Genomic DNA, 115,343 nt, shown 5'->3' with positions numbered 1-115,343 from the left:
ATCCGGACGCGGCCTACGTCGTCCCGGGCTACCCCGTGCAGGCCCTTGCCACCACCGCTCCCAACGACACCGACTTCCCAAGGCAGTGGAACCTGAACGAGTCAAAGGCGGGCATGAACGTGCCCGATGCATGGCGTACGTCCGCCGGCCAGGCGGTGACGGTCGCGGTCCTCGACACGGGTATGGCCAAACACTCCGGCCTGGACACCAATATCGTCGCCGGGTACGACTTCATCTCCAAGACGTCCAGTCGAAGGACGGCAGACGGCCGCGACAGGGCACGCGATCTGCCCGCCGCATACAAGGAGGTTGCGGCAGCGGGCTCGCCGACGCCGCGAAGACCTTGCGAGCGTCGCGGGAAACACCGCCCCCCTGTGGATGGTTCGCCCTCGGAGCCTACTGAGTCGTGACCTCAGCGCATGATCTGACGGCGCGTGCGAGGTCGAGGTGGAGAGCAGGGACAGCATCCAGCTCGACGGCGCGGCAGGCGTCGACGAGCTCACGGCCGTCAGCGTCGCCGACAACACGCTGACCTGCAAGGCATCCTCCGGCAACAGCGCGCAGCAGTCCAACGGCAACCGGCCCCGTTACTCGCTCGTTGCGGACCTCGTCAGTATCGACGGCGCACGAGCGGTCATCCGTATCGCAAAGCCTGATTCGCCCCGCCGCACAGACCGAACAAGACGGCGGACGCTGTAGTTGCGTCCCTTCCTTCAGGCGCTTAAGCACTGATTCGAGTCGCACTACGGACAAGTCGAGTTCCCACAGGAATGCTGGTTGAGAGGTCTCAACCAGCATTTCCGCGTTGTCCGGGGCGGGACGTGATGCATCACCGGAGTACCGCTGGGTTGCTGTCCGGGATTGTTGTCGAACTTTCGTCAGAGCCTCGTCGTACGTGCGGAAGGAACACGCCGCCAGAGGGAAGAATTTCTCGGATTCCGATTGAGTAACTCGAGCTCCACATCCGTACTATCAGGTGACGGTTGCCAATGATCCGGCCCATTGAGGTCGTCATTCGAGGCAACCGGAAAGTGGGGTCTGACGGCCCCTGAGATCCAGCATGGAAAGGAAGAATGAGTCATGGGATTTGATCTCTTCGGGATCGGGCAGCAGGGTGCCGGGCGTGGGAGGCAGGGCGCCGGGCGCTGCCAGCGTGGTGGTGGCCAGAACATGCAGGGTAGCGGCAATGGCGGCGGCCAGGGCCGCTTGGGCGGCCGCAGGCGCGCCTGCCGGTAACAGTTCTGCGAATACGAGAGATCCCAGCGGGCTCCGTTAGCTGGCCCCGCAGATGACAACGTCAGAGATCTCTCCATCCGCCGAACAGGGACTCGGAGATTGATACCGTCAGCCCCTCTCGCGGTCATCAACCCCGATCACCCGAATGAAACAGCCGCGGCCGCAGCATGAATTGCTGCGGCCGCGGTGTGCCGGGGGACGGCTCGGCGGCAAACGCAGTACTCCAACCCAACACTGGTTATATGCGCCAGATGGACAAATCAGCTGTGCTCACAGCCACAATCACACACGGACAGCGAGTCCGGCACGCGAGAACATCGCCTGTTGCCTGCTTCAAGGAATTCTGGCCATTGGCCCGGAAGAACAGACCCGCCACGGCGGCAGCCTTATTATTGCTCATGCTCTCCGCAGGTTTCCAAACAGCCTCCATCTGGCTTGCTTCCTACCTCACCGACAACGTGCTTGCCGGCGGCAGGGTCTCTGCATTCTGGCTGCCCGCCGCGATATGGCTCGCCTTGGCGATTCTCGGTGGACTGACCGGATTCGCGGGCGCTTACCTCGCCGACTGGGTGAGTGAGCACTTCCTGCTCCGTTTGCGTGACCGCACCTTCCAACACGTGCAGAAGCTACCTCCGGACTACCTCGGGAAGCGTGGCATCGGTGACCTGGTGGCACGGCTGACAGGCGACATCGAGGCGGTGGAGTCCCTGGTCACCTCCGCGCCGGTAGCAGCAGTCACGTGATCGCCAGCGAGCTGGTGGGCAATGTGGTGCGGCACGCGAAAGGCCCCGTCCGGCTGCGCCTGCTCCGGAGCCGGACGCTCATCTGCGAGGTCTCGGACGGCAGTCTCACCACGCCCCGCATCCGCCGTGCCCTGGACACCGACGAGGGCGGCCGCGGACTCCAACTGGTCGCCGCGCTCAGTCAGCGCTGGGGCACCCGGTACACCTCCGACGGCAAGTGCATCTGGACCGAGCAGCCATTGCCCGAGCCCCTGCGGTGAGGGTCAGACGTACTCCGCCGCGGCATCCAGCAGCCAGTCCGCCAGATATCCGGCGAAGGACGAACGGACCAGCACCCAGAACCCGGCCCGGACCTCGTCACGTGCAACCAGCACGACCTGTGCGCGGGCCAGTGTGGTCTGGGCGCAACGACCGGGTCCGAAGGAACGGGGGTGCAGGTCCAGCGGGCAGCCGTGGGCCAGCAGGTCGCGGGCACGGGGGCCCGTGACGAGCAGGGTGGTGCGCTGGGCGGAGACGTCCGTGATCGCTGCCGGTTCGTCGCCTGCCGCTGCCCTGATCCGGTTCTCCAGGCCGAACTCGCTGCCGGGCGGGCCGATGACGAGCCATTCGTCGGGGCCGAGCCACAGGGCAGAGCGGTCACCGGCGTGTACGACGGTGTTGGGTTCTAGGGGCAGTTGGAGGCCCAGTGCAAGCCCGACGGCGTCAGCGGCCGGCCCCTTGGGGTCGAGCCGGACGTCGACCTGGGCGAGGAAGGGCAGTTCGGCCAGGCGGAGATCGCCGCCCGAGCCTCGCGTGGCCGAGGCGAAGCGGCCTGCGGCGTGCGCCAGGGGGCTGTGGCGGGTAGCGGTGTCAGCCATCGCGGCGGGCTCCCTCGGGGTCGTAGAGGACGGGACTTGCGACGGTCACCGGGACCAGACGGTCGCCGACCGGGGCAAACAGCCGTTCGCCCATGCGGTTCCGGCCGCCCTTGATCAGGGCGAGTGCGAAGGTCCGGCCGAGCGCCGCGCTGTGGTAGCTGGATGTGACATGGCCGAGCATCGGCACCGGTGGCTCGGGGAGCACGCTGTCCGCGATCAGGTGGGTGCCCTCCGGGAGGAAGGAGTCCGGGTCCTCCGGGAGCAGGCCGACGAGGTGTTTGCGGTCGTCTCGTGTGGTGTCGGCGCGTGCGTGGGAGCGCTTGCCGACGAAATCGGGCTTCTTCTTGGACACCACCCAGCTCATGCCGAGGTCCTGCGGGGTGACGGTGCCGTCGGTGTCCTGGCCGATGATCGGGTAGCCCTTCTCGGCGCGCAGGACGTGCATGGTCTCGGTGCCGTACGGGGTGATGCCGAACCGGCTCCCTGCCGCGTACAGCGCCTCCCACAGTGCGCGGGCTTCCCACGGCGACACGTTGATCTCGTAGGCCAGTTCACCGGAGAAGCTGATCCGGCAGATGCGGGCCGGGATGTCCGCGACGGTCGACTCGCGCCACGCCATGAAGGGGAAGTCGTCGTTCGCGACGGCCAGTTCGGGGGCGAGGGCGCTCAGCAGGTCGCGGGAGCGGGGGCCGACGAGGGCGACGGTGGCCCACTGCTCGGTCACGGAGGTGCAGTGGACGCGCAGTTCGGGCCACTCGGTCTGCAGCCACTCCTCCATCCAGTCCAGGACGGCGGCGGCGTTGCCGGTCGTCGTGGTGACCAGGAATCGGTCCGGGGCGAGGCGGATGACCGTGCCGTCGTCGAAGATCATGCCGTCGAGGCGGCACATGACGCCGTAGCGGATCATGCCGACCTTCAGGGTGCTCATCATGTTGGTGTAGAGACGGTCGAGGAAGACGGCGGCGTCCGGACCCTGCACGTCGATCTTGCCGAGGGTGGAGGCGTCCATGAAGGCGACGCCCTCACGGGCGGCGCGGCACTCACGGAGGACGGCGGCCTTCATGTCCTCGCCGTCCTGCGGGTAGTACCAGGGCCGCTTCCACTGACCGACGTTCTCGAAGAGCGCGCCATGGCCGACATGCCAGTCGTGCAAGGCGGTCACGCGCACAGGGTCATGGAGCTCGCCGCGGTCGCGGCCCGCGAGGGTGGCGAAGGAGACGGGAGTGTAGGGAGGGCGGAACGTCGTCGTGCCGAGGGCAGAGATGTCCACGCCAAGGAGCTGGGCGACGGTGCCGCTGGCGAGGACACCAGAGGTCTTGCCCTGGTCGTTGGCGGTGCCGGCGGTGGTGTAGCGCTTGGTGTGCTCTACCGAGCGCATACCCGCGCCGGTCGCGCGGGCGAGGTCGTCGACGGTCACATCACGCTGGAGGTCGACGAAGCGGGGCGCTCCCGCCTTGCCGGGGACGACGAAGACCTGCATGGGCGGGGACTGCGGTTCGTCCGCCACGACCGGGAATCGGGGTGCGTCGGCCACATAGCCCTCGGCCTCGATCGCGCGGGCGCCCGCCGTCGCGCCCTGAGCGAGGACGGCGGCCAGATCGAAGACACCGGCGACGGACCCTGCGGCCTCGACCGCCTGACGGCAGGAGTCGGGGACGAACGTGCCGAGCGTGTCGTCGTGGCGCAGCTTTCCGCCCGCCTGGCTGAACAGATGCGCGACGGGGTTCCAGCCGCCGGAGACCAGCAGCAGGTCGGCACTGAACTCGCGGTGCCCCGCTGCCTCTCCGTACGGAGCGACGGTCACCCCAGACAGCCGCTGATCGCCCTCGGTACCGACCACGGCATGCCCGGCCAGCACCTCGATCCCGGCGTCCTGGGCGCGACGCGCCCACTCCCCCGGTTCGAGGCGGGTGTCGACGACCGCCGCGATGTCCACGCCCGCCGCCGCCAGGTCGAGCGCAGCCTCGTAGGCGCTGTCGTTGGTGGTGAAGACGACGGCGCGACGGCCGGGCAGGACGCCGTAGCGATGGGCGTACGTACGGGCCGACGCCGCCAGCATGACGCCGGGGCGGTCGTTGTCGGCGAAGGCCAGTGACCGCTCGTGCGCTCCGGTGGCCAGGACGACGCGGCGGGCGCGGATGCGCCAGACGCGCTCGCGGGAGACGTACTCGGGGGCCTCGCCGCCAAGGTGGTTGGTGCGGCGCTCGACAGCGAGGAGGTGGTTGTCGTCGTAGTAGCCGAAGACGGTCGTGCGGCGCAGGATGCGGGTTTCCGGTGCGGCATCGAGCAGCGCCTCGATCTCGCCTGCCCAGTCGAGGAGTTGACCCGTCCCGAGGAGGCTTCCGCCCAGCTCGGGCTGGTCGTCGGCGAGGATGACACGCGCGCCGCTGCGGGCGGCGGCGGACGCGGCCGCGAGTCCGGCCGGTCCCGCGCCGACGACGAGCAGGTCGCAGTGGGCGTGGACGGCGTCGTAGCGCGCGGGGTCGGGCTCGACGGCGAGCCGTCCTTGGCCGGGGAGGCTGCTCGCGACGAGCCCGTCGTACAGCTCCACGGCCGTCGCGGGCAGCATGGGCTCGGGGAACGGCTCCTCGATCTGGACGACGGCGTTGGGCTCCTCGACTCCGGCGGAGAAGATGCCGCGCGGGCGGCCGAGCTTGATGCTGGTGCCGGCCTGGATGATGCCGTTGGCGAGGAGGGCGGAGGCGAGGGTGTCGCCGCGGAGGCCCGAGTACGGGGTGCCGTCGAAGGTGAACGTGAGGCGGTCGGCGCGGGATACGCGGCCGGCGGTGGGCAGGCGGAACGGTTGGGTCGGGCCGTGCGGCGCGGGGGCGGTGGTTTCGTTCCGCACCCCGCCCTCCCCCAGAGCTTCGCCTGGGTGGGGGTGCCCCCGGCGCAGCCAGGGGGAGTACCCCCACCCCGTAACCGGGGCTCCGCCCCGGACCCCGCTCCTCAAACGCCGGAGGGGCTGGAATCCCGCCGGAGGGGCTGGGTGATCCGGGCGCGGCTCGCCCGACCGGTACACCGCCAGGATCTCGTTCGTCGCCGTGTCGCGCACGGCGTTGAACCAGCGACGGCATCCGGCCGCATGGCTCCAGCGCTCCGCGAACGGACCCCTGGGGTTGTCGCGGAAGAAGAGATAGCGCGCCCACTCCTGGTCGGTCAGGGCAGCGGGGTCCTCGGGATACGGAACGTGCGCCTGGCCGCCGTAGTGGAATTCGGCCTCGTCACGGGGCCCGCACCAGGGGCATGGGATGAGCAGCATCGATTCGGCTCCCTAGTGGGCCACCGCGGCCGCGCCGTGCTCGTCTACGAGCGCGCCGGTGGTGAATCGGTCGAGCGAGAAGGGGGCGTTGAGGTGGTGGGGGGTGTCGTGAGCGATCGTGTGGGCGTAGACCCAGCCGACACCCGGGGTTGCCTTGAACCCGCCTGTCCCCCAGCCGCAGTTGAGGTAGAGGTTGTCGACGGGGCTCAGCCCGACGATCGGGGAGGCATCGGGGCTGACGTCGACGATGCCGCCCCACGTACGCAGCACATGGGCACGGGCGAAGACCGGAAAGAGCTCCAGGGCGGCGGACATCTGGTGCTCGATGATGTGGAAGGCGCCGCGCTGTGTGTAGGCGTTGTACGCGTCGATGCCCGCACCCATGACCAGTTCGCCCTTGTGTGCCTGGCTGACGTACACGTGCACCGCGTTGGACATCACGACCGTGGGGTGCACCGGCTCAAGGAGTTCGGAGACCAGTGCCTGCAGCGGGTGGCTCTGCAGCGGCAGTTCGAAGCCTGCCATGGCGGCCAGCACCGAGGTGTGACCGGCCGAGCAGAGCGCCACCTTTCCGGCGGCGATGGGGCCCAGCGTGGTCTGCACGCCGGTGACCCGCCCGCCCTGGATGTCGATGCCGGTGACTTCGCAGTTCTGGATGATGTCGATCCCGGCGGCGTCGGCCGAGCGGGCCAGTCCCCAGGCGACGTGGTCGTGCTTGGCGATGCCGGCCCTCGGCTGGTAGGTGCCGCCCATCACCGGATATCGCACGTCGGGCGAGATGTTGACGATGGGGCAGACGTCCTTGACCGCTTGCGGGTCCAGCCATTCGGCATCGACGCCGTTGAGCCGGTTGGCCTCGACGCGGCGCACGCTGTCGCGGACGTCCTGCAGGCTGTGGGCCAGGTTCAGCACGCCGCGCTGGGAGAAGAGGATCGGGTAGTCGAGTTCGTCCGCCAGCCCTTCCCACAGTTTGAGGGCGTGCTCGTAGATTCCGGCGCTCTCGTCCCACAGATAGTTGGAGCGGATGATGGTGGTGTTGCGGGCCATGTTGCCGCCCGCGAGCCAGCCCTTCTCGAGTACGGCCACGTTGGTGATGCCGTGGTTCTTCGCCAGGTAGTGGGCGGTCGCGAGACCGTGTCCGCCGCCGCCCACGATCACCACGTCGTACGACCGCTTCGGCTCGGGCGTGCGCCACAGCCGGTCGGGGTGCTCGGGGAGGTCGGCGCCCGGGGTGCGGGGGCTCATCGGGCGTCTCCGATCAGGTGCGGGTACAGCGGGTGCTTGGCGGCCAGGGCCTGCGTGCGAGAGCGCAGCGCCGCGACGTCGGGAGCGGGCTGGAGGGCGAGCGCGATGATGTCGGCGACCTCTGCGAAGTCCTCTTCGGTGAAGCCGCGGGTGGCCAGGGCCGGGGTGCCGATCCGCAGCCCCGAAGTGACCATGGGCGGGCGGGGATCGAAGGGGACGGCGTTGCGGTTGACGGTGATGCCGATCTCGTGGAGCCGGTCCTCCGCCTGCTGTCCGTCCAGCTCCGATTCCCGGAGATCGACGAGGACCAGATGGACATCGGTGCCACCGGTCAGGACGCTGACCCCGGCAGCGGCCGCGTCGGGCTTCGTGAGCCGTTCGGCGAGGAGATGGGCACCGGCGAGCGTGCGGGCCTGCCGCTCGGCGAACTCCGGCGAAGCGGCGAGCTTGAACGACACCGCCTTCGCGGCGATGACATGCTCCAGCGGCCCGCCCTGCATACCGGGGAACACTGCCGAGTTGATCTTCTTGGCGAGGTCGGCCTCGTTGGTGAGAATGACGCCGCCGCGCGGGCCGCCCAGTGTCTTGTGGGTGGTCGTGGTGGTGACATGGGCGTGCGGTACCGGATTGGGGTGCAACCCGGCGGCCACGAGGCCCGCGAAGTGGGCCATGTCGACCATCAGATACGATCCCACCTCGTCGGCGATCCGCCTGAAGGCGGCGAAGTCCAGCTGCCGGGGATACGCCGACCAGCCCGCGATGATCATCTTGGGATTGTGTTCCTTGGCGAGCCGCTCCACCTCGTCCATGTCCACGAGGTTGTCGGCCTGGTCCACGTGGTAAGGCACGACATTGAGCATCTTGCCGCTGTAGTTGATGCGCATGCCGTGGGTGAGGTGCCCGCCGTGTGCGAGGTCGAGGCCGAGGACGGTGTCACCGGGCTTCAGCAGGCCGAAGAAGACTGCGGTGTTGGCCTGGGCGCCCGAGTGCGGCTGCACATTGGCGAAACCGGCGCCGAAGAGGGACTTGACGCGGTCGATGGCCAGCCGCTCGGTCACGTCGACGTGTTCGCACCCGCCGTAGTAGCGCCGGCCGGGGTAGCCCTCGGCGTACTTGTTCGTCAGGACCGAACCCTGGGCCTCCATGACCGCCGAGGGGGCGAAGTTCTCCGACGCGATCATCTCCAGGGTGGACTGCTGGCGCTCCAGCTCCGCGGAGACCGCGGCATGGACCTCCGGGTCCAGCTCGGCGAGCGGCGCGTTCAGGGTGTTCATGCGGCGTTCCTCTCGGCGGCTTCAACGACATTGGCGAGCAGCATCGCCCGCGTCATGGGTCCCACGCCGCCGGGCATGGGTGCGACCCATCCGGCGACCCTTGCGGCATCGGGGTGCACGTCGCCGATCAGCCCTTCGTCGGTGCGGGTGATCCCGACGTCGAGAACCACGGCACCGGGCCGGAGCATCTCGGGGGTGATCAGTCCGGGCGATCCGGCGGCCGCGATGACGATGTCCGCCTCGCGTACGTGCCAGGCCAGCCCCTTGGTCCCGGTGTGGCACAGGGTCACGGTGGCGTTCTCGGACCTGCGGGTGAGCAGCAGCCCGATCGGCCGCCCGACGGTGATGCCTCGCCCGATGACGCACACCCGCGCTCCCGCGAGGGGGACGTCGTGCCGGCGCAGCAGTTCCACGATGCCGCGCGGGGTGCAGGGCAGCGGGGCCTCGACGCCGAGCGCAAGGCGGCCGAGGCTGACGGGGTGCAGCCCGTCGGCGTCCTTGGCCGGGTCCATGCGCTCCAGTACAGCGTTGGCGTCGAGGCCGCGCGGCAGCGGCAGTTGGACGATGTAGCCGGTGCAGCCGGGGTCGGCGTTGAGCTCGTCGATGACGGCTTCGACCTGCTTCTGCGTTGCGTCGGCGGGCAGTTCGCGCCGGATGGAGGCCACCCCGATCTGCGCGCAGTCGCGGTGCTTGCCTGCCACGTAGGCATTGCTTCCGGGGTCGTCGCCGACCAGTACGGTACCGAGGCCGGGCGTGATTCCCCGCGCGGCCAGCTTGGCCACGCGCTCGGCGAGTTCGGTGCGGATCGCGGCAGCGGTGCGGCGTCCGTCGAGGACCTGTGCGCTCACGGTGCTCCTCTTCATACGGGGCTCAGCCGCGCAGGCGGGACATGGAGGGGTCGAACAGCGGCTCGTCGGCGACGACCGCTTCGATGCGCCGGTCGAAGTAGCCGATGTGCACCGTGCGGCCGGTCGTGGCGAGTTCGGCGGGCAGCCACGCGTAGGCGATGCCCTTGCCGATGGTGTAGCCGTACGCGGCGCTGGTGACGTAGCCGACGGGGCGATCGCCGTCGTACACCGGTTCCTTGCCCATGACGACGGCCTGCGGGTCGTCGATGGTCAGACAGGTCAGGCGGCGCCGCACATCGGTCTTGCGACGCTCCAGCGCCGCCTTGCCGATGAAGTCGTCCTTGTCGAGCTTGACGGCGAAGCCGACCCCCGCCTCGTAGGGGTCGTGCTCATAGGTCATGTCGGTGCCGAAGGAGCGGTAGCCCTTCTCCAGACGGAGGCTGTTGAAGGCGCCGCGGCCGGCGGCAATGCCGCCGAGGGGCTGGGCGGCCTGCCACAGCGTGTCCCACAGCTTCACGCCCATGTCGGCGGTGGTGTACAGCTCCCAGCCGCGTTCGCCGACGTACGACAGACGCATCGCGGTGACGGGGACGGAGCCGATGTGTGCCCGCTTGGCGCGGAAGTACTTCAGACCGTCGTTGGAGAAGTCCGAGTCGGCGAGCGGCTGGAGCACCTCGCGGGCCAGCGGGCCCCACAGGCCGATGCAGCAGGTCCCGGCGGTGATGTCGCGTACCTGGACCGACCCGTCGGCGGGCAGGTGCCGGCCGAACCAGTCGAGGTCCAGGTTGCCGTTGGCGCCGACCTGGAAGTGGTCGCGGCCCAGACGGGCGACGGTGATGTCGCTGCGGATGCCGCCGTCTTCGTCGAGGAGCAGGGTGTACGTCACCGACCCGACCGACTTGTCGACGTTGCCGGTGGACAGCCGCTGGAGGAAGGCGGCGGCGCCGCGACCGGTGACTTCCAGGCGCTTGAGTGCCGTCATGTCGTACATCGCGACGGTCTCGCGCGTGGTCTGGGCCTCTGCGCCGACGATGGGCGACCAGAAGCGCGCCGCCCAGTCGTTGGGGGTGGGGACCGACCGGCCTTCGACCAGCCCGGCGTTGGTCTCGTACCACTGGGGCCGCTCCCAGCCGGTGGCCTCCAGGAAGTAGGCGCCGAGTTCCTGCTGGCGGGCGTAGAAGGGGCTGGTGCGCAGGGGCCGTGGCGCGCCGGCCGGCTGAAGGGGGTGGAGGATGTCGTAGACCTCGACGAAGTTCTGGCAGTCGCGGGCCAGGACGTACTGGGGGGAGAGCTGGTGCGGCTCGAAGCGGTTGACGTCGCACTCGTGCAGATCGAAGGACGAGCAGTGACCGTCCACCAGCCATTCGGCCACCGCGCGGGCGACGCCGGCGGAGTGCGTGACCCACACGGCCTCGGCGACCCAGAAGCCCTTGACGTCCGGTGATTCGCCGAGCAGCGGCAGGCCGTCGGTGGTGAAGGAGAAGAGGCCGTTGATGCCCTCTTCGATCTTGGCGTCGCGGGTCGCGGGCAGCAGGGCCTGAGTCTCGGCCCAGGCGTCGGCGAAGTCGTCCTCGGTGAACTTCAGGACGGAGGGCATCTGCTCGGCCTCGTCCACCGAGGCGATGTCCTCCGGGTCGACGGGCATGGGCCGGTGGCCGTAGTAGCCGATGCCGATGCGGTCGAAGCGGTCGCGGTAGTACAGGTCCGCGTCCTGGTGGCGCAGGATCGGCCGGACGGCCTCTTCGGCCTGGCCCTCCAGCGCGGGGACGGGGCCGGTCCAGGCGAGCTGGTGGGCGAGCGGGGTCAGCGGCAGGTTCATGCCGACCATGCGGGCGATCTTCGGGCCCCAGATGCCGGCACAGCACACGACGATGTCGGCGGGGATCTCCCCCTGGTCGGTGACCACCGCACTGACCTTGCCCTCGTTCTGTACGACATCGAGGACTTCGTGGCGGGCGAGGAAGCGTACGCCGCGCTCCGTGGCCCGCCGGATCTGGGCCTCGACGGCGAGCACCGCCTTGGCCAGGCCGTCGGTGGGGACCAGGAGGCCGCCGAGGACGCGCTCGCGGTCCACCAGCGGGTGCAGTTCGATGCACTCCTCGGGGCTCAGCAGCCGGGACTCGATGCCCCAGGCGGTGACCCAGCCGTGGCGGCGGTGCAGCTCCGTGAGGCGTTCGGGGGTGGTGGCCACCTCGAGTCCGCCGACCTGCAGGAAGCAGGGCTGTCCGTCGACGTCGAGGCTGCAGAGCTTCTCGACGGTGTAGCGGGCGAGCTCGGTCATGGTCTTCGAGGAGTTCGTCTGGAAGACCAGCCCCGGAGCATGGGACGACGACCCGCCGGTGGCGGGGAGGGGCCCCTGGTCGACGACCGTGATGTCGCTCCAGCCCGCGAAGGACAGTTCGTCGGCAAGCGCCGCTCCCACGACGCCCGCTCCGATGATGACCACTCGGGGTCCCGCCATCGCCGCACCTCCGCCTTTAAAGCAGTCCAGTTGCTGTCAGCGCAACATGCTTCAGGTTGCGCAACTCACGATGCCGGTCGCCGAGGGTGGGTGTCAAGGGGCCTTCACGGCCGTAACCAGGGCAAAAAAGAGCCGTGCCCGGCGGGCTGTCACGGCAGCCCGCCGGGCACGACTGTGCGTCCCGGCCACTCTTGTGGATCAGCTCGTGCCGAGCCGGTGGATCAGCTCTTCTTGAGCCAGGCGTCGACCTTGGCGCGGTTGGCATCCACCCACTTCTTGGCCGCCGCCTCCGGCGTCATCTTGTCCTCGGCGATGTACTTCGCCACGAGATTCTGGTCCTCATTGGTCCAGGTGAAGTTCTTCACGAGGTCATAGGCGGGGCTGCCCGAGTCGGCGAACTTCTTGCTGACGATCTTGTCCAGCTCGTACTCGGGGTAGTCGCAGGCAACCTTCTCCGCGTCCGCGTCGCAGCCCGCCTTGTACGCCGGCAGATTCACCTTCACCAGGTCGACCTCGGACAGGAACCACTGCGGCGCGTAGAAGTACCCGATCACCCAGCTCTTCTTGGCTTCGGCCTGCCTGAACGCCTGGATGAGCGCCGCCTCGCTGCCGCCGTAGACGACCTTGTAGTTCAGTTTGAGATTCTTCACCAGCGCGGCGTCGTTGGTGACGAACGACGGATCGCCGTCAAGGAACTGGCCCTTGTCGCCCGACTCGGAGGTCTTGAAATTGGCGGCGTACTTGTTGAGGTTCTTCCAGTCGGTGATGTCCGGGTGCTCCTTGGCCAGCCACGGCGGCACGAACCAGCCGATGACGCCCTTGTTGCCCGTTGCTCCGGCCGCCACGGCGGTCTTCTGGTCGGTGATGTACTTCTTCTTCAAGTCGTCGTGGCCCCAGTTCTCCACGACGGCGTCCACCTCGCCGGTGCCGAAGCCCTGCCAGGCGACCTCTTCCTTGAGGTCCTTCTTGGTCACCTGGCATTTGAGGTCATTCTCGGCGACATAGGCGATGACCGCCGCGTTGGCCTCGTATCCGACCCAGGGATTGATCGCGAGGTTGAAGGTGCCGCATTTGCCGGAGGCGCCACCCGCCTTGTCCGATCCCGACTCGCCGACCTTGGCACCGCCGCAGGCGGTGACGGCGGCCAGGCCCAGCACTGCGAGCCCGGCCACCGCGGCCCGCCGTCTCGCGGGCCGCGACTGGGTAATGAAGTTCCCGATCATGTACTGCCTCCTGTGCTTCTTCCTGTGGCCGCTCAGTGGCCGGCCTGGCGGGGGCCCGGCGCGCTCGTTGTGCGCCGTGCCGCTGCCTGGGTTATCCGGTCGAACATGACCCCGAGCAGAACGATGGCAAGGCCCGCTGCGAGGCCCTTGCCGTACAACTGGCCCTGGGAAAAACCGGCTACGACGTCGTAGCCCAGGGCGCCCGCACCGACGAGACCTCCCACGACCACCATGGACAGGACGTAGATCAGTCCCTGGTTGGTCGCGAGCGTCAGGGCGCTGCGTGACATGGGGAGCTGCACCTTGGTGATGATCTGCCAGGTGCTGGAGCCGGCTGCCGTGGCGGCCTCCACCGTGACCTGTGGCACCGCTCGCACACCGTCCGCGATGATCTTGATCGTCACGGGGGCCGCGAAGACCACCGCGGCGATGATCGCCGTAAAACGAGTGGCACCGAAGAGCGCCAGGAACGGCACCAGATACACGAACGAGGGCATGGTCTGGCCCGCGTCGAGGCTGGGTCTGATCAGCCGGTCGACCAGCGGGCTACGGCCCATCCAGACGCCGGCCACGACGCCGAGCAGCATCACGATCAGAGTCGCCACCGCTGTGGAGGCCAGCGTCGTCATGCTGTCCGACCACACTCCTGTGGCGACGAGCAGGGCCACACAGACCGCCGCCGTGGCACCCGCGCGCCACCCGCCGAGCACTGCGCCGACGGCGACGAGGACCACGCCCACCAGCCACCAGGGAGACTCGGTGAGCAGCGTCTCGAAGGGGTTGAGCAGCGCCGTGGTGATCAGGTCCCTGGTTCCGTTGGTCAGTCCGCCGAAGGTGTCCTGCGTCCACAGCGTGACCGAGTCCGCCGTACGCGCGATCGCGCCGCCGACCCCGGCGTCGCCGGGGAACCGGGCCGCCCACACGTAGGTGTGGGACATCCACACGCACACCGCAGCAAACGCGCCGCCTGCCATGAGCAGGGGACGGCGCCACTTCGTGAAGCGCCCGGCGCCGCGCTTCCTCGCGGCCTCCACTCGGTCACCCGCCGCGGTCGTCACCCGGTCCAGCACGATGGCCATGACGACGATCGCGAGGCCCGCGTTGAAGGCGACGCCGACGTCGAGGGTCTGCAGAGCCTTGACGACCGTCTTACCCAGGCCGGGCGCGTCGATCAGGGCGGCGATGGTGACCATGGACAGGGCCGCCATGATCGTCTGGTTCACGCCCATCACGACGGTCCGCTTGGACATGGGCAGCAACACCTTGGTGAGCGTCTGCCGCCGGGTGGATCCCAACGACTCGGCGGCCTCGACCGTGGTGGCGGGCACCGAGCGGATGGCGTGCGCGGTGATGCGGATGGCGGGAGGCGCCGCATAGATGAGCGTGGCGATCGTCGCGGATGCCGGGCCGATGAGAAAGAACAGGGTGAGCGGGGCCAGGTAGACGAAGGTCGGCATCGTCTGCATGAAGTCCAGGAACGGCGTGATGGCACGGTTCACCCGGTCGGAGAGCCCGGCCCAGATGCCGAGCGGGATGCCGATGAGCAGAGAGACGAAGACCGCCGACAGAGTCAGGGCCAGCGTGTCCATGCTCTCCTGCCAGAGTCCCTGCAGCCCGAGGAAGACGAACCCGGCCACGGCCAGGGCCGCGACGCGGATGTTCCCGAACGCCCAGGAGACATAGCCGGCGAGGGCGACGACGCCCAGCCAGCCGACGACGGGGACCGGGCGCCCGGCCCCCGGCTGGGAGATCAGCGACTGGATGAAGGTGACGAGATTGTCGATGACCAGCCGGATCTCGTTGAAGAAGTAGAGGAAGAGCGGGTTGCTGTTGCGGCTCGCACCGATGCTGTCGTTGACCGAGTTGAACCAGCGGTGCAGGTCCGTCAGATCGGCCGCCGCCAGCGCGAGGGTCTGCTGCCCACGCAGGGCTGCGAACAGCACCAGCCAGGCGATCACGATCGCGGCCACCACGACGCGGCGGCTGACTCGGCGAGTGGCCCGGACCGGGGCGGCCGCGTCGGCGGCGACAGCCATCACGCGCCGCCTTCCTGTCCGGCGACGACCGCGAGGATCTCCTCGTCGCCGACGATACCCAGCAGCCGCCCGCCCTCGACGACCTTGACCGGCCTGTCGGCGGCTAGCACCGCCCGCGTCGCCTCGCGCACCACGACGTCCGGGCCCAACTCCGGGCCGTCGAGAGCGTCGCCGGGCTCGGGGGCACGCATGATCCAGCGCAGGGTCAGGACCTCGGCGCGGGACACGTCCTTGACGAACTCGCGGACGTAGTCGTCGGCGGGGGCGCCGACCAGTTCGTCACCCGTGCCGCACTGGACCATCTTGCCGTCGCGCATGATGAGGATGCGGTCGCCGAGCTTGAGCGCCTCGGACAGGTCGTGGGTGATGAACACCATGGTCTTGCCGACCTCGTGGTGCAGGCGGATGACCTCGTTCTGCATGTCGCGGCGGATCAGCGGGTCGAGTGCGGAGAACGGCTCGTCGAAGAAGAGGACATCCGGATCGCCGGCGAGCGCCCGGGCCAGACCGACACGCTGCTGCATGCCGCCGGAGAGCTGGTCGGGGTAGGAGTTCTCGTATCCGGACAGGCCGACAAGTTCGACGACCTCAAGCGCACGCTTGGTGCGCTCGGCCTTGCCCATGCCGCGTATCTCCAGGCCGTACGAGACGTTGTCGACGACCCGACGGTGCGGCAGCAGCCCGAAGTGCTGGAAGACCATGGAGAACTTGCGGCGCCGCAGCTCGCGCAGCCGTCTGGCGTCCGCGCCACGGATGTCCTCGCCCTCGAAGTTGACTTCGCCCGCGGTGGGTTCGATCAGCCGGGTCAGACATCGCACCAGCGTGGACTTGCCGGAGCCGGACAGGCCCATGACGACGAAGACCTCGCCGGGCGACACATCGAAGTTCACATCCCGTACGGCGGCGGTGCATCCGGTGCGGTCCATGAGCTCACGGCGTGTAAGCCCGCACAGCTCCTCGGAATCCGGCACCTGGTCGGCCTTGGGCCCGAACACCTTCCACAGCCCGCGTACGGAGACGACCGGAGCTCCGTCCTGGTCCTGGGACGCGCCGCGCCGCTGCGGCAGTTCAGTCTGCGTTGGGGTCACGATCGACCTCTCTTCGGCGTTCAGCCGCGGAACCAGTGCTGCGGCCGGGGTTGGATGTTCTGCCAGATGTGCTTGGGCTCGCGGTATTCGTCCAGGCCCGTCGGCCCCAGTTCCCGGCCCACGCCCGAGTGCCCGAAGCCACCCCATTCCGCCTGCGGTACATAGGGGTGGTAGTCGTTGATCCACACGGTGCCGTGGCGCAGCCGCCCGGCGACCCGCTGGGCCTTGCCGGCGTCCTGCGTCCATACGGCTCCGGCGAGTCCGTACTCGGTGTCGTTGGCGATGCGTACGGCGTCGTCCTCGTTGCTGAAGCGCTCGACGGTCAGCACGGGGCCGAAGGACTCCTCGTGCACCACACGCATGTCCTGGTGGCACTCGTCGAGCACGGTCGGCGGGTAGTAGTAGCCGTCGGCGAGCGCGGGGCCCTCGGGGCGAGTGCCGCCGCAGCGCAGTACGGCGCCCTCGGCGAGGCCCGCCGCGACATAGGCCTCGACCTTCTCCCGGTGCTGTGCGGAGACCAGCGGTCCCGTATCGGCCTCGGCATCGAAGGGGCCGCCCAGCCGGATTCGCCCGGCACGGCGCACGACCTCGTCGACGAAGGCGTCGTGAAGGGAGTCTTCGACGATCAGACGGGCACCGGCCGAGCAGACCTGCCCGGAATGCAGGAAGACGGCCGTGAGAGCGAAGTCCACCGCGGTCTCGAAATCGGCGTCGGCGAAGACGACATTGGGGTTCTTGCCGCCCAGTTCGAGGGCGACCTTCTTCACGGTCGCGGCGGCCGTGGCCATGATCCTTCGACCGGTGTCCAGGCCCCCGGTGAAGGAGATCATGTCGACGGCAGGGTCTTCGGACAGCGGTGCGCCGACCTCGGGACCGGCGCCGAGCACGAGGTTGGCGGCGCCGGCCGGCAGACCGGCCTCCTCAAGTGCCCGCATCAGCAGGATCGTTGTGGAGGGGGTGAGCTCGCTCGGCTTCACAACGATCGTGTTGCCGGCCAGAAGAGCCGGGGCGACCTTCCACGATGCCTGAAGCAGCGGGTAGTTCCAAGGGGTGATCAGCCCGCACACGCCGACCGGCTCGTAGGTGACACGGCTGACGGCGTCGTCGCGTCCGGTGTCGACCAGTCGGCCGGCGCTGGTGCCCGCGATCCCGCCGTAGTAGCGGAAGCAGGAGACCACATCGGCGATGTCGTACTCGCTCTCCACCAGCCGCTTGCCGGTGTCCAGCGATTCGGCGCGGGCGAACTCCTTGGCGTCGCGCTCGATCAGATCGGCGGTGCGCAGCAGCAGAGCGCCGCGCTCCCGCTCGGGGGTTCGCGGCCAGGGGCCTTCGTCGAAGGCCCGGCGGGCCGCTGCGATCGCGGCCTCGCTGTCGGCCCGCGTCCCTTCGGACACGACCGCCGCAAGCGTGCCATCTGCGGGGCAGAGGATCTCCCGGTGGCCGCCGGCCACCGGATCGCGCCATTCTCCGTCCACATACAGGTCTGCCACGAGCGGAGCCCTTCGACCGAAGTTCGTTGCGCATCATGCACTGCATTGCTTGTGGTGGAACACCCTGGCCGAACGGGTGACCCACGTCAAGAGGGCGAGACGGGCGGATTCCCACCCCGACGGCCGGTTGCCCCGCTCCTCTTGACCACGGCCCACGAGGGGCCGACCATGTTGCGTATCACTCACCGTGTTGTGCAATACGCACCGTCGGAGGCCGCGCATGTCCCCTCGACCGCAACCCGGCCGCGAATACGTCCTCACCCTCTCGTGCCCGGACCAGCCCGGACTGGTGCACGCCGTGAGCGGCTACCTGGTCAGGAACTCCGGCAACATCCTGGAGAGCCAGCAATTCGACGACCGGCTTCAGGACCGTTTCTTCATGAGGGTCCACTTCGATGTGTCCGACCCCGACACCGATGTGAAACATCTGCGTGACCGCTTCGGCCCCGTCGCCGAGGCCTACCGGATCTCGTGGACCCTGTGGGACGCCTCGACCCCGACCCGCACGCTCATCATGGTGTCGAAATTCGGCCACTGCCTGAACGACCTGCTCTTCCGCCGGCGCACCGGCGCGCTCAACATCGAAATCCCGGCCATCGTGTCCAATCACGAGGAGTTCAAGGAGCTGGCCGGGACCTATGGCATCCCCTTCCACCACATCCCGGTGACCAAGGACACCAAGGCCGACGCCGAGGCACGTCTTCTGGAGCTGGTGCGCGAGCTGGACATCGACCTGGTGGTGCTCGCCCGCTATATGCAGATCCTCTCCGACGATCTGTGCAAGCAGCTCGAGGGCCGGGCCATCAACATCCACCACTCCTTCCTCCCCAGTTTCAAGGGCGCACGCCCGTACGGGCAGGCGTACGACCGCGGCGTGAAGCTCGTCGGCGCCACGGCGCACTATGTGACGCCGGACCTGGACGAGGGGCAGATCATCGAGCAGGACGTGGTTCGCGTGGATCACTCACTCGACCCGGACGAACTGGTGACCGTAGGGCGGGACGTCGAGGCGCAGGTGCTGGCGCATGCGGTGAAGTGGCACAGCGAGAGCCGCGTCATGGTCCACGGGAACCGTACGGTCGTCTTCCGCTGAACTGGGGCTCCGCCGAACCCCCGGACGCCCTTCGGGGCCTGTCCTCAATCGCCGGACGGGCTTGAATGTTCGGGCCGACCATTCCAGCCTCGCCGGCGTTTGAGGCGCGGGGTCCGGGGCGGAGCCCCAGTTTCGGGAAGGGGCGGCGTGGGGGCTAACAACCGTCGAGGCGCTCCAGCATGCCGCGGCGCCAACGCTCGGTCTCGGCGATCTGGTTGAACGTGAACAGGTGCAGGCCCGCCACCGCCGCCGAGGGCGCGGTCAGCACGGGCGCACTGCGCCGCAGCAGCCGCTCCGGCGCGTAGCCGCCCGGCGCCGCGAAGCGCACGAACCAGGAGGCGTGCCGGGCCAGGAAGCGCGTCGACTCCCCCACACCGATCTTCGCCGCCATCGCCAGCAGCTTCGTACGCTCGACGGGCCCGGCCACGCCCACATGCACCGGGAGCGTGACATCGCGCCGCCGCACCCGTGTCACCCACTCCCCCAGCACGCGCGAGTCGAAGCACAGGTTGCTGACTATGTACGTCGCGTGGGCATGCTTGTCCCACATCGCCTGGATGGTGATGTCGTCGTCGATGAGCGGATGTCTCTCCGGGTAGCCGGTGATGCCGACCCGGGCGAAGGGGCTGCCCAGCTCGGCGAGGTGCCGTAGCAGTGGCAGCGCGCCCTCGTACGGGCCGGCGGGCGGATCGGCGTCCCCGGCAGGTACGAAGACGTCGTCCACGCCTGCCTCGCGCAGCCGGTGGACGACGTCGGCCAGGTGCGCGTCGTCCCGCAGCAGCCGCGCGGGCACATGCGGGACGACGCTGTAGCCGTGCGCCGAGAGGCGCGTGGCGAGGTCCAGCGTCGGCTCAAGGCCCTTGACCGGGGACGCGGTGACGGTGACCACCACATCGCGCGGGACATGGGCGAGGACCTTGTCCAGCGTCGCCTTCGCGGGAAGCACCTCGTAACGGACACTGTCCAGCAGCGCCCGGAAGCGTTCGCTGTGCAACACAGCCTACCCGGACTGCTTCTGGGCGTCGCGGTGCCGGTAGTACACGGCCTTCGAGGACGGCAGGGGGTCCTTGCCGAGGATGAGGTCGGCGGCCTTCTCGGCGATCATCATCACCGGCGCGTAGATGTTGCCGTTGGTGACATAGGGCATCACTGAGGCGTCCACGACGCGCAGTCCCTCAAGACCGTGCACGCGCATGCTGGCGGGATCGACGACGGCCATCTCATCGGTGCCCATCTTGCATGTACAGGAGGGATGCAGAGCGGTCTCGCCCTCCTTCGCGACCCAGGCGAGGATCTCCTCGTCGCTCGCCACGGACGGTCCGGGTGAGATCTCTCCGTCGTTGTACGGGGAGAGCGCGGGCTGATTGAGGAGCTTGCGGGTCACCCGGATCGCCTCGACCCACTCGCGGCGGTCCTGTTCGGTGGACAGATAGTTGAAGCGCAGGGCCGGGCGTTCACGCGGGTCCTTGCTCTTGACCTTGACGGAGCCGATGGCGTCGGAGTACATGGGTCCGACGTGCACTTGGTAGCCGTGCCCGCCCGACGGCGAGGAGCCGTCGTAGCGGACCGCGATGGGCAGGAAGTGGAACATCAGGTTGGGGTAGTCCACGTCCTCGTTGCTGCGGGCGAAGCCGCCGGCCTCGAAGTGGTTGGTGGCGGCCGGGCCCTTGCGGAAGAGCCACTGGAGGCCGATGAACGGGGCGCGCCACTTCGCCATGTACGGCTGCATGGAGACCGGCTGCTTGCAGGCGTGCTGGACGTACACCTCCAGGTGATCCTGCATGTTCTCACCGACGCCCGGCAGGTGGTGGACGACGTCGATGCCCAGGGGCTCGAGTTCCTCGGCGTTGCCGACGCCGGAGAGCTGCAGCAGCTGCGGGGAGTTGATCGCACCGCCGCAGAGGATGACCTCGCGGGCGCGGACCTGCTGGGGCTTGCCGCGGCCGCGCCGGTACTCGACGCCTACGGCGCGCTTGCCCTCGAAGAGCACGCGGGTGACCAGGGCTCGGGTCTTGACGTCAAGATTCGGCCGCCTCTTCACGGGCTTGAGGTACGCCTTCGATGCCGACAGACGGCGTCCGCGGTGGACGTTGCGGTCGAAGGGGGCGAAGCCTTCCTGCCGGTAGCCGTTGACGTCGTCGGTGCGGGGGTAGCCGGCTTCCTGGACCGCCTCGAGGAAGGCTGGGAAGAGCGGGCTGGAGGCCGGGCCGCGTTCGAGGACGAGGGGGCCGTCATGGCCGCGGAACTCGTCGTCGGGGTCGGCCGCCAGGCAGTTCTCCATGCGCTGGAAGTACGGCAGGCAGTGGGCGTAGTCCCAGGTCTCCATGCCCGGGTCGGCCGCCCACCGCTCATAGTCCATGGGATTGCCGCGCTGGAAGATCATGCCGTTGATGCTGCTGGAACCGCCGAGTACCTTGCCGCGGGCGTGGTAGACACGTCGGCCGCCCATATGGGGCTCGGGCTCGGATTCGTACTTCCAGTCGTAGAAGCGGCTGCCGATGGGGTAGGTCAGCGCCGCAGGCATGTGAATGAACACGTCCCACGGATAGTCGGACCGGCCGGCCTCCAGGACCAGCACGCGGTTGCCCGGATCAGCGGAGAGCCGGTTCGCCAGTGCGCTGCCGGCCGATCCGCCGCCGACGATGACGAAGTCGTACTGGAGGGTAGCCATGGCTGCCTCGTCTCGCTCGCGCCGTTCGATACGCCGGGCATGCTAGTACGAGTAGCGCTATACGCACCAGGTTGCGAGCCACGCAACTTGCCGAGACTCGCATCGCTCGGCGCCCCTGTTGTTTACTGCGCGTATAGTTTCGTTGTGAGCAACTACAGTCCAGATACCGAAACGACCGGTTCGCAGCCCGGCGGGGTCCAGTCCGTCGACCGCGCCATCAGCGTGCTGGAAATCCTTGCCCAACACGGTGAAGCGGGCGTCAGTGACGTGGCAGCCGAGATCGAGGTCCATAAATCCACCGCATTCCGCCTGCTCGGCGCACTGGAGGCGCGCGGCCTGGTGGAGCAGGCGGGTGAGCGCGGCAAGTACCGCCTCGGCTTCGGCATCGTGCGCCTGGCCGGCGCGGTCACGGGCCGCATCGACATCACGCAGCAGGGCCGCCCGGTCTGCGAGCGCCTCGCAGAGGAGATCGGCGAGACCGTCAACGTCGCTGTTATGCAGGAGCACTTCGCGATCAACCTCTTTCAGGTACGCGGACCTGCGGCGGTGGGGGCCCACAACTGGGTCGGCCAGCTGACCCCGCTGCACGCCACCTCCAGCGGCAAGATCCTGCTGGCTCACCTGCCCGCCAAGGAGCGTGCCGAGCTCCTGTCGCAGACAGGCCTGAAGAAGATCACCCCGCGCACCCTGACCGCGAAGACAAAGCTCGAGAAGAGCCTCGCCGAGGCCAGAGAACACGGCTACTCCTCGACCCTGGGGGAACTGGAGCTCGGACTGCACGCCATGGCCGCGCCGGTCCGCTCGCGGGACGGAGAGGTCATCGCGGCGCTCAGCGCCTCCGGACCCTCGTACCGGTTCACCGAGGACCGTATGCGCGAGGTCGCCCCGCTGCTGATCAAGGGGGCCGAGGAGATCAGTCACCGGATGGGCTACCTGGGCTGACCCGGGCGCGCTCCAGCCGGATCTGCAGGAAGGGCGTGGGTCATCGCGGGGGTTCCCGGCGGCCCAGGTCTTCTCCTGTCTTCTCCTGCTGACCTCCTGGTCGTCGTCGCCGGATCTCCGGGCGGCGCGTGCGTGCAGTCGTCGGTGCTACTCCGGCTGCCGGGTACCGAGGCGCTCGTGGATCCAGTCGTGGAACGCGCCGATGTGGTGCTCGCTGGGTACGAGTACCCCGCCCTTGGCGTACAGGCGGGAGCTCATCGCGGGCTGGCAGCGCTCGCAGGCGTCGAAGTCCTGCCGGTTGACCCGGTCGAAGAGCTCCACGGACCGGCTGAGGTCCCTGCCGCTGTCCACCACGTCCCTGAGGTAGAGCCAGTCGCACTCGACGATCGTGCGGTCGACGGCGACCGGGTACATCCGGTGGAAGATCACGTGGTCGGGGACGAGGTTGATGAACACCTGCGGCGGGACAGTGATCGCGTAGTAGCGGCGGTCCTGGTCCTCGGCAACCCCGGGGATGCGGTCCAGGCCTTCGGAGCCGTCCACGGTGAAGCCCTTGATGTCCGCGCCGAATTCGACGCCGTGGCCGACGTAGTACTGCGCGGCATAGCCGTCGGCGAACTCCGGCAGAACCTCGGTGAGTTCCGGGTGGATCGTGGCGCAGTGGTAGCACTCCATGAAGTTCTCGATGATGAGCTTCCAGTTCGCCTTCACGTCGTAGACGATCCGTCTGCCGACTTCGAGGCTTTCCATGTCGTAGCGCTCGATCGACTCCACATCGCCGAGCCGTGCGACGACCTCGCCGACGATCTGTTCCTCGAAGGAGGGCGGGGTCTCCGCCAGACAGACCCAGACATAGCCCAGCCATTCGCGAGTGGCCACATTCGCCAGGCCGTATTCGGTACGGCCGACGTCTGGCATCTTCGTGAGGTTGGGGGCCGCGACGAGCTTGCCCGTCAGGTCGTACGTCCACGCGTGGTACGGGCACTGGAAGGCGCGCTTCACCTCGCCGGACTCCTCCGTGCACAGCTTGGCGCCGCGGTGTCGGCAGACATTGAAGAAGGCGCGGACGGAGTTGTCCCGGGCCCGGGTGACGAGGATGCTCTCGCGGCCCACGTCGACGGTCTTGAAGGCGCCGGGACCGGTCAGGTCGCAGGAGCGCGCGACGCAGAACCACATCGCCTCGAAGATGTGCTCCTGCTCCTGGGCGAAGATCCCGGGATCGGTGTAGTAGGAGCCGGGGAGCGTGGCGATCAGGCTGTCCGGCAGGCTGGTCGAGGTCACAGTGCACTCCTCGCGGGGTGACGTCGTCGGTCGGTCGTCGCGCCGGGGACGAGGAAGTCCGAGCGCGCGTTGTGCGTTGGGTGGTGAAGGGCGTGCTGAGCAGTGGCGCGTGACGCCTTACGAGCGGCGTCAGAGCGTGGCGGTGGCAAGCTGTTTGCGCCAGCGGGTGAACAGGCGCGGCTGGTTCATCCCGAGGACCGCAACCGGATGTCCCGACCGCCGGTAGACCGCAAGGAAGCTGCGCTCGTCCGGGAGACCCTCCTCGACCGTCACACTGTCGGCCCCGGCGGAATGTCCGGCGAACTGGATCCGTACGCCGTACTGGTCCGACCAGAAGTACGGCGGCCTGGGCGCCGCCGGTGTTGCCGCACCCGCGGACAGCAGCGCGGCCACGGCCGCGTCGGGCCGCTCCCGTGCGCCGGTCCAGTGCTCGACGCGACGGTGAACGCCGGCGAAAGGGTCGTACCAGGAGGCGCAGTCTCCGACCGCGACCACACCGGCCACGCTTGTACGGCCGTCCGCGCCGCATTTGACGCCGTCGTCCAGTACGACGCCGGACCCCTCCAGCCACTCGACGCACGGCCGGGCGCCCACGCCGATGACGACCGTGTCCGCCGGGATGCTGCGGCCGTCCTCGAGCAGGACCGCGTCGACGCGAGCCGACCCACTGAGCCCTTTGACGCCGACGCCGCACAGCAGGCGTACGCCGTGGTCCGCGTGGAGGGTGGAGACGACGCCGCCCATGACCTCGCCGAGCGGTCCGGCGAGCGGTGTCGGCGCGGCCTCGACAACGGTCACGTCAAGTCCCAGGCCGTACGCGGTCGAGGCGACCTCGGCGCCGATGAACCCACCGCCGATCACCACCAGCCGCCCGCCCCGGGCGAGGTCGGCCCGCAGGGCCCGGGCGTCGTCCAGGGTCCGCAGCGTGTGCACCCCGTCCAGTCCGTCGCCGCCCGGCAGCATGCGCGCGGTCGCACCTGTGGCGATGACGACCCCGTCGGCCCGGACGGACCGGCCGTCCGCAAGCCGCACGGCGTGGTCACCGGGGTCGAATCCCGCGGCCCGCACGCCGAGCAGCCACTCCGCCTGCAGGTCCTCGCCGTCCGTCTCCAGCGCGAGATCCGCTTCACGGACCGTGCCGGCGAGGAACTCCTTGGACAACGGCGGCCTGTCGTACGGGCGGTGCTGCTCGTCACCGATCACGATCAGCCGCCCGTCGAAGCCCTGTTTGCGCAGTGAGCGTGCGGCCGACAGTCCGGCGAGCGAGGCGCCGACCACGGCCACGGTCCTCACGCGGGACCACCGGCGAGCCGCGCCGCGATGCAGGGCGGCAGATTCGGGGCCTCCGTGGACGGCTGGACGTAGATCATGCCGTCCTCGATCAGGACCTGATGGGTGCGGACGGGGAGCTTGGCCGGCGGTGAGTCGACGGCCCCCGTCCGGAGGTCGAACTTCGATGCATGCAGCGGGCATTCGACCTCGGAGCCCTCCAGCCAGCCGTCGGCGAGCGACGCATCCTGGTGGGTGCACGTGTCGTCGATGGCAAAGACCTCGCCGTCATCGGTGTGGAACAACGACACGGGCGGATCGAGGTCGAGCCGGTGGGCCTCGCCTCGCGGCAGATCCGCGAGACGGCACGCGGGAATCATCATGACACCTCGGGTGCTCGGGTGCATATAGCGAAACGGAGTGCGGTAAGCGCAACGCCAGTTTGAAGTCCCCCAAAGCCCGTGTCAAGGCATCCCCCGGACACTCCGACCCCTTGTTCCATGTTTCTTTTTACGCAACGCTGTGCGCAGTACACAACTTCCGATCCGGAGGGAACGACGTGCCGATCAGCGTCTTCGACCTGTTCAAGGTGGGTATCGGGCCCTCCAGCTCGCACACCGTGGGGCCGATGAAAGCCGCCCGCCTCTTCGTCACCGCACTGGACGAGGACGGCCTGCTGCCCCGTGCCGTCTCGGTGCGGGCCGAGCTCTTCGGATCCCTCGGCGCCACCGGCCACGGTCACGGCAGTGACAAGGCGGTACTCCTGGGCCTGGAGGGCGAGGATCCCGAAACCGTCGACACCGACACCGTGGACCACCGCGTGCACCGGATCCGCGAGACCGGTCGGCTGCGACTCCTGGGCCGCAAAGAGGTGGACTTCCGCGAGCCCGAGCACCTGGTGCTGCACCGCCGCCGCACCCTGCCCTTCCATCCCAACGGCATGCAGTTCCAGGCCCTGGACCACCACGGCAGCGAGCTGAGGACACGTACGTACTACTCGGTGGGCGGGGGCTTCGTCGTCGACGAGAGCGCGATGGGAGCCGACCGGATCAAGCCCGACGACACACCCGTACGCCTCCCCTTCCATTCGGCGTCCGAACTGCTTCTGCGCGCCTACGAGTCCGGCCTCCCCCTCAGCGGGGTGATGCTCGCCAACGAACTGTCCTGGCGGAGCGAGAGCGAGGTCCGAGAGGGCCTGCTGCAGATCTGGACCGTAATGCGGGAGTGCGTCGACCGCGGCTGCTCACGGACCGAGACCACCCTGCCCGGGAGGCTGAGGGTGCCACGTCGCGCTCCCCAGCTGCTGCGCACCCTCGCCGATGACGAACAGTCCACGGACCCGCTGAAGATCATGGACTGGGTCAATCTCTTCGCCCTGGCCGTGAACGAGGAGAACGCCTCGGGCGGCCGCATAGTGACAGCGCCCACCAATGGCGCCGCCGGGATCGTGCCGGCGGTGCTGCATTACTACACCCGCTTCGTTCCCGGGGCCGACGAAGACGGAGTCGTACGCTTTCTGCTGGCCGCCGGCGCGGTGGGCGCATTGTTCAAGGAGAACGCCTCGATCTCCGGGGCGGAGGTGGGCTGTCAGGGAGAGGTCGGGTCGGCCTGTTCGATGGCGGCCGCCGGTCTTGCCGAGGCACTCGGCGGAACACCGGAACAGGTCGAGAACGCGGCCGAGATCGGCATGGAGCACAACCTCGGACTGACCTGCGACCCGGTCGGGGGACTCGTCCAGATCCCCTGCATCGAGCGGAATGCGATCGCCTCGGTCAAGGCGATCAATGCGGCGCGGATGGCACTGCGCGGCGACGGCACTCATGTGGTCTCGCTCGACAAGGTCATCAAGACCATGCGCGAGACCGGCGCCGACATGAAGGTGAAGTACAAGGAGACCTCGCGCGGGGGCCTCGCGGTCAACGTCATCGAGTGCTGAACCCGAGGAGACGCTGACCCGAGGCCGCCGCGAGGCGGTCGGAACGCGGCGTCGAACGCGCATTCAGAACCCGCGGTCGATCCACTCCTTCAGATGTGGGGCCTCCGCGCCGATGGTGGTCGTTTCCCCGTGACCGGTGTGCACGACGGTTTCGCCCGGCAGTGCCAGCAGCTTGCCCTGGATCGACTCGATGATGGTGCCGAAATGGCTGTACGACCGGCCTGTCGCCCCGGGCCCACCCGCGAACAGCGTGTCACCGCTGAAAAGGGCGTCCAGAGCGGGCGCGTAGAGACAGATCGCTCCGGGGGCATGGCCGGGGGTGTGCAGCACCGTCAGATCGACGCCCGCCACTGTGAGGATCTGCCCGTCCACCAGTTCGGCGTCGGGCAGCCGCTCGGAGTGCGTCTGCTTCCACAACGGCAGGTCGTCCGGGTGCAGCAGAATCGGAGAGCCGGTCCGGTCGGCGAGCGCCGGCGCGGCGTCGATGTGGTCGTTGTGGGCGTGTGTGCAGATGATCGCGCGAAGCGTCCGGCCCCCGAGCGCGGCCACGATGGCGTCGGCGTCGTGTGCGGCATCGATGACGACCGCCTCCCGGTCGTCGCCGACGATCCACACGTTGTTGTCGACGTCCCAGGTACCACCGTCCAGCGAGAACGTGCCGGAAGTGACCAGTCGCCCGATGCCGGCGGCCATCACAGGATCACCACCGAGCGCAGCACGTCACCGTGATGCATCCGCTCGAAGGCCTTCTCGACATCGTCGAGTGCGATGGTCTCGGTCACGAACGCGTCCAGATCCAGTCGCCCCTGCAGATGGAGGTCGATCAGCATCGGGAAGTCGCGGCTCGGCAGGCAGTCGCCGTACCAGGACGACTTGAGCGCTCCGCCGCGGCCGAAGACGTCCAGCAGCGGGAGCTCCAGCTTCATCTGCGGGGTCGGCACCCCCACCAGGACGACAGTCCCGGCCAGGTCGCGGGCGTAGAAGGCCTGTTCATACGTCTCCGGGCGGCCGACGGCCTCGATGACGACATCCGCGCCGAAGCCCCCGGTCAGTTCGCGGACCGCCTCCACCGGATCGGTCTCCCGGGAGTTGACGGTGTGGGTGGCGCCGATCCTCTTTGCGGTGGCCAGCTTCCGATCGTCGATGTCCACCGCGATGATCTTCGCCGCGCCCGCGAGCCGGGACCCGGCGATCGCCGCGTCGCCCACGCCGCCACAGCCGATGACAGCGACGGAATCGCCACGCCCGACTTCGCCGGTGTTGATGGCGGCGCCGATGCCCGCCATCACGCCGCAGCCCAGAAGCCCGGCGACCGCGGCCGACGCCCGCTCGTCGACCTTCGTGCACTGTCCGGCCGCCACCAGCGTCTTCTCGGCGAAAGCGCCGATGCCCAGGGCCGGGGACAGCTCGGTGCCGTCGGCGAGGGTCATCTTCTGCTTGGCGTTGTGGGTGTTGAAGCAGTACCAGGGCCGTCCCCGCAGGCAGGCCCGGCACTGGCCGCACACCGCGCGCCAGTTCAGGATGACGAAGTCGCCGGGTGCGACCTCCGTGACACCCTCGCCGACGGCCGCGACCCGGCCGGCCGCCTCATGGCCGAGCAGGAAGGGAAAGTCGTCGTTGATGCCGCCCTCGCGATAGTGCAGATCGGTGTGGCAGACCCCGCAGGCCTCGATGTTCACCAGCGCCTCACCCGGGCCGGGGTCGGGCACGATGATCGTTTCCAGGCTGACGGGGGCACCCTTCCCCCGCGCGACGACAGCTCGGACCTGGTGAGTCATGGCCACTCCTCGACTGATTACACCCATGGGGCTTGCGTTGCTTATTACGGCACGCATCTCACGTGTCGCAACAACAGCATCGTGGAGGCGCGATCCACGGTCAAGGACCCCGCACATCGGGGCGGAACGTCGAAGGGTGATCCCGCAGCATCCGAGTCGGCGCCTTGCCCTGCCGGACGGTGGGCCGCAGGAGGAACTTGTACGAGCGAATCAACCAGCCCACTCCCCTCGGTCAATGGCGATAGACGTAACGGCCGCCACTGACAACCGAACACCCGACAACAGCGACCAGCAGGTCAGAGCAGTCCCCAGATCGCATTCCCGCCCGGCCTGAAGGCTGGGATTCCCTGCGAAGATCCGGGATGGCGCGGCCGGGGCGTCGGTCCACCCTGGGCCGGGTCTCATGATCACGGAAGGGTGCGTCAGGTGCCGCTCGCAGCGATCACGGTTGAGGGTCGGCGCCCTCGGGAAGCAGGAGCGCGCGGTCCCGCCAGGCCCGCTCCCACTGGCGGGTCAGCGCCGGGTAGACGATCAGGTAGCGGAACGGTGCGATGAGGGCCATGTACAGCCGTCCGAACCGGCCGTTGGGCTTGACCAGGACCGCCATCCGCAGTTCGTGGCCGCCGTCGCCGGCCGGCACCCACCCCAGGTGCATGAGGGTGTGGACGGTCCTGTTCGCCAGTTCGCGGACGGACTCGTTGTCGAGCTCGTACACGGGGGCGAACGGGCTGCCGCCGGAGTCGGACCCGTCCGTGGTCTCGCGGAGGTCGCGCGGCAGGCGGTCGCGCAGCGACTGGACCCGCGTCCCGAGGCCCGCCTTGGGCTTGTCCCATCCGAGCAGGGCACCGAGCTTCCAGCGCACAGCGAACAGGAACCGGACCGGAGGGGTCTGTTTGGCGAATCCGCCGCCCGTCCGCATCACGGCGAGCATCACGGGGAAGTCGTCCGGCCCGGCGCCCGGGGTGTGGAAGGACCACACGTCCTCGGTCTGGAAGTCGCGGGTGAACTCATGGATCCGCCACGGCTGATCGGTATGGGAGGTGCGAGGAAGTTTCATGGCCGCTGCCGCCTTTTCTGCCTCGGGACGTCGTCTGCCACCTCCGTTATACGCTTGCGTATAAGATGTTGCCAGATCATATATGCGGTTGCGTATACCGGTGGACGAGTGAGGTGGGACACATCGTGGGCGCTGCTCGCACACCGCGCGACAGATGGGTGGAGGAAGGCCTGCGGGCGCTGGCCGAGGGTGGCCCGGACGCCGTCAGGGTCGAGGCGCTGGCGAAGGGCCTCGGCGTCACCAAGGGCGGGTTCTACGGGTACTTCGCCGACCGCGACGTGCTGCTGGAGGCGATGCTGGACACCTGGGAGCGGGAGAGCACCGACGAAGTGATCGACCGGGTCGAGCGCGAAGGCGGCGACCCAAAGACCAAGGCCCGGCGCGCGGGCATGCTCACCTTCTCCAGCGACCGGCTGCTCCCCATCGACCTCGCAGTCCGTGACTGGGCCCGGCGTGACGAGGCGGTCGCCGAGCGCCTGCGACGGGTCGACAACCGGCGTATGGCCCTGCTGCGCGAGATGATCGGCACCTTCTGCTCCGATCCCGACGAAGTCGAGGCCCGCAGCCTGATCGCCTACTGCGTGGCAATCGGACACCACTCGCTCGCCGCCGACCACGAGGGCCGCACCCGAGCCGAGGTCCTCGCCCGCGCCGCCGACCTGATCCTCAACCGCACCCGAGGCCGGTAGGGCGCCCGGCCCCGGCTCGCCGCGAAGGCATGTAAATGTCCGTCGTTGCCCAGCGGGCCGGTCACGAACTGCCTCAGGTCAGCGGAGTGTTGGCACACAGGCACGTGTCGTCGCCGAGAGCCGTGCAGACACCGATCACCCGGCCCCGTCGCCGAGCGCCCGCAGCACCGCTTCACTGCGGCGGCGCGTTTCGGCCCGGACAGAATCGGCGTCCGTGCAGGCGAACTTCGCCCGCACGGTGAGCGGGATACGCGCGGCGGGCACGCGTCCGGCCTGCAAGAGGTCCCTGACCATGACCAGTTCGCATTCGGTGCAGCCCGCCTCGGCCACCACCCGCAGTATGTCCTCCGCCGACACCGCCCCGCGGGCGCCTTACGTCAATACAGCAGTGAGCGGGGCGAGTCGGCGGCGCTGCTCGTGAGGAGATGGCCTGACTCGAACGGCCGTGCCACGAAGAACCCCCACACATGTAGCAAGATGAGCGGACCCGCCGGTCAACGACGCGTCGTTCCCGGCGGCTCCGCACATCCTGGAATCGAGCAGCAGGCGGCATCAAGGTGACGACATATCAGATACCGGACATACGCCCCCTTCCTGGCGCGACGGGAGGCAGCTGGTGAACCGAGACCTCACACTGCACGACTGGATCGTCGCGGGCATCTGGGTGGCCGTCGGGCTCGTGGCGGGCATCCTGCTGCGCCTCCTGCTGCGCTGGCTGGGCAGGCACGCGACCCGTACCCGCTGGAGCGGCGACGACGTCCTCGTCGACGCGCTGCGCGCGCTGGTGCCGGTCGCGGCGCTCACGGGCGGGTTGGGGGCCGCCGCGGCGGCGCTGCCGCTGACCGGCCGGGTCAACCACACCGTCAACCAGGTCCTCACCGTCCTTCTCATCCTCGCCGCCACCATCACCGCGGCGCGCGTGATCACCGGCCTGGTGCGGGCCGTCACACAGTCACGGTCCGGCGTCGCCGGATCGGCCACGATCTTCGTCAACATCACCCGCGTCGTCGTTCTGGCCATCGGCTGCCTGGTCGTCCTCCAGACGCTGGGCATCTCCATAGCGCCACTGCTCACCGCCCTCGGCGTCGGCGGTCTCGCGGTCGCCCTGGCCCTCCAGGACACCCTCGCCAACCTCTTCGCGGGCATCCACATCCTCGCCTCGAAGACGATCCAGCCCGGCGACTACATCCGCCTCACCAGCGGGGAGGAGGGGTACGTCGTCGACATCAACTGGCGCAACACCGTCGTACGCAACCTCTCCAACAACCTCGTCATCATCCCCAACGCCCAGCTTTCCAGCACCAATATGACCAACTACAGCCGCCCGGAACAGGAGATGACCCTGATGGTGCAGGTCGGCGTCGGCTACGACAGCGACCTGGAGCACGTGGAGCGCGTCACCTCCGAGGTCGTGACCGAGGTCATGACGGAGGTCGAAGGTGCGGTCCCCGAACACGAACCTGCCATCCGCTTCCACACGTTCGGGGACTCGCGGATCAGCTTCACGGTGATCCTGGGCGTCGGGGAGTTCAGCGACCAGTACCGGATCAAGCACGAGTTCATCAAGAAGCTGCACAAGCGGTACCGCCTGGAAGGCGTCCGCATTCCCTCTCCGACGCGCACAGTCGCCCTCCAGCAGAACGGTGTGGCCATTCCCCCGCAGCGGGACGGATCCGCGCGGTTCCCGTAGCCATCCACGGCGAGTCGCATCAAGAGATCGCGGACAGGTCAGGGGCATCGGCTGGGTCGGCCCGTGGTCGCGCCCTCCACTCGGTTGGGCAGCGTCAGGCCCTGGAACGTGACCGCAGGCATGGAGACGTCGCCGGTGCCGGTGTGGCCGGTACGTGTGATCGAGGCCAGCCACAGGGCAGGGTCCGTGCCGTCACCAGTGCTCGGGAACTGGTGGGAGAGTGCCCAGGTGTCGACCGGCTTGTAGACCCCGCCGGCGAGCACCGATGTGTCGATCTTGGTCAGCCGCTTACGGGTCCAGAAGGACTGGGTGCGCTTGGTGCGGGCGTCGGTCATGGCCGAGTCCTTCGGTGACGGTCGAGGTCGAGGGTGAGAGGGACGGGGCCGGCGGGGGCAGCGCCGCAGCCGGCGCCCTGGACCGCCCGGCCGGGCTTGGAGTGGATGGTGTCCAGCAGCTTCGTGAGGGCCGCGTGCTCTGCCCGCCGTTGCAGGAGCCAGACGTTGTCCTCGGGCATGGGACAGCCGCCAGCCAGACGGGCACCTGGGGAAATACGACGCGATCGTCCACACGCTGGAACGATCAACGCAAGGTGATCAACGGGATCCTGACTGCGGGCGACGTCGCCGGGGCCACAGTGATTAATCCCGCCGGAAGACACGTGCTTCGCTCCCCACGTCCCGCAGTCGGGACCGAGAGCCGCGGCGAATGTGACAAGTAGCTCTGAGCAGTCGCACCGGCCACCAGCCGTTCAGCTACGTTCCTGGCCCCCAACCCAGTGGACGGGCAGTCCGACAGAAGGGGCCGGAGCCGCTGACCTGCGGGAATGTGTGAGCAAGGGGCGGAGAACCGTCCCGTAGGACCGGCTGGCCGGACCCCCGGGGCTGAGTGCCGGGTGTCAGAGCGATCCAGGTGGTCTCGCTCTCCCGGATGACGTACATCGCATCCTTGTGCACGTTCCATCCCCGGGGTACGACGTAGTACCGGCCGTCGCGCTCGAGGAGCAGCCGCAGGCCCGTGTAGCGGTAGCGGTGGAGCACGCTGCCCGGAAGGACTTCCTTCGTGACCGTGCCGGACGGAAACGCGAGCGGACGGCTGCTGAGGACCATCACTCCGGTCCATTCGGTGACATGGCGGGCGCGGGACTCGGCGTCCCGTTCGGCCGACTGCACGGTGACCTGAGTGAGCGTCCAGAAGAGAAAGACCCCGGCGGCGAAGACCGGGAGCGCTCTGCGCCGGAATCCCACCGGCTTTCTCCCCCGGGAGTCCCGGCACTGGCTCAGGAGGAGCCCTGCCGCGATGACGAGGGGGGCGATCCAGCCGTACGGCTGGATCTCGGTCCACAGGGCGAGCAGTACCAAGCCGACGACCACCACCGGCACGGACAGACGGGCCGCCACGGCCTCGGCCTTGGCGGTGACGCGTGGCTCCGCGCCGCCTGGCGACCGGGTCCGGGATCGCAACGAGGGCGCAGCCACGACCAGCACGATGAGTCCGGCGGCGACAAGGACCTCGAGCTTCAGCAGATGCAGGCTCTGGGTCACCAACTCGCCGAAGCCCAGGCCGAGCGTGCTGAGAGAGATGTGGAAGTACGCGTAGAACGTGCTGGTGTACATCGCCCCCAGGTAGAACAGGAGCGCGGCGATGAAAGTCCCCTGCGCGACGACCGTCTTGAGGAGCGCGGTGGGGCGGTACGGATCGGTCGCCGGCTCGCGCCGCGTCGCCTCCGGCTCCTGGGACGGATTGTCCAGGGGCGGCTCGATCACGTGCCGGCAGGCTCGGGCGTAACCGGAGGCTCGTCGGGCGCCGGGGGCGCAGGCGAATCAAAGCTCGGGGCGGAGCTCGGGCGGCCACCACCGCCCTCACTTGCCGTCGGTGGAGGCGGTGGAGGCGGAACGTACGTCTCCCCGGTGCCCTTCGGTGTCGACCCAGGCGGCGTAACGGGCGCAGCCGTCGTCGACGTGGGCGAAGGCGGGCTCGAAATCGCCTCGGGCGGCGACGGCGCGTCCGCCGGGTCGGGCTCGTCGGAGCCGCACGCGACGAGCGCGGCGGCGCCCCACACGCCGAGCGCGGCGAGCAGGGCGCCCCGGATCCTGCGACCGGTCTTCTCCCGCATCCGACCTCCTTGATCGTCTGCGATCATAGGGATCTCCCCCGCACGCGGCCCGGACCCACGCGTGGCGGCCCCGCCGCACCGCCCGATCGGACCATCGGACGAAGGCGAACTCGGCGCCGACCAGGCCCTGACGTTCCTCCGCGAGGCCGACGCGATCAACAACCGGCGCCGCGAACGCATGGTCGACCTCGCCCGCGAACAGCTCGACGGGAACCTCATTGCCAGGCGGCGCGAGTCGCCGTGCCGCTTGAGGAGCGACACCTTGCCGTCCACGCCGTACCGCGACAGCTCCGCGAGGCGCCGCGGCGGTATTCCCGACCCGTCCAGGGCGCGCATGTCCATGTCGGCGATCTCCTCGGCCCGGTCCAGGGCCCACTTCATCTAGCGGCCGGACACCCGCACAGGACCGCGCCAGCCGGTCCAGCTCGGATACCCGCGCGCCGGGCGGCACGGTCAACAGGGAGTCCAGCACCGCCCGCTGACCGATGCTCAACATCCCGTAACGGGTGTTCTCCTCCCGCTCCCCTACGCCTTCAGCATCGACGCGTCGCCGATGTCGAGCTGCTCGGCGAGGTAGTCGACGACCTCCGCCGGCATGTCCGTGGGGTAGTCGAGGAACACCCCCAGATACCGTGCGGTCGTCAGCTGCACCGCGAAGCCCAGGCTGTTATGGGACCGCCGCTTGCCCCCGATCAGCTCCCGGTCCGCGTCGTCCAGGAAGAAGAAACGCTCCAGCTCCGAACGGGACGTAGGAGTCATCTCATTTGGTGGCCTGGGATCGCCGGCCATCCTTGTGGCCCGAGGCGGCGAGCGCTGCGTCGGTACCGGCGACTTCCCGCGCCGCCGCGTCGCGCGGTAGCTGGGTTCACGCGGAGCCGCTGATTCGTTGCCTGTGTAGTCGCCTGCCTGCCGAGCCGGGCAGCAGCACCGGCGCTCGCCCAGCCACCGCCACCGCAACGACTCGGGCGCGGAAGGACGTACTTCCCGCACCGAGGGATTGCCGGGAACAGGAAGGCACAAGGCCACGCAGCTGCCCATTCCTTCTCTTGATGACTCGTCCGGGTACAGGGCAAGCTGATCGTGCAGGACATACTGCCGACGAGACGCAAGGGAGGACCCCGGATGAGGCACGTGCCCTTCTTCCGGTGGGTGCTGGCACTCGGCCTGGTGCTGATCGCGTGTTCGCTGGGCCTATTCATGGCCGCGCCGGGTTTCCCCGAGCTCCGGCAGGTGGATCTGACCGTGCTCGACGAGGAGCCCGACGGGGCGTGCACGGTCCGGTGGACGGATCCCTTCGAACTCCGCGAGCGAGACGAGCCGTACCTGTGCGACGCCGAACGGGACCCGATCCTGAAGGCACCGAACTACGACATGGATTCCGGCCTCGGTTGGGACACCGGGTTCGTGGTCGCTGAGGGCTCGGACAAGGGCGAACTGTACTCACTGGAGGAGGAGGGCGAGGGAGACGATGGGCGGATCGAGCTCTCCGACACGCTGCTGGCGGGCGGACTGCTTCTGACGGTCGTCGGCATCGTCGGCGGGAACATCCGCTCATGGTCCCGGGTGATCGGTGCGAACCCGGAGGTCATCCGCCGGGCGAGGCGGCTGAGCGAAGCCGCCGCACTGGTGGCCCAGGATCACCGGCGGGCCGTGGAAGCGGTGCGGGAGGCATTGGCCCCGTTGCACCGGGAGCTGGTGGACAGGGAGTTGGGCCGGATTCCGGTCGCGCGGCTGCAGGATGTGGCCGGAGGACGGCTTCGGACCGAGGAGTTGGAGAAGGGCGGCGTCCGGACCGTGCACGATGTGCTCGACGCCGGGGCATGGAGCCTGGGGCAGTTTCCCGGTGTGGGACGGCGTACAGCCGAGAAGGCGGTAGCCGCCGCGCGGCGGACAGCCGATGACGTGGGCGAGGTCATGGCGGTAGGGATGGATGCGGACCGGCCCGAGCCGCGGACCACGGCGCTGCTCGTCGCTCTGCGGGTGCTGGTGGAAGCCGGGCCACGGGCGCGGAACGTGGCAGAGGCGGGCAGGGAACTGGCCGCGCGGCTGGAGCTGCTGCTAACCGACGCAGCACCCGCCTCCGGGTGGAAGATGATGCTGGATGCGGGGCGGGAACAGCGTCGGCGTGCCCTCGCCGCCGTGGCTGAGCTGCGCCTGCTGCTGGACGAGGCCGAACGGGAAAGCATCACGCAGCAGTTCGCGCAGGCCTCGGTCGACCTGCTGCGCGGACCGGACAGCGATCCGGCCGGACTGTCGGCCTGGGTGGACTTCGAGACCCGGTCCACGGAGTACTACAGCCTGCTTGCGGAAGTCGCAGGCCATAGCCTCTCGTAGGCCGACTGATTCAAAACGTGGGTACGGACCACTGGCCTCGGCCGATGCGCACCCAGGAACATGACCGCGGCGTGAACATGGCCGCCGGACACCTCAACCGCGAGTTCCGGCTGGCCTACGGCGAGTCGCCGTACACGTACCTGATGACGCGCCGCATCGAGCGCGCGACGGCGCTGCTGCGTCGTGGCGACCTCAACGTCACCGCGGTCTGCTTCGCGGTCGGCTGCTCATCTCCGGGCACCTTCAGCACCCGCTTCACCGAGCTGGTCGGCATGCCACCCAGCGCGTACCGGCGCCGCGCAACGGGCGCTGCGGCCGGGATGGCGCCGTGTGTGGCAAAGCAGGTGACAAGACCGATCAGGAATCAAGAAGCGCCCCTCGCCGAGCCGCAACTAGCGTGACGGCCATGGCATCCATCGAATCCGTCACCCTCGACGTGGCCGACCCCACGGCCGCCAACCGCTTCTACACCGCCGCCTTCGGTTTGGACACGCAGATACGCCTGCGGGCCTCGGAGGCACCCACAACCGGCTTCCGTGGGTTCACGCTGGCGCTCACGGTGTCCCAGCCGGCCACCGTCAACAGCCTCATCGACGCCGCCCTCGACGCCGGCGCCACGCCGCTGAAGCCTGCCGCGAAGTCGCTCTGGGGCTACGGCGGTGTCGTACAAGCCCCGGACGGGACGATCTGGAAGGTCGCGACCTCGGCGAAGAAGAACACCGGCCCTGCCACCCGGCGGGTCGACGAGATCGTGCTCCTGTTGGGAGTCGCGGACGTGGCCGCGAGCAAACGGTTCTACGTCGACCAAGGCCTTACCGTGGCGAAGAGCTTCGGCCGCATGTACATCGAGTTCGCTACTGGGTCGAGTCCCGTCAAGCTGGCGCTGTACAGACGCCGTGCCCTTGCCAAGGACGCCGGCGTCTCTCCCGACAGCACCGGATCGCACCGGATCACGATCGGCGGCGACGCCGGGCCTTTCACCGACCCGGACGGGTTTGCATGGGAGGCCGCATCGCCGGCACCCACACTCTGATGTGTCACTCTGCCTGCCCTGGCTGGTCGCCGATCACGAGACAGCCGCCGGGCTCGGGGCGGTGCCGGGTGCCGAGCTGATGCGCCCGCCGCGGCCGACCACCATCGTCACTCGGACCGAATCCACCGCGCGCGCCGCCGCGAACGACGGGAGGACAACGAACGCTCCGTCGCCGCCAGGCGCGCTGTCACAGGACGGTCGGTCCGCCACACGGAGATCCCCAGGACAAAAGCTCCCTGATGCCGTGGACCTGGTCGATGTCAACAGGGTTCGCAATGCGGTGCGTTGAGCCTCCGCGTGGCCGCTTCTGAGTACGCGTACTCATGGCATCGCGGTCACCCTCGGCGAGGGTGGTGCGCAGACCGAACGACAGGAGAAATCACCATGCCCATGTCCCGCAGGATCAGCCGGCCCGCCCGCGCCTCCCGACGCGGCCGGGTCCGGGTCCGGATCGCTGCTGCCGCTCTCGCGGGCGCGGCAGCAGCCTCAGCACTCACCGGATGCTCCTACCAGGAAGACATCTGCAGCAGCGGGGAGTACCCCGTCCTGACAGTGGGAGACAACGGTTCCGCATGCGTTCCGGACAGCGAGCAGCCCCCGAAGGGCTACACGCGCTACCCCGAGGGCAAAGTGCCACAACAGGTCGACGACAAGTGGGACAAGTACTGGCGCACCCACACCCTCGACAAGGACGGCAACACCACCGACGCCCCTCAAATCGACTGACCACCCCAGCCCGCCTCCCCATCGGCATTCTCAGAACGCCGGGAAGTGCCGCGTCAGACGCAGCAGCGACCAGCCTGGATATCCCGCCGCTGTCGGTAGCTGGCCCAGCGAGAGCCCTCTGGGTGGCGGGCCGGTGAAGGACGAGACGCGGCATCCCCCGGGCGGCCGACTGCCAGCCCCCGCCGCCCGTGAGAACGCAAAGCACCCGGGCCGGACGGGCGCGCAGCGAAAGGCCGACACGCAGCCCGGTGGGGCGAGGGGAGCAGCGGCCCTCGACCCACCGCGCGGTACGGACCGCGCAGCGCCCCATCCCGAGCCCCAGAAGCACTGGGTTATGCGGGCCGGCTTCGCACGCCGAACCGCTGACGGCAGGTCTACGGGCGCCGGCCCCGTCCCAGGGTGTCCTCCAGCCAGTCGAAGACGACCTCGCAGTGCTGCTGTGGCGCCATCGGTGAGCAGTGCAGCTGGGCACCGGTGGCCGCCGTCAGCAGTTCGTAATCCTTGGGGGCACGCAGCAGCTCGTAGAACGCGCGCGGCTGGCCGGGGTAGAACTGCTCGTCGTCGTAGTCCAGCACCAGCGTGGGGCACTTGATGCGGCCCACGACCCTGGTGATGTCGAGCGCCATGATCCGCTGGGCCGGGGTCCAGAAGTCGGTGAAGATCCGGCCCTGACGGGCGGCCAGCATCGCCGGGATCGAGAACGGCTCGACCCGCTTCTTGATGGCGCCCGCCTCCTCCTGGCTCAGCTCAGGGACGACCTCTTCGTTCCAGATGCGGTTGGTCTCCGCCTTGTCGGGGGTCACGATGCTCCGGAGCTCCGGCGGAAAACCCAGCCACGGCGAGAGCGTTCCCGGCATCGCGGCCAGCGCTGCGATCCTGCGTTCGAAGGCCGCTGCGCGCGGCGCGAGGTCGCCGCCCATCGACAGCCCAGTGAGGGCGATGCGCCCCTCGTCGACGTCACTGCGGCGCTCCAGCCAGTCCACCAGAAGGGAGACGACCCGCTCCCAGCGTGGGGTGAAGACGACCTGGTCGACGAAGAGCAGCTGGCCCTGGCCCGGTCCGTCGTACACGAGCGCGTTCCAACCGCGGGCGAGCGCGGCGGAGACCCCGTACGTCCACATGTCGACGTTCTGGCCGTCGCTGCCGTTGGTGAGGATGACGGTCGGCCGGGCCCTGCCGGAGGCATCGGGGCGGAAGAACCAGACAGGGAGCGACGTCTCACCCTCGTACCGCACCCGATCGGTGATCGCCGCCGGTGTGCACAGCCGGGCGAACTCGTCCCAGGAGCGACGCCCGGCGAGATAGAGCTCTTCCTCGTCGCCGGGGGTGTCCGAGCCGAGCACGAAGAACAGCGCCTGGTCGTAGTACTGGGCCGCCCGAAGCGAGCGGAAGCGCCTGGTCTGCGGATGACGCGTCGCGGTGGCAGTCAGCCGGTCCCCCCATCGCCGGAACTCCGCGGTGAAGGTCTGCTGGTCCGCCCCGGCGGCGTTGATCGCGTTGACGGCCGTCAGGACCTCGCCGACCTCGCTCGAGCCGAACCCGGCGCCGCCCAGGGCCAGCAGCGCGGCGAAGTTGAGCGCGGGGTCCGTGAACAGCTGCATGGCTCCGGGCGTCGGCGACGCGGCCGCGGTCGGGGACGACGGGATGGACGCGCCTGCCCCACGGGCTCCGGCGGGTACCAGCGCGGAGGCCGTCGGCGCCGAGGCCAGGAGGGCCGCGCCGGCCCCGGTCGCCAGGCCGGCGAGCGCCCCCCGTCGGGTGGGCGTCGCCACTCGGTCTGAGGATGCTTTCGTCATGTCCAGACACGCTAGGAGCCTGCGTCGCCCGGGCCGCAGCGCCACTCCCACCGGTCCTCCGTACGGCCCGCGCCCGGACAGCGTGTCCGGGCGAACGCCGGCCGACGCGACACGGCAGCGGCATCATCAGTGGTGTTCGGCGCCATCACCTGCCCAGGGCGGTGCACCCCAGGAGGTGGAGGCGCCCGCCGTCGCGAGTCCTGCGGCCAGTCCGCCTGTGAGTGTTCTCCGGGTGATCACTGCTGCTGCTCTCTCTGTCGATGGGCGTGGCGGTGCATGTGGCAGTTCAAGGGCTCGCTCAAGAAAGCAGACCTGACGCGCGGACTCTGGAACGGGAGATCTTCTCGGAGGCCCTACGCCTCCGCCACCGCCGTGACCTGTAGCGGCCCGAACAGTTCACCGTTTCAACCGACCTCTCAGGCGGCAGTTGATCACCGCACTCGGCTGAAGCCCGACAGGATCGGGGTGTCCCGTGCGCTGTTCCCGCTGAGGGCGGTGGTCAGCCGTTCGTCGTCAGCGCCGCCTTGAGGACGTCTTGCGCAGGCGTCGACGGCCGGCCGATGAGGTCGGCGAGCGTGGGGTCCACCTGGGAGAACTCGCCCTGGCGGCTGGCAGCGAACAGCCCCAGGAGCATCTCGGCCTGAGTTTCGGGCACGCCGTGGGAGACCAGGCCCGCCCGGTAGTCCTCGTCAGTCACGATCACGCGCTTGACCGGGCGCCCGGTGAGGTCGGAGGCGATCTCCGCGATGTCGGCGAGGTCGAGGGCCTGCGAGGCGGTGAGGGGCGGGGTCGGTCCGTCGAAGCGTCCGTCCTCGGCGAGTGTGATCGCGGCTGCCTCGGCCAGGTCGGCGTGGGCCGTCCAGGAGACCGGGCCGTCCTGCGGTGCGGCCAGTTCGCCCGTCTTCAGAGCGGCGCCGAGCAGTCTGACCGTCGTGGACGCGTAGAAGCCGTTGCGCAGTGAGGTGAAGGGCACGCCGCAGTCCCGCAGAATCGCTTCGGTGGCGGCGTGGTCGGGCATGGGCGCGAACGGTGAGGAAGGGTTGGCGCCCTGGTGGCTGGTGTAGAGGATCCGGTGCGCGCCGGCCTTCTGCGCTGCCTCGATCGCGGTGCGATGCTGGGCGATCGCCGCTTCGCCGGTGGTGGCCGCGGACACGATCAAGACCTGCGACGCCCCTTCGAAAGCGTGGGCCAGGCTCGCGGGGTCATCGAAATCGCCCCGGCGCACGCGGACGCCCCGCTCCTGGAGAACCTGCGCCTTCGCCGCATCGCGGACGCTCACCGCGATCTGCCCGGCGGGGACGCGTCCGAGCAGATCTTCCACTATCGCCCGGCCGAGCTGACCGTTGGCCCCGGTGACGATGATCATGACGACCTCCAGTTGGATCCCATGGGCGGTGAGCCGACGGCGCTCAGGGTGTGGCTCCGTCGGGGCGGCACCGATACGCCGCTGCCACCGCTAACGGCAGGACGTTATCACCGATAACACGAAGCGCTAACGCGTGACTGTTATCGTTGGAAACATGCATGCCCGTCTTTCACCCGAGGACAGCCCCCGGGAGCGCATCCTCGCCGCCACGGCCAAACTGCTCGCCGACGGCGGACGGGAGGCTGTGTCCACCCGCGCGGTGAGCGCCGCAGCCGACGTGCAGGCCCCGACCATCTACCGGCTGTTCGGAGACAAGCAGGGACTGCTCGACGCAGCCGCGGCCGAGGGCTTCACGGCCTACCTGAACACCAAGACCGCCCGGGAGCCCACCGACGACCCGGTGGAGGACCTGCGCACCGGCTGGGACATGCACGTCGGCTTCGGTCTGGCCAACCCGGCTCTGTACCTGGTCATGAGCGAGCCCCGGCCCGCGACGGAGGCCCCGCCCGCCGCCGTCGCCGGCGCCGAGGTCCTGGCCACCCTCATCCACCGGATCGCCGAGGCAGGCCGCCTGCGCGTCAGCGAAGACCGCGCCGCCCACCTCGTCCAGGCAGCAGGGCGCGGCACCACCCTCATGCTGATCTCCATGCCCGAAGGCAGCCGCGACCCGGAGTTGTCTGTCATGGCCCGTGAGGCAGTCATCACCGCGATCACCACCGGCACCCCCGAGCTTGCACCTCCCGGGCCGGTCAGCGCCGCCGTCGCCCTCCGCGCCGTCCTGCCGCAAACCTCCGCGCTCACCGACCGGGAACAGGCCCTCCTGCGGGAGTGGCTCGACCGCATCGCCGGCCCGGCCCACTGACACCTCGCCACCCGGGCTGCCCGGCCCATCGCAAGGATCCGCGAACGGGAGCCCCGCTCCCACCCACCTCCCGGGCCCCTCAGCCCCGGTCGTAGATGTGGAACCCGCGGCCTGTCTTGCGGCCGTGCAGCCCCGCCTGCACCATCCGCTGCAGCAGCGGGGGCGGGGCGTAGAGGGGTTCCTTGAACTCGTCGTACAACGACTCCGCGATGGCAGCGACGGTGTCCAGGCCGATCAGGTCGGCCAGCTTGAGCGGGCCCATCGGGTGAGCGCAGCCGAGCTCCATCCCGGCGTCCACGTCGGCGGCGGTGGCGAAGCCGGACTCAGCCATGCGGATCGCGGAGAGGAGATACGGAATCAGCAGGGCGTTCACGACGAAGCCGGCCCGGTCCTGAGAGCGGATCGCGGTCTTACCCAGGGTGTCGCGGGCGAACTCCTCGACGGCCGTCACGGTCTCGGGCGCGGTGTGCAGCGAGGTGACGATCTCCACCAGGGGCAGCACCGGCACGGGATTGAAGAAGTGCAGTCCGACGACGCGGTCGGCGCGGTGCGTGGCCATACCCAGGCGCATGATCGGGATGGACGAGGTGTTGGTGGCCAGAATCGCCTCCGGATCCTCGACAGACTTGTCCAAGGCAGCGAATATCTCGGTCTTGGCGTCGGTGTTCTCGACGACAGCCTCGACGACGAGTTGCCGGTCTGCGAGATCGTCGAGACTGCCGGTGAAGACAAGGCGGGCCAGGGCGTCCTCGGCGGAGATACGGTCCAGTTTGCCGCGCTGGACGGCGCGTTCGAGGGAGGTCGCCACACGTTCCCGGGCTGCGCGGGCCGCGGTGGCGTCTGCCTCGCAGATCACCGTGTCCAGCCCCGCGCGGGCGCAGACCTCGGCGATACCGGCGCCCATCTGGCCGCCGCCTACCACTCCGACCCGCTGGATGCGCGCGTTCATGACTGCACCGCCGATCGGTGGACGAGGTTGCGGGCGTAGGCGTCGGGGGTGAAGAAGGCCGGCAAGTCCCGTGCCATTGCGGTGCGTTCGAAGATGGCTCGGACTTCGTCCACTCGGGCCCAGGGGTACTCGGCCCCGAGGGCCGCGATCTCGTCGTCCAGCAGTTCGACCACCGTGTCGCGCTCGACGAGGCCGTGGCGTATCCACTGCCAGATCTGGCAGCGGGCGATCTCGGCGGTGGCGGCGTCCTCCATCAGTCCGTACAGGGCGACGGCTCCGCTGCCGCGCAGCCAGGCGTCGAAGTAGCGCAGGGCGACGGCGATGTTGGCGCGGATGCCCTCGGGGGTGGGCGGGCCGGCAGTGCGGCGGACAGCGACGAGGTCGGCGGCGGTGACGTGGACGTCGTCGCGGGTGCGCTCGATCTGGTGGGGCCGCTCGCCCAGCACGCCGTCGAACACGTCATTGCAGACGGGCACGAGGCCGGGGTGGGCGACCCACGAGCCGTCGAAGCCGTCCTCGGCCTCGCGTTCCTTGTCGAGCCGGACCTTGGCGAGGGCCGCCTCGTTGGCCTGCGCGTCGCGGCTGGGGACCTGGGCGGCCATGCCGCCGATGGCGTGTGCGCCACGCTTGTGACAGGTGCGCACCAGCAACTCGGTGTAGGCCCGCAGGAACGGCGCGGTCATGGTGACCTTCGCCCGGTCCGGGAGGACGAAGTCGGGGCGGTGGGCGAAGTTCTTGATCAGGCTGAAGAGATAGTCCCAACGGCCCGCGTTGAGCCCCGCGCTGTGTTCGCGGAGCTCGTGGAGTATCTCCTCCATCTCGAACGCGGCGGTGATCGTCTCGATGAGGACGGTGGCGCGGACGGTGCCGCGGGGAATGCCGAGCAGTTCCTGCGCGAGGACGAAGACGTCGTTCCACAGGCGGGCTTCGTAGTGGTTCTCCAGCTTGGGGAGGTAGAAGTACGGGCCGGACCCGGCGTCGATCTGCCGCTGGGCGCAGTGGAAGAAGTACAGGCCGAAGTCGACGAGTGAAGCGGGGACGGGGCGGCCGTCGATGACGAGGTGCTTCTCGGTGAGGTGCCAGCCCCGTGGGCGGACCATGATGGTCGCCAGGTCGTCGCCGAGCCGGTACGCCTTGCCCTCGGGCGTGGTGCAGTCGATGCGGCGCTCGATGGCGTCGAGCAGGTTCAGCTGGCCGCGGACGATGTTGTCCCAGGTCGGCGACATGGCGTCCTCGAAGTCCGCCATCCACACCTGCGCGCCGGAGTTGAGGGCGTTGACGGTCATGCGCCGCTCGGGCGGGCCGGTGATTTCCACCCGGCGGTCTACGAGGCCCGGCGCGGGCGGGGCGACCCGCCAGTCGGGCGCGGCGCGGACGGCCGGGGTGGCGCGCGAGAAGTCGAGCGGCGTGCCGGAGGCGAGCCGCTCGGCGCGGCGGCGGCGCTCGGCGAGGAGTTCGAAGCGCCGGCCGGCGAAGGCCGCGTCGAGGCGGCCGATGAACTCCAGAGCCGCGGGGATGAGGATCTCGTCGTGGCGGTCACCCGGTGCGCCGAGGACCTGGACTGTGCTGGTCAGAGCGGTGGTTGACATACAGGTCTCCTCAGCGGAGGGGTGTGGACCGGACGGAGGCGGTCGCCCTCACCCGGGCACAGGGCCGACTGGACGGAGAGGGGCGAGCCGGGAACTGCTGCCCGGCTCGGCCCTCCCGGTGCTGCTTAGTGGAACTGCTCTTCCTCGGTGGAGCCGGTCAGCGCCGTGGTCGAGGAGGCGGGGTTGACGGCCGTGGAGACCAGGTCGAAGTAGCCGGTGCCGACCTCACGCTGATGCTTGACCGCGGTGAATCCCTGCTCCTGCGCGGCGAACTCACGCTCCTGCAGGTCGACATAGGCGGTCATGCCGTGCTCGGCGTAGCCCTTGGCCAGGTCGAACATGCCGTGGTTGAGGGAGTGGAAGCCGGCCAGGGTGATGAACTGGAAGCGGTAGCCCATCGCGCCCAGCTCACGCTGGAACTTGGCGATCTGGTCGTCGTCCAGGGAGGCCTTCCAGTTGAAGGAGGGCGAGCAGTTGTAGGCCAGCATCTGGTCCGGGTGCTCGGCGTGGATCGCTTCCGCGAACTCGCGGGCCTGGGCCAGGTCCGGGGTGCCGGTCTCGACCCAGATGAGGTCGGCATAAGGGGCGTAGGCGAGGCCGCGGGCGATGACCGGGGCCATGCCGTTCCGCACCCGGTAGAAGCCCTCTGCGGTGCGCTCACCCGTCACGAACTGGGCGTCGCGCTCATCCACGTCACTGGTCAGCAGGTTCGCGGCGAGCGCGTCCGTGCGGGCGACGATCAAGGTCGGGACATCGGCGATGTCGGCGGCGAGACGGGCGGCGTTGAGGGTGCGGACATGCTGGGCTGTGGGCACCAGGACCTTGCCGCCGAGGTGGCCGCACTTCTTCTCGGAGGCGAGCTGGTCCTCGTAGTGGATTCCGGCCGCGCCCGCGGCGATCATCGCCTTGGTGAGCTCGAAGGCGTTGAGCGGGCCGCCGAAGCCGGCCTCGGCGTCGGCGACGATCGGCGCGAGCCAGTCGGTGGTGTCCGCACCGCCTTCGGCGGTGGCGATCTGGTCGGCGCGCAGCAGCGCGTTGTTGATCCGGCGCACGACCTGCGGCACCGAGTTGACCGGGTACAGGGACTGGTCGGGGTAGGTGTGGCCGGCCTGGTTGGCGTCGGCGGCGACCTGCCAGCCGGACAGGTAGATGGCCTGCAGACCGGCCTTGACCTGCTGCACGGCCTGACCGCCGGTCAACGCGCCCAGCGCGTGGATGTAGTCCTGCTCGTGCAGCTGGCGCCACAGCCGCTCGGCCCCGCGCCGGGCCAGAGTGTGCTCCTCACGGACGCTGCCCGACAGCCGCACGACCTCCTCCGCGGTGTAGGTGCGCTCGACGCCCTTCCACCTCGGATCCGTCGCCCATCGCTCTGCCAGCTCTTCGGCCGTCGCCGTCGTCGTCCCTGCCTGCGCCATGACCGTCTCCCGGGGTCGCGTGAAATCACACGGTTCTTGTGAAGTGTGCGTAAGGCATGTCACTGAGTGACGTGCTACGAGTGCGGCCCGCCGCCCCCTCCCGGTATGTGAAGCGGTGAGCAATGCGCCCGGGTCGCCGGGGCGGAAGCCGCGATGTACGACGTCAGGGCTTGAAGTCGGGATCGAACTTCCGGCTCGGCTGCCAGGTCCGGCGGGCCGCACCACGACTCTGACACTGGCACTCAGTGCCAGCAACCATGGATCACTGCCAACTTCTGCGAATCTTCTGGGCCCAAATTGCCAACTTTGCCAATGCCAGCTTTAGGTCCTCGTGCATTAGCTTGAGCGCGTGGCCCGTACCCGTCCTGTGGCATCAGGCGTGTTGGCACCCGGAGCAGAGGAGAGCGGTGAGCAGGACATACGCGGGAGCGCGGCTGCGGCGGTTGCGCGAGGAACGGCGGCTCAGCCAGGCAGAGCTGGCGCGCGTGCTGGCGATCTCGCCCAGCTACCTCAATCAGATGGAGCACGACTCCCGGCCCCTCACTGTGCCCGTGCTGCTGAGGCTGACCGAGGCGTTCGGCGTCGACCCGGGGTTCTTCTCGGAGCGAGACACCAGCAGACTCGTGGCCGACCTGCGGGAAGCCCTCGCGGCCGAGGTCGCCTCAGCCCGGGTGTCGCCGACCGACCTCGCGGAACTGGCATCCCGTATGCCGGCCGTGGCCTCGGTCCTGCTCGATCTCGGCCGGCGCAGCCACGCTCTGGCCGAGCGGCTGGCCGAAGCGGCGGACGGTCGCGGCAACGAGGACCCGTCGCTGCCGCGCTCACCGCACGAGGAGATTCGCGAGTTCTTCTACCGGCGGCAGAACTACCTTCATGACACCGACCTCGCCGCGGAAGAACTCGCCCGTGCCGCCGGCGTCCGCCCCGGTGAAGTGGTGCGGTCGCTCTCCGCGCGTCTCGCCGAGCGGCACGGAGTCCGCCTCGCCACAGACTCCGACCGGCTGCATCACTTCGACCCCGCCGCCCGGGTCCTGCATCTGTCCAACCGGCTGCGCCCCGGCCAGCAGGCGTTCCGCATGGCCACCCAGCTCGCCCTGCTCGAGTTCGGCGACCAGTTGTCCGCGCTTGCGTCGGAGGACTACGAGGAGGGCTCCGCCACCTGGTCGCTCGCCAGGATCGGTGTGGCGAACTACTTCGCCGCCGCACTGATCCTGCCGTACACCGCCTTCCTCACGGCGGCGGAGGAGGTCCGCTACGACATCGAACGGCTCACCGACCGCTTCGGCCTCGGCTACGAGACCGTCTGCCACCGCCTCAGCACCCTCCAGCGGCCACGCCTGCGCGGAGTTCCGTTCTCCTTCGTACGCGTCGACCGCGCCGGCAACATGTCCAAGCGCCAGTCGGCCACCGGCTTCCACTTCTCCCGCGCCGGCGGCACCTGCCCCCTGTGGAACGTGTACGAGGCCTTCGCCGCCCCCGGCCGGATCCACGTCCAGATCGCCGCCATGCCGGACGGACAGCGCTATCTGTGGACCGCCCGCGCCGTCACCCGCCACCGCGGCGGCTGGGGCGAGCCCGGCAAGACCTTCGCCATCGGCCTCGGCTGCGAGGTCCGCCACGCCTCCCGGCTCGTCTACTCCGACGGCCTCGACCTCGACAACACCTCCGCAGCCACCCCCATCGGCATGGGCTGCCGCATCTGCGAACGTCTCGACTGCCCGCAACGCGCCGTGCCACCTCTCGGCCAGACGCTCACCATCGACGAGAACAGCAGCACCTTCGTGCCGTATCCCGTGGCGGACGGGCCGGACCGATAAGTCTGGTGGTGCCGCCCGTTCATCCCTAGGAGGTGAGTAGTCGTCGGGCCTCCAGCGGTGTCACGGGCTCTCCGTCCTGGACGGAATGCAGGACATGGGCCAGGACTTCCACACCGCGGACCACCCTCGGCCCCGGCCGGTTGAAGTCCGCCGGCCGTCGAGACCCCTACCTCGCCATTGCGTACGGCGGGCAACTCGTCCCAGCCTCGCGGCGCGCCCGGGCCTAACCGGGAGTGGTGAAGCGGGCCCGCCACAGGTCGCGGAGCAACGCGATCTCGGCCATGTGGTGGATGAATTCGAGGTTGGCCCCCGACAGCACGGTGATGAAGGGGTCGTCGGGATCGGAGCCGTACGGGTACTGCGAGAAGCCGACCGTGTCGAGCTGCTCGTCGGTGACGGCGGCGACGCTGTCGCGCCAGCGGTCGATCAGCGCCCAGAACCGCTCGAGTGCCAAGGCGGCGGAGGAGGTGAAGTCGACCAGCAGCTTGGGCTCCTGCCGCCGTTCACCGAAGGTCCACTCCCATCCGCCCGCGAAGCAGAAGTGCAGGTGCCCCAGCCGCCACGCGATGGTGGTGATCGGCGTTTCGTCGGGCTCCGGCGCACCGGTGTGGGCGAGGATCTGCTCGACCCGCTCGACACTCACGCTCCAGTCATCGGCGATCTTGGCGACGGTCATACCGCCGGCGGCCTGCCGGGCGATCTCGCCGTACTCGTTCGCCGGGATGTCCGGGTCGCCCTTGTCGAGCACCCACTCGCCCGGCCCGAACGCCCTGGGCGTCGCCGCCTCGCCCCGGCGCCGGATCGACCAGCAACCGGGCACCGGCTCCCACAGGTACTCCTCGTCGCTGAGCCCCGTCAGCCGCACCTGGGCCATCTCCCTGGCGTGGTCGAACTGGTCGAGCAGTAAGCCCAAACGGTCGGTCCGCGCGCCCTCATTCTCCATGCCTGGCTCCCTTCGCTGTCGCGTCTCGTACCTCACTACGCTCAGGCGGAAGTTAGCGGCTCATCTCACGGGGCGCGACCGATTTCCTCGCCCACGAAGCGGTGCAGCACCACCCGCATCACCGCACTCGTTCAGGCCGTCCTCACCCTCCACAGTGCGGTGGGAGTGCGTCAGAGAGGCTACGCGCTGCGCATGGACGCGCAGCTCGCTGTCCCCCTACGAGGCGAATGTGGTGGTCGCAGCCTTCAACGAGTGGCTGTGACCAGCACGCTCACAACAGATCTTGGTCGGCCTGCCCGGGTGCTGCACAGGCTCTGGCGATCACTTCGGTGTCCCAGTAGAAGGGGCGGACCTCGACAATCCGCCCGTCCTTGACAGTGATCGCCTGCAGGATCGGAAACGTCAGGTGTTCCTCTTCCTGCTGAACTCCTCGGGCGCTGTCGCGTCGTTCGTCTGGCTGGTCATCGCTTCGAGCGCGCCGCACGCTGTGCATCATGCAGCGGATCGAGGAGGCTCAGCCGTCCACTGGCAGGCCGCGAGGCTCCTTGATCCGCTTCATGATGATCTGCGAGTTGACCTCCGTGACGCCGGACAGCGAGGTCAGCTTCTCGATCCACAGCCGCTCGTACGCGCGCAGGTCCGCGACTGCGATACGCAGCAGGCATCCCGGGCTGCCGAAGAGTCGGTACGCCTCGATGACGTCGGGGATGTCCTGGAGGCCGGCCTCAAAAGCCTCGACCACCTCACGGTCGCGCTTGACCTCGATGGAGACGAGGACCTCGAAGCTCCGGCCGACCGCCTCCGGGTCGATCACCGCGCGATAGCCCTGGATCACTCCGTCCTGCTCCAGTTGCCGGACGCGGCGCATGCACGGCGAGGGGGTCAGACCCACCCGCTGCGCCAGCTCCTGATTGCTCAGCCGTCCATCACTCTGAAGCTCACGCAAGATATCTCGGTCGATCTCGTCCATGGCGCAATTATTCACCACCCTTGAGCTCGGAAGGGCCAAAATTAGCGATCGTATTGCGAGGCAAGGACTCTATCATTGCGTCCGACTGCTCCGGCATCCCCGGGCCAGCCATGGGGCGCAGCCCGGCCGGGGCCACGAGCGAAGCCGGGCCGCGTGCCCCGTCGAATTCGCCGCAGAACCTGTGGCACGAACGAGGAGTGGGCACTGTGGGACGCGTCGTCGTCATCAGCACCGGCGGGACGATAGCCAGCCGCTGGCAAGGTTCGGGGTTCGCCGCCGACGCGCACGGCCAAGAGGTCATGGCGACTGCCGCGGTGCCCGAGGGCGTCACCGTCGAGGTCGTCGATCTGTTCAGCGTGAACAGCCCCCGTCTCACCACCGCTCACCAGCTCACCCTGCTCCGCACGGTCCACGAGGTGCTTGCCGACCCCGACGTGGACGGCATCGTCGTCACCCACGGCACCGACACCCTGGAGGAGTCGGCGTTTCTGGTCGACCTCCACCACGACGACGCGCGCCCGGTCGTCTTCACCGGCGCCCAGCTTCCGCTCGACGCGGCAGACGGCGACGGACCGGGCAACCTCCACGACGCGCTGCTGACCGCCGCGACGACGCGTGGTCTTGGGGTACTGGTCGCCTTCGACGGCAAGCTGCACTCCGCCCGCGGCACCGTCAAGACGCAGACGCTGGCCGCCGACGCCTTCGGCGACCCGTCCGGCGCCCGCATCGGGAACATCGGCTTCGGCCGGGTCTCCGTACTGCGCCACCCCCAGCGCCCGGCGGGGCTGGCCCTGCCCGGCATGCCGGACGCCCTGCCCCGAGTCGACATGGTGATGCACCACTGCGACGCCGACCCGCTCCTGCTGGACGCTGCCTTGAACGCGGGGGCCCAGGGAATCGTCCTGGTGGCCACCGGCGCCGGCAACGCCACCCCCGAGATCGTCGAGGCCATCGCCTCCGCGACCTCCCGTGGCGTGCTCGTCGCCCTGACAACCCGTGTCCCGGCCGGACCTGTCGCCGAGATCTACACCCACGGCGGCGGGGTCGACCTCGTGGCCGCGGGTGCCGTGCCGACCGGCACGCTGCGGGCAGGCCAGGCCCGGATTGCGGTGCTCACCGCGCTGCTCGCCGCCACCGACCCGCAAGGGCGGGAACGGGTGCTGCGCCACGCGCTCGGCGAGGCCGTGCCGGCGGACGCCCACCCGTCGGCCGAACGCGTTCCGGCATAGACCGGGGCCGCTGGGTCTCCACTTCCCCCCTCCCCCGGACCCAGCGGCCCCACTACTCCCTTGAGCCGGCTCATCCCGATCGTCCCTGCACACACCTGACACGAGGCACCTCCATGGCCACGCACGACCACGTCCTCCACTCCGGCGTCCGCGCCGAGCACGATCTGCTCGGTGACCGGGACGTCCCCGCCGACGCCTACTACGGCATCCACACCCTGCGGGCGGTGGAGAACTTCCCCATCACCGGCACCCCCATCTCGGCCTACCCCGACCTCATCACCGCCCTCGCCTGCGTCAAGCAGGCGGCAGCCCTCGCCAATCGCGACCTCGGCCTGCTGGACGGCCGCAAGGCAGACGCAATCGTCGGCGCCTGCGAGGAGATCCGTGCCGGGAAGCTCCACGGCGAGTTTGTGGTCGACGTGATCCAGGGCGGCGCGGGCACCTCGACGAACATGAACGCCAACGAGGTCCTCGCCAACCGCGCCCTGGAGCTCCTCGGTCACCACAAGGGCGAGTACGGCAAGCTGCACCCGCTCGAGGACGTCAACGCGGGACAGAGCACCAACGACGTCTACCCGACCGCCGTCAAGATCGCCCTCGACTTCACCGCTCAGCGTCTGCTGGACGCCATGGAGGTACTCCGCTGCGCCTTCGCCGCGAAGGCTGAGGAGTTCGCGGACGTCCTGAAGATGGGCCGTACCCAACTGCAGGACGCCGTGCCCATGACCCTGGGCCAGGAGTTCGCCACGTACGCCGTGATGCTGGAGGAGGACCACAAGCGCCTCACCGAGGCATGCGAGTTGATCCGCGAGATCAACCTGGGCGGCACCGCCATCGGCACCGGTCTCAACACCCATCCCGAGTACGCGGCGCTGGCTTCCCGGCATCTGCGCACCATCACCGGACTTCCGCTGACGGTCGCACACGACCTCGTGGAAGCCACCCAGGACGCCGGCGCATTCGTCCAACTGTCAGGAGTGCTGAAGAGGATCGCCGTCAAGCTGTCCAAGACCTGCAACGACCTTCGGCTGCTCTCCTGCGGACCACGCGCAGGCTTCGCCGAGATCAACCTGCCGCCGGTGCAGGCCGGTTCCAGCATCATGCCCGGCAAGGTGAACCCTGTCGTCCCCGAGGTGGTCAACCAGATCGCGTTCGAGGTCATCGGCAACGACATCGCGGTGACCATGGCCGCCGAGGCGGGCCAGCTCCAGCTGAACGCCTTCGAACCGGTCATCGCCCACAGCCTGCTGAAGAGTCTGACGCACCTGCGGGCCGGCTGTCTGACCCTTGCCGAGCGCTGCGTCACCGGCATCACCGCCAACAAAGAACACCTCGCCCACCTCGTCGCCCACTCCATCGGCCTGGCGACCGCGCTGAACCCGCACATCGGCTACGAGCAGGCCACGGCGATCGCCCAGGAAGCCTTGAAGACCAGCCGGAGCGTCTCTGAACTCGTCCTCGACAAGGGCCTGCTGACCAAGGACGAGCTTCAGTTCATCCTGCTCCCGAACAATCTCGTCCGTCCGCATGTCCAGACCACCACAGTGGGTGCGCTCGGCGGCCCGTTGCCTGACTGATCGACGAACCTCAATGACGCGGACAACACTTCGTCGACATCCAGCCGGGCGAGGACTCCCGGCCAGGTTCGCTTCAGTCACCGTCCTGCCAACCAGTCAGATCAACAACTCCTAAGGCGCGCCTCAGGGGCTCTGCGACAGCGGTATGTGGACGTCCAGGACTGGCCCGGGGGTGCGGATGGGCGGTACGTCCAGACTCTCCAGGACGTGAAGCATCGGTATGTTGACCGCGGCGACCGCGGCGGTCAGGGTGTGGTGGCCGTCGCGGCGAGCCACATCGGCCGCGTGTGCGGCCAGCGCGGTGCCCAGTCCCTTGGACTGCCACTCATCCTCTACCAACACGGCAAATTCGCCCACCCCTGGCCGGTCGGTGCGCATGACGTTGGTCATGGCGATGATGCGGTCCCTGCACTCGGCAGTGGTGGTCACCAAGGTGGTCCCACGCTCCGGGTCGGACAGCAGCCGCCAGCCGGCCGGAGATAGCTCGGGCTTACCTGTGTGGTATCGCAGGGCTCGGCTGCCCTGCGAGCAACGGCGGTGCAGCGCCTGGATCGGTCCGAGGTCATCGGGTGTCACCTCCCGGGTCCGAGTGGAAGTGCCGTCGGTCAGCGTGATCGGGTGTGCGGTGCCTCGAGGCCCGGCGTCGGGCATTCGGCAGTCTCCTCAAATCGCGAACCTGACTGATGTGCCGCGGAGTTCGCCGGAGCGCCGGTCCGCCGTCGGCACAGGGCAAGTCTTTTGCCACTCCCCTGCCGCCTCAAGAGGGGTTCACGCCATACTGGTCACGCATTGCGCATTCCACATCACGGAACGCAGTGGAAGAGAACCCCCCGGCCCAGGGTTCGCCGATGCCCGGGTCGTGCCGCACAGGGCGAGATCGACCTCAACAGTCCGCCGCCGGGCACGTTTTCACCGTCGTCCACCAGCGGGAACCGTGCTCGCGGCCTCGCGTCCCGGCGGTCGGATCCTTGAACTCGGCACAGGCGTGGGCGAGGGCACTGCCTGGCTCCTCAGCGGAATGGACAGGGCATCCAAGCTGGTCCTCTCGGAAACGCCTGCCTGATACGGCATGGCAGCCCGGTGGAGGCGGCTCCCCCGGTCACCCCGTAGCGGAGCCGTCGGGGCCTGGGGTGGGGACCAGCAGGGGCCCTGCTGGTCTCGATCGCCACGGCTATCGGTGCCTCCTCTGTCTGCGTTGTGACGGCACGTCGCCGAAACCATGCCCACCTGGAACCGGGCCAGCGATCACACCAAGTCAGCGGGGCGGCAAGTCAGCCGTGAGCGCGTCGCGGGCGGCGGTGTGCGCCGCCTCGCGGTCGTGCGGGACCAGGCCGATGCGGGTGCGGCGGTCCAGGACGTCGGACTCGTCGAGGGCTCCCTCGTGGCGTACAGCCCACAGGAGTTCGGCTCCGGTGACGGGGTGGGTGGGGATGACGGGGCGCGAGTGCGGGTCGGCGAGGCCGATGGCGTGGATCTGGGGCTTCACCCGTAGCGGCGGACGAGGCGGCGGGGCGTCGAGGGTGGCGAGTATGCCGGGGCGGGCGGCGCCGACGAGCGGGAGGGTGGCCGTACGGCTGGGGCCTGCGGCCAGATTGCGTACGCTGACGGCGGCGTCGACGGCGTCCTGAGCCATGCGCCGGTAAGTGGTGAGCTTGCCGCCGACGACCGTGACGACACCGTCGGGTGAGGTCAGCACCGCGTGCTTGCGGGAGATGTCAGAAGTGCGTGCGGAGTCTGACGTGGTGTCCAGGAGGGGGCGCAGTCCCGCGAAGGCTCCCACGACGTCGTCCCGGGTCACAGTGACGTCGAGTGCGGAGCCGAGGACATCGAGAAGGAAGCCGATGTCGGTCTCCGGCACTTCGGGTACGTCCGGGATGTCGCCGTCGACGGGTTCGTCGGTGAGCCCCACGTACACGCGGCCGTCGCCCTGCGGCAGGACGAGGACGAAGCGGTTTTTCTCGCCGGGTATCGGGATGTGCATGCCGGCGGTGAGGCTGCCGAGGTCCTCGGAGCGCAGGACGAGATGCGTGCCGCGGGAGGGGCGCAGGCGGATGTCGTCGACGAGGCCGCCGGCCCAGACGCCTGTGGCGTTGATCACCGTACGCGCCCGGATCAGCAGTTCCTCGCCGGTGAGTTCGTCGCGGACGCGTGCGCCGGTACCACTGAGTGAGAGGGCGCGGGTACGGGTGAGAATGCGCGCGCCATGGGCGGCCGCGGTACGGGCGATCGCGGTCACCAGGCGGGCGTCGTCGGTGAGTTGGCCGTCCCAGGACAGCAGTCCGCCGCGCAGGCCGGCAGGCCGGAGCGCGGGGGCCATGTGACGGGTCTCCACAGCAGAGAGGGTCCGCGGGGCGGGGAGGGTGGCGCGTGCGGTGCGGGCTGAGGCGCGCAGCAGGTCGCCGGCGCGGAAGCCGGCCCAGGCAAGTGCGGCCTGACCACGGGAGACGAGCGGGGTGAGCGGCAGGACGAAGGGCTGGGCGCGGACCAGGTGCGGGGCGGTGCGTTCCATGAGGATGCCGCGTTCGACGGCGCTTTCGTGGGCGACGTCGAGCTGGCCGGTGGCGAGGTAGCGCAGTCCGCCGTGGATGAGTTTGGAGCTCCAGCGGGAGGTGCCGAAGGCGAGGTCGTGGGCGTCGATCGCGGCGACGGTCAGTCCGCGGGTGGCGGCGTCGAGGGCGGCTCCCGCGCCGGTGGCTCCGAGGCCGACGATGAGGACGTCGACCTGTGTGCCGTCGGCGAGTTCGGCGAGTTCGCGGCTGCGGCGGGCGGCGTTGAGTGACGACGCGCCGGGCGCGGGGGCGGTCGGGCTGCTCATGGCGTGAGGGTCCTCTCCAGAATTGCCCGCAGTTCGCCGAGGAAGGCTGTCTCGGTGAGTTCGGGGTCGGCCTCGTCGGTCATCGTGCGCAGCGACAGGGTGAAGGACTGCGCGACCAGCAGCAGTGAGCGGGCCTGCAGGCCGGTGTGCATGGTGCGGACGGATCCGTCTGCGTGGCCCTCGGTGAGGGCTCCGGTGATGAGTCCGAGCAGTGCGTCCTGGCTGGCGCCGCGGCGGTCGAGCACATAGGGCAGGAGCAGTTCGGGGTCGACGTCGAGGATCTTGTGGAGGAGCGGGTGGGCGCGGAAGGCGGTGACGCCGGCGACCAGTCCGTCGACGAGGCGGGTGCGGGGGGGGGGGCCGGGGTCGTTCTCGGGCATGGCGCCGACGGCGAGCGCGATCCATTCCCGGGTCATCACGTCGCCGACCAGGGTTCGTACGTCCGGCCATCGGCGGTAGAGCGTCATGCGGGAGACCCCGGCGCGGCGGGCGACGTCGGTGAGGGTCGTCCGGCGCACACCGACGGCGAGGACGCAGGCGCGTGCCGCGTCGAGGACGGCATCTGCGTCCGATTGGTTGTGACGAATGGGCGTCATCTGTCACAGTGTAATGCCAGTAGGGCGCACAGCACGGCGTCAGGAAAAACCGACGGTGAGGAACGACCCAAGTGACCCAGGTGGACATGTTGTGGAGCGGTTGGGGCGACCCGGACAAAGCGGCCCCGCTGCCCGACTCGGTGATCGGTCTGCTGCGCGATCTGCTCGGCGTCGCACCGCGCGAGAACGAGCCGGCCCAGCTCGACGGCATCGCCGTCCCCCAGTCCCCGCTCGCCGACGACACTCTCCGAGCGCTCGCCGAGTGCCTGGGCGACGGCGCATACGTACGCACGGATGCCGAGAGCCGTATCCGGCACACCCGGGGCAAGTCCACCCCGGACCTGCTGCGCATCCGGGCCGGTGAGGTCGACGACATCCCGGCGGCGGTCCTGCTGCCGGGCAGCCATGACGAGGTGCTGGCCGTTCTGCGCGTCTGCGCCGAACACGGTGTGGCGGCCGTGCCGTTCGGCGGCGGGACCTCCGTCGTCGGCGGACTCGCACCGGAGCTGAAGCGCTGCTTCGTCGCGATGGACCTGCGCCGCCTCGACGGGCTGCTCGCGCTCGACGAGGTCTCGCGCACCGCGACGCTGCAGCCCGGACTGCGCGCGCCGCAGGCGGAAGCGCTGCTCAACGAGCGCGGCTTCACGCTGGGCCACTTCCCGCAGTCGTACGAATGGGCATCGATCGGCGGCTTCGCCGCGGCGCGCTCCAGCGGTCAGGCCTCGGCCGGTTACGGCCGGTTCGACGAGATGGTGCTCGGCCTCACCGTCGCCACCCCTGAGGGCACCTGGGAGGCGGGGCGGGCGCCACGCTCGGCGGCCGGGCCGGATCTGCGTCAGCTGATCCTCGGCTCCGAGGGTGCGCTCGGCGTGATCACCTCGGTGACCGTACGGATCAGGCCGCTGCCCACGACCCGGATCTACGAAGGGTGGCGCTTCGCCTCGTTCGAGGCGGGCGCGGCAGCGCTGCGCACGCTCGCCCAGGGCGGTCCGCAACCGACCGTGCTGCGGCTGTCGGACGAGACAGAGACATTCATCGGCCTGGCCCAGCCGGACAAGATCGGGAGCTCGGACGCACCCGCGGCGGCCGGGTGCATGGCGATCGCCGGATTCGAGGGCACCGCCGAGGACACCGCGGACCGACGCGCGCGGGCCCGCAAGGTGCTCCTCGGGTGCGGCGGCGAGTACGTGGGCGAGGAGCCTGGGGACCGCTGGGCGCACGGCCGTTACAACGCGCCGTACCTGCGCGACGCGCTGCTGGACGCGGGTGCGTTCGCCGAGACGCTGGAGACCGCGGGCTTCTGGTCCGCCCTCCCGGCGCTGTACGACGCGGTGCGCCAGGCGCTCACCGCCGCACTGACCGAAGGAGGCACGCCGCCGCTGGTGATGTGCCACATCTCCCATGTGTACGAGAATGGCGCGTCGCTGTATTTCACGGTGGTTTCGGCGCAGGGCGACGATCCGGTCGCACACTGGGCTCCGGCCAAGCAGGCTGCGAACGACGCGATCCTTGCCTCCGGCGGCACCATCAGCCACCACCACGGTGTGGGGACTGACCACCGCGACTGGTACACCGAGGAGATCGGCCCGGTCGGCGTGCGCATCCTGCAAGCCGTCAAGGCCGAAATCGACCCGGCCGGGGTCCTCAACCCCGGCGTGCTCATCCCCGTCCGCTGACCCCCTCCCTCAAGGCCCCCGCCGTCCGAAAGGCGCACACATGCGACAGTTCACCGCGGTCGTCAACCCCGCCGCAGGGGGTTCCAGCGGTACGGCGGCCCTGCTTCCGCTGGCCCGCCTCCTGCGTGAGGCCGGGGCGCAGATCGACACGCAATACAGCCGCAGCCTGGAGCACGCCGGGGAGCTGGCGCGGCAGGCCGGCGAGCAAGGGCACATCGTGCTCGCCGTCGGCGGCGACGGCATAGCCGGCTGTATCGGCGGGGTGCTCAGCGGCACGGACACCGTGTTCGGGCTCGTACCGGCCGGCCGCGGCAACGACTTCGCCCGGGCGCTCGGGCTGCCCACGGACCCTGCGGCCCTCGCCGAGGTGCTGCTGCACGGCACACCGAAGCCGATCGACACCATCGAGGTCGAATCGGCCGTCCATGACAGGGCGTCCGTACTGGGCAGTGTGTACGCGGGCGTCGACGCGGTCGCCAACCGGCACGCGAACACCTCCCGGCTGCTGCGCGGTGCCGCGTCGTACTACGCGGGCGGACTGCGGGCCGTGGTGATGTGGCGGCCCGCCGCGTACCGCATCACGGTCGACGGCGTGGTGCACGAGCGGCGCGGCTACACGGTCGTCGCCGCAAACTCGGGCTTCTACGGCTTCGGCCGCAATATCGCCCCGGGCGCGCGGCTCGACGACGGGCTGCTGGACGTCGTCGTGATCCAGCACGCACCCAGGCGGCTGTTCTTCGCGATGATGAACGAGCTCAAGACGGGCGCCCATCTGAAGCGGCCGCAGGTGGAGGTGCTGCGGGGCAAGGAGATCCGTATCGAGGCCGACCGGGACATCCCCTACGGCGCGGACGGCGAGGTTGACGCGACGCTTCCGGTCACGGTCAGGGTGCAACCGGGGGCGCTCAGCGTGCTGTGCTGACAGCCGGGACGCGGGTGGCCCCCGGGCCGGGACCACCGCCCAGGTTCTGTCCGGCGGACGGCGTGCTGCGTCGTGCGGGAAATACGCCGGGACGGCCAACGCCGGCGCGGTCAACCCGTCCCTGACGGCCGTCGCCAATGCTCTGCGGGTCGGCGACCACCTCGTGGAGCGCCTGGGCTGACGGCCGGCGCCATTGGGCCGGCCGGGCGAAGATGCTCCGCCAGGCGGTCCTGGGGCGGCTCGCCGGACAGGCCGCCCGCCGCTGCCGGTGATTGCGTGACCCCGTGCCAGGCCGGCTGCGGCCGGGCGGACCGGAGCCGCGCAGCGAGGAGGCAGGGCAGCATGGATTCCACCGTGGGCGCACCGCAGGGTGTCATTCCGGAGCGTCTGCTGAAGGGCCGGAAAGCCCTGGTCACCGGCGCCGATTCGCGCATCGGGAAGGCCACGGCCATCGGGCTGGGCCGGGCCGGCGCCGACGTGGTCGTGAACTATGTGACCGGCCGTAGACGCTGCCCGGCAAGTGGTCGACGAGATCACCTCGTTCGGGGCCCGCGCGGCTGCCTACGAGGCGGACGTCTCCCAGGAGGACCAGGTCATCGCCATGATGGACCGGATGGTCCACGAGTTCGGGACGATCGACATCCTGGTCGCCAATGCCGGTTTGCAGCGGGACGCGCGCCTCACCGACATGACCCTCGCCCCGTGGCAGAAGGTGCTGGACGTCAACTTCACCGGCCAGTTCCTGTGCGCCCGGGAGGCGACCAAGGAGTTCCGGCGCCGCGGGGTCGTCCCGGAGGTCTCCTGAGCGCCGGCAAGATCATCTGCATGAGCTCCGTACACCGGATCGTCCGCTGGTCGGCCCACGTCAACCACGCCTCGTCCAAGGGCGGGGTGCAGATGATGACGGCGACCTTGGCGCAGGAAATGGCCCCGGAGAAGATCCGGGTAAAAGCGGTCGCCCCCGGCGCCATCCAGACCCCGATCACCGGCGGCTGACCTTCCCTTGTGGTTCTACCGCAGCGCGGCGTGCGCCGGCTTCGCCTCCGTCGTGGCCGTCGAGTGCGGCCGCGTCCCACCGAGGTGGGACGCCAGCCCTGGATCGTCCACGAGAACATGAGGGTCGCCGAGGCGGTCACCTCGACCCGTTCCCTCTCGCTGACCGTGGCCGACGGCGCGGGCTCACCCGCCACCCTGACCTGGCTGGCGTTCGTCACGCTGGGCCCTGGTGCTCGTCGTGCTGGCTGTCGCGTTCCCGTACTGGCTCGACACCCACGGCGAACTGGAAGCGTTCACCGACGCCGGCCTGCGAAGAGACGGTGCCGAAAGCGACGGTCCGGCCGGGAACGGCTGACCGGCCAGACCGCGGCCGAACTCCTCAAGCCTCCGGACTCCTACGAAGGAAAGCCGCCGTGACCGACGACGAGATCCTCCTCGGCATCGCACTGACCCTGGTGCTCGCCACCGGATCACAGATCCTGGCGAGCAAGCTGCGGGTCCCGGCTCTGATCCTCCTGCTGCCGGCCGGGTTCACCGCGGGTGCGCTCACGGACGTCATCCATCCCGACCGGCTGATCGGCCCGGAGTTCTCGGCGCTGGTGTCGATGTCGGTCGCGGTGATCCTCTACGACGCGGGCCTGGGCCTCAATCTGCGCAAGCTCACCGGTCACACCCGGTGGATCGTGGTCCGGCTGCTGCTGATGGGCGTGGTCGTCACGTTCCTGGTCGTCGGGGCGGTGTCGCCGGCCCTCTTCGACATGCCGCTCCGAGTGGCCTGCATGCTCGGAGTGATTCTCGTCGTCTCGGGGCCGACCGTCGTCGGTCCGCTGCTGGAGTACGTACGGCCTTCCGACAAGGCGCGACGCATCCTCATCTGGGAGGGCACACTCACCGACCCCATCGGTGGCATCCTCGGGGCACTCGTCTTCCACGCCATCGCCTCGTCGCACCAGATCGACATCGGCCGGGGCTACCAGCTGGGCCAGTTCAGCCTCAGCCTGCTCGTCGGTCTGATCGGCGGAGCCGTGGGAACCGCGCTGCTGTGGCTGACGCTGCGTACGCTGCGGCTGGGCGAGACCCTCGGCACGCTGGCGCAGCTCGCCGTCGTGATCGCGGTGTCGGCGGGCTGCGACATCGTGCGGGACGACACCGGGCTCATTGCCGCCATCGTGACGGGACTGGCCGTCACCAACATGCGCGGCTTCGACATGCCGGCCCGCCGCCCCTTCTTCGAGACCCTGGTCCAGCTGATCATCGGGCTGCTGTTCGTCTCGATCTCCTCCACCGTCACCCCGGCATCCCTGGTACCCGTCCTTCTGCCCTCGCTCATCCTCATCGCGATCCTCGTCCTGGTGGTGCGCCCGCTCGTGGCCTTCGCCGCGACGGCGGGCTCGGGTCTGAGCCCGGGGGAGCGGGCCTTCATCGGCTGGATGGCGCCGCGCGGCATTGTCGCCGCCGCCACGGCATCGGCCTTCGCCGCGAGCCTGGTCGACCGTGGAGTGGGCGGAGCTGCCAGGATCCTCCCGGTCACCTTCCTGGTGATCGTGGGAACCGTTGTGCTGTACGCGCTGACGGCGGCGCCCGTGGCGCGACGGCTGGGTGTCGTCAAACCCGAGGGCACCCGCCTGCTGCTGGTGGGTGGCGAACCGTGGGTGATCGACATGGGCAGAGCGCTGCGCTCCGCCGGAGTCGACGTGCTGATGTGGGCGGGGCACGACGAAGAGCGGGAACGGATCCGGGAAGCGGGGGTCGAACTGGCCAGTGGTGACCTGCTGGCCATCGCCACCGACCCCGGGGCGCGGCTGGAGGGCGTGTCGGCGGTGCTCCTGGCCACCGACGACGACGACTTCAACGCACTCGCCTCGGTCGTGATGCAGGACAGTGTCGAGGGCCCTGTCTACCGGGTCGGGCCGCCGCACGAGAGCCATGGAGTCATCGCTCCCTACACCGGCGGCGACATTCTCTTCGGCAGTTCGCTCGTGCGGCACGTCCTGGCGACGCGCTACGAGAGTGGAGCGCGCTTCATGGTCCAGCCTGCCTCCTCCTCCTTGCCGCCGGAGCACGACAGACTCTTCGTCGTGCGGGCCAACCGCCGGCTGGTGCCGGTCACAGAAAAGCAGCAGGTCACGGCAGAGGAAGGCGACAGCGTCGTGCTGCTGGTGCCCGGACCCTCCGCGAGTTGAACCTGCGCTGTGGTTTTCGCTCCGCTATCTCCCGCCCCCCGGCGCCTGGTTGAGCGTCGCATCCAGCGTGATGGCCGCATCGATGAGCGCCAGGTGGGTGAACGCCTGGGGGAAGTTTCCCAGTTGTCGTCCCGTCAGGTCGATCTCCTCGGAGTACAGGCCGAGGTGGTTGGCGTAGGTGAGCATCTTCTCCAGCACCAGCCTGGCCAGATCGGTGCGTCCGGCTCGCGCCAGGGCGTCGACGTACATGAACGTACACAGGGAGAAGGTTCCCTCGGAGCCGCGCAGCCCGTCAGGTGACGCCTCGGGGTTGTATCGGTAGACCAAGCTGTCGCTGACCAGCTCGCGCTCCATCGCGTCCAGGGTGGACTTCCACATCGGATCGTCCGGCGTGATGAAGCCGACCGTCGGCATACGCAGCAGCGACGAGTCGAGCACATCGTCGCCGTAATGCTGCACGAAGGCCTGCTTCTTAGGGTCCCATCCCCGGCTGAGTACCTGCGTGTAGATCTCGTCACGCGCGTCCACCCAGCGGCCGCGGGCCGCGGGACGGCCGTCGTCGTAGGCGATCCGCAGGGCGCGGTCGAAGGCCACCCAGGACATCACGCGGCCGTAGGTGAAGTCCTTCCGGCCGCCACGGGTCTCCCACAGCCCTTCTCCGGGCTGATCCCAGTGGTCGACGAGCCAGTCGAGAAGAGTGTGCAGCGCGGTCCAGCCCCCGTTGTCGAGATGCATGCCGTGCCGGTGCGCGAAGTAGATGCTGTCGAGCGCCTCACCGTAGATGTCCAGTTGCAGCTGGCTCGCTGCTCCGTTGCCGATGCGGACCGGGGCGGAGCCGCGGTACCCCTCCCAATGCTCCAGGGTCTCCTCGACCAGGTCGGAGGAGCCGTCGACGCGGTACATGATGTTCAGTGGCCCGGTGCCGTCTCCTTGGCCTGCCTCTTCCTTCACCCGGTCGTGCAGCCAGCTGATGAACGCCGCCGCCTCTTCCTTGAAACCCAGGCCCAGCAAGGCGTACACCGAGAACGACGCATCACGGATCCAGGTGAACCGGTAGTCCCAGTTACGCTCTCCACCCAACTGCTCAGGCAGAGCCGTCGTGGGGGCGGCGACCACGGCGCCGGTCGGCGCGTAGGTCATGAGCTTCAACGTCACAGCCGAACGTTCCACCGCCTCCCGCCAACGGCCCGAATAGGTGGACTGGCCCAGCCACGAGCGCCAGAACTGGACCGTCTCGTCGAAGAGTTGCCCGAACTCCGCCACTCGGACCTCGTGCGGCGGTCCGCCGGGGGACGACTCCATGAGCAGGCCGCGCTGCTGCCCCGCTTGTAGAGTCAGGGTGAAACGCAGGTCCTTGTCACCTGAGAGGATGTTCAGCAGCCGGTCGTCCTGCGGCTCACGGACGGCGTGGACAGCGAGGTCCATGTCCTCCGAAGTGAACAAGGCCCCGTGCTCCGAGATGTGCAACTCGTGCGGCTTACGGCCGTAGTCGAAGCGCGGAGCGATCTCCCCTTCGAACGTCATGCTGCCACGGACACAGCGCAGCATGCGGACCAGACGGTGCCGGTCCGTCGCCGTCGTGCCGGTCACCGGCATGAAGTCGACCACCTCGCCCGCCCCGGCCTCGGTCATGAAGCGCGTCACGAGAACGGCGGTGTCCGGGTGGTAGAGCTGCTTGGTGGCGTAGGTGTCCGCGGTCGGCCTGACGGTGAAGTGGCCGCCCTTGTGCCGGTCGAGCAGAGCGCCGAAGACGCTGGGCGAATCGAAGCGCGGACAGCAGAACCAGTCGATCGTCGCATCGGTGGTCACGAGAGCCGCCGTCTGTAGATCACCGATCAGGCCGTGGTTCTCGATCAGGGGGTAGTCGTCCATCCTGAGCCCCTTTCGGCCCCGGTCGACAACGACCGGGCACCGTTACACAGCGCACGAAGTGGACCGGGTGCCATTCGGTCAGCTTAGGCCGACGATGTCGTCCCGTCCTGGCGAGGGAGTCGCACGAGGTGGCGGCGGGAGCATTGCCGCTGCGCCGGTCCGAGAACGGCCCTACCGTGAGGTGACAGTGGTCCCGCCAGGGAGCCCGCGGTCTCGTGTGCCTCATGAGCACCGGACTCCTCCGGGTGAAGGGGGCGTGACGTGGGTGTCCTGACGTCCTGGGCGGCCAGATTCAGGTTGCGGCAATACGTCAAGGCAAGCCTGTGGATCGTGCCGATGTTCGGTCTCATCCTCGGCGCCCTTCTCGCTGAGCTCGCTCTCACCACCGACAGCGCGGACTGGCCGCCGAGCGGCTGGCACTACTCCGCGACGACGGCAAGCGGCGTGCTCACCGCCATCGTGGGGGCGATGGTGGCGTTGCTCGGATTCGTCGTCACCATTGGCGTACTCGTCGTGCAGCAGGCAACGGGAACCCTCTCCCCTCGATATATGCGCCTGTGGTACCGGGACCGGCTGCAGAAAGCGGTGCTGGCGACCTTCACCGGGACGTTCGCGTTCGCGTTCTCCTTGCTGCGCAGCATCGAATCCGACTCCGTCCCCGACCTCGGGGTCACCCTGGCCGGCGCGGCGGTGGCCATCAGCCTCGTGCTCCTGCTCATCTACCTCAACAGGTTCACCCACAGTCTCAGACCGGTGGCCATCGCCGAGTTGGTCGCGCGCATGGGAGAGGCCGTCTTCACGACCGGGGCCGCGGCGATCCGGGGCGCGGCGCCGCGCAGAGACGGAACCGTGCCGTCCGACGGTCCGGTGATGCCCATTCGTAGCGGACGCGGTGGAGCCATCCAGGCGTTCAACGTGGCCGGGCTGGTCGCGGAGGCAGCGCGCCACGACTGCGTCTTCGTCGTGACCCGGCTGATCGGAGACTTCGTACCGCCCGGCACCGTCGTCGTCGAGGTCCACGGGGGCACGTCGAAACCGGACCCGGACCGGGTGACCGATCTCATCGCCCTCGGGGACGAGCGCACCATCGAACAGGACCCTGCCTTCGCTCTGAGGGTCCTCGTCGACATCGCCATCAGGGCCCTCTCCCCAGCAGTGAACGACCCTACGACCGCGGTGCAGGTGGTCAATTACATCGAGTCGTTCCTGCACACGGTCGGCAGCACGCGCCTCCCCGGTCGTTACGTTCTGGCCGATCGCCAGGGGCACGCCCGGCTCGTGCTACCGGGGCGTGACTGGGAGAACTACGTTCAGCTCGCCGTCTGCGAGATCCGCGACTACGGAAAATCGTCCGTGCAGATCTGCCGAAGGCTCCGCGCGATGCTCGATGGCCTGCTCAACGCCCTGCCGCCGCCGCAGCACACCTCTGTGCGAGCAGAGATGAGCCTGCTGCAGGAGTCGGTCGAGCGGGAGTTCACCGACCCGGCCCGCCTGGCCATCGCGCAACAGGCCGACCACCAGGGCATCGGCGGGCAGTACCCCTCGTAGAAAGAGGGGTTGCACGCCTTCTTGCCTGCCGAACCCGAGGTCGAGTCCGATCCCGCACGCTCCCGGTCCCGAGGTGCGCATCGGAGCATGGGTGGCTGAGGCGCGATGGGGTCCGTGAGGGATGGAACACCGAACGAGGGCAGGGTCGCCGCACTTTGCGGAACCTTTGCCCGGATCCGGCCGTTGGTCCGGTGAGCGCGCGCGAGCGGGTTTGCGACAGATGACTCAGACGAATACCGAGGTGACGTCAATGGCAGTGTGGGACCGGCTCAAGGACCAGGCCAGGACTCTGCAGCAGTCCCAGGGCGGGCGCGGCGCGACCGGCGGACGGAGCCGCGGCGCGGGATCCGGCGGTGGTTCACGCGCCCAGCTGGTCAGCGCACTGAAGACTCAGCTCGGCTCCCTCAAGACCGAGCTGAAGAGCGGTGCCTACCGGGACGCAAGCATGGCGATGTGCGCACTGGTCGCGGCCGCCGACGGGCATGTGGACCCGGCCGAGCGGCAGCACGTCGAGTCGACGATCCTCAGCAATGAGGTGCTTCAGAACTTTCCGCCGGAGCAGTTGCGCCAGCGCTTCAACAAGCATGTGGACCAGCTGACCCACAACTTCCAGCAGGGCAAGGCCGAGGCGATGCAGGACATCGCCAAGACTGCCAAGAAGCCGACCGAGGCGAGGGCGGTGATCCAGACCGGCATCGTCATCGCGGGTGCCGACGGCGACTTCTCCCAGGCCGAGCAGATGATCATCCGGGAGGTCTGCGCGGCGCTGGGAGTGTCTCCCGCGGAGTTCCAGCTCTGATCTGCGCCTGCGGTCCGGTTCCCGGGGTGCTGACGCGGCGCCACACCACGGGAACCGGTGCGGCGCTACCTGAACAGAGAGCTTGAGTTCCAAGGAGTTGGTCGCGCTCCAGGACGGCTACCGTGAATCGGGCGAGTCCTGGGCGGACCTGCTGCGGAACTGCACCCGCCGGGGCATGCGCGCTCCGGTCCTCGCGGTCGGCGACGGTGCCCTCGGCTTCTGGAAGGCCCTTACGGAAGTGTTCCCCGACACCCGCGCACAGAGGTGCTGGGTTCACAGAACCGCAAATGTGCTCGACTCCCTGCCCAAGTCCGCGCAGCCGGGCGCGAAGAAGGCCATCCAGGACATCTACAACGCCGAGGACAAACAGCACGCCCAGACGGCCATCAAGACGTTCGCGCAGCTCTACGGCGCGAAGTACCCCAAGGTCGTCAGGAAAGTGACCGACGATCAGGAGCAGCTGCTGGCGTTCTTCGACTTCCCCGCCGAGCACTGGATCCACCTACGCACCACAAATCCGATCGAGTCGACCTTCGCCACCGTCCGCCTACGGACCAAGGTCACCAAGGGCGCCGGCAGCCGCACGGCCGCTCTCGCCATGGTCTTCAAGCTGATCGAGTCCGCTCAGGAACGCTGGCGCGCGGTCAACGCACCCCACCTCAACGCCCTCGTCCGAGCCGGAGCCCGCTTCGAGGCCGGACGACTCGTCGAACGATCCGACGCGGCAGCCTGAGAGGGACGGCTGAACCACGGGGCGCCGTACCCCGGCCCAGGGGATGTCCGTGATGTGTCAGGGCAGGGCCGGGCGGTCCAGGGTCAGTCGGACGTCCGACGCAGGACCAGGCTGACGAAGCCCCAGGTGTCCCGGTAGGCGCGCAGCCATTCGGAGCGATGGGTGGTAGCCGCCGCGAGTGCCTGGAAACTGTCCGGGTCGGCAGGGTGATCAAGGGCCCAGGCGGCAAGCGACCCCGACCAGGCCCATTCGTAACCGTCCAGTTCTTGGCGCGTGCTGATGTGCCCATGGACGGGTGTCCACCCGTCAGCTGCGACGTGGTCCAAAGTGGTCGACAGGTCGGTGAAGTCCCCAAGCATCTCGACGGCCTCCGGAGAGGGCTCGCGCTCCCAGAATCCCTCGCCGATCAGGACGTGTCCGCCGGGAGCCAGGTGCTTGCGTGCCGCCGCGAGCGTGGGCAGCAGGCCACCGAAGGCGTGCGTGGCCCCCATGTTGAGCACCAGGTCGAACGCGTGCGTGGAGGCGAAGTCCGCGGCGTCCTGGTGGTGGAGGACGAGGCGCTCGTGGACGCCGAGATTGCTCGCGGCCTCACGGGCATGCGCCAGGGAGCCTTCGGAGATGTCGACGCCCTCGGCCCGCAGGTGCGGACGCGTGGCCAGGGCGCGCAGCAGCCATTCCCCGCCGCCGCAGCCAAGGTCGAGTACGCGCTCATCGCCGCGGGGGATGCCCCGTTCCAGCAGCCGGCGCACCGAGTCGTCGTCGAGCGGGGAGGCTATCGGATGGTCAGCATGGGCGAGCCTGGAGATCTGTTCACGGTTCACCGGCGCAGCCTGGCAGCACCACGAGCCACGCGCACCTGCTTTTCCTCCGCGGACAGGGCGCCGCTCAGGCAACCGCCGATCCACAGGTATTGACGATTACTCCCTTCTCGCCTCGGCTCGGGACCGCGGCCGAGGTGTCCTAGACCCGTTCGCCTACTACGCTCAGCACCGCTTCAAGACCGGCTGCACGAGTTCGATGCAGCTCTACCGCGAGTTACTCGCGCTCGGCTACACCGGCGGCTACCACGTCGTGAACCGCTACGTGTCGTCCGTCCGCAGAGGAACGGCCATCCCCTTCCACGCGGTGACTCCCAGCCCTCGAACCATCACCTCGTGGATCATGCGCCCGCAGGAGCAGCTCAGCCCCTCGGACACGGCAGGCCTGGAAACCATGCGGAGTGCGTGCCCAGAAATCACCACCGCCTGAGACCTCGCACGCGAGTTCACAGCCGTGGTCCGCCACCGTCAGGGCCGTCAGGTTGTGATTCCACTCTCCGCCCTGTCGCGGAGTGGCGGAAGGCGGTCACTAACCTGTGCCCATGAGTGACGACACCTGGGACGCTCTCAAGGCGACCCCGATCGCGGAGATACGACGACGCGCGGCGATCATCAACAAGATTGTCGATGTCCCGTCGATGACGGTGGACGGCGCGGAACGGTTCGCTTGGAATGACAGCGGTGGGCAGTCGGCCGTGTGGTACTTCACGCCCGACAGTCGCGCGATGTTGTTGACCTTCGATCACGAGACGGCGCTGAACCTCTACGCCGAAGGCACCTACGCCGCGCAGGAGTCGCTCTATGGCGACGTCCCTGAGGACCTCGTCCAACTGGTGCGCAACCGTCCCGAGAACTACGAATCCTTGAACATCACGGATCCGGAGACGGACGAGACGATCCACTACGCCGGCGGCGTCTTCTGGTTCGACGGCGAGCAATGGTGGGCCGCCGAAGGATTCCTGGACCACTGCGATCAGGAGGGTCTGGACCCCATGATCGAGTCTGGATTCAGCTACTGTCTCGACAACTACATGTTCGGCCAGGAGTTCACCGCCGAGGCGTTCATCGAGCATCAGCATGCCGACAGCTGGTACGACAGCGCCGCAGAGAAGGACGACGCGCTGGCCGCGGTCCGGGAGATCTTCACCCGGCACGGATGACATGACGTGGCGAAGCGCGGCCAGCATGATGCCTCCGCCTGTAGCCGTCTTCCGTCGTTGAGCACCTACCGGAGCACCCGGTAGGCGATTCCGGCGAGGCAGGGGCAACCCGTACTCATGGGACTCCTGCGCAGGCGCCAGCGTGCTTAGCATGGCCTCATGACCGTAGATCTGTTCGCGGGCATCCCCGTCCGCGACTACACCACGGCGGCGGCCTGGTACGAGCGACTCCTCGGTGCCCCGCCTGCGTTCCTGCCCAACGACACCGAGGCGGTGTGGGAGCTCGCCGACCACCGGTACGTGTTCATCGAGGTGCGGCCCGAGCATGCCGGGCATGCGATGCACACCGTCTTCGTCGGCGACTTCGACGCCCGCCTCTCCCAGATCGCCGAGCGGGGTCTGCAGCCGGACGAACGCGAGACTTACTCCAACGGCGTCCGCAAGGCCACCTTTCGCGACCCGGACGGCAACGAGATCGGATTCGGCGGCGCGCCGGCCTGACCGAGACGGACGACTCCCGCCCCCAGAGATGGGAGATAGAGGTGCTGGCCGCGCGTTGTCAGCGCGGTCCTTATTCAGCCATAGTCATCACGGAAGCGCGGCAGCGTCTTCCTTGATGCCGTGAAGCACGGCAAGAGCCCGGGCCCGTGTGTCCCCGCCGCTCCACAGGCGCAGCACGGCGACGCGGTCCATCTCCAGCCGCTGCCCCTCGGCCAGACGCTGGAGCATTTCGCTGATCATGGCCGTAGCCCGTTCCCGCTTCTCCACTGCCCCTCCCTCGGGTCCTTCACGTAGTACGGCGAGCGTACGGCGGCAGCCGTGACCCGGGCCGTCTGTCCCAGCAGGCACCCCGTCCGGCCCAGCAGGCCGCCTGCTAATCACCCCCGAACCGCCAGGCCAGCACGCCCCGATCTCAGTTCCCCCGAGCTCGTAAGCGCGCGCGGGGGTCTCGCAATTAGTCGTCGAACGCGATCGCAGACGGGTCGACCGAGTGGGCGCTGACCTCGTGCTGGAATTCGGTTACGTAGCGCTGGAACCGAGCGGACTGGAGAGAATCGCCAGCTTCCACGGCCATGCTGGCTGTGGTGACGGTGGTTCCCCATCCGTGTGCGCAGACTCGACTTTGATCCGGAGACACTCCGGACATCGGCCCGCCGATACGAGCGCGAGCCTCAGGACTGTACGGGACCCAGAAGCCGGAGGCTGCTACTCGACGTCCATCGGTCTATCCGAGTCAGGTTGCTCCATTGACCCTGCTGGCGTCGATGACATCGAAACGCTCGTGCAGTGACCCCGCGTCGACCAGGATTTGGTCCGGGTGTATGCCAATCGTACGCAGCGTGGGGTGGGCGGCCAGAGAGGACAGATCCACGGGCGTGGCGCTGTGGTCGAGGATCAAGGTGTGCAGCTGCGAGAAAGCTGCCAGCCAGTACCAGGTGACGGATTGGTCGGCCTGGAGCCACAGGTGGGTGAGCTTGCGGTGGACGATGCCGGCCACGAGGTTGTTGGAGCCCAAACCCTCGCCGATACGCAGTCGTGCGCGACCGCCGAGGTTTTGCAACGCGCCGAGTTCCGCGAGCGTCAGTACGTCGAAGTAAATGTCTTCCCCGGCCATCTGGGAGATCACATCCTCAGCGTACTGGTCGGTGTCGAAGTGGTGCCAGGCGATGGCCAGCTGGGTGCGCACTCCTAGATCCGGGTGGTCGGCATAGCGGGCGAGGATGGGTATGGCGGCGTCACCTCCGATGAGCATCGCTGTCTGCACGGTGAGAGTGGCTGCCTCCGGCTCCAACCCCTCGGGCCCGGGAAGCAGCTCCAGGACGACCGGTCCTACCTGAGCCAGGTCACGCGCCTCTGAAACGCTCTTGGGCGGGATCAGGGCGCTGGCGCGGCGTTCCACCTCGGTGCGGATCGAGGGGGCGAGCTGGGTGGCGTGCTCCAGGGACGCCATGGCCAGCAGGTGCAGCTGGGTACGGCGACGATGTGTACTCGCGGTATCGCCGCGGGCAATGAGTTCGGCCAGGAGCTCGGCGCGTTCACTGGGGCGTGCGTGGGCTATGGCCATGCGGATGACGTCTTCCCACTGACTGTCCGCAGCACGCAGGACCAGAAGAGCCAGGTCTCCCTCCTCTACCGCCGCCTTGGCACCAAGATAGTCCTGGAACGTGCGGTGGATGAAGTCGATGGTCCCGGGAACGGGTTCGCGTAGGACACCGCTGCGAAGCAAGAGGTGGCGAAAGACCTCTTGGGCGGTGCCCTGGCTGACGGCCGCCGAGACGGAAGGGAGGGTCTGGGCGATGATTCTTTCGGCCTGGGTACGCTCAAGTTCCGATTTGCCGTTCAGGAGGAACTTGTAGGCCAGTCTCTGAAGAAACTGGGTCTTAGGTTCTTCGGTGAGTTCGATGCCGTCTATGGCCGACATGTCCCGCTCGATGTCGCGGCGGGAGAGGTCTCCCTTAGTTCGGACGGCAGCCGTCAGTGACTGCTCGTAGGCGTCCAGCAGCTGGCGCTCGGCGTCGTCACCGCTGCGCGCAGCGGTGTGCCAGCGGCGGATGAAGTGAGTGACATCGCCGCGGCTCATGGGAGCCAAGGACAGTTCGGTGAATCCCTGGGCCTCCAGCCATCGGTCGCGTACGGCTGACGGGCGGGAAGTAATGAGCCACAGGTTGTCCGGGTACATGGAGATTAGGTCGCGGAGCCAGACTTTGGTCCGTTCGCGGACTTTTTCCGGTACTTCGTCCACGCCGTCCACCAGGAGCAACCCACGTCCCGCACGCAGGACGCGGTCGGTCCAGCCGCGAGGTTGCGCCTCGGCCAGGGGACTACGGACTGCGGCCAGGAAGCGGCCGGGGGTGGGGAGGTCATGCCACAGGTGGGTCAAAGTGCGGAGTGCGAGAACAAAGGGGACACGGCCGGACAGGGGCGCCAGATGACGTCCATTGTCAGACCCCTGGCGGGCAGTGGTCACAGCCAGCCACTGCACCAGGGTGGTCTTGCCCGAACCCGCGACTCCGCGCAGCAGCGCCCGATCGCGCCCTGCCAAGATGTATTCGGCGCGGATCGGGGCTTGGCGACCGCGCTCGTTTACGCCCACTTCCAAGCTGAGATAGGCGGTGTCCAGGGGCCATTCGTCTGGGGAGTTGGTGAAGTCGATGCCGTAAATGGTCAGGGTGCCGTGCTTGTTGATGATGTGCTCGGCGTAACGGGCCTCGAACATGGTGTCCTCGGCGAGTAAGGACGGGGTGCGCTCAAGGAGCAGGTCGATCCGCGCAATGGAGTCGGCGAGCTGGCTGCTGTGACCGACCAGGGTGCGTGCGACGAACGTGGAGCGCTGGGTGAAGAAATGCAGGATGTGGAGACAGGCGACCTCCAGCAGCGCGTCGTGCAGGCGTGCGGCGTCGTCGGACAGGTGGTAGGTGGTGTGGGGGTCGGTATCGCGCAAACGTTTGGCGAGCGCTTTGTGCCCCAGCTGTACGGCCTGTACGTCATCCATGTCCAGGTTGCCCAGGCATTGCACGGTGCGGGCTAAGGCGATAGCGACGGCCGCTTCCTCATCAGCGCTGACCGGCCGCTCATGGGCGCCGGCGGATGCGACGGCGCGCCGGACTAACTCGGCTGTGATTTTCTGCAGCTCCCTCTCGCCCAGACTCCGCTTCTCTCCACGGAATGTGACCAGCCCGGAGATCTTGACCGGCCTATTGACGAGACCAGCCCCGGGCCCATCCGCGGTGAAGAGTTTCCTTACCAAAGGCACGACAGCACTCGAAGCAAGTCGAGCACCGATGGCCGCAGCATCCACGTGTCCCCCAGCCCCTTTTCCGACCCTCAGAGAGTAGAGCGCTGCAACCAGGGCGCACCACCGAATCAGCACGCGCTTGCGCTGCCATGCCAACCGGTACCGCGGGAAGACCCGCCCTGGCCGCCGCTGGCGTGGAGCCACATGGGGAGCCGGTGAACCCGTGGCCCCACGGGTACATCCGGCACTTCCCGGAGAAGGAGCATGAGCGGATCGTGCTGCAGGCCACGGTCACGGTGCGGCACTTCCACAGCGCGCACCTGGAGGTTCTTTTCGACGGCGACCTGGTCGACGACCACGACGGCCGCGCCCGCCCGGCCCAGGCTGTCCTCGCGGCGGGCGGCGACGGAACTCACCAGGCTCTGCTCTGCAAGGACTTCACCATCAAGGGGCACCATCACCGTGCACGACGGTCGCGACAACGGCGTCACCGACGGGTGGTCCTTGGACCTGACCGGCTGCCCAGTCCAGCCCCACGAAAGCCGCGACGGTGCCTGGGGCGTCGTGCCCGACCACCTCACCGACGGCACCGGACGGCGCTCTCTGGTCTACGAACTCCGACTCCCACGACGGTGGACGTACTGGAACTCCCGGCAAGACAGCCTGGAACTTCCCGCCCCTCGGTAAACCAGCTGAGCCAGCCAGAAGATCCCGCTCGCCCGGGCGTCCGTGTGTGTGACGGCCCATGCAACTCGCCCGGGCAGATCGGTCACTACGGTCTGCTGCTACTGCGTCAGGCTGCGATGCCTGCTCGGCCATCGTGACGCCGACCGTTGCGGCCATGGTGGCACCGGCTTGGCCATGGTGCACCGGGCAAGCCTGCCCCGCAGGGAGGCTTGCCCGGCTAGGAAAGAGGCCTGCCCAGCTACCCATGCGCGCCTCGGCGGCCGACCGGTTCGGGGTAGCGCTCGCGGCAGGAGTGGACCTCTCACCCGTCGCCGACTCAACAGGGACAAGGAGAGAGGCGTCAGCATCCCCAGTCCGACGACCGGGCAGTTCGTGACGGCGAAGATTGACTGGACAGGGATCCGCAGCTCACCTCGCAGCCAGGTGCCTGTGGGAGAGCGGCCTGCTCAGAACGGCGTCTGCTCGCCCGGCTGGCTACGGCGCGTTGGTGAAGGAGCGGCGGTAGGAACGGGGCGGCACACCCCGGCGGCGCACGAACTGTTCGCGCAGGACGGCCGCGCTTCCGTATCCGACCCGGTGGGCGATCTCCTCGATCGAAAGGTCCGTGGTTTCCAGGAGTTCCTCGGCGCTGCTCAGTCGCAGGCTCCGGAGCCAGGCGTGCGGGGTGGTGCCGGTCGCGGCGGCGAAGCGGCGGGCGAAGGACCGTTTGCTCATCACGGCGCGTCGGGCCAGTTCCGCGACGGGAAGCGATTCGTGGAGGTGTTCGCGGGCCCAGGCGAGCACCTCGGCGAGACGCTCGTCCTGGCAGTCCTCAGGGACGGGTGAGGTCAGATACTGGGCCTGACCGCCGTCCCGGTGGGAGGGCAGCACCATGTCGCGGGCGACGGCGTTGGCCATCGCGGCCCCGTACTCCCGCCTCAGCAAATGCAGGCACAGATCGAAGCCCGCGGCGGCTCCCGCACCCGTGGTGATCCGCCCTTCGTCGATGTACAGGGCGTCGGGGTCCACAACGACGTCCGGGTGGCGGTGGGCCAGCAGTTCGGCGAACCGCCAGTGCGTGGTGGCCCGTCGGCCGTCGAGCAGCCCGGCGGCGGCGAGCGCGAACGTGCCGACACAGTGGGCCGCGACCAGTGAGCCGCTCTCGTTTGCGGCCGAAAGCGCGTCAAGCACAGCGGGACCGGGTGGCGTACGGAAGCCGGCCCATGGCAATGCGATCACCAGATCAGCGGCCGCCAGCCGGTCCAGGCCGTCCGCGACCATGAGCGGCACGCCGAGGTCGGTAGGGACCGGACCGGGCCGGTCGGTGCACAGCACGAAGTCGAAGCCGGGCAGCCCCTCCCCGTGAGGGCCGAACACCTCGGCGACGATGCCGACGGCGAGCATGCCGACACCAGGGGGAACGTACGCGGCAACGGTCACGAAAGGCGGCACGGGAGCAGTGTGGCACGCGTGGCACGAATCCTGCGATGAGGGGCAGCAGTGCCACTCGTCAGCGGTCCGGCCTGCCCGGAACGATGGGGGACATGACAGACGCACCGCTCGGCCGCAGCGCCGTGTACACGATCCTCACCACCGGCTACGTCGGCTCCACCGGTCCCGGAGTCGCCGCCACCGTCTCCTACGTCACCGACGGCGACCGGCATGTGATCTTCGACCCGGGCATGGTGGCGAGCCGCGACCACATCCTCGGCCCGCTCCTGGAGTTGGGGCTCGGCCCCGACGACATCACCGACGTGGTGCTCAGCCACCACCACCCGGACAACAACATGAACGTGGGCCTGTTCGGACGGGCCAGGGTCCACGACCACAAGGTGGAGTACCTGGGCGACCAGTGGAGGAACCGGGACGCGGAGGGCTACGAACTAACCCCGTCGCTGCGGCTGATCCGCACACCGGGACACAGCCTCGAGGACATCACCCTGCTGGCCGGCACGGACACGGGCGTGGTGGCGTTCGCCGGCGACCTGTGGTGGCACTCGGACGGCCCCGCGGACGACCCCGTAGCCCCGGACCGCGAGGTACTGCGCGCCTCCCGGCTCCGCGTGCTGGCCGCCGCGGACCTGATCGTGCCCGGCCACGGCAGCCCCTTCAAGGCCGACATCACCGCGCCGCGCTAACCGTCGCCGTGTGCGTGGTCGTGCTGCTGGGTGGTCACCCGCGCAGTGTCGCAGTCCCGCTCCCGTGTCGGCAGCGGGTTTTCACCGGCCGTCACGCAGCGTCCGGGGACGGACAACTCTCCCTCGCCGACATAGGCGGCATGCCGCAGGTAGCGAACCCGGTTGACTTTGTGGATGACCAGGAACAGCGGCCCCGGACAGGCTCGATGTGGTCGGTAGAACGCAGAATCTGGACCCCGCCGGTCGGTCGGAGCGAGGCGCTGACGGGTGCGGGACAGGGCAGAATCCTGGGCTGTGATGATCACCGCGCGCGAACTCAACCGGGCGACCCTCAGCCGCCAGCTGCTGCTGGAACGTGAGCCGCTGACCGTGCCCGATGGGGTGCGGCGCGTGGTCGCGCTCCAGGCGCAGCACCCGGCCTCGCCGTACCTCGCCCTGTGGAACCGGCTCACCGGTTTCGCTCCGGCCGAGCTCGACGCCGCCTTCACCGGGCGATCGGTGGTCAAGGCGACCCTGATGCGGATCACCCTGCACGCCGTGCACGCTGAGGACTACCCGGTCTTCCGTGCGGCGATGCAGCCCACGCTGTACGCCTCCCGGCTCGGCCACCGCTTCGCCGTCTCGGGGCTGACCCCCTCGGACGCTGACGAACTAGTGCCGGAGCTGCTGGCCTTCGCCCGTCGGACGCGGACCTCGGCAGAGATGCAGGCGTGGGCCGAGGAGCGGCTCGGCGCCGAGAAGAAGGACGCGGCGTGGTGGGGGCTGAAGGCGTACGCGCCGCTGCACCACGCCCCGACGGATGCGCCCTGGTCATTCGGCCACCGGCCGTCCTTCGTCGCGGCCGGAACCGGGCCCGTGCCCGCGGACCGGGCGGTGGAGCCTCAGGCGCTGCGGACCCTGATCCTGCGCTATCTGGCGGGGTTCGGGCCCGCGTCGGTCGCGGACGTGGCGCAGTTCGCCATGGTGCAGCGGGCACCCGTCCGCGCGGCGCTCCGCGCTCTGGACAGTGCCGTCGAGCAGCTCCAGGGGCCGGACGGCGGCGCGCTGTTCGACCTTCCGGGCGCCTTCCGGCCGCCCGCCGAAACCCCCGCCCCGCCCCGGCTCATGGCCATGTGGGACAGCATTCTGCTGGCCTACGCCGACCGCAGCCGGGTGATACCCCCGGCCTACCGCCCTCTGGTGATCCGGCGCAACGGCGACGTACTGCCCACCCTGCTGGTGGACGGCCATGTCGCCGGTGTGTGGCGCCCGGCGGACGGCGGCATCGAGGCCACGGCCTTTCACCCTCTGTCATCCGCCACCTGGGACGGACTCGCCGCGGAGGCCCAGTCCCTGACGGCCCTCCTCAGCGACCGCGAGGCGGCGGTCTACAGCCGTTACCACCACTGGTGGGCAAAGCTCCCCGAGGCCGAGGTACGGATGCTGTAAGCAGCGATTTCGTCGCTCAGATTTCGATAACACACGCTCAAGGGTCGCCGGGACCGGGGGATTTGCGGGCAACCGCAATAGGGGTGGCCTACGACCACGGCCGGCGCGCTGTTCCTATGCCTCTGTGACGGAGCACAGGATCAGACGAAGGCCGCCTACAGGGCCCGGCGGCCGGGCTCCGTCGTACCCCCGCTCGTCACCGCTTGCCGCGTCCATGTCGCCCACACTGTCAGAGATGCGGACCGATCCTGTCCGCTAGAGGTGTCAGGGTTGCTCCATGGATGCAGACGAACTCGACTGGAACCGGACGCTGCGCGAGCAGTGGGAGTTCCACGGGAGCCATCAGCTCCGAGCCCGGCTCGACGGCCTCACAGACGACGAGTACTTCTGGTCGCCGGTGCCGGACGCCCGGAGCGTGCGGCCGCGCGGCAGCTCGACGGCGCCCGTGCAGTTCGGTGCCGGGGACTTCACGATGGACTACGCCTTCCCCGAGCCAGTCCCCGCGGCCCTCACCACGATCGCCTGGCGACTCGGTCACGTCATCGTCGGCGTGCTCGCCGCGCGCAACGCGGCGCACTTCGGCGCGCCGACGGCGTCGTACGAGACCTGGCAGTACGCCGACAGCGCGGCCACCGCGCTCGACCAGCTCGAGGCCCAGCTCGACGTCTGGCCGGCCGGGGTGCCCGGCCTCGGCGACGCCGGGCTCCGGGTCCACACGAAACCCGCTACGAACGGAGCAACCCGATGAGCCGCCACGTCCAGGTCACCTTCGACGCCCACGACCCGCGGGCGCTTTCGTCCTTCTGGCGCGACGTACTTGGCTACGTCCACCCAGGCCCGCCCGGAGTCGACCTGCCCGAGGACGCCGACCCGCTGGCCGCGTGGGACGACTTCCTCGCGCGGGTCGGCGTACCGGAGGAGCAGCGCAACACGAGATCGGCCATCGAGGACCCGGACAGGCACGGCCCACGGCTGTTCTTCCAGCAGGTGCCGGAGGACAAGGTCACCAAGAACCGCGTCCACCTCGACGTCCGTGCGGCTCCCGGACTGCGGGGAGAGGAGCGGATGGCGGCACTGGAGGTCGAGTGCGACCGACTCCTCGCGCTGGGAGCGACGCGGGTACGTCGCTACGAGCCCGCTCCCCCGATGAGCGCCGGCTTCATCGTGATGACCGACCCCGAGGGCAACGAGTTCTGCCTGGACTGACACAGCTCAGCCGCAGTCGCGGAAGCCGCGGCCGGTCTTAGGGCCGAGGCAGCCGGCAGTGACGAGGTGCTCCAGCAGCGGGGCAGCTGCTGCAGCCGGTTGGGACCTCCTCGCAGGTCGCCTCGGTCTGCCATGGAACACGTAGGCACGCTTGTCGCACCGGGTTGCCACGGCCCGAAAGCTTTGAGGGCGCTGATCGTTCGCTCAGTCCCAATCAGGCGCGGGCTGGTCGACTCGGCCGCCTTGGTGCGGCGATGGAATGTGGTCCTGTGCGCCGCCGGGAAGGGCTGCCACGCATGCTGAGGAACAGGCGCTGGCCAAGAGGGGCAGGATGTCGGTGGCCACGCGCAAGGAGATCCAGGCCTGGTGGAGCCCACGCTGTTCCATCGGCTGGTCGCAGACACTGCATGTGTGGATGGCTGTCGCTCCCCAGTGGCGGGGGTTCAGGCCGGTCAGATCGAGTTCCGCGGCGGAGTCTTGAGGCGGCTGGAGCCGGGGGAAGGGCGGACGCAGCTTGAAGTTGCCGAACAACGACCGTGTGCTGACCGTGCTGCGGATCAGCCGTGAGCATCTGGTGATCTCGTAGGGGAACCAGTGCAGGCGGTGCGACGTGTAGGGGGTGAACTCCTCCAGGCTGGTCATGGCTCCGATCTCGGGCGGGACGCGGACCAGGTTGCTGCCGTAGAGCACGAAGTGCCTGACCGCTGTCAGCTTGGAGATGGACGGCGGCAGGGTGACGATCTGTCGCCGTTCCCGCGGGCTGAGTTCGACCAGCGGACGGAACTCTTCCCGGCCGTCAGCGGCCGCCTCCTCGATCAGCGCGAGCAGATGCTGCCAGCCCGCGGAGGAGGTGTCCTGAGGCTCGGTGTGGAAACCGACGCGGGCGCGCGGATGCGCCTTGTACTGATCGAAGCACGAACAGATGTCCCGGTAGGACCCCCGTCCCCGAGGATCCGGATCCGATGTGTCGCCCCAGCGGTTCACAAAGAGTGCCGGCTCTTCCTCATCCCCCATGGCGCAAAGATACGGACTCTGTGGCCGCTTGGCCCGCTAATCGTCGGACGGGAGGGCTGGTCATCCGGTATCCGCCGACTCGGCCTGGGACTTGGACTGGGCGAGGCGGTAGGCGTCGGCCACGCGTGAGGGTGATCGCGTGTGCTGGGCGCCGAGTTCGCCCGGCTCCACGGCAACTGACCGCCTGGGACGCCCGCTTCTACGGCGCTCCCGGCGACCCGGACTTCGGTGAGCCCGAACGCGTCTCCTCAAAGCGGCTATAACCGCATGACGGGCTCAGGCCGCCGCGGCGGCCGTTTCCGCGTCCAGTGCCGCCAGCAGCCAGTCGTGCGCGGACCCGGGGGTCGGCTCCGGCCGCCCACCCGGCGGGGTGATCACCTCGGCCACCAGCTCCCAGTACCGGTCGATCCGCGGGTCGGCCGCGAGCTGCCCGGCCAGCAGACGGCGGAAGTCCGGGGTGTCTCGGGTGCCGTACGCGCTCGCGTACGCAGCCACGAAGCTGTCCAGCGCCTCGCCCGCGTACGGTCCCCGGTCCCGGCGCAGCTGCCCGCCCGCCAGCTCGTACGCCTCGGCCAGGCCCGCGTACAGCACGCCCGACCCGCGGGCCCCCGTGGCCCTGTGCGCCTCGGGCTGGCACTGCTCGGCGCCCGTGCACGGGCGGGTCACGAAGGCGTACAGCCGGGCGAATGCGAGCACCTGGGCCGGGTCCGGGTCGCCGGGCGGCTGCGGGACCGCCACCTCCAGGACCGCGGCGGTCGACCGGGCCGGCATCCGCGGCGGCAGCCAGCCGCGCCAGAACCGGACCAGCGGGTCCGTGCTCGGCGGGGCGGTCACCGCGCCGATCAGGCGCAGCCGGTCGGCCCGCTCCCCGGGCGGGCAGTCCTGCACCAGCCGCAGCCCCGCCTCCCGCCAGCGCAGGGCCTTGAGCTGGGAGCCGAGTTCGCGCAGCTGCCCGGCGACGGCGTCCTCCAGTACGCTGCCCGCCTCGTCCTCCTCGTCGAGGATGCGGTGCACCTCGGGGACCGGCAGGTCGAGGGTGCGCAGGGAGCGGATCAGGCGCAGCCGGTCGAGCGCGCCGGGGCCGTACCGGCGGTGCCCGCCGGCGCTGCGGGAGGCCTCCGGCAGCAGGCCGCGGTCGGAGTAGAAGCGGACGGTCTTGACGGTGACACCCGCGTGCTCGGCGAGTTCGCCGATGCTGCACAGGCCGTCGTGTGACGTGAACACTTGAACCTCCCTCAGGGGGAGTTCCTACCGTACCGGCGAGCGCGGCCGGGTATCGGGCCGGTCCGCGGACGACGGCGTACTGAGGAGAGGGCCATGACCGCATTCATCATGGTGTCGGGCGTGTTCACCGGCGCACACGTGTGGGAGGACGCGGCCGCACGACTGGCGGCGGCGGGCGACGAGGTGCACGCGGTGGCCCTCACCGGACTCGGCGGGCCCCGCGGTACCGCGGGGGGCCGCATCGACCTGGAGACGCACATCGCGGACGTGCTCGCGGTGATCGACTCGGTCGGCGCGGCGGCCGGCCGGGAGATCGTGCTGGTCGGCCACGACTACGGCATCCACCCGGTGCTGGGCGCCGCCGACCGGCGGGCGGAGCGCATCGCCCGGATCGTCTACCTGGACGCGGGGATGCCGCAGGACGGCGTCCCGGCCCTGGCCGCGGTGCCCGACCAGTCCCTGCGCGGGCAGTTGGCCGAGCACGCCGGGGCGGGCGGATCGGGCGCGGCGGAGGGGGCTGACAGGGAGCTGCCGCCCCCGGCCCGCGACGAGTGGCAGCGCTGGGGCAGCACCGCGGGCGTCCCCGACGCGGCGCTGGACCGGCTCACCGCCCTCGCCGCGCCGCAGCCGCTGGGCACTCTGCTCCAGCCGCTGCGGCTGACGGGCGCGGTGGCCGCGGTGCCCACCACCGGGGTGCTGTGCACCGGCAACGGCGCAAGCATCGAGATGGTCCAGATGCTGGTGGGCTTCGGCGACCCCGGCCTGCAGGCCCTGACCGATCCCCGGGTGAGGTTCTTCGAACTCCCCACCGGGCACTGGCCCATGCTGTCCTGCCCGGCCGAGCTGGCGGAGGTCCTGCTGCGGGCCGCGGCCGACGAGGGGCACCGGCTGGAGCCGGCGGACGCCGCGGAGCCGCCCGCGCACCTGCGGTCGTTCCTGCTGGACGTGCCCGAACTCCCCCGCGAGCGGACAGGGAACGTCGACCTGTACCTGCCCCACGCCGAGGAGCCGCGGCCGGCGGTGGTGTTCGTGCACGGCGGCCCGGTGCCCGCCGAGGCCCGGCCGACCCCGCGGGACTGGCCGACCCTGATGGGGTACGCCCGGTACGCGGCCGGGCAGGGGGTGGTGGGCGTGACACTCGACCACCGCCTGCACGACGTGGCCGACTACGAGCGCGCCGCCGCAGACGTGGCCGCCGCGGTGGAGCTGGTCCGGGCCGATCCGCGGGTGGACGCGGACCGGGTCGCGCTGTGGTTCTTCTCGGGCGGCGGTCTGATCTCGGCGGACTGGCTGGGGGCGCCCCCGGCGTGGCTGCGCTGCCTGGCGGCCAGCTACCCGATCCTGGCGCCGCTGCCGAACTGGGGGCCGACCGGCCGGTTCCACCCGGCGGACGCGGTCGCGGACGCGGGCGCCCTGCCCGTAGTGCTCACCCGGGCGGGGCTCGAGATGCCCGAGATCGCCGCCACCGTCGAGGAGTTCCTGGCCGCGGCCAAGGACTGCGGGGCGGACGTCGAGGTGGTCGACGTGCCGCACGGCCACCACGGCTTCGAGACCCTCGACCCGACCGACGAGTCGCGCGAGGCCGTGCACCGCGCGATGCGCTCGGTGCTGGCCCACCTGACGGCCTGAGCCGGGCCCGCCGGGCACTCGGCGGGGGCTGGCCGGGCCCTGTGCCGTCGCGAACCCAGGCCCCCAGGGGGACGACAACGCGGCGAGCGTGCGTGCCAGGGCACGCGAGCCCGGCACGATCCGAACGAGAGGCCCTATAGGTGTGTGCGCGTACGCAGGCGCTCCGATCGCCCCGGCGACTGAGGTCCGAACGAGTCCGGCAGCCTGCGATCGTCGCGGGAGGCCGCCGCTGCGGAGATGGGTCCCGCGACACTGTGGCGCCCCCCGGGACGTCTTCGACGACGCCCCCTCTACGCCGGCCCGCGCCGATGAAACCGAGGCCTGTGCAGCGACACCCGCAAACGCCCGATCCGCACACTGGGCAAGTCTCACCCGGTCGCCGGCCGGCCGGCGACCGACGGTGAACACCGGCCGGACTGCGACACAGACCCGATGCCCCCTGTAGCAGGGCAGACCCACTCGCTCCGGGCCGTGGGGGCCGAGTCCCGTCCGGCCCGGGACCGGCGAGTTCATTGGCACACAGCTCGACCGCGTGGTGCCCGCGCTGGACGCCCACTCGACCGGCGTCGGCAGGTCGTGCGGGCCGGTCCGCCGGGTTCGAGCCCGTTCCTCGAAGGCTCCGCGGTGTTACAAATGACAACGTGATCGATCCCTGCAACCCGTGTCGGGAACCTTGGTGCTGTCGCTGACCGGGAAGCACCCGCGAACCGTCGCCGGACAGGTGTTCATACTCCAGGCGGCGGTCGTAGTGCTGCTCACCGCCGGCGCCGTACTGGCGCTGGTGCTCCAGTCGCGGAACGACGTCGATCGGGAGGCCCGCCGCCTGTCGGTGGGGGTCGCCGAGACATTCGCCCACTCACTCGGGCTCCGTGAGGCGCTGAAGGCCCCGGACCCGTCCAAGGTCCTCCAGCCGCTCACAGAAGAGATGCGCAAACGCGCGGGCGTCGACTTCATCGTAGTGATGGACACCGGCGGAATCCGCTACACGCACCCCCAGCCCGAGCGTATCGGCAAGCGATTCGTGGGCACGATCGAGCCCTCCCTGGCAGGCCGGGTGCACACCGAGAGCGTGCGAGGGCCTCTCGGCCAGGAGATCCAGGCCGTGGTCCCGGTGACCTCCGCCGACGGCAAGGTCGTGGCGCTGGTGTCGGCCGGTCTCACAGTGGAGAACGTGACCGGCGTGGTCGACCGGCAGCTCCCCGTCATCCTCGGGGTCAGCGCGGCCGGCCTGGGCCTGGCCACCGTCGGCACTGCGCTGATCACCAGACGGCTGCAGCGACAGACCCACGGGCTCGGGCCGCTGGAGATGACCCGGATGTACGAACACCACGACGCGGTCCTGCACGCCGTCCGCGAGGGCGTCCTGATCACCGATGCGGACGGGCGGCTGGTGCTCGCGAACGACGAGGCCAGACGGCTGCTGGCACTGCCGGCCGACGCGGAGGGACGCGACATCAGGCGCCTGCCCGACCTCGACAAGCGCGTGGCCGGACTCCTGCTGTCCGGTCGGGTGGCCACGGACGAGGTCCTCGCGGCCGGGGACCGGCTGCTGGTGGTGAACCAGCGGCCGACGATGCCCCGCGGCCAGCCGGAGGGGGCCGTGGTCACCATTCGCGACTCCACCGAGATGCGCATCCTCACCGGCCGGGCGGAAGCGGCTCGCAGGCGGCTGAAACTGCTGTACGACGCCGGTATCGGCATCGGGACCAGTCTCGACGTGGAGCGGACCGCCGAAGAGCTGGCTGACGTCGCCGTACCCCGGTTCGCGGACTACGTGACCGTCGATCTGGCGGACCCCGTGCTCCACGGCGACGAGCCGACCGGCACGAGCGCCGACATGCGCCGTACCGCGGTGAGCGGCATCAGTGACGACCAGCCGCTCTACCCGCGCGGCAAGCTGATCGACTTTCTCCCGTCCACACCGCAGGCGCGCGGCTTGGGCACCGGCCAGGCAGAACTGGTACCCAACCTGGCCGACGCGCCCGGCTGGTTGGCCCAGGACCCGCCGCGGACGCAGAGCGTGATCGACTACGGCATCCACTCCCTCATCACCGCCCCCCTCAAAGCGCGGGGCGTCGTGCTCGGAGTGGTCAACTTCTGGCGCTCGCAGAAGCCGGAGCCCTTTGACGACGACGATCTGTCCTTGGCCGAGGAGCTGGTCGCCCGGGCCGCGGTCAGCATCGACAACGCCCGCCGGTACACCCGTGAGCACGCCATGGCCGTGACGCTCCAGCGCAGCCTGTTGCCGCAGGCCCTGCCCGACCAGAGCGCCGTGGACGTGGCGCACTACTACCAGCCCGCGCAGTCCGGGGTGGGCGGCGACTGGTTCGACGTGATCCCGCTGCCGGGCAGCCGCGTCGCGCTCGTCGTCGGCGATGTGGTCGGCCATGGGCTGCACGCTGCGGCCACCATGGGCCGGCTGCGGACGGCTGTGCACAACTTCTCGTCCCTCGACCTGCCGCCCGACGAGCTGCTCGCCCGCCTCGACGAACTCGTCCAGCGCATCGACCGCGACGGGGATGTGGGCGACGGCGGCATGCTGGGCGCCACTTGCCTGTACGCCGTCTACGACCCGGTCTCCCAGCACTGTGCCGTGGGACGGGCGGGACACCCGCCGCCCCTGGTGGTCCGTCCCGACGGCACGGTGGACATCCCCCAGGTGCCGGCCGGACCCCCGCTGGGGCTGGGCGGGATGCCGTTCGAGACCGCGGAGCTGAACCTGAGCGAGGGCAGCCAGCTCGTGTTCTACACGGACGGGCTGATCGAGGACCGCACCCGCGACATCGACGAGGGGCTGGAACTGCTGCGCGCGGCCCTGAGCCATCCAGGACGGCGCCCGGAGGAGAGCTGCCGCGCGGTCCTCGACGCGCTCCTGCCGGCTCGTCCGCGCGACGACGTGGCTCTGCTCATCGCGCAGACCCGGACCCTCGACGCCGATCACGTCATCGAGTGGGCTGTGCCGTTCGAGCCGAGCGCGGTCGGCGCCATGCGAGCCGTCGTCGTGGAGAAGCTGGATGAATGGGGTCTGTCTGATCTCGCTTTCGGCACGGAGCTGGTGCTCAGCGAGTTGATCACCAACGCGATCCGCTACGGCTCCGCTCCGGTCCGCGTAAGGCTGCTGCGCGACCGCACGCTGACCTGCGAGGTGTCCGACGGGAGCAGCACCTCACCCCATCTCCGCTACGCCGCCACCACGGACGAGGGCGGGCGTGGGCTCTTCCTGGTGGCGCAGCTCAGCCGGCGGTGGGGTACCCGCTACACCCCCGAGGGCAAGGTCATCTGGGCCGAGCAGCCGCTGCCGGGCTCCTCGGAGGGCCCGGAGAATCAGCTCCCGGACTTCCTCGACGCCGACGCGATCTGACGGCCTCGAGCGCAGGCGAGCGTCACGTCCGCAGGGTGCGGGCCAGGAGCACCGCCACGTCGTCCTGCCCGGGACGGGGCAGCAGCCGTTCCAGGACCCCGTCACAGAGCTCTTCCAGCGGCTGGTCAAGGTTCCGCAGCGCCTGCGCGAGCTGGTCCATGCCCTGGTCGAGGTCCCTGTCACGGGCTTCGATGAGACCGTCGGTGTACAGGACCAGCAGGCTGCCCGCGGGCAGCGGCACCTGTTCGGTGAGGAAGTCCTGCCTTCCTGTGCCCAGAGGCGTACCCGGCGGGCCGTCGAGGAACGTGATCGCCTCGCCAGGCGTGGCCACGGCCGGCGGAGGGTGACCGGCCCTCGCGATCACGCATCCACCGGATGCCGGGTCGTGCACGGCGTAGACGCAGGTCGCCATTTCGTCCTCCCCCAGGTCGGAGACGACTGCGTCGAGGGAGCGGAGCATCTGCGCGGGGGGAATGTCCAGGCGTGCCAGCGTACGCACCGCTGTGCGCAGTTGCCCCATGACGGCCGCCGCGTGGATCCCGTGGCCCATGACGTCCCCGATGACGAGTCCCGTCCGGTCACCGGGCAAGGTGATGACGTCGAACCAGTCGCCGCCGACGTCGTGGTCGCTGGCGGGGAGATAACGCCCGGTAAGTTCGAGGCCGGTGACATCGGGCAGCGCGCTGTTCGTCAGGCTCCGCTGCAGAGTGAGGGCCGCCTCCCGCTGGGTGGTGTACATGCGCGCGTTGTCGATGTTCAGCGCCGCGCGCGCGACCACCTCGTCGACGAGAACGCAGTCCTGCTCGTCGAACCGCTCGCGGCTGTTGAGCCGGGTCACCGTGACCGCGCCGAGCACCTTGCCGCGGGCGACCAGCGGGACCAGTCGCGCCGAGCCCAGACTGGCCAGGTACGTACGGAGCGCCTCGGCGCGTGGGTCGCTGACCAGCGCCGGTACGTCGGACCTGTACAGGTTCATGGGCCGGCCGTCGGCGATGACCCGCTCGTACACGGTGCCGGGCGGAATCTGCATGGTCTGGCCGGCCGCCAGTTTCGATGTGGGGGCGTTCGGGTCGGGGAAGGCGACCGCCAGCCGGCGCAGCACGCCCTGGGTGGACCCCGACCCGGCGGCCTCGTCCGGATCGAGGACCGATTCCAGCAGGTGTACGTCGGCCGAGTCGGCGAGCTGCGGCACCAGCACCTGCACCACTTCCTCGGCGGTCTTCAGCAGGTCCAGGGTGGTGCCGATACGGGCGCCCGCCTCCGCGAGCAGGGCGAAGCGCCGACGGGCCCGGTCGGCCTCGATGAGCGCCCGCTGGCCTTCGGTGATGTCGATGAGGGAGGCGATCAGGCCCAGCCGGCGGCCGGCGCCGTCCAGCAGCGGGGCGTACGAGCAGGACCAGGTCCGGTCATGATCGGGGTCGGCCGGGGTCCGGCCGGTGCGGCGCGCGTCGACGACCGGTGCACCGCGGTCCAGGACCTGCTGCATCATCGCCTCAAGCGCCGTGGCGTTGACGCCGGGGACCACCTCCGTCAGCCGTTTGCCCAGGTGCTCGGCCGCCGAGACGCCGTTCATCCGGGCCAGAGCGTCGTTGACCCGCAGGAACCTCAGGTCAGGGCCGAGGGTGGCCAGGCCGATGGGGGACTGGGTGAAGAGGCTCTGGAGGGCCGCCAGCGAGTCCCGCATGCGCAGGACCGCCGAGGTCTCCACGGCGATCAGCATCGCGCCCTGCCTGCCCTGCGGGTCGGCGGCGGGGACGATCCACATCTCCATCGTCACCTGGTGTCCGTCGCGATGCCGCACCGGCAGGGTCCCGACCACGGTCTCGCCGGCCTGGACCCGCCGCGTCAGCTGATCGGCCAGTTCCCGGTTGGCCTCGGGGACCAATACCGGTGAGGCAGGGCGGCCCAGGAGGTCCTCGGGGCGGTGACCGAGCAGGTCCTGGGCGGCGAGCGACCACTCCACGACGCGCCCTTCCGCGTCCTCCCTCCACAGCGCGATCGGAAGCAGTTCGCGGAGCACTCCCGCGTACCCGACAGCCGCCAAGGGCTGGTCCGGCACCTCGCTCGTCGACTGGTGAATGTCCAACGCATCGACCTAACCCCGGGGGGCGCAATTCCGACTGAATCACCCTATCTGAGACGTCGGCACGAGGCGCCCTACGGGCCGCGCACTTGCGCAGGGGCGACATGCCGAGCAACCGGTCTGGCGGTCCGACGCCGGCGGCGAGCGTTGCGCCATCCCCTTGGGTTCGGTCGGTGGTCCTGCCGACCAGAGCTCATGCGGCCGCGCGCAGCCTGCTGACCAGGACCGTGCCAGGCGACAGGGTCACCTGCTTCTCATCCAGAGAGTCGACGAGAGCGGCCGTGGATACGTTGCCTGACGATGAGTGAGGCTTCGCAGTCAACGGGAAATTCGCGCGTCTCAACCCCTGCCGGCGCCTCGACGAGTTCCTCACCGGACTCCCAGGAGCCCTGCGGTCCGTCCACGGCCGCCACGCCGGTCCGGCAGCGCGAGCACCGCGAAGGCCCGGTCCGCCGCGCCTCCGCGCCGTACGACCAAGAGCGCGGCGAGGAGGGCGGCAGCCGGGACGCCGAGCCACCAGCCCAGCAGGTGCACCGCGACCGAGGCCGCCACGGCCGTGCCGAGTGCCACCACGAATACCGCCCCCAGCACGGCGGCGAGGATACGCCGGCGACTCGTGACCGGTGCCGCCTCGCCCGCCTCGCGCTGCCCGGACCGGATCCAGGACACCATCAGCGCCAGCATCGCCGGGACGAGGACGACCCCCATCGCGTACAGCGTGAGCGCCACGGGCGAGGTGAGCCAGTCGGCCGCGCGCGCGAGCGCCTCCCCCGCGCCCGGTTGCCTCGGCCAGGCCGCGAACGAGTCCCGGTCGGCAGAGAAGAATCGCTGGTACCCGCGGCCGTCCCAGCCGTGGACGAGGATGAAGAACATGCCGACGTAACCGATACCCGCTTGCAGGAAGGCCGCGTACACCCGGCCGGAGGCGATGAGCCGCTCGGCGACCCAGAAACCTAGGACACCCTGACTCACATTCGTCGCCGCGAACAGCGCGACGAGCCACGCGGGCAGCGCCCCGTGCCCCCGTGCGACCTGCATCGTCTCCCAGTCCGGAAAGCCCCACAGCAGCCACGCTCCGCTGGGTGCGAACAGGACCGCGCAGTAGAGGAGCGCACCCATCAGGTACGGATTGGACCACCGACCGCCGTGCTCCGTACGGACGTTGCGGGCCGTGAGCTGACGGGCGGCGGCTGTCGCGAAACTCGCCCCTATCCCGTACGACCAGAAGACATCGACCTGGACCATCATGCTCTCCTTCCGGAATGACACGTCATTCCGTTCTCGAGGCAAAAGAAACGAGCGGTCCTTTCGGGCCTGCGGTTCAGGAGGAGCCGAGGCCGTCGAACATGAGCGTTTCCACCGTGCGGATCCATGGATCACGCATGGCTTGAGAGTCCTGAGCGTGCAGCAGACGCACCGCTCCCGTCAGGATCATTCCGTTCACGGCGAGGCCGACGACATGGGCGTCGAGGTCACGCCGGAGAAAGCCGCGGTCCTGGCCGTTGCGGATGAAGGCGGCGGTGTACGCGGCCGCCGCCTCCATGGCCCTGCCGGCGAGCTCCGGCTCGGCGCGGTCGATCGCGATGGCGTCGTAGAAGAGAATGCGGCACAGCGCCGGTTCCGCCACCACGAGGTCGAAGAGCTTGTGGCCGATGCGCCCGACCTGTTCCCGGTACTGCTCGAGCGACTGGCTGGAGCCGGGGTCCTCGTCGGCGATGGCGTCCATGACCTGACCCAGAGCACGGGCGACCACGCTGCGCGCGATGTCCTCCTTGTTCTTGAAGTACCGGTAGAACGTGCCGTGTCCGGCACCGAGCTCTCGGGCTATGTCGGAGATGCCTGTCGCGTGGTAGCCGCGCTCGGCGAAGACCTTGCCGGCCGCGCGCAGTATCGTGTCCCGCTTGTCCCCCACACCCTGCGGCACAACCAGCCCCTCTCCCCGCGGAATGACGTGTCATTCTGGAACCGGACGACAACTCCCGTCAATACCAAGGCAGTAGCAAGGCCGGGGGCCCTTCGCCGTTCCGGTGACGTGAACCCCCCGACGCGCCCGCCGATGTCCCCCTCACCACGCACCATCCCAAGCACCCTGGCCAGGCCCGGATCCGCAGCCGGCGCGGAATGCGACCTCAAGATCCCGACGGGTCACGCGGGGACGGGGTGAAGGGTGGCCACTCCCGTGACCCTGATACCGATGCGCTCGCCGGGGGACGCGGGTGCCGGGCCCGGAACCCGGACGTCGATGGGTGCGTCCACTTCGTCCAAGGCGACGGTGACCATGGCGTCGTGGCCGTAGTAGCGCACCTCGGTCACCATGCCGCGGGCCTCCGCCGAAGCGGTGTCGGTCAGTTGGATCTGTTCGGGCCGGAGCAGCACCATGCCCTCGCGTACGCCGCCCGGCGGGTCGGCCAGCGGGACGCGGCCGAGCGCGGTGGTTGCGGTGCCCTTGTCCACGGTGCCGGTGACGAGTACCGCGTCACCGACGAAGGCAGCCACCCAGGGGTCGGCGGGGCGGCGGTAGACCTCGTGCGGCGTGTCGCACTGGGCGATGGTCCCGTTCCGTACGACGGCGACGAGGTCGGCCGTGGAGAGGGCCTCCTGCTGGTCGTGGGTGACCAGGACAGCGGTGGCTCCGGTGGCCTGGAGGGCGGCCCGTACGTCGGCCCGCAGGCCGGTCCGCAGGGAGCTGTCCAGAGCGTTGAACGGCTCGTCGAGCAGCACCAGTTGCGGCTGTGGGGCCAGGGCGCGGGCGAGGGCGACGCGCTGTTGCTGGCCGCCGGAGAGTTCGTGCGGCATACGGTCGCCGTAGCCCGCGAGGCCGACCAACTCCAGCATCTCCTCGACGCGGAGGCGGCGCGTACCCCGGTCGAGGCCGGTCAGGCCGAAGGCGACGTTGCGTGCCACGCTGAGGTGCGGGAACAGGGCGCCTTCCTGGGGGACGATCCCGATGCGGCGCCGTTCGGGCGGGAGGTGCGTGCCGGGGCCGCTGAGGGTGCGGTCGCCGATGGTCACGGTGCCCGAGTCGGCGCGCAGGAAACCGGCGATGATGCGCAGCAGCGTGGTCTTGCCGCAGCCCGAAGGGCCGAGCACGGCGACCAGGGCGCCGGCGGGGACGGTGAGGTCGAGTCCGTCGAGAACGGTGGCGCCGGAGCCGTACACCTTGGTCAGCCCGGTGATCTGAAGGTCGGTCATGCGCGGTGCCTTCCGAGGAGGTACGACGGGATGGCCGCCAGCAGGATCAGCGCCGCGGCGTAGGGGGCCGCGGCGGCGAACGATCCGGTTCCGGTCTCCGTCCACAGGAGGGTGGCCAGGGTGTCCATGCCGGTAGGGCGCAGCAGGAGGGTCGCAGGCAGCTCCTTCATGCAGACCACGAAGGTCAGCGCGGCTCCGGCGGCAACCCCGGGCGCGGCCAGCGGCACCGTCACCTCGCGCAGCACGCTCAGCGGGGAGCGGCCGAGCGAGCGGGCGACGTCCTCCAGTACCGGCGGGGACTGCAGCACGGCCGCACGCGTGCCGGCCACCGCGACCGGCAGGAAGAGCACGGCGTACGCGCAGACCAGCAGCGGGAGTTCCTGGTAGAGCGGTTCGGCGTAGCGGACCGCGAAGAAGACCAGGGACAGCGCGACGGTGATGCCGGGCAGGGCGTGTCCGGCATAGGCGGACTGCTCCAGCAGGTGCGCGGTCCGGCCGCGGTGGCGGGCGGCGATCACGCCGACGGGTAGGGCGAGGAGGGTGGTGAGCGCTGCTCCGGCGGCGGCCACGCCGAGGGTCGTTCCGGCGGTTTCGAGGAGCCTGGCCGGGTCCCAGGTGGCGGAGTTGCCGACTGCGAGCCAGTAGCCGAGCGTGGCCAGCGGGGTGAGGACGGCGGCGGCGGTGACCGCCGTGCACCAGGCCAGCGCGGGCGCCCGCCACCGGCCCAGCGGCGTGGGGACGGCGGGGCGTGCGGTGCCGGTTCCGGTCCTGGCGTGGCCGGCCCGGCCACGGGTACGCGCTTCGACGGCCACGAGCACGATCGTCATCGCCACCAGGACGACGCTGAGGGCGGCGGCCGGGGTGCGGTCGAAGCTGGCCCGGTAGGAGGTGTAGATGCCGCGCGTGAAGGTGTCGTACCGCATCAGGGAGACGGCGCCGAAGTCGGAGAACACGTACAGCGCGACCAGTACGGCGCCCCCGGCGGCCGCGGGGCGCACCTGCGGCACTGTGACGCGCAGGAAGGTCCGCAGCGGTCCGTGGCCGAGCGAGCGGGAGACCTCCTCCTGCGCCGGATCGGTGCCGCGCAGCGCGGCCGTGACGGGGAGATAGACGTACGGGAAGCTCACCAGGGTCAGGGCGAGGGCGGCCCCGGTGAAGCCCGCGAGGTCCGGGAAGGCGGAGAGCCAGGCGAACGCGGCGACGTAGCTGGGCACGGCCAGCGGCAGGGTCACCAGCACCGACCAGGCCCGGGCTCCGGGCAGGGCGGTCCGTACGGTGAGCCAGGCCAGTGAGACGCCCAGCAGCAGGGAGGCGGTCACGACAACTGCGGCGAGTCCCAGGCTGCGGCCCAGGAGCTGGGCCGTGCGCTCGTTGGCGATGACGTCCCAGGCGAAGGCGGGACCGCGTTCCAGGGAGCGGACCGCGAGATAGCCGAGGGGCAGCAGCGCGAAGACCGCGGCGACGGCGGCGGGAATCAGCAGGACGGCAGGCGGGCGGCGCCCGGCGCGCGACCGCCCGGCCGGCGGGGTGCCGGTCGGGCGGGCGGCCGGATCCGTCCGCGGGACAGGATCCGTGGAGTACATGACGGCTCAGACCATCCCGGCGTCCTGCAGCATCTTCAGGGTCTCCTGAAGAGATTCGAGCCTGCCGAGGTCGATCTTGGGGGCTTCGAGGGACGACAGCGGCGGCAGGTCCTTGACCGTGCTGGTCACGTCGGCGGCCAGGGGGTATTCCTTGGTGTCGTCGGCGAAGTACTTCTGCGCCTTCGCCGAGAGGAGGAAGTCGACGGCCTTCTGAGCCACCGGTGCCTGGTCGTTGCCCTTGATGATGCCGACTCCGGCCGCGTTGACCAGCGCACCCGGGTCGCCGCCCGGCAGGAAGTGGATCTTCGCGCCGACCTTGTCCTCACCCTTCTCGGCGACCCGCTCGTACCAGTAGTAGTGGTTGACCAGGCCGAGCGAGACCTCGCCCTTGCCGACGGCGTCCAGCACCTTGAGGTTGTTCTCGTACACCTTCGGCTCGTTGGCCTTGAGTCCCTTGAGCCAGGCGCGGGTGGCGTCGTCGCCCTCAAGGACGCGCATGCCGGTGACGAAGGCCTGGAAAGAGGCGTTGGTCGGGACGTAACCGATCTTGCCCTTCCACTCCGGCTTGACCAGGTCGTGCACGGTGTCCGGCACCTTGGCCACCTGGCCGGGGTTGTACGCGAGGACGCGGACGCGTCCGGAGGTGCCCACCCAGTCGCCCGCGCCGCCGCGGAACGCCGGTTCGACCTTGTCGAGCGACGCCTGGGGCAGCTTCGCCAGCAGGCCCTTGCTGGAGAGGGCGCCGAGGGCGCCCGCGTCCTGGGAGAAGAACAGGCCGGCCTTGGTCTTGCCGCCCTCCTCCTGAATCTGCGCCGCGAGCTCGGCACTCTCGCCGTAGCGGACGGCGACCGTGGTGCCTACGGCCTTCTCCAGGTCGTCCAGGAGCGGCTTGACCAGCTTCTCGTTACGGCCCGAGTAGATCACGAGCCCGGCATCGTCCTCGTCGACGCCACAGCCGGCGACAGCGGGGAGGAGGAGTGCCGCCGCGAGGAGCGCGGGCAAGCGTCGGATCAAGGGGCGTCGCATGGGAAGCCTTCCTGCATGTGCGGCGGAGAGAATTCTTCAACGCCCAATAACTAAGGTAAAGCTAACCTAAAGGTCAAGAGTGACGCACGCAACGTTCGGGCGCGCCAAGACCGCGCCGGAACAGCGGCGGAGCCGACCCTACCTCGCGACTTCCTGTGGATCTCCAGTGGGCCCCCAGTGGATCTTCCATGAACCAGCTGTGACATCTCTGTGACTATCCAGCCAGGTAAGCCTTTCCTAAGATGCGTTCGTGACAGCCCCCTCCGACCTGCTCCCAGGCACCCGATCCGTCCCGTTCGCACTCGCTCTCGCGGCCCACGGCGACCGCACGGCGGTCATCGCTGCCGACGGCCCAGTGACCTATCGCGAGCTCGCCGCGCGGGTGGACGCGACCGCCCGCCGCCTCGGCCGGGAACGCCGTCTGATCCTGCTGGTCGGTGCCAACACCCTCGACGCCCTCGTCGTCCACCTCGCGGCGCTCGCTTCGGGGCACCCGCTCCTGCTGGTCCCGGGCGACCACCCCGACGCCGTGCAGTCACTGATCGACGCGTACGACCCGGACGTCGTGGCACGCCCCGACAGCCGGGAGTGGGTGCTCGACGAACGGCGCCCGGTATCGGCGCACGTGCTCCACCCGGACCTCGCGCTGCTGCTGAGCACCTCCGGCTCGACCGGATCGCCCAAGCTCGTCCGGCTGTCGCACGAGAACCTCCAGTCCAACGCGGAGTCGATCGCCGAGTACCTGGGAATCAGGGACACCGACCGCGCCGCCACGACCCTGCCCATGCACTACTGCTACGGCCTTTCCGTCATCCACAGCCACCTGCTGCGCGGCGCCACAGTGATCCTCACCGACCTGTCGGTCGCCGACACCTGCTTCTGGGAGCTGTTCCGAAGCTGTCGCGGGACGACGTTCGCGGGGGTCCCGTACACCTTCGACCTACTGGACCGGGTCGGCTTCGACGCGATGGAGCTGCCTCACCTGCGGTACGTGACCCAGGCGGGTGGGCGGCTCGCACCCGCGCTCGTCCAGCGGTACGCCGCGCTGGGCCGGGCATCCGGCTGGGAACTGTTCGTGATGTACGGACAGACCGAGGCCACGGCCCGCATGGCCTATCTGCCCCCCGAACTCGCCGCGACCCGTCCCGAGGCGGCCGGGGTCGCCATCCCCGGCGGGTCCTTCCGGCTCCACCCGCTGCCCGAATGGCCCGAAGAGGACACCGGCGAACTGGTGTACGCGGGACCCAACGTCATGCTCGGCTACGCCCACACGCCACAGGACCTCGGACTGGGCCGGACAGTGAAAGAGCTCGCGACCGGCGACATCGCGCGGCTCACCCCTGACGGGCTCCACGAAATAGTCGGCCGCCGCAGTCGGTTCGTGAAGATCCTCGGCCTGCGGATCGACCCCGACCAGGTCGAGGCGATGCTCACACGGCACGGCATCACCGCGCTGTGCGCAGGCGACGACGAAGCCCTCGCCGTCGCCGCCACCAGTGCTCGCGCATCCGAAGCGGGGCGGATACAAAAGCTCGTGACGAGCGAGTGCGGTCTGCCGGCGCGCGCTGTCCGGGTCCGCATCGTGGCCGAGCTGCCCCGCCTGGCCTCCGGCAAACCCGACTACCGAGCGGTGCGCGAACTCGGCCGCCCCGCCGACGCGGCCGCGCCCGGACCCGGGCCCGCCGGGGGCATGGACCCCGAGGACCTGTGCGCTCTCTACGCGCTGATCCTCGACCGGCCCCGGCAGGAGGTGACCCAGGCAAGCACGTTCGTCAGCCTGGGGGGCGACTCACTCTCGTACGTCGAGATGTCGCTCCACCTCGAGGAGCGGCTCGGCCACCTGCCCGCCGCCTGGCACACGACGCCGATCCGCGAGCTCAGGCCGCCCGAGCGGAAGGCCCCCTCGCACAGACGCGCCCTGGAGACCAGCGTCGCCCTGCGCGCCGTGGCAATCTTCTGCGTCATCGGCTCGCACATCCAGGTCTTCGGGATCAAGGGCGGAGCACACCTGCTGCTTGCCCTCGCCGGCTACAACTTCGCCCGCTTCCACCTGACTACCGCCGACCGCCGCGAGCGGGTCCGCCGCATCTGGGTCAGCATCGGCCGCGTCGCGCTGCCGAGCATGGCGTGGATCAGCTTCGTCCTGCTCCTCAATGACGACTACACGCTGGCCAATCTCGCCCTGCTCGACAGCGTCTTCGGGCCCGAGGACAGCAAGACGGGCATGCATTTCTGGTTCATCGAGGCCTTGGTCTACATCCTGATCGCCGCCGTCGCCGTTCTGGCTCTCCCCCTCGCCGACCGGTGGGAGCGCCGCTTCCCGTACGGCCTACCGCTGACGATCGCGGCCGTGGGTCTGCTCCCCCGCTACGACCTCCTCGGCCTCCCCGACCGCACCCAGATCCCAGACGCGATAACCGTCTTCTGGCTGTTCGCACTGGGCTGGGCGGCGGCGAAGGCCGGGACCGCGCGCCGGCGGCTGCTGGTCACCGCCGCGGCGCTGGCCACAGTGCCCGGCTTCTTCCCCGGCGACCCCGGACGAGAAGCGATCATTGTCGCCGGATTCGCGCTGCTCGTGTGGGTCCCCACCCTGCCCAGCCGGGAACGCGTCAACCAGCTGGCCGGCCTCATGGCAAGCAGCTCGCTGTACATCTACCTGACCCACTGGCAGATCTTCCCCCTCATCGAAGGGTTCTCCAGGCATCTGGCGTTCCTGGCCTCACTGGTCTTCGGCATCGCTTATGCCACCTGCGTCACCCGCCTGATGCGAGGCCTTCCCGTCAATCCGCTGCCCTCGCTCCGCCGGTCACCGGCGGGCAGGCACACCTCTGACCGCAGTCGGGCGTGACCCCGACTCCTGCAGCATCACGGTCAGTCGGTGACCTGTTCGCAACTGTCCTGCCTGCTGCGGGCGATGAGGAGGTGAAGGCCGTCGCCGGCTCTCGGCTCCTGCGGTGTTGACGAAGAGGCCCCGCCTGCGATCCGCGGCAGCCATGATGAAGGCATGACGGGTGGACAGCGTGTCGTGATAGTTGCGTCGGGCGTGGGGGTAGGGCTGCTGGCAGGGGCCTTTTGCCTCATGAGCTGGGACCGCGCGGATCAGGTCGCCGGAATTGCATCTGCCTTCTTGAGCGTCGCGGCGTTGGGCGTTGCGGTGTGGGCGGTCATGGCCGGCACCACCGGTTCGCGCTTGCGTGCGTCGAATACGGGGAAGGCCACCGTACGAGGTGGAGGGACCGCCAACACCGGCGTAGTCCTGCCCAACAGTGGCGTCTCGGACAGCACGGTGCACGTGCAGAAAACCGGGGCCGCGGAATCGGACGGCGGGCAGGCCAACACCGGCATTACCCCGCAGTGACCCCCAGCCCGCCCTTGGCAGATCTTCGGCAACAGCACAGGAGCTAAGGAGAGCCATGGCGGGCCCAGGACGGCTGACTGCCAAAGCGACGGGCGACGGTCACGCGGAGGGAGCGGGCGCCTTCATCAACACAGGTGTCATCGACGGCGACGTGATCCTGCCGCCGGTACACCCCGCTGTCTCCGGATACCTGCACCAAGTCCGCCGACTGGCGGCCGACTGCTTCCAGGGCCGCGAACAGGAGTTGGCCGCCATGGCGGCCTTTTGTACGGCTTCGGACGCCCATGCCGATGAGGGCCCTCATGCCAGGTGGTGGCGTTGGCTGGCCCCGGCGTGGGCAGGCAAGACTGCGCTCATGGCGCATTTTGTTCTGGCCCCTCCGCCCAACGTCGTGGTGGTGTCCTTCTTCATCACCGCTCGCCTCGCCGGTCAGAACAACCGTTCCGCCTTCTGCGAAGTGGTGCAACGCCAGCTCTACGCACTGCTCGGCGAAGAGGAACCACCCACGAGCGAACACACCCGTGATGAGCACCTCCTGCATGCCTTCGACCGGGCCGCAGCTCGCTGCGCTGCGCACGGCGAACGTCTCGTGCTGGTGGTCGACGGCCTTGACGAAGACCGTGGCGTCGCCCGGACAGGCGACGGCCACAGCGTCGCTGCTCTCCTGCCCTCCTCGCCCCCGCACAACGCCCGCATACTCGTCGCCGGTCGCCCGCATCCACCTGTCCCACACGACGTTCCTGGCGGCCACCCGCTGCACACCCACGAGATCAACCACCGCCTGGAACGATCTCCCCACGCGGCCGCTGTCCGTGCCGAAGCCGAGAACAGCCTCGACGCCATGCTGGAAACAGGAGGCCTGCCCTGCGAACTCCTCGGCCTGATCGCGGCAGCCGGCGGCGGACTGACCGCCGAGGACCTCGCTCACCTCACAGGCAATCGGCCACTGAAAGTCCGAAGGACCCTGGCGGGCGCGACCGGCCGGATCTTCCTCACCAGCCCCCCGATCTGGGCTCCCGACGGCAAGGTGTACCTACTTGGCCACGAAGAGATCCAGGCAACTGCCATGGAGATGCTCTCCGACACCGAACTTCGCACCTACCGCGATCGTCTCCACGCCTGGGCCGATCTCCACCGGGCCAACGCCTGGCCGGTCGAGACCCCGGAGTATCTGCTGCGCGGCTACACCTCGTTACTACGTGCCACCCGAGATCGGGAACGAATGGTGGCGCTGGCCGCCGACCCGGCGCGACACGAAAGACTGTGGCTCACCACCGGTTCGGACCTCGAAGCCCTTACCGAGATCACCGGCGCGTTCGACCTTCACTGCGCTGGGGCAGGCCCCGACGGCCCGGACATCAGCACCGCTCTCGTCCTTGCCATCCGCCGCGACACCCTGCACGGTCACAGCAAGACCGTTCCCGCCGACCTCGTCGCCGCGTGGTCACTCCTCGACCACACTGATCGCGCCATCAGCCTTGCTCTGGCTCACCCGGACCAGCATCAGCGAGTGCGTACGCTGGTACGTGCATCCACCTCCCTTGTCGGGCTCGGCAGCAACGTCGCTGCGCAAGCATTGGCCGAACCCGCAGTTGCTATCGCGCGCGCTCTTGACGAGCCGAGTGATCGGGTCAAGGGGCTGGCGCAGGTGGCCGAAGCCCTCGCCGAGGCAGGAGCGCTGGAACAGGCTCTTGATGTCGCTGCTGAGGCCCTCGAGATCGCACGCGCGCACGCTGAGAGCAGCCAGCAGGCCAACTTCCTGATCGCTGTCGCCCGCGCCGTAAGCAGTGCCGGGAAACACGTACGCGCTCCAGCGCTCGCCATGGAAGTCGCCGAGTTATCCCGCACCGTCGACGGCGAGAACATGCGGGTTTGGGCCCTGAGCGCCGCAGCTGAAACACTGGCCGGCCTGGGTCGGCACGAACAGGTCACTGAGATCGCAAACGAAATCATTGCCCTGGCTCCCGCCAATCCCAACATCGACATTCGCGCCCTCATGCTTCACAAGGCTGCCCTCGCCATGGCCCAGGCAGGACATCCGGAGCGAGCTGTCGAGATCACGCTCCAGGCCATCGAGATCGCTCGTGCCCTTGCTGACCCTGAGCGTTTGTCAGATGTGCTGGCCGATATCGCCAGTGCTACGGCCAGGGTTGAGCAGTACGATCTTGCCGTCGAGACCGCCCGCAGCATCGTCGACGCCGAATGGCAGGCAAAGGCACTGGCTGACATCGCGGGTTTCATGTGCGGCATGGGACAGCATGAACGCGCCCTCGAGCTCGCCCGTACCACTCACCCCGTAGGTCCGGCACTGTCACTAGTTGCTGAAGCCCTCTCCGAGGCAGGCCGGCACGAGCGCGCCATCATCCTTGCCACCGAAGCCGCAGAGACCGCCCGCGTTCTCGACGACCCCCAACGCCAGGCGCTGGCCCTGGGGGTTGTAGCTCATGTTCTGGCCAGGGCAGGGCACCACGAGCGCGCGGCCAGGATCGCCCGCACGGTGACCGATCCTGAGCGGCGGTCGAGGACGATGGCTGTGGTCGCCAGCATCGCGGCCAAGGACGGTCTGCGCGAGCGTGCCACCGAACTCGCCTCTGAGGCCGCCGTAATCGGCCGAGCCGTCAACGATCCAGAGTGGCGGACTCAGGTGCTGGGTGTCGTGGCCGACGCGATGGCTGTGGTCGGCCATCACGAGGGCGCGATCGAACTCGCGGCCGAAGCCGAAACGTGCGCCCGCACCATAGCCGAGGCCTCTACTCGGGAATGGTTGCTGACCAGGGTCGTTGTTGCTCTGGCCCGAGCTGGGGAGCAGGGACGCGCTGGAGAACTTGTGCGCACCTTCCACGGCGCGGAAGAGCGGTCAGCCGCATTGATTCATGTGCTCGGCCTGATGGAGGAGTGCGAGCAATGGGACGAGCTCGCCGCCGCGGCCGTCGAAAGCGCCCGCGCCATTACACAGCCGCGCGACCGCTCACCGGCGTTGGCCAACGTCGCGTGCGCTCTGCACCACAAAGGGCACCACGAGTATGCCGAAGCGCTCGCCAACGAAGCTGTGAACAGCGCCCGCACCCTGGAGGGCAGGGAATACGACTGGGCGTTGGGCCGCGCAGCGGAGGCTCTCGCCCGGATGGGGCAATGCGAGCGTGCTGCCGAGCTGGTCCGTACTCTGGCCGCACCTGCCGGCGTCGTGATTCGGGGCTTCGTCGCCAGTGCCATCGCCGACGTGGGCTGCTTCGAGAGTGCGGTCGAGCTTGTTGCCGAAGCCGTCGAGATCGCCCGTAGCCACGGCGACCTTTCCGTGCTGAGCAAGGCGCTGGTCCATCAACTCGGTGTTCTGGCCGCGACGGGTAACCGTCCAAGGGCTGTTGAGCTGGCCGCGGACGCTGACGAAGCTGTCCGCGCACTTCCTGTTGCCTGGCAAGCAGACGATCTGGTGAAAATGGCTGCTGTCATGGCCGCCGTGGGGAACGTCGACCGTGCTATCGAGTTTGCTGGTGAAGCGGCCTCGATACCTGAGTTCCTCAGACCTTCGGGAAACACTGGCGGGGCGTGGACGCTAGTAGAGGCCGCTGACGTGTGCGGTGCCACCGCGAAGGGACGCGAATTCACGGTGGATGCCTTGCAGACCGCGTTCTGGCTGGACACTTTTCGCATACTTCCGGCACTGGCGCCAGAGGCAGTTCCGGTGGCAGCCCACTGCTTGCTCGATGAGGGGTGGGCCGCCTGGCCCGGGACGCCTCAAGCCGTCCCCTTCAGTTCCTGAAGACGAGCTCGGAGCTCGGATGCGGCGGTGTCGAACGTGCCGGTCAGCGCGGGCACGAGGGTGAGGGCCGCGGCGATGAGCTCAGGCGAGGCCTTCGGATCTGCGTGGACCGCTCTGAATGCATCCGGCGCGGTCATCGGAGTCAGCCGGTACTTCCAGGCCAGGTGAGCGTGCGATGGGGCGTAGTGGTCCGTCAGGATCTCGATGGGGCTCAGCAACACACTGGTGCGGCGGAGGAGCGGGGCGAGGCCCGTTCCGCCGAGCAGTTCACAGATCTCGTAGTCATGGGCCTGGTTGCGGCGGTGGTCGTTGTGCACCTGGACAATCACCGCGTAGACCAGCGCACGCTCGCGATCTGTGCGGGGGCTCGGACGGGACACGTTCTGCCACAGCGTCTCGATAGCGCTCGGGCAGATTCGGGAACCGTTGCCGACACCAGTAGCGGCCGTGGCGGGGGTGAGGGCCATGCGGATGGCGCCGAGCGCGACGGTCTCCTGCGAAAGCCGGCGCTCGTAACGAAGACCCTCGGCCGCTTCCGGCTCTGCCTCCCGTGAGGCTTCCCGCACCTGATCGACGGTCGGCCCGTCGGTCCACACGAACGTCCACTCGCGCGTGGGGACGGAGTACTCGGCTTCGACCTGCCCGTGTTTGTGGTGGTCGAGGCTGAACTGTTCGGTGAGCGTGCGGGCGAGCCGGCGAAGGCGCGCTGCGCGGCTAAAGGCCATCGGGTATCGGGTGTTTCGTCATGGCGGGAGTGTAGGTGCTCCCCCGGGGTATGCCCGGACCTTCGCTCCGGCGGCCAGCCGGCTGCCGGGGGAGGTTCAACAGGTCAAAGAGAGTCCGGGCGTCGGCCGGCGCCAGCCGGTCTCTGTCCGGCCGACTGCCTCGGCCCGCGCTCAGCGGCTACTGTCGCGAAATCGGCTCGGGGTGTGCGCCTGCCCGTACGCCACATGTCGATCAGCGGATCCCGCCACAGCGCCGACGAGCCGAACACAAGCGACTCGTGCCGAACTCCAGGCCCGCCGCGCCAGGGTGTCCAGGCAACGCCGCCCGAGTTCGGCCAACTCCTGCTGGCGCCCATTCAATTCCGCCGCAGCGCTCACTGCATGCTCCGCCTCCGTACTTCGGGGCTCGTTCTGCCGTTCGGCACCCACGCCCCGCCGAGCCGCCGTCAACCACGCTCGAATTTCTCGAACTTCTCGGCGGGAGTGCGCAAGCCGTCACGGAACGCTTCGAGACCGGCGTTGAAATCGAGTACGGAGCCCACGAACAGCGCTGACTCGTCCGGGGCGACATAGATTTTCCCTCCGCCGCGTACTGCGTGCGCTACGCAGACACCGAGGCCGTCAGGTAGCTCGATCACCTTCAGGACCGGGTCTTGGGTGAGCTTCGCGAAGTAGGCCTTCGCGAAATCCACCAAGCGATCGATGTCCACCGTGATACCCGTTTCCCGTACTCTCGCTCGCGCACAAAGTCGATGACCGTCCTGGACGAAGATACGGCTTCCGGCGCCCACTCCTGCCGCACTCCCGCCCCTTCCGTGCCAAGCCCCCTTGGCTCACCCGTCCCGCCCAACGAGGTACCGAGGCGCGGGGAAACAGGGGCGTAACTCATCCGGCCCGATCCAAACGAAAGACCCTAGGCGCCGACCCGTTGGGCGGCCGCGCGCAGGCGCTTGCCCCGCTTGCCCGTCACCGCCTTGACCGGGATCAGCACTGCCCACCACAGCTTCGCGCCCGTCGGGGATACGAAGGCGAGCGGCACGGCGACGGCGAAGATCAGCACCGTCCACGCCAGATCGGCCACATCGTTGCGCGCGACGGGATCGGGAAGCGTCGCGCTACCCAGCCACGGGCGCTTCCACAGTACGACCGTCAGGGCGAGCTGCGTGGCCCCCATGGCCGCGACGGCGCCGGAGTAGACGGCCACCGACTGTGGCAGGTCCCCGTATTCGGCCAGCAGGGTGGTAGGGAAGGGCATCAGGGCGACCAGCCCCAGGCTCAGCAGCCCGAGCCTGATGACCGTCCCGTCCACTTCCCGCACGTACCGGAACATCTGGTGGTGGCCCCGCCAGAACGCCGCGATGACCAAAAAGCTAAGAGCGTACGCCCACAAGTTGGGCATCACATCCCTCAGCGCCCGCTTGAAACCATCGGAGTCCAGTTCGGCGGGCAGCGTGATGTCCAGCGCCAGCAGCGTCATCGCGATGGCGAACACCCCGTCCGACAGCGCGAGGAGTCGGGCCGCGCTCCCCTCGTCGTCCCACACTCGCTGGTGGCCGTTCACAACGCCACCCTAGGACTAAATTCACCGAGATGCTCCGATTGATCCCTTGAACGTGTTGAGCCGCCCGCCGGACTTCGTAGCCCGCTCGATGGCGTGCAGGTTCCGCGGCATCGATGCCCTGTCACCGGATGTCTGTGATCAACGCTGAGCTGACTCGGTTTGGGGTCACCGCGGCCGCGCGGACCGCGGTTCCGCCGGGGCCAGGTGCTGACGGAAGCGGGCGAACAGGCCGAAACCGGCTTCCTGCGAGGCCAGTTGGCCTGTGGTGGTAATAGACGTCACGAGGTCACTCCTCGAACACTCTGGCAGTGCTGGGCGTCGGGGTGGTCCGGGTCGACGGCTGCCAGGGCCACCCGCCACCTTCCCGTGTCCCGCCCCGACGTGCCCCTGCCCGTCATCGAGCTGCGCCTCCCACCAGCGGGTTGATCGGGGGTGTATAGCGTTCACCGCCATGAGTGATGACTGGCGGATGGACCGAGCTGAGCACGCTTATTGGCCACACCGGCCAACTGGCGGGTTGTGACCGCTCTCCGTGATGGCTACAGCTGGAGGAGGGTGCGGGCTCTGAGCACGACGTCGTACCCGGCGGCGCGCATCTCGGTGGGTGCCCATTCGTCACCGTTGCTCAGGGCTCGCCAATCCTGCTTTGCTCTCCTCCTCTTTCAGTGACGCCGTTCAGTCTCCTCGCGTGATGTCGAAGATGGTGGCGGGGCGCTCGCCGGTTCGGCCGGCCGGGGACCGGTGAGGTGGGCCTGGGCGAACTTACGGAAGGCCGCCACCAGGCGGCTGCGGTCGCCGGTGCGGGTCGCAAGCACGACGTGGCTCGGCTCGACGCCGTGCAGGGGGATCGCGGTGAGGTCGGGGCGGAGGCGGTTGTGGCCGACGTCGGCCGTGATGGCCAAGGCCTGCCCGGAAGCGATGAGTTCGAACTTGTCCTCGAAATCCTCGATGAGGGGACCGTCGGGTGCCCGGCTTCCGTCGGGCCGGGGATCGATGCGCCAGAAGGCGTTCCAGTCCGGGTCGGGCACCCGGAGCAGCGGCTCGTCGGGGATGTCGTCGAGGGTGACGGACTCCTTGCCGGCCAGACGGTGCCCGAGGGGTACCACCAGCACCCGGGGCTCGTCGTAGAGGATCGTCACGTGCAGCTGGTCGGTCCGGATCGGCAGCCGGGTCACCACCGCGTCCACGCGGTGTTCGAGCAGGGCCTCCCGCGGCTCGTTCCAGGCCAGGTGCAGGGCTTGTACGTCGGCGTCCGGGTGCCGGTGGCGCAGCTCACGCACCGCCGGGGTGACGATGAGGCCCGTGGTGTACCCGATGGTGATCCGGCTGGGCTCGGCGGCTGCCCGGGCGTGGGCCGCAGCCTGCGCGGCTGAGCGCAGCAGCGCCTTGGCGCGGGGCAGGAAGACCTCCCCGGCCTCGGTCAGCCGGCTGCCCTGCGGGGTGCGGTCCAGCAGGCGCGCGCCCAACTGCTCTTCAAGGCGGCGGACCTGACGGCTCAGGGACGGCTGGGTGACGTGGAGGGCCTCGGCGGCGCGGCCGAAGTGCCGGTGCTCGGCAACGACCGCGAAGTACCGCACCAGACGCAGATCGAGGTCCACAGAAGGCGGGGGCGAGTGGGGCATGCCTTCATCGTATCCTCTCGCGCCTGACAGGCAGCACCTGATGGCCACTGTGACCAGCTGTGATGCCTGAAACGTATTGACTGATACGGAACAGGCCTTGGACTCGGAGCGCTCCCTGCGCACAAGGTGGAGCCACCAGTCCAGCACCGTCCCGGTGCCGCATCGGGCCGGACCGAGCCATCTCGTCGAAGGATGCACCATGCGCGTATTCGTCACCGGCGCAACCGGATTCATCGGTTCCGCTATTGTCCGCGAACTCATTGATGCCGGGCATCAGGTCGTCGGCCTTGCCCGCTCGGACAAGTCCGCCGCGTCGCTGACGGCCGCCGGAGCCGCGGTGCACCGTGGTGCCCTCGACGACCTCGACAGCGTGCGCAGCGGAGCGGCCGCGTCGGACGGGGTGATCCACACCGCGTTCATCCACGACTTCTCCGACTTCGCAGCCGCAGCCCAGACGGATCGGCGCGCCATCGAGACGCTGGGCGAGGCGCTCGCCGGATCCGATCGGCCGTTCGTCATCACCTCCGGGACCGCCCTTCTCCGGCCCGGCCGCCTCGGTACGGAAGAGGACGCGCTTGATCCCGGGGCGCCCACGGCGGCTCGGAACGGCTCCGAAGACACGGCGCTCTCGTTCGCCGGGCGCGGTGTGCGCGCCTCGGTGGTGCGGCTCCCGCCGTCGGTTCACGACACCGGTGATCACGGCTTCGTCCCGATGCTCATCAGCATCGCCCGCGAGAAGGGCATCTCGGCCTATGTGGGCGATGGGTCCAACCGCTGGGCCGCCGTGCACCGGCTCGATGCCGCGCATCTGTTCCGGCTGGCTGTGGAAGCAGCGCCTGCGGGCGCAACACTGCACGGGGTCGGCGACGAAGGCGTACCGGTCCGCGACATCGCCGACGTCATCGGCCGGCAATTGAAGCTGCCGGTGACCGCCATTTCCCGCGAGGAGGCAGACGGCCACTTCGGCTGGCTCGCCCCCATCGTCGCGCTGGACTCCCCGGCCTCGAGCGCTCTGACCCAGAAGCAGCTGGGATGGCATCCCGTGCAAGCTGCGCTCATCCCGGATCTCGAAGAGGGCGATTACTTCAACGGCTAGGGTCTTTCGTTTGGATCAGGCCGGATGAGTGAGCGGCCCGCCGCGGAGCGGCTGATGTCACTGCGGTGCGTGCGATCGCAAGGCGAGGAGGAGGGAGGCATGGCGGAGCCATGCCGACCGACGACAACGCGGCGAGCCCCAGGCACGGGCACTCACGTCGCGGTGACCTTACCCGCGAAGGCATCCAGATTGCCCGACATACGTGCGAGGCGCTCGTCCAGGGTCAGGGACTCTTCGTACAGCCCGGGACGTAGCTTCGGCTGCCGCTTGCCACGCACATACAGGGGGCAGGCGAGGTCCGCACACACGTAGACACCGACCGTGTTGCCCTCGCGGCCCCGGGCTCCCGCCAAGGGGGCAGCGAGCAAGGTAACCCCGGAGGAAGCGTGCCCTGTCAGGCAGATCTGGCACAGACTGGACTTCACCGCACTGGTGCGGCTCACGGAGGGCACACGCAGAGAGATCCCCAGCGGACCCTGCGCACGGGACAGCACAAGATGTGCCCGCAGCGGCGCTCCCGGATCCACCCACCCCAAGAAGTCCAGGTCCTCCCAGGGCAGTTCGGCGAAGTCGAGCGGCAGCCGCAGCCGCGCCGCCTCGCCCTTGGTGCAGTTCACGAAAGATGAGCGGATCTGTTTCTCACTGAGTGGTTCCACAGGCGTCGACCCTAGGCACCCCCCGACCAGCCCGCATCTCAATATCGCTGCGGCTGGGGCCACTTCACCCACTCGCTCGGCTTCGTGCCGGTTGGATCGCTGCCGGTTACGGCTCCGTACGGTCGGTGTGCGCGTACTCGTCCTTGATGGTTTCCATGGTGATCGAGGCTCGCGGGTATCCGATGTAGCCGGCCAGCAGAGCGGCCAGCGCGGTGAGTGCGTCTTGGTCAAGTCCGTGTCGCATACCCAGCCGAACGTGGGTGCGCAGGCGTTTGTCGGCGACACCCTGGCAGGCCAGGGCCGTGATGATGGCGATGCTGCGGTCGCGTGCGGTAAGCGCCGGGTGCCACCATCCGGCCCCGCCGGCGGCCTGGAGTGCCTCCTCGGCGAATTCCGGTCCGACGAGTTCGGCGAAGGCCGCGGGTACTTCCTGCTCGGGAAGGGCGAATATCCTGGCGTAGGCCGCGATGCCGCGGTCGCGCCTGCTCACGGTGGGTGGCGGCGTGGCCTCACCGTCGTTTGTCCCGTTCATCTGGCAGCCTTCGCTGGTCGTCGCTGACATGGGCCGGCGGCTTGTCATGCGGGGTGTTCGGAGCACAGGCACCCGACACCTTTCTCGATCCACTCCTGGCCGGCCCACTCCGGGTGCCGCTGGATCATCAGCGCCGAGATCTCTTCGACGATCGTCTGCTCGCTGACTGCCGAATCGCGGCGGACCCACGTCTCGTCCCGCAGGAGCTCAAGGTAATCGCGGACATCTGCCAGCAACTGCGGGCCGCCGACCTCACCATGGCCGGGCACCACGACCCGCGCGCCCTCGGCTGCCAGCCGCTGCATGACCGCGAGCCAGCGGGTTCCCGAGACGTCGGTGTCGTACGGCGGGAACCAGGGGAAGATGGCGAACTGCCCGGCCTCCGCGAGGTCCCCCGTGAACAGGACGTCCGCGTCCGGCACCTTGACCACCTGGTCGCCCTTGCTGTGTGCCCGGCCGGTGGCCCGCAACTGCACCATCCGGCCGCCCAGGTCCAGGTCGTACTCCTGGTCGAAGACGACATCGGGCTCCGCCAGTTCGACGCCCTCAAGCTGGCGTGCGACCGGCTCGCCGAGTCCCTTGAACATCTCGAGATAGCCCGGGCCCTTCACCTTCAGGTCCTCGGCCTGTTCCCGGTTGACCAGAAACGTCGCTCCGCCGGCGAAGACCTGCGCCCCGAAGGCGTGCTCGGGGTGAAAATGCGTCGTCGTCAGGTACAGCTTGCGTCCCTTGGCGAAGTCGGCCGCGAACTCCAGCACTTTCTCGGCGTTACGCGGGCCCATGCCGGTCTCGACCACGAGAACGGAATGCCCGCCGCCGATGATGCCGATGTTCGGCACGAGCTGCACCTGCCGGTTGGGGATGACCACCACATCACGGGCGAGCTCCTGAACACCCTCAATGTGCACGACGGGCTCCGGCATCACATGTTCAGCCATTGCGACTCCTCAGCATTGCGATGATCGCAACCTGCCGGCATCTCGCCCGCCCAGCGGGTTCGTACAGCGGCAGATCGGTAGGTCCTCAGTCCATCGCGGGACGCCCCGGGGCGTCCAACACCGATCCCGCACCCCCGATACCGTGCGGGTATCATCGCTGATGATGGAGCTACGCACGCTGGGCTACTTCGTGGCGGTCGCCGAAGAACTCCACTTCGGCAGGGCCGCCGCGCGACTGCAGATGACTCAGCCTCCGCTGAGCCGGGCCATCAAACAGCTGGAGACCGAACTCGGCGCCATCCTGCTGCACCGCTCACCGACCGGGGTCACTCTGACCCCCGCCGGAGTCGCGCTCTACGACGAGGCACGCACACTGCTGGCGCAGGCCGACCAGGCGCGTGCCCGAGTGGCCGCGGCGACCGGCACGGCCACCCTGACCGTCGGCACCCTCGCCGACAGCGCCGAACAGGTCGGACCACGAATGGCCGTCGCTTACCGGCAACACCACCCCGGCGTACGCGTCCGCATCCGCGAGGCCGACCTGACGGACCCGACCACCGGACTGCGGGCCGGCCTCGTCGACGTGGCCCTGACCCGGGCGCCGTTCGACGACACCGGCATCACCACCCGCGTGCTGCGCTCGGACCCGCTCGGCGTGGTCCTACGCGCCGACGACCCGCTCGCCGACCGCGACAGCCTGCATCTGGACGAACTCGCCGATCGCCGATGGTTCCAGTTCCCCGACGGTACGGACCAAGCGTGGCGGGACTTCTGGACGGGTCCGTCAGACACCGGCCAACGTCGTCACGGGCCCGTCGTCCGAACAGTCCACGAATGCCTCCAGTCCGTCCTGTGGAACGGCACGGTAGGACTGACACCGCTCGCCCACACCCTTCCCGAAGGTCTCACCGCAGTCCCCTTGACCGACACGCCACCCAGTCACCTCGTCATCGCCTGGAACAGCGCCAACACCACCCCGCTCATCCGCTCGTTCGTACAAATCGCCACAGCCATCTACCGCCCATCCCGCACCACGGCCCCAGAAGCGCCCTGATCATCGACCTTGGCCCTCTCTGGAGGTCCTTACCCCAGAAATGCCGCCGTGGTTGCGGCGAACCGGCCGGCGTCGTCGAGCCAGGGGTAGTGGCCTGCCCCTGGCTGCACGACGAGCGAGGCATCAGGGAACAGCCCGGCGAACTCAGCCACCGACTGAGGGGGGCTGTTCAGGTCGAGCTCTCCGGCGAGCAGCAGGACGGGGGCCCGGAAGGCAGCGAGCGCCGCACGAGTGGCCTCCGGGTCGAAGGCACCCTCGGCCGCGAAGAGAGCGACCGCTTCCTTGTTGCTCGGCCGGCCGGCCGCTTGGTGCTTCTTCGCCGCGGCGTCCCACCGGCCACAGAAGAAGGGAGCGATGGCCTCCCAGTCGCTGCCCGTGCCCTCGGTAATCGCCTCCAAGGCGGCGAACGCCGCCGGGAACCACGGTTCGGCCTTCCGAAGCTGCGCGCGCTCGCGCCGCATCTCTCCGGTGATCGTGATGCCGACCGCTGCGGAGCCGGGGGTGATCAGGGCCAGATTGCCGATGTTCTTCGGATACCGGGCCGCGTACTGCACCGCAATATTCGTGCCGGCGGAGTGGCCGAGCAGGTCCATCCGGGGCAGTCCGAGGTGTTCGCGCAAGGCCTCGACATCGTCGACAAGGCGGTCACAGCGGTAAGAGGAGGTGTCCTCGGGAATCGCGGACCGGCCAGTACCGCGAAGGTCCAAAAAGATCAGCCGGCGGTGCATGGACAGGCCGCCAAGGTCTCCGAGGTAGGTGGAGTCCGTGGGACCTCCCGGGATGCAGACGACCGGGTCTCCCTCTCCGTTCACACGGTAGGCGAGCCGGGTTCCGTCAGGCGCGGAGAAGGTAGGCATGACGTGAAGCTTGTCAGCGAGGTCCCGGACGGGACAACCAGATTCCGGCGCCCCTGCGATTTCAGGCGTCCTGTGCGGAGGGGATGCCGTCACCGATGTCACCCCGGGCCCAGTAAGGTTGCGATCTTCGGATGGCACAGCTGCCCGGAGCCCCGGAAGGCACCACCAATGAACGTTGACCAAACCCCCGTGCCATGTCGCCTCGACGTAGCCCTGGAACGCCTGGATGCCACCTTTCGCGGGATGACCGCCCACCCCGACGAACGCAACTGCGAGTGCCACTGGGGCAGCGCGGAGGAACTCGCGCTGCTGAAGGTGCCGGATGTGGAGCTGGATCCCGACCTGCTGCGCCGGACCTGGCAGGCATCCGACTGGGACGACAGCCCCGCCGTGATGCGCCGGATCCTGCCGCAGTTCGCTGCCGCCCTCGTCACAGGCCGGGTCGACGACTTCGACATCAGGGAAGCCGGGCGTGCGATTGCTCGCGGCCAGTGGCACGAGGGGCCGCCCGAAGAAGCCGCAGCGGTCCAGGAATTCCTGCACGCCTGATGGGCCCGCACTCTGACCGATCCCGACCCCGCCGTACCCGCACACGTCGTCTTCGCCCTGTGTGCCGAAGCCACCGCCGTGCTCACGCCATGGCTCGATACCTGGGAAGCCACCACTCACACCGCCGCCGACCAGCACCTGGCGCAAGCGGTAATCCAATGGGAGTACGACCTGAGGGGCGGGGACCAACTCCCCTGGACATGCTGGGGCGACGACGACGAGGAAGCCGCACTGCGCGCCGAGTTGACGGCCTGGCTGGCCCGCCACGCCCCGGCCCGACTTCGCGCCCACGGTGCCTCGGAGGAGCTGCTCCACCACATTCGGCTGATCGGACTCAGCGACGCCGACCGCTGGGATGATCCCCACTGGAACGACTGCACCTACTGACTCAGCACTTCCTGACGTTGCCTCAGGCGATGCTTTCGAGCCTGCGGATCGCCTTCCGCCCGGGTAGTGGCTCTCGACGCCGGGACTGAGCTGATGCGGCTGATCGAGGTGTCAGTCGACCAAGAGAGTTCGCGCAGCCACCTGGGCTACGCGCCCCGGCCGCCGTCGATGCGTTGAAGCAGGTCGAGCATTGTCGTGCGGTCAGCTGGAGACAGGCCGGAGTAGCACGCGGCGAGGACCTCGTCGGCGATCTGATGACCTGCTCTCAGGACCTCTTCGCCGGTGGGGGTGAGGTAGTGCTCGATGCGTCGGCCGTTGCCCGGTCGGCGCTCGATCAGGCCCAGGGCGGCAAGCCGGCCGGCGAGCGTTCCGAATGCCTGTCCGCTCTGGAACGTCGCCTCGGCCAGGGCGCGGGCCGGTGCCCCGGGCGAGCGGCTGATCGCACGGAGGGCGTCCCACTGGGCGAGCGTCGTACCGGCGGCGGCGAGCCGGCTGTCGAGCGCCCGGTGCTGCTTGTACTGGGCCTGTTTCACCGCTCTTCCAAGGGCCTGCAGTCCATCGGGCATGGACTCACCCTACCGCAGGACTAAGCTAGTTTATATAAACATCCTTAGTTAGGGTGGGGGCATGCCCACAGACAACACGGTTGCCCCGTACCCGGACCTGTCCCTCACCCTGCCCCAGGACGGAACCGGCCGTCCCTGCCTGATCCTTCACGGCGGCGGGGGGCCGGCCACGGTCGCCGGACTCGCAGACCACCTCGCACAGACCGCGCACACCATTACGCCCACGCATCCCGGTTGGGACGGCACCCACCGCCCTGCATGGCTGACCGGTATCGACGATCTCGCGCTCGCCTACCTGCACTGCCTCCAAGACCTTCAGCTACGCGACGTGCTCGTCATCGGGTCCTCGATCGGCGGCTGGACGGCGGCCGAGATGGCCGTGCGGGACACCGCGGGACTCATCACCGGACTCATCATGATCGACGCTGTCGGAGTGCACATCGAGGCCGAGCCGATCACGGATTTCTTTGCTCTCGACGCTCGTGGCGTCGCCGAGTACGCCTGGCACGACTCGGCCCGCTTCTATGTCGACCCCGCCGACGTCCCCGCCGAGCAACTCGCCGTCCGGCAGGCCAACCAGGCCACCATGCGCGTCCTTGCGGGCGCCCCCTACATGCATGACCCCAAGCTTCTCCGCCGCCTGCGGCGCATCGACCTCCCCACTCTCCTGCTCTGGGGAGAAAGCGATCGCATCGTCACCCCCGCCTACGGCGCGGCATACGCCGACGCCTTTGGCGACGGCCGACTCCAGGTCATTCCCGAAGCAGGCCACCTGCCGCAGATAGAACAGCCAGCGGCCACCTTCGCCCAGATCGACACCTACCTTCGCCAAGTAGGCGGGGACTCCGTCAACGCTCAGTGACCGTTGGCGGCCAGATGCCCTCGCCACGAACTGGCCGGAAGCGGGATATCGCAACTGGCCGCTGTCACGTGGGCACCGTGTGCGCGCCGTCCGGGCCGGGCTCGTCGTCGCCGAGGATCTCGTGCAGCCAGGCGCGTTCGGCCCGGCTGGTGGCCCGGGCGGTGAGCATCATGCCGCGCCGGTAGGGGTCGGTTACGTCCTCGGCGCGCAGCGGACGGTCGCCGTCGCAGAAGAAGCTCGCCGGCTCCTCCAGGGCAAGACTCAGGTAAGGGAATTACCCGGGTGAAGGGTGCAGACTCATCCCTATCGGACTGAAGGGTGCTGGGTGAGTCGTGGATCTGGAGAGCATCGCGGACGAGCTGTACGGGCTGCCGCCGACGGACTTCATCGGCGCCCGTACCCGGCACGCGGCCGCTGCCCGCACAGCGGGAGACCGGGACCTGGCCGGCAAGATCGGCGCACTGAGGCGCCCGACCCTCTCCGCGTGGGCCAGCAATCTGCTCGTACGGGGCGAGCCCGACGCGGTCGTCGGTCTGCTGCGTCTCGGCGAGGGCCTGCGCGAGGCGCACCAGGAACTCGACCGTAAGCAGCTACGCGAACTGTCCGGCCAGCAGCATCGCCTGACGGCTGCGCTGGCACGCCAAGCCCGGCAGCTGGCAGCCGACGCCGGACATCCGGTCAGTGAAGAGGTGCAGCGCGAGGTCGAACTCACCCTGCACGCGGTCCTGGCCGACCCGCAGGCCGCGCAGGAGTGGGCCGTCGGCCACCTCGTCAAGCCCCTCACTCCCCCGGTCGGCTTCCCCGCGGCCGCGGTCAGCGGCACCCCGCAACGAGCGGCCGGCTCACCGTCCCCGCGCTCCGGCCGCCCGGCCGGTCGGGACGACCGGGACACTGCCAAAAGCCCGGACCGGAGCGCCAAGGACCAGCGCCGCGAGGCAGAGCGGATGAAGAAGCTCACCCAGGCCCGCCAGGCAGCGGAGACCGCCGGGCAACAGGCGCACCAGCGGGAGGACGAACTCCGGCAAGCCGAATCAGAGCGCGACCAGGCCGAAAGACAGCTCCACGAAGCAGAGGAGCGCGCGACCGCCCTCGCTCAGGAGGTGAAAGCTGCACAGGAACACCAGCGCGAGGCACGCAGCGCGCTGGACCAGGCCCGGCACCGGGCAACAGACGCCGCCCGGACGGCCCGCACAGCACGCGGCGGTGCACAAGCTGCGCACGCCCGAGCCGAACGTCTGGAAGCTGACGAGAAGTGAACGACAGATCAGCGAGCCACAGGGCGGCGGTGGTGCGGGACCAGCCGGCTCACCAGCGGGTCGTCGCCCAAAAAGGCCGTGCCGGCGTGGGCACCCCCGACCAGTAGTGGTCCGCCGAGCCCGATCACTGCATCCCGCTCAGGTGGCACCGATTGAATGATCAAAGTGGCGGGGGGTTAGCATATGAGCGCCGCCTAGCTCGAAAGATAAACCTGTGACTGTCAATGACGACTCGTTCACCAACTGGAAAAACCGCGAGGAGATCGCGGAGTCGATGATCCCCATCATCGGGAAGCTGCACCGGGAGGGGGACGTCACGGTCTTGCTTCACAGCCGCTCCTTGGTGAACAAGTCGGTGGTCAGCATCCTCAAGACCCACCGATTCGCCCGGCAGATCGCCGGTGAGGAACTCTCGGTCACCGAGACGCTGCCGTTCCTGCAGGCTCTCACCGCGCTCGATCTCGGCCCTTCCCAGATCGACATCGGCATGCTCGCCGCGACGTACAGGACCGACGACCGCGGTCTCTCGGTGGAGGAGTTCACCGCCGAGGCCGTCGCCGGCGCCACCGGTGCCAACAAGATCGAGCGCCGCGAGCCGCGCGACGTCGTCCTCTACGGGTTCGGCCGCATCGGCCGCCTCGTCGCCCGCCTGCTCATCGAGAAGGCCGGCTCCGGCAACGGCCTGCGGCTGCGCGCCATCGTCGTCCGCCAGGGCGGCGACCAGGACATCGTCAAGCGCGCCTCGCTGCTGCGCCGCGACTCCATCCACGGGCAGTTCCAGGGCACGATCACCGTCGACGAGGCGAAGAGCACGATCATCGCCAACGGCAACGAGATCAAGGTGATCTACGCCAACGACCCGTCGGAGGTCGACTACACGGCGTACGGCATCAACGACGCCATCCTCATCGACAACACCGGCAAGTGGCGCGACCGCGAGGGCCTGTCGAACCACCTCCGCCCCGGTATCGACAAGGTCGTCCTGACCGCGCCGGGCAAGGGCGACGTCCCCAACATCGTCCACGGCGTCAACCACGACACGATCAAGCCGGACGAGCAGATCCTGTCCTGCGCGTCCTGCACCACCAACGCGATCGTCCCGCCGCTGAAGGCGATGGCGGACGAGTACGGCGTCCTGCGCGGCCACGTGGAGACCGTCCACTCGTTCACCAACGACCAGAACCTGCTGGACAACTACCACAGCTCCGACCGCCGCGGCCGTTCGGCGCCGCTCAACATGGTCATCACCGAGACCGGTGCCGCCGCCGCCGTCGCCAAGGCGCTGCCCGACCTCAATGCGAGGATCACCGGAAGCTCGATCCGCGTCCCGGTGCCGGACGTCTCGATCGCGATCCTCAGCCTGCGGCTCGCGCGCGAGACCACCCGCGAGGAGGTCCTCGACTACCTCCGCAACGTGTCGCTGACCTCGCCGCTCAAGCGCCAGATCGACTTCACCACCGCCCCCGACGCGGTCTCGAGCGACTTCATCGGCTCGCGCCACGCCTCGATCGTCGACGCGGGCGCCACCAAGGTCGAGGGCGACGACGCGATCCTCTACCTCTGGTACGACAACGAGTTCGGCTACTCCTGCCAGGTCATCCGCGTCGTCCAGCACGTATCCGGGGTGGAGTACCCGACCTACCCGGTTCCGGGGGTCTGATCTCGGCGGACTGTCCGATCGGGTGCCCGGCCGGCGGGCGGCAGTGGGGGCGGTGACAGCCAACTGTCGCGCTCAGGTCAGCCCGCCTTGGCCGGACGCGGTGAGCAGTTCGTCGATGGCGGTGCGTATGGACTCGTCCTGAATGAACGTCTCGGCTCGTTGGCTTGGTGTGGCCCCGCGGTCCGAGCCGGCCGGGCGGCACGTGCTGCTTGCCGGAGCCCCGGCCTCTCGGCCGACGGAAGCGGTTCAAGCCGTGGTCGGGTCTGTGCGCCAAGCCAGATGCCGCTCGCGGTTGGACCGATCAACGGAGTCCGGTCACCCGAGAGGATCCGCTTGACGCGCCGTCGATGAGTTCCGCCGGCCCCGTCGTCTACTGGGGGAAGCAGAAACCAAGATGGGGGCGGCCGTCGACGCCACCCTCGGCCGCGTCGACACTTGCTGGTGCACCCGATCGCCGTCCGCAAGGGCATGCGGCTGTTCGAAGAGGGCGAGGCTCCGATCCCGCTGAAGCTGATCTCCGCCGAGACGTTCCAGACAGGCGTGCTGAACCTCTTCCACGCGCCCGTCGAGTCAGCCGGTGAGGCAACCTATGACGACGCCAAGGCCCACCTG

At 69.2% G+C, this 115,343-nt stretch carries 95 protein-coding genes and 8 pseudogenes (2 of these 103 only partly in view); 45 read left to right on the top strand and 58 right to left on the bottom strand.

Annotated elements, in window-relative coordinates; translation table 11 throughout:
* The 4 genes and pseudogenes from SLUN_RS37480 to SLUN_RS37465 form a co-directional block, all read left to right on the top strand.
* Positions 1–410, top strand: the 3' end of a protein-coding gene (locus tag SLUN_RS37480; RefSeq protein WP_254709981.1) for a discoidin domain-containing protein. Its footprint begins 862 nt before the window's first position; 410 of the gene's 1,272 nt are visible here — the last part of the coding sequence; its start codon lies beyond the left edge, outside the window; its stop codon occupies positions 408–410.
* A 37-nt stretch (positions 411–447) separates the two neighbouring features.
* Positions 448–699: a hypothetical protein gene (locus SLUN_RS37475; RefSeq protein ID WP_108154307.1), complete on the top strand. Its 252-nt coding sequence runs from the start codon at positions 448–450 to the stop codon at positions 697–699.
* 779 nt (positions 700–1,478) lie between these two features.
* The gene (locus SLUN_RS42170; RefSeq protein WP_159100427.1) at positions 1,479–1,979 is read left to right on the top strand and encodes an ABC transporter transmembrane domain-containing protein; all 501 of its coding nucleotides are present in this window, start codon (positions 1,479–1,481) and stop codon (positions 1,977–1,979) included.
* A pseudogene (locus tag SLUN_RS37465) lies at positions 1,979–2,239 on the top strand (ATP-binding protein); the annotation flags it as partial. The gene SLUN_RS42170 and the pseudogene SLUN_RS37465, both read left to right, overlap by 1 nt.
* A 3-nt stretch (positions 2,240–2,242) precedes the next feature.
* Here the strand turns inward: SLUN_RS37465 and SLUN_RS37460 are convergent.
* From SLUN_RS37460 to SLUN_RS37415, 10 genes are all read right to left on the bottom strand, one after another.
* Complete coding sequence (locus SLUN_RS37460; protein WP_108154305.1) at positions 2,243–2,836, bottom strand: sarcosine oxidase subunit gamma; 594 nt, start codon at positions 2,834–2,836, stop codon at positions 2,243–2,245.
* On the bottom strand, positions 2,829–6,098 hold the full coding sequence (locus SLUN_RS37455) for a sarcosine oxidase subunit alpha family protein (RefSeq protein WP_108154304.1): 3,270 nt from the start codon (positions 6,096–6,098) through the stop codon (positions 2,829–2,831). The genes SLUN_RS37460 and SLUN_RS37455 overlap by 8 nt, the downstream gene beginning before the upstream one ends.
* Before the next feature lie 12 nt (positions 6,099–6,110).
* Positions 6,111–7,343: a sarcosine oxidase subunit beta family protein gene (locus SLUN_RS37450; RefSeq protein WP_108154303.1), complete on the bottom strand. Its 1,233-nt coding sequence runs from the start codon at positions 7,341–7,343 to the stop codon at positions 6,111–6,113.
* A complete protein-coding gene (glyA, locus tag SLUN_RS37445) occupies positions 7,340–8,617 on the bottom strand; it encodes a serine hydroxymethyltransferase (RefSeq protein WP_108154302.1) in 1,278 nt (425 codons plus the stop codon). Before glyA ends, SLUN_RS37450 begins: the two co-directional genes overlap by 4 nt.
* The gene (locus SLUN_RS37440) at positions 8,614–9,465 is read right to left on the bottom strand and encodes a bifunctional methylenetetrahydrofolate dehydrogenase/methenyltetrahydrofolate cyclohydrolase (protein ID WP_108155164.1); all 852 of its coding nucleotides are present in this window, start codon (positions 9,463–9,465) and stop codon (positions 8,614–8,616) included. Before SLUN_RS37440 ends, glyA begins: the two co-directional genes overlap by 4 nt.
* Positions 9,466–9,487: 22 nt before the next feature.
* Positions 9,488–11,926, bottom strand: coding sequence for a GcvT family protein (locus SLUN_RS37435; protein WP_108154301.1), 2,439 nt, complete (start codon positions 11,924–11,926; stop codon positions 9,488–9,490).
* A 221-nt stretch (positions 11,927–12,147) separates the two neighbouring features.
* Positions 12,148–13,149 (bottom strand): ABC transporter substrate-binding protein, encoded by a 1,002-nt coding sequence (locus SLUN_RS37430; protein WP_108154300.1) that lies wholly within the window; start codon positions 13,147–13,149, stop codon positions 12,148–12,150.
* 32 nt (positions 13,150–13,181) lie between these two features.
* Positions 13,182–15,185, bottom strand: coding sequence for an ABC transporter permease (locus tag SLUN_RS37425; protein WP_108154299.1), 2,004 nt, complete (start codon positions 15,183–15,185; stop codon positions 13,182–13,184).
* Positions 15,185–16,273 (bottom strand): quaternary amine ABC transporter ATP-binding protein, encoded by a 1,089-nt coding sequence (locus tag SLUN_RS37420; protein ID WP_108154298.1) that lies wholly within the window; start codon positions 16,271–16,273, stop codon positions 15,185–15,187. The genes SLUN_RS37425 and SLUN_RS37420 overlap by 1 nt, the downstream gene beginning before the upstream one ends.
* 20 nt (positions 16,274–16,293) lie before the next feature.
* Positions 16,294–17,763: an aldehyde dehydrogenase family protein gene (locus SLUN_RS37415; protein WP_108154297.1), complete on the bottom strand. Its 1,470-nt coding sequence runs from the start codon at positions 17,761–17,763 to the stop codon at positions 16,294–16,296.
* Positions 17,764–17,983: 220 nt separating this feature from the next.
* Here SLUN_RS37415 and purU point away from each other — a divergent pair, with 220 nt between their 5' ends.
* Positions 17,984–18,856 (top strand): formyltetrahydrofolate deformylase, encoded by an 873-nt coding sequence (gene purU / locus SLUN_RS37410; RefSeq protein ID WP_108154296.1) that lies wholly within the window; start codon positions 17,984–17,986, stop codon positions 18,854–18,856.
* A gap of 154 nt (positions 18,857–19,010) precedes the next feature.
* Here purU and SLUN_RS37405 read toward each other — a convergent pair whose 3' ends face one another.
* Both SLUN_RS37405 and betA read right to left on the bottom strand, forming a co-directional pair.
* The gene (locus SLUN_RS37405; RefSeq protein ID WP_108155163.1) at positions 19,011–19,850 is read right to left on the bottom strand and encodes a methylenetetrahydrofolate reductase; all 840 of its coding nucleotides are present in this window, start codon (positions 19,848–19,850) and stop codon (positions 19,011–19,013) included.
* 6 nt (positions 19,851–19,856) lie between these two features.
* A complete protein-coding gene (betA, locus tag SLUN_RS37400) occupies positions 19,857–21,527 on the bottom strand; it encodes a choline dehydrogenase (protein WP_108154295.1) in 1,671 nt (556 codons plus the stop codon).
* 144 nt (positions 21,528–21,671) lie between these two features.
* On the opposite strand from betA, the gene SLUN_RS37395 reads away from it, so the two are divergent.
* On the top strand, positions 21,672–22,469 hold the full coding sequence (locus SLUN_RS37395) for an IclR family transcriptional regulator (protein WP_257153875.1): 798 nt from the start codon (positions 21,672–21,674) through the stop codon (positions 22,467–22,469).
* Positions 22,470–22,616: 147 nt separating this feature from the next.
* Here the strand turns inward: SLUN_RS37395 and SLUN_RS37390 are convergent, their stop codons facing one another.
* From SLUN_RS37390 to SLUN_RS37380, 3 genes are all read right to left on the bottom strand, one after another.
* Positions 22,617–23,750 (bottom strand): aromatic ring-hydroxylating oxygenase subunit alpha, encoded by a 1,134-nt coding sequence (locus tag SLUN_RS37390; RefSeq protein WP_108154293.1) that lies wholly within the window; start codon positions 23,748–23,750, stop codon positions 22,617–22,619.
* 129 nt (positions 23,751–23,879) lie between these two features.
* Positions 23,880–25,043 carry an NAD(P)/FAD-dependent oxidoreductase gene (locus SLUN_RS37385; protein ID WP_175313568.1) on the bottom strand — a complete coding sequence of 388 codons (1,164 nt, stop codon included), beginning with the start codon at positions 25,041–25,043 and terminating at the stop codon, positions 23,880–23,882.
* Positions 25,040–25,402: a bifunctional 3-phenylpropionate/cinnamic acid dioxygenase ferredoxin subunit gene (locus tag SLUN_RS37380; RefSeq protein WP_108154291.1), complete on the bottom strand. Its 363-nt coding sequence runs from the start codon at positions 25,400–25,402 to the stop codon at positions 25,040–25,042. The genes SLUN_RS37385 and SLUN_RS37380 overlap by 4 nt, the downstream gene beginning before the upstream one ends.
* A 176-nt stretch (positions 25,403–25,578) precedes the next feature.
* Between SLUN_RS37380 and SLUN_RS37375 the strand changes: the two genes are divergently transcribed.
* Positions 25,579–26,955: an L-serine ammonia-lyase gene (locus SLUN_RS37375; RefSeq protein ID WP_108154290.1), complete on the top strand. Its 1,377-nt coding sequence runs from the start codon at positions 25,579–25,581 to the stop codon at positions 26,953–26,955.
* A gap of 63 nt (positions 26,956–27,018) precedes the next feature.
* Here SLUN_RS37375 and SLUN_RS37370 read toward each other — a convergent pair whose 3' ends face one another.
* From SLUN_RS37370 to SLUN_RS37355, 3 genes are all read right to left on the bottom strand, one after another.
* The gene (locus SLUN_RS37370; RefSeq protein ID WP_108154289.1) at positions 27,019–27,648 is read right to left on the bottom strand and encodes an MBL fold metallo-hydrolase; all 630 of its coding nucleotides are present in this window, start codon (positions 27,646–27,648) and stop codon (positions 27,019–27,021) included.
* Positions 27,648–28,733, bottom strand: a complete 1,086-nt coding sequence (locus SLUN_RS37365; RefSeq protein ID WP_108154288.1) for an S-(hydroxymethyl)mycothiol dehydrogenase — start codon at positions 28,731–28,733, stop codon at positions 27,648–27,650. The genes SLUN_RS37370 and SLUN_RS37365 overlap by 1 nt, the downstream gene beginning before the upstream one ends.
* 442 nt (positions 28,734–29,175) lie before the next feature.
* On the bottom strand, positions 29,176–29,790 hold the full coding sequence (locus SLUN_RS37355) for a DUF2867 domain-containing protein (protein ID WP_108154287.1): 615 nt from the start codon (positions 29,788–29,790) through the stop codon (positions 29,176–29,178).
* 125 nt (positions 29,791–29,915) lie between these two features.
* On the opposite strand from SLUN_RS37355, the gene SLUN_RS37350 reads away from it, so the two are divergent.
* On the top strand, positions 29,916–30,479 hold the full coding sequence (locus SLUN_RS37350; RefSeq protein ID WP_257153874.1) for a TetR/AcrR family transcriptional regulator: 564 nt from the start codon (positions 29,916–29,918) through the stop codon (positions 30,477–30,479).
* Positions 30,480–30,614: 135 nt separating this feature from the next.
* Here the strand turns inward: SLUN_RS37350 and SLUN_RS37345 are convergent, their stop codons facing one another.
* Entirely contained in the window at positions 30,615–30,836 is a 222-nt protein-coding gene (locus SLUN_RS37345; protein WP_108154285.1) for a hypothetical protein, read from the bottom strand.
* Positions 30,837–31,095: 259 nt separating this feature from the next.
* Between SLUN_RS37345 and SLUN_RS37340 the strand changes: the two genes are divergently transcribed.
* Positions 31,096–32,169 carry a mechanosensitive ion channel family protein gene (locus tag SLUN_RS37340; protein WP_108154284.1) on the top strand — a complete coding sequence of 358 codons (1,074 nt, stop codon included), beginning with the start codon at positions 31,096–31,098 and terminating at the stop codon, positions 32,167–32,169.
* A gap of 53 nt (positions 32,170–32,222) precedes the next feature.
* On the opposite strand, the pseudogene SLUN_RS37335 reads toward SLUN_RS37340, so the two are convergent.
* The 4 genes and pseudogenes from SLUN_RS37335 to SLUN_RS42510 all read right to left on the bottom strand — a co-directional run.
* Positions 32,223–32,477, bottom strand: a pseudogene (locus SLUN_RS37335) (hypothetical protein); the annotation flags it as partial.
* Positions 32,478–32,921: 444 nt separating this feature from the next.
* Positions 32,922–33,932: a hypothetical protein gene (locus SLUN_RS37325; RefSeq protein WP_108154282.1), complete on the bottom strand. Its 1,011-nt coding sequence runs from the start codon at positions 33,930–33,932 to the stop codon at positions 32,922–32,924.
* A 96-nt stretch (positions 33,933–34,028) separates the two neighbouring features.
* A complete protein-coding gene (locus SLUN_RS40235) occupies positions 34,029–34,202 on the bottom strand; it encodes a hypothetical protein (RefSeq protein WP_170146532.1) in 174 nt (57 codons plus the stop codon).
* Positions 34,203–34,501: 299 nt separating this feature from the next.
* Positions 34,502–35,029, bottom strand: a pseudogene (locus SLUN_RS42510) (DUF4158 domain-containing protein); the annotation flags it as partial.
* A gap of 375 nt (positions 35,030–35,404) precedes the next feature.
* Between SLUN_RS42510 and SLUN_RS37315 the strand changes: the two are divergent.
* From SLUN_RS37315 to SLUN_RS37300, 4 genes are all read left to right on the top strand, one after another.
* Positions 35,405–36,616 carry a hypothetical protein gene (locus SLUN_RS37315; protein WP_108154281.1) on the top strand — a complete coding sequence of 404 codons (1,212 nt, stop codon included), beginning with the start codon at positions 35,405–35,407 and terminating at the stop codon, positions 36,614–36,616.
* Positions 36,617–36,660: 44 nt separating this feature from the next.
* Positions 36,661–37,017, top strand: coding sequence for a helix-turn-helix transcriptional regulator (locus tag SLUN_RS37310; RefSeq protein WP_108154280.1), 357 nt, complete (start codon positions 36,661–36,663; stop codon positions 37,015–37,017).
* Positions 37,018–37,022: 5 nt separating this feature from the next.
* The gene (locus tag SLUN_RS37305) at positions 37,023–37,649 is read left to right on the top strand and encodes a VOC family protein (protein WP_108155162.1); all 627 of its coding nucleotides are present in this window, start codon (positions 37,023–37,025) and stop codon (positions 37,647–37,649) included.
* A 390-nt stretch (positions 37,650–38,039) separates the two neighbouring features.
* A complete protein-coding gene (locus SLUN_RS37300; RefSeq protein WP_108155161.1) occupies positions 38,040–38,375 on the top strand; it encodes an SCO0607 family lipoprotein in 336 nt (111 codons plus the stop codon).
* A gap of 374 nt (positions 38,376–38,749) precedes the next feature.
* On the opposite strand, the gene SLUN_RS37295 is transcribed toward SLUN_RS37300, so the two are convergent.
* Positions 38,750–40,147, bottom strand: a complete 1,398-nt coding sequence (locus SLUN_RS37295; protein WP_257153873.1) for an alpha/beta hydrolase family protein — start codon at positions 40,145–40,147, stop codon at positions 38,750–38,752.
* Positions 40,148–40,670: 523 nt separating this feature from the next.
* On the bottom strand, positions 40,671–41,537 hold the full coding sequence (locus tag SLUN_RS37290) for an SDR family oxidoreductase (protein WP_108154278.1): 867 nt from the start codon (positions 41,535–41,537) through the stop codon (positions 40,671–40,673).
* A 154-nt stretch (positions 41,538–41,691) separates the two neighbouring features.
* Between SLUN_RS37290 and SLUN_RS37285 the strand changes: the two genes are divergently transcribed.
* Positions 41,692–42,399, top strand: a complete 708-nt coding sequence (locus SLUN_RS37285) for a TetR/AcrR family transcriptional regulator (RefSeq protein ID WP_108154277.1) — start codon at positions 41,692–41,694, stop codon at positions 42,397–42,399.
* 79 nt (positions 42,400–42,478) lie between these two features.
* Here the strand turns inward: SLUN_RS37285 and SLUN_RS37280 are convergent, their stop codons facing one another.
* The 3 genes from SLUN_RS37280 to aceA all read right to left on the bottom strand — a co-directional run bounded on the left by SLUN_RS37280 (position 42,479) and on the right by aceA (position 46,352).
* Entirely contained in the window at positions 42,479–43,348 is an 870-nt protein-coding gene (locus SLUN_RS37280; protein ID WP_108154276.1) for a 3-hydroxybutyryl-CoA dehydrogenase, read from the bottom strand.
* Complete coding sequence (gene aceB / locus SLUN_RS37275) at positions 43,345–44,937, bottom strand: malate synthase A (RefSeq protein ID WP_108154275.1); 1,593 nt, start codon at positions 44,935–44,937, stop codon at positions 43,345–43,347. The genes SLUN_RS37280 and aceB overlap by 4 nt, the downstream gene beginning before the upstream one ends.
* Positions 44,938–45,062: 125 nt before the next feature.
* Positions 45,063–46,352, bottom strand: a complete 1,290-nt coding sequence (gene aceA / locus SLUN_RS37270) for an isocitrate lyase (RefSeq protein WP_108154274.1) — start codon at positions 46,350–46,352, stop codon at positions 45,063–45,065.
* 407 nt (positions 46,353–46,759) lie between these two features.
* Between aceA and SLUN_RS37265 the strand changes: the two genes are divergently transcribed.
* On the top strand, positions 46,760–48,169 hold the full coding sequence (locus SLUN_RS37265) for a short-chain fatty acyl-CoA regulator family protein (RefSeq protein ID WP_108154273.1): 1,410 nt from the start codon (positions 46,760–46,762) through the stop codon (positions 48,167–48,169).
* 223 nt (positions 48,170–48,392) lie between these two features.
* Here SLUN_RS37265 and SLUN_RS37255 read toward each other — a convergent pair whose 3' ends face one another.
* The 3 genes and pseudogenes from SLUN_RS37255 to SLUN_RS37245 all read right to left on the bottom strand — a co-directional run bounded on the left by SLUN_RS37255 (position 48,393) and on the right by SLUN_RS37245 (position 50,082).
* Positions 48,393–49,112 carry a DinB family protein gene (locus tag SLUN_RS37255; protein ID WP_108154272.1) on the bottom strand — a complete coding sequence of 240 codons (720 nt, stop codon included), beginning with the start codon at positions 49,110–49,112 and terminating at the stop codon, positions 48,393–48,395.
* 271 nt (positions 49,113–49,383) lie between these two features.
* Positions 49,384–49,518: pseudogene (locus tag SLUN_RS37250) on the bottom strand (nuclear transport factor 2 family protein); the annotation flags it as partial.
* Positions 49,519–49,626: 108 nt separating this feature from the next.
* On the bottom strand, positions 49,627–50,082 hold the full coding sequence (locus tag SLUN_RS37245; protein WP_108154271.1) for an Lrp/AsnC family transcriptional regulator: 456 nt from the start codon (positions 50,080–50,082) through the stop codon (positions 49,627–49,629).
* Positions 50,083–50,288: 206 nt separating this feature from the next.
* Here SLUN_RS37245 and SLUN_RS37240 point away from each other — a divergent pair, with 206 nt between their 5' ends.
* The gene (locus SLUN_RS37240; protein ID WP_108154270.1) at positions 50,289–51,311 is read left to right on the top strand and encodes an asparaginase; all 1,023 of its coding nucleotides are present in this window, start codon (positions 50,289–50,291) and stop codon (positions 51,309–51,311) included.
* A 113-nt stretch (positions 51,312–51,424) separates the two neighbouring features.
* Positions 51,425–52,888 (top strand): aspartate ammonia-lyase, encoded by a 1,464-nt coding sequence (aspA, locus tag SLUN_RS37235; protein ID WP_108154269.1) that lies wholly within the window; start codon positions 51,425–51,427, stop codon positions 52,886–52,888.
* A gap of 123 nt (positions 52,889–53,011) precedes the next feature.
* Here the strand turns inward: aspA and SLUN_RS37230 are convergent, their stop codons facing one another.
* The 3 genes from SLUN_RS37230 to SLUN_RS37215 form a co-directional block, all read right to left on the bottom strand.
* Positions 53,012–53,539: a GNAT family N-acetyltransferase gene (locus SLUN_RS37230; protein WP_108154268.1), complete on the bottom strand. Its 528-nt coding sequence runs from the start codon at positions 53,537–53,539 to the stop codon at positions 53,012–53,014.
* 604 nt (positions 53,540–54,143) lie between these two features.
* On the bottom strand, positions 54,144–55,703 hold the full coding sequence (locus SLUN_RS37220; protein ID WP_108154267.1) for a glycerol-3-phosphate dehydrogenase/oxidase: 1,560 nt from the start codon (positions 55,701–55,703) through the stop codon (positions 54,144–54,146).
* Positions 55,700–56,299, bottom strand: a complete 600-nt coding sequence (locus tag SLUN_RS37215) for a TetR/AcrR family transcriptional regulator (protein WP_108154266.1) — start codon at positions 56,297–56,299, stop codon at positions 55,700–55,702. Before SLUN_RS37215 ends, SLUN_RS37220 begins: the two co-directional genes overlap by 4 nt.
* Before the next feature lie 80 nt (positions 56,300–56,379).
* On the opposite strand from SLUN_RS37215, the gene SLUN_RS37210 reads away from it, so the two are divergent.
* The 5 genes and pseudogenes from SLUN_RS37210 to SLUN_RS37185 all read left to right on the top strand — a co-directional run bounded on the left by SLUN_RS37210 (position 56,380) and on the right by SLUN_RS37185 (position 62,076).
* Complete coding sequence (locus SLUN_RS37210) at positions 56,380–57,975, top strand: FAD-binding oxidoreductase (RefSeq protein WP_108155160.1); 1,596 nt, start codon at positions 56,380–56,382, stop codon at positions 57,973–57,975.
* Positions 57,976–58,015: 40 nt separating this feature from the next.
* The gene (locus SLUN_RS37205; RefSeq protein ID WP_108154265.1) at positions 58,016–58,897 is read left to right on the top strand and encodes a YegS/Rv2252/BmrU family lipid kinase; all 882 of its coding nucleotides are present in this window, start codon (positions 58,016–58,018) and stop codon (positions 58,895–58,897) included.
* Between the two features lie 342 nt (positions 58,898–59,239).
* Positions 59,240–59,881, top strand: a pseudogene (locus tag SLUN_RS37195) (SDR family NAD(P)-dependent oxidoreductase); the annotation flags it as partial.
* Between the two features lie 241 nt (positions 59,882–60,122).
* The gene (locus SLUN_RS41835; protein WP_257153872.1) at positions 60,123–60,248 is read left to right on the top strand and encodes a hypothetical protein; all 126 of its coding nucleotides are present in this window, start codon (positions 60,123–60,125) and stop codon (positions 60,246–60,248) included.
* Positions 60,249–60,306: 58 nt separating this feature from the next.
* A complete protein-coding gene (locus tag SLUN_RS37185; RefSeq protein ID WP_108154263.1) occupies positions 60,307–62,076 on the top strand; it encodes a cation:proton antiporter in 1,770 nt (589 codons plus the stop codon).
* A gap of 24 nt (positions 62,077–62,100) precedes the next feature.
* Here SLUN_RS37185 and SLUN_RS37180 read toward each other — a convergent pair whose 3' ends face one another.
* A complete protein-coding gene (locus tag SLUN_RS37180; RefSeq protein WP_108154262.1) occupies positions 62,101–63,948 on the bottom strand; it encodes a glycoside hydrolase family 15 protein in 1,848 nt (615 codons plus the stop codon).
* A gap of 261 nt (positions 63,949–64,209) precedes the next feature.
* Here SLUN_RS37180 and SLUN_RS37175 point away from each other — a divergent pair, with 261 nt between their 5' ends.
* The 3 genes and pseudogenes from SLUN_RS37175 to SLUN_RS37165 form a co-directional block, all read left to right on the top strand.
* Positions 64,210–65,496: a DUF2254 domain-containing protein gene (locus tag SLUN_RS37175; RefSeq protein ID WP_108154261.1), complete on the top strand. Its 1,287-nt coding sequence runs from the start codon at positions 64,210–64,212 to the stop codon at positions 65,494–65,496.
* Between the two features lie 250 nt (positions 65,497–65,746).
* Positions 65,747–66,295, top strand: coding sequence for a tellurite resistance TerB family protein (locus tag SLUN_RS37170; protein ID WP_108154260.1), 549 nt, complete (start codon positions 65,747–65,749; stop codon positions 66,293–66,295).
* A gap of 91 nt (positions 66,296–66,386) precedes the next feature.
* Positions 66,387–67,028: pseudogene (locus SLUN_RS37165) on the top strand (IS256 family transposase); the annotation flags it as partial.
* Positions 67,029–67,111: 83 nt separating this feature from the next.
* Here SLUN_RS37165 and SLUN_RS37160 read toward each other — a convergent pair.
* Entirely contained in the window at positions 67,112–67,849 is a 738-nt protein-coding gene (locus SLUN_RS37160; protein ID WP_108154259.1) for an SAM-dependent methyltransferase, read from the bottom strand.
* 196 nt (positions 67,850–68,045) lie between these two features.
* On the opposite strand from SLUN_RS37160, the gene SLUN_RS37155 reads away from it, so the two are divergent.
* The 3 genes from SLUN_RS37155 to SLUN_RS37145 all read left to right on the top strand — a co-directional run bounded on the left by SLUN_RS37155 (position 68,046) and on the right by SLUN_RS37145 (position 69,507).
* The gene (locus SLUN_RS37155; protein WP_108154258.1) at positions 68,046–68,276 is read left to right on the top strand and encodes a hypothetical protein; all 231 of its coding nucleotides are present in this window, start codon (positions 68,046–68,048) and stop codon (positions 68,274–68,276) included.
* 112 nt (positions 68,277–68,388) lie between these two features.
* A complete protein-coding gene (locus SLUN_RS37150) occupies positions 68,389–69,006 on the top strand; it encodes a hypothetical protein (RefSeq protein ID WP_108154257.1) in 618 nt (205 codons plus the stop codon).
* Positions 69,007–69,165: 159 nt separating this feature from the next.
* On the top strand, positions 69,166–69,507 hold the full coding sequence (locus SLUN_RS37145) for a VOC family protein (protein ID WP_108154256.1): 342 nt from the start codon (positions 69,166–69,168) through the stop codon (positions 69,505–69,507).
* An 87-nt stretch (positions 69,508–69,594) separates the two neighbouring features.
* Here SLUN_RS37145 and SLUN_RS37140 read toward each other — a convergent pair whose 3' ends face one another.
* The 4 genes from SLUN_RS37140 to SLUN_RS37120 form a co-directional block, all read right to left on the bottom strand.
* The gene (locus tag SLUN_RS37140; protein ID WP_108154255.1) at positions 69,595–69,774 is read right to left on the bottom strand and encodes a hypothetical protein; all 180 of its coding nucleotides are present in this window, start codon (positions 69,772–69,774) and stop codon (positions 69,595–69,597) included.
* 466 nt (positions 69,775–70,240) lie between these two features.
* A complete protein-coding gene (locus SLUN_RS37135) occupies positions 70,241–72,805 on the bottom strand; it encodes an NACHT domain-containing protein (RefSeq protein ID WP_257153871.1) in 2,565 nt (854 codons plus the stop codon).
* A gap of 65 nt (positions 72,806–72,870) precedes the next feature.
* Entirely contained in the window at positions 72,871–73,233 is a 363-nt protein-coding gene (locus tag SLUN_RS37130) for a hypothetical protein (protein ID WP_159100426.1), read from the bottom strand.
* Positions 73,234–73,903: 670 nt separating this feature from the next.
* The gene (locus SLUN_RS37120; RefSeq protein ID WP_108154252.1) at positions 73,904–74,812 is read right to left on the bottom strand and encodes a GlxA family transcriptional regulator; all 909 of its coding nucleotides are present in this window, start codon (positions 74,810–74,812) and stop codon (positions 73,904–73,906) included.
* Between the two features lie 140 nt (positions 74,813–74,952).
* Here SLUN_RS37120 and SLUN_RS37115 point away from each other — a divergent pair, with 140 nt between their 5' ends.
* The 4 genes from SLUN_RS37115 (at position 74,953) to SLUN_RS37100 (ending at position 78,180) form a co-directional block, all read left to right on the top strand.
* Positions 74,953–75,546: an MBL fold metallo-hydrolase gene (locus SLUN_RS37115; RefSeq protein WP_108154251.1), complete on the top strand. Its 594-nt coding sequence runs from the start codon at positions 74,953–74,955 to the stop codon at positions 75,544–75,546.
* Positions 75,547–75,840: 294 nt separating this feature from the next.
* Positions 75,841–76,974 carry a winged helix DNA-binding domain-containing protein gene (locus tag SLUN_RS37110; protein ID WP_108154250.1) on the top strand — a complete coding sequence of 378 codons (1,134 nt, stop codon included), beginning with the start codon at positions 75,841–75,843 and terminating at the stop codon, positions 76,972–76,974.
* A gap of 277 nt (positions 76,975–77,251) precedes the next feature.
* Positions 77,252–77,722, top strand: a complete 471-nt coding sequence (locus SLUN_RS37105) for a DinB family protein (RefSeq protein ID WP_217505021.1) — start codon at positions 77,252–77,254, stop codon at positions 77,720–77,722.
* Complete coding sequence (locus SLUN_RS37100; protein ID WP_108154249.1) at positions 77,719–78,180, top strand: VOC family protein; 462 nt, start codon at positions 77,719–77,721, stop codon at positions 78,178–78,180. Before SLUN_RS37105 ends, SLUN_RS37100 begins: the two co-directional genes overlap by 4 nt.
* Positions 78,181–78,384: 204 nt before the next feature.
* On the opposite strand, the gene SLUN_RS37095 is transcribed toward SLUN_RS37100, so the two are convergent.
* Together SLUN_RS37095 and SLUN_RS37090 are read right to left on the bottom strand one after the other, a co-directional pair.
* A complete protein-coding gene (locus tag SLUN_RS37095) occupies positions 78,385–79,194 on the bottom strand; it encodes a leucine-rich repeat domain-containing protein (protein ID WP_217505022.1) in 810 nt (269 codons plus the stop codon).
* A 276-nt stretch (positions 79,195–79,470) separates the two neighbouring features.
* Positions 79,471–80,418, bottom strand: coding sequence for a helix-turn-helix domain-containing protein (locus SLUN_RS37090; protein ID WP_108154248.1), 948 nt, complete (start codon positions 80,416–80,418; stop codon positions 79,471–79,473).
* Between the two features lie 93 nt (positions 80,419–80,511).
* Here SLUN_RS37090 and SLUN_RS37085 point away from each other — a divergent pair, with 93 nt between their 5' ends.
* On the top strand, positions 80,512–82,047 hold the full coding sequence (locus SLUN_RS37085) for an alpha/beta fold hydrolase (protein WP_108154247.1): 1,536 nt from the start codon (positions 80,512–80,514) through the stop codon (positions 82,045–82,047).
* A gap of 661 nt (positions 82,048–82,708) precedes the next feature.
* Positions 82,709–85,408: a SpoIIE family protein phosphatase gene (locus tag SLUN_RS37080; protein WP_257153870.1), complete on the top strand. Its 2,700-nt coding sequence runs from the start codon at positions 82,709–82,711 to the stop codon at positions 85,406–85,408.
* 22 nt (positions 85,409–85,430) lie between these two features.
* On the opposite strand, the gene SLUN_RS37075 is transcribed toward SLUN_RS37080, so the two are convergent.
* From SLUN_RS37075 to SLUN_RS37050, 6 genes are all read right to left on the bottom strand, one after another.
* Positions 85,431–87,494 (bottom strand): SpoIIE family protein phosphatase, encoded by a 2,064-nt coding sequence (locus SLUN_RS37075; RefSeq protein ID WP_108154245.1) that lies wholly within the window; start codon positions 87,492–87,494, stop codon positions 85,431–85,433.
* Between the two features lie 366 nt (positions 87,495–87,860).
* Entirely contained in the window at positions 87,861–88,739 is an 879-nt protein-coding gene (locus SLUN_RS37070) for a hypothetical protein (RefSeq protein WP_159100425.1), read from the bottom strand.
* Positions 88,740–88,812: 73 nt separating this feature from the next.
* Entirely contained in the window at positions 88,813–89,415 is a 603-nt protein-coding gene (locus tag SLUN_RS37065; RefSeq protein WP_159100424.1) for a TetR/AcrR family transcriptional regulator, read from the bottom strand.
* A gap of 221 nt (positions 89,416–89,636) precedes the next feature.
* The gene (locus SLUN_RS37060; protein WP_108154242.1) at positions 89,637–90,683 is read right to left on the bottom strand and encodes an ABC transporter ATP-binding protein; all 1,047 of its coding nucleotides are present in this window, start codon (positions 90,681–90,683) and stop codon (positions 89,637–89,639) included.
* Positions 90,680–92,266, bottom strand: coding sequence for an ABC transporter permease (locus SLUN_RS37055; RefSeq protein WP_108154241.1), 1,587 nt, complete (start codon positions 92,264–92,266; stop codon positions 90,680–90,682). The genes SLUN_RS37060 and SLUN_RS37055 overlap by 4 nt, the downstream gene beginning before the upstream one ends.
* Before the next feature lie 6 nt (positions 92,267–92,272).
* The gene (locus tag SLUN_RS37050) at positions 92,273–93,292 is read right to left on the bottom strand and encodes an iron ABC transporter substrate-binding protein (protein WP_108154240.1); all 1,020 of its coding nucleotides are present in this window, start codon (positions 93,290–93,292) and stop codon (positions 92,273–92,275) included.
* Positions 93,293–93,542: 250 nt separating this feature from the next.
* Between SLUN_RS37050 and SLUN_RS37045 the strand changes: the two genes are divergently transcribed.
* From SLUN_RS37045 to SLUN_RS37030, 3 genes are all read left to right on the top strand, one after another.
* Positions 93,543–96,140, top strand: a complete 2,598-nt coding sequence (locus SLUN_RS37045) for an AMP-binding protein (protein ID WP_108154239.1) — start codon at positions 93,543–93,545, stop codon at positions 96,138–96,140.
* A 231-nt stretch (positions 96,141–96,371) separates the two neighbouring features.
* Positions 96,372–96,650: a hypothetical protein gene (locus SLUN_RS37040; RefSeq protein ID WP_254709806.1), complete on the top strand. Its 279-nt coding sequence runs from the start codon at positions 96,372–96,374 to the stop codon at positions 96,648–96,650.
* A gap of 55 nt (positions 96,651–96,705) precedes the next feature.
* A complete protein-coding gene (locus SLUN_RS37030; RefSeq protein WP_159100423.1) occupies positions 96,706–100,410 on the top strand; it encodes an ATP-binding protein in 3,705 nt (1,234 codons plus the stop codon).
* Here SLUN_RS37030 and SLUN_RS37025 read toward each other — a convergent pair.
* The 4 genes from SLUN_RS37025 to SLUN_RS37010 all read right to left on the bottom strand — a co-directional run bounded on the left by SLUN_RS37025 (position 100,386) and on the right by SLUN_RS37010 (position 104,318).
* Entirely contained in the window at positions 100,386–101,135 is a 750-nt protein-coding gene (locus SLUN_RS37025; protein WP_217505023.1) for a hypothetical protein, read from the bottom strand. The genes SLUN_RS37030 and SLUN_RS37025 overlap by 25 nt on opposite strands.
* Before the next feature lie 446 nt (positions 101,136–101,581).
* Positions 101,582–101,845, bottom strand: a complete 264-nt coding sequence (locus SLUN_RS37020) for a hypothetical protein (protein ID WP_108154235.1) — start codon at positions 101,843–101,845, stop codon at positions 101,582–101,584.
* A 203-nt stretch (positions 101,846–102,048) separates the two neighbouring features.
* Complete coding sequence (locus SLUN_RS37015; RefSeq protein WP_108154234.1) at positions 102,049–102,696, bottom strand: TMEM175 family protein; 648 nt, start codon at positions 102,694–102,696, stop codon at positions 102,049–102,051.
* 662 nt (positions 102,697–103,358) lie between these two features.
* Positions 103,359–104,318, bottom strand: a complete 960-nt coding sequence (locus SLUN_RS37010) for a LysR family transcriptional regulator (protein WP_108154233.1) — start codon at positions 104,316–104,318, stop codon at positions 103,359–103,361.
* 199 nt (positions 104,319–104,517) lie between these two features.
* Between SLUN_RS37010 and SLUN_RS37005 the strand changes: the two genes are divergently transcribed.
* Positions 104,518–105,414: an SDR family oxidoreductase gene (locus SLUN_RS37005; RefSeq protein WP_108154232.1), complete on the top strand. Its 897-nt coding sequence runs from the start codon at positions 104,518–104,520 to the stop codon at positions 105,412–105,414.
* Positions 105,415–105,566: 152 nt separating this feature from the next.
* On the opposite strand, the gene SLUN_RS37000 is transcribed toward SLUN_RS37005, so the two are convergent.
* The 3 genes from SLUN_RS37000 to SLUN_RS36990 form a co-directional block, all read right to left on the bottom strand.
* Complete coding sequence (locus tag SLUN_RS37000; protein ID WP_108154231.1) at positions 105,567–106,070, bottom strand: FBP domain-containing protein; 504 nt, start codon at positions 106,068–106,070, stop codon at positions 105,567–105,569.
* Between the two features lie 106 nt (positions 106,071–106,176).
* Positions 106,177–106,602 (bottom strand): carboxymuconolactone decarboxylase family protein, encoded by a 426-nt coding sequence (locus SLUN_RS36995; RefSeq protein ID WP_159100422.1) that lies wholly within the window; start codon positions 106,600–106,602, stop codon positions 106,177–106,179.
* 44 nt (positions 106,603–106,646) lie between these two features.
* Positions 106,647–107,540: an MBL fold metallo-hydrolase gene (locus tag SLUN_RS36990; protein ID WP_175313044.1), complete on the bottom strand. Its 894-nt coding sequence runs from the start codon at positions 107,538–107,540 to the stop codon at positions 106,647–106,649.
* Between the two features lie 163 nt (positions 107,541–107,703).
* Between SLUN_RS36990 and SLUN_RS36985 the strand changes: the two genes are divergently transcribed.
* Positions 107,704–108,594, top strand: a complete 891-nt coding sequence (locus SLUN_RS36985; RefSeq protein WP_108155155.1) for a LysR family transcriptional regulator — start codon at positions 107,704–107,706, stop codon at positions 108,592–108,594.
* A gap of 29 nt (positions 108,595–108,623) precedes the next feature.
* Here SLUN_RS36985 and SLUN_RS36980 read toward each other — a convergent pair whose 3' ends face one another.
* Positions 108,624–109,451 (bottom strand): alpha/beta fold hydrolase, encoded by an 828-nt coding sequence (locus tag SLUN_RS36980; RefSeq protein ID WP_108154229.1) that lies wholly within the window; start codon positions 109,449–109,451, stop codon positions 108,624–108,626.
* 243 nt (positions 109,452–109,694) lie between these two features.
* Here SLUN_RS36980 and SLUN_RS42165 point away from each other — a divergent pair, with 243 nt between their 5' ends.
* Positions 109,695–110,000 carry a hypothetical protein gene (locus tag SLUN_RS42165; protein WP_306610739.1) on the top strand — a complete coding sequence of 102 codons (306 nt, stop codon included), beginning with the start codon at positions 109,695–109,697 and terminating at the stop codon, positions 109,998–110,000.
* A gap of 78 nt (positions 110,001–110,078) precedes the next feature.
* Complete coding sequence (locus tag SLUN_RS42160) at positions 110,079–110,387, top strand: hypothetical protein (RefSeq protein ID WP_306610738.1); 309 nt, start codon at positions 110,079–110,081, stop codon at positions 110,385–110,387.
* 146 nt (positions 110,388–110,533) lie between these two features.
* On the opposite strand, the gene SLUN_RS36970 is transcribed toward SLUN_RS42160, so the two are convergent.
* A complete protein-coding gene (locus SLUN_RS36970; protein ID WP_108154228.1) occupies positions 110,534–110,953 on the bottom strand; it encodes a MarR family winged helix-turn-helix transcriptional regulator in 420 nt (139 codons plus the stop codon).
* A gap of 61 nt (positions 110,954–111,014) precedes the next feature.
* Between SLUN_RS36970 and SLUN_RS36965 the strand changes: the two genes are divergently transcribed.
* On the top strand, positions 111,015–111,815 hold the full coding sequence (locus tag SLUN_RS36965) for an alpha/beta fold hydrolase (protein ID WP_108154227.1): 801 nt from the start codon (positions 111,015–111,017) through the stop codon (positions 111,813–111,815).
* 64 nt (positions 111,816–111,879) lie between these two features.
* Here the strand turns inward: SLUN_RS36965 and SLUN_RS36960 are convergent.
* Positions 111,880–112,068 (bottom strand): annotated as a pseudogene (locus tag SLUN_RS36960) (PadR family transcriptional regulator); the annotation flags it as partial.
* 79 nt (positions 112,069–112,147) lie between these two features.
* Between SLUN_RS36960 and SLUN_RS36955 the strand changes: the two are divergent.
* The 3 genes and pseudogenes from SLUN_RS36955 to SLUN_RS36945 form a co-directional block, all read left to right on the top strand.
* The gene (locus SLUN_RS36955) at positions 112,148–113,071 is read left to right on the top strand and encodes a hypothetical protein (RefSeq protein WP_108154226.1); all 924 of its coding nucleotides are present in this window, start codon (positions 112,148–112,150) and stop codon (positions 113,069–113,071) included.
* A gap of 214 nt (positions 113,072–113,285) precedes the next feature.
* Positions 113,286–114,731, top strand: coding sequence for a glyceraldehyde-3-phosphate dehydrogenase (locus SLUN_RS36950; RefSeq protein ID WP_108154225.1), 1,446 nt, complete (start codon positions 113,286–113,288; stop codon positions 114,729–114,731).
* Between the two features lie 432 nt (positions 114,732–115,163).
* A pseudogene (locus SLUN_RS36945) lies at positions 115,164–115,343 on the top strand (dihydrofolate reductase family protein); its annotated part runs 18 nt beyond the window's last position; the annotation flags it as partial.

The sequence above is a fragment of the Streptomyces lunaelactis genome, assembly GCF_003054555.1.
Classification (GTDB): domain Bacteria; phylum Actinomycetota; class Actinomycetes; order Streptomycetales; family Streptomycetaceae; genus Streptomyces; species Streptomyces lunaelactis.
Note: the sequence above shows the minus strand (reverse complement) of the source record. Positions and strands in the feature narration are given on the sequence as shown.

Coding starts and splice junctions, on each gene's coding strand:
- SLUN_RS42170 (WP_159100427.1), top strand. CDS start 1,479: ATGCGCCAGATGGACAAATCAGCTGTGCTCACAGCCACAATCACACAC.
- SLUN_RS37460 (WP_108154305.1), bottom strand. CDS start 2,836: ATGGCTGACACCGCTACCCGCCACAGCCCCCTGGCGCACGCCGCAGGC.
- SLUN_RS37455 (WP_108154304.1), bottom strand. CDS start 6,098: ATGCTGCTCATCCCATGCCCCTGGTGCGGGCCCCGTGACGAGGCCGAA.
- SLUN_RS37450 (WP_108154303.1), bottom strand. CDS start 7,343: ATGAGCCCCCGCACCCCGGGCGCCGACCTCCCCGAGCACCCCGACCGG.
- glyA (WP_108154302.1), bottom strand. CDS start 8,617: ATGAACACCCTGAACGCGCCGCTCGCCGAGCTGGACCCGGAGGTCCAT.
- SLUN_RS37435 (WP_108154301.1), bottom strand. CDS start 11,926: ATGGCGGGACCCCGAGTGGTCATCATCGGAGCGGGCGTCGTGGGAGCG.
- SLUN_RS37430 (WP_108154300.1), bottom strand. CDS start 13,149: ATGATCGGGAACTTCATTACCCAGTCGCGGCCCGCGAGACGGCGGGCC.
- SLUN_RS37425 (WP_108154299.1), bottom strand. CDS start 15,185: ATGGCTGTCGCCGCCGACGCGGCCGCCCCGGTCCGGGCCACTCGCCGA.
- purU (WP_108154296.1), top strand. CDS start 17,984: ATGTCCCCTCGACCGCAACCCGGCCGCGAATACGTCCTCACCCTCTCG.
- betA (WP_108154295.1), bottom strand. CDS start 21,527: ATGGCTACCCTCCAGTACGACTTCGTCATCGTCGGCGGCGGATCGGCC.
- SLUN_RS37380 (WP_108154291.1), bottom strand. CDS start 25,402: ATGATGATTCCCGCGTGCCGTCTCGCGGATCTGCCGCGAGGCGAGGCC.
- SLUN_RS37370 (WP_108154289.1), bottom strand. CDS start 27,648: ATGGCCGCCGGCATCGGGCGACTGGTCACTTCCGGCACGTTCTCGCTG.
- SLUN_RS37365 (WP_108154288.1), bottom strand. CDS start 28,733: ATGACTCACCAGGTCCGAGCTGTCGTCGCGCGGGGGAAGGGTGCCCCC.
- SLUN_RS37355 (WP_108154287.1), bottom strand. CDS start 29,790: ATGAAACTTCCTCGCACCTCCCATACCGATCAGCCGTGGCGGATCCAT.
- SLUN_RS37315 (WP_108154281.1), top strand. CDS start 35,405: ATGAGGCACGTGCCCTTCTTCCGGTGGGTGCTGGCACTCGGCCTGGTG.
- SLUN_RS37310 (WP_108154280.1), top strand. CDS start 36,661: ATGCGCACCCAGGAACATGACCGCGGCGTGAACATGGCCGCCGGACAC.
- SLUN_RS37305 (WP_108155162.1), top strand. CDS start 37,023: ATGGCATCCATCGAATCCGTCACCCTCGACGTGGCCGACCCCACGGCC.
- SLUN_RS37300 (WP_108155161.1), top strand. CDS start 38,040: ATGTCCCGCAGGATCAGCCGGCCCGCCCGCGCCTCCCGACGCGGCCGG.
- SLUN_RS37290 (WP_108154278.1), bottom strand. CDS start 41,537: ATGATCATCGTCACCGGGGCCAACGGTCAGCTCGGCCGGGCGATAGTG.
- SLUN_RS37285 (WP_108154277.1), top strand. CDS start 41,692: ATGCATGCCCGTCTTTCACCCGAGGACAGCCCCCGGGAGCGCATCCTC.
- SLUN_RS37280 (WP_108154276.1), bottom strand. CDS start 43,348: ATGAACGCGCGCATCCAGCGGGTCGGAGTGGTAGGCGGCGGCCAGATG.
- aceB (WP_108154275.1), bottom strand. CDS start 44,937: ATGTCAACCACCGCTCTGACCAGCACAGTCCAGGTCCTCGGCGCACCG.
- aceA (WP_108154274.1), bottom strand. CDS start 46,352: ATGGCGCAGGCAGGGACGACGACGGCGACGGCCGAAGAGCTGGCAGAG.
- SLUN_RS37255 (WP_108154272.1), bottom strand. CDS start 49,112: ATGGAGAATGAGGGCGCGCGGACCGACCGTTTGGGCTTACTGCTCGAC.
- SLUN_RS37245 (WP_108154271.1), bottom strand. CDS start 50,082: ATGGACGAGATCGACCGAGATATCTTGCGTGAGCTTCAGAGTGATGGA.
- aspA (WP_108154269.1), top strand. CDS start 51,425: ATGGCCACGCACGACCACGTCCTCCACTCCGGCGTCCGCGCCGAGCAC.
- SLUN_RS37230 (WP_108154268.1), bottom strand. CDS start 53,539: ATGCCCGACGCCGGGCCTCGAGGCACCGCACACCCGATCACGCTGACC.
- SLUN_RS37220 (WP_108154267.1), bottom strand. CDS start 55,703: ATGAGCAGCCCGACCGCCCCCGCGCCCGGCGCGTCGTCACTCAACGCC.
- SLUN_RS37215 (WP_108154266.1), bottom strand. CDS start 56,299: ATGACGCCCATTCGTCACAACCAATCGGACGCAGATGCCGTCCTCGAC.
- SLUN_RS37205 (WP_108154265.1), top strand. CDS start 58,016: ATGCGACAGTTCACCGCGGTCGTCAACCCCGCCGCAGGGGGTTCCAGC.
- SLUN_RS37180 (WP_108154262.1), bottom strand. CDS start 63,948: ATGGACGACTACCCCCTGATCGAGAACCACGGCCTGATCGGTGATCTA.
- SLUN_RS37170 (WP_108154260.1), top strand. CDS start 65,747: ATGGCAGTGTGGGACCGGCTCAAGGACCAGGCCAGGACTCTGCAGCAG.
- SLUN_RS37155 (WP_108154258.1), top strand. CDS start 68,046: ATGCAGCTCTACCGCGAGTTACTCGCGCTCGGCTACACCGGCGGCTAC.
- SLUN_RS37150 (WP_108154257.1), top strand. CDS start 68,389: ATGAGTGACGACACCTGGGACGCTCTCAAGGCGACCCCGATCGCGGAG.
- SLUN_RS37145 (WP_108154256.1), top strand. CDS start 69,166: ATGACCGTAGATCTGTTCGCGGGCATCCCCGTCCGCGACTACACCACG.
- SLUN_RS37120 (WP_108154252.1), bottom strand. CDS start 74,812: ATGCTCGCCGTCGGCATCGTCGCCGAGGTGTTCGGCCCTCACGGGGAG.
- SLUN_RS37115 (WP_108154251.1), top strand. CDS start 74,953: ATGACAGACGCACCGCTCGGCCGCAGCGCCGTGTACACGATCCTCACC.
- SLUN_RS37105 (WP_217505021.1), top strand. CDS start 77,252: ATGGATGCAGACGAACTCGACTGGAACCGGACGCTGCGCGAGCAGTGG.
- SLUN_RS37100 (WP_108154249.1), top strand. CDS start 77,719: ATGAGCCGCCACGTCCAGGTCACCTTCGACGCCCACGACCCGCGGGCG.
- SLUN_RS37095 (WP_217505022.1), bottom strand. CDS start 79,194: ATGGGGGATGAGGAAGAGCCGGCACTCTTTGTGAACCGCTGGGGCGAC.
- SLUN_RS37085 (WP_108154247.1), top strand. CDS start 80,512: ATGACCGCATTCATCATGGTGTCGGGCGTGTTCACCGGCGCACACGTG.
- SLUN_RS37070 (WP_159100425.1), bottom strand. CDS start 88,739: ATGATGGTCCAGGTCGATGTCTTCTGGTCGTACGGGATAGGGGCGAGT.
- SLUN_RS37060 (WP_108154242.1), bottom strand. CDS start 90,683: ATGACCGACCTTCAGATCACCGGGCTGACCAAGGTGTACGGCTCCGGC.
- SLUN_RS37055 (WP_108154241.1), bottom strand. CDS start 92,266: ATGTACTCCACGGATCCTGTCCCGCGGACGGATCCGGCCGCCCGCCCG.
- SLUN_RS37050 (WP_108154240.1), bottom strand. CDS start 93,292: ATGCGACGCCCCTTGATCCGACGCTTGCCCGCGCTCCTCGCGGCGGCA.
- SLUN_RS37040 (WP_254709806.1), top strand. CDS start 96,372: ATGAGCTGGGACCGCGCGGATCAGGTCGCCGGAATTGCATCTGCCTTC.
- SLUN_RS37030 (WP_159100423.1), top strand. CDS start 96,706: ATGGCGGGCCCAGGACGGCTGACTGCCAAAGCGACGGGCGACGGTCAC.
- SLUN_RS37025 (WP_217505023.1), bottom strand. CDS start 101,135: ATGGCCTTTAGCCGCGCAGCGCGCCTTCGCCGGCTCGCCCGCACGCTC.
- SLUN_RS37010 (WP_108154233.1), bottom strand. CDS start 104,318: ATGCCCCACTCGCCCCCGCCTTCTGTGGACCTCGATCTGCGTCTGGTG.
- SLUN_RS37005 (WP_108154232.1), top strand. CDS start 104,518: ATGCGCGTATTCGTCACCGGCGCAACCGGATTCATCGGTTCCGCTATT.
- SLUN_RS36995 (WP_159100422.1), bottom strand. CDS start 106,602: ATGAACGGGACAAACGACGGTGAGGCCACGCCGCCACCCACCGTGAGC.
- SLUN_RS36990 (WP_175313044.1), bottom strand. CDS start 107,540: ATGGCTGAACATGTGATGCCGGAGCCCGTCGTGCACATTGAGGGTGTT.
- SLUN_RS36985 (WP_108155155.1), top strand. CDS start 107,704: ATGGAGCTACGCACGCTGGGCTACTTCGTGGCGGTCGCCGAAGAACTC.
- SLUN_RS36980 (WP_108154229.1), bottom strand. CDS start 109,451: ATGCCTACCTTCTCCGCGCCTGACGGAACCCGGCTCGCCTACCGTGTG.
- SLUN_RS42165 (WP_306610739.1), top strand. CDS start 109,695: ATGACCGCCCACCCCGACGAACGCAACTGCGAGTGCCACTGGGGCAGC.
- SLUN_RS36970 (WP_108154228.1), bottom strand. CDS start 110,953: ATGCCCGATGGACTGCAGGCCCTTGGAAGAGCGGTGAAACAGGCCCAG.
- SLUN_RS36965 (WP_108154227.1), top strand. CDS start 111,015: ATGCCCACAGACAACACGGTTGCCCCGTACCCGGACCTGTCCCTCACC.